This is a genomic window from Floridaenema fluviatile BLCC-F154, from assembly GCF_041929135.1.
GTDB classification, from domain to species: domain Bacteria; phylum Cyanobacteriota; class Cyanobacteriia; order Cyanobacteriales; family Aerosakkonemataceae; genus Floridanema; species Floridanema fluviatile.
Window position 1 is genome coordinate 1 of sequence record NZ_JBHFNS010000043.1, and the last position, 107,620, is coordinate 107,620.

The 107,620-nt window shown below is 39.8% G+C and carries 106 protein-coding genes, 30 tRNA genes, 2 rRNA genes and 1 pseudogene; 42 read left to right on the top strand and 97 right to left on the bottom strand.

The window, feature by feature from the left end:
• Positions 1–445: 445 nt before the first annotated feature.
• From ACE1B6_RS10180 to ACE1B6_RS10405, 46 genes are all read right to left on the bottom strand, one after another.
• On the bottom strand, positions 446–886 hold the full coding sequence (locus tag ACE1B6_RS10180) for a hypothetical protein (RefSeq protein WP_413257139.1): 441 nt from the start codon (positions 884–886) through the stop codon (positions 446–448).
• An 8-nt stretch (positions 887–894) separates the two neighbouring features.
• Positions 895–1,281, bottom strand: a complete 387-nt coding sequence (gene rplL / locus ACE1B6_RS10185; RefSeq protein WP_413257140.1) for a 50S ribosomal protein L7/L12 — start codon at positions 1,279–1,281, stop codon at positions 895–897.
• Positions 1,282–1,351: 70 nt separating this feature from the next.
• A tRNA-Trp gene (locus ACE1B6_RS10190) sits at positions 1,352–1,417 on the bottom strand.
• Between the two features lie 107 nt (positions 1,418–1,524).
• Positions 1,525–1,589: transfer RNA gene (locus ACE1B6_RS10195), tRNA-Lys, on the bottom strand.
• A gap of 294 nt (positions 1,590–1,883) precedes the next feature.
• Entirely contained in the window at positions 1,884–2,084 is a 201-nt protein-coding gene (locus ACE1B6_RS10200) for a hypothetical protein (protein ID WP_413257141.1), read from the bottom strand.
• Between the two features lie 65 nt (positions 2,085–2,149).
• Positions 2,150–2,350 carry a hypothetical protein gene (locus tag ACE1B6_RS10205; RefSeq protein WP_413257142.1) on the bottom strand — a complete coding sequence of 67 codons (201 nt, stop codon included), beginning with the start codon at positions 2,348–2,350 and terminating at the stop codon, positions 2,150–2,152.
• A 202-nt stretch (positions 2,351–2,552) separates the two neighbouring features.
• On the bottom strand, positions 2,553–3,515 hold the full coding sequence (locus ACE1B6_RS10210; RefSeq protein ID WP_413257143.1) for a GNAT family N-acetyltransferase: 963 nt from the start codon (positions 3,513–3,515) through the stop codon (positions 2,553–2,555).
• A 127-nt stretch (positions 3,516–3,642) separates the two neighbouring features.
• Positions 3,643–4,257 carry a hypothetical protein gene (locus ACE1B6_RS10215; RefSeq protein ID WP_413257144.1) on the bottom strand — a complete coding sequence of 205 codons (615 nt, stop codon included), beginning with the start codon at positions 4,255–4,257 and terminating at the stop codon, positions 3,643–3,645.
• A 201-nt stretch (positions 4,258–4,458) separates the two neighbouring features.
• On the bottom strand, positions 4,459–5,091 hold the full coding sequence (locus ACE1B6_RS10220) for a Vat family streptogramin A O-acetyltransferase (protein WP_413257145.1): 633 nt from the start codon (positions 5,089–5,091) through the stop codon (positions 4,459–4,461).
• A 9-nt stretch (positions 5,092–5,100) separates the two neighbouring features.
• Positions 5,101–5,709: a PIN domain-containing protein gene (locus tag ACE1B6_RS10225; RefSeq protein WP_413257146.1), complete on the bottom strand. Its 609-nt coding sequence runs from the start codon at positions 5,707–5,709 to the stop codon at positions 5,101–5,103.
• Positions 5,706–6,185 carry a hypothetical protein gene (locus tag ACE1B6_RS10230; protein ID WP_413257147.1) on the bottom strand — a complete coding sequence of 160 codons (480 nt, stop codon included), beginning with the start codon at positions 6,183–6,185 and terminating at the stop codon, positions 5,706–5,708. Before ACE1B6_RS10230 ends, ACE1B6_RS10225 begins: the two co-directional genes overlap by 4 nt.
• A 135-nt stretch (positions 6,186–6,320) precedes the next feature.
• Positions 6,321–6,403 (bottom strand) — tRNA-OTHER (locus ACE1B6_RS10235).
• Between the two features lie 85 nt (positions 6,404–6,488).
• Positions 6,489–6,561 (bottom strand) — tRNA-Ala (locus ACE1B6_RS10240).
• A gap of 333 nt (positions 6,562–6,894) precedes the next feature.
• Positions 6,895–6,967 (bottom strand) — tRNA-Arg (locus ACE1B6_RS10245).
• Between the two features lie 10 nt (positions 6,968–6,977).
• A tRNA-Val gene (locus ACE1B6_RS10250) sits at positions 6,978–7,052 on the bottom strand.
• A gap of 8 nt (positions 7,053–7,060) precedes the next feature.
• Positions 7,061–7,134, bottom strand: a tRNA-Arg gene (locus ACE1B6_RS10255).
• Between the two features lie 11 nt (positions 7,135–7,145).
• A tRNA-Gly gene (locus ACE1B6_RS10260) sits at positions 7,146–7,217 on the bottom strand.
• Between the two features lie 115 nt (positions 7,218–7,332).
• Positions 7,333–8,178, bottom strand: a complete 846-nt coding sequence (locus tag ACE1B6_RS10265; RefSeq protein ID WP_413257148.1) for a TIGR02452 family protein — start codon at positions 8,176–8,178, stop codon at positions 7,333–7,335.
• A gap of 426 nt (positions 8,179–8,604) precedes the next feature.
• Positions 8,605–9,234, bottom strand: coding sequence for a hypothetical protein (locus ACE1B6_RS10270; RefSeq protein ID WP_413257149.1), 630 nt, complete (start codon positions 9,232–9,234; stop codon positions 8,605–8,607).
• A 44-nt stretch (positions 9,235–9,278) separates the two neighbouring features.
• Positions 9,279–9,350 (bottom strand) — tRNA-Thr (locus ACE1B6_RS10275).
• 5 nt (positions 9,351–9,355) lie between these two features.
• Positions 9,356–9,433, bottom strand: a tRNA-Met gene (locus ACE1B6_RS10280).
• A gap of 11 nt (positions 9,434–9,444) precedes the next feature.
• Positions 9,445–9,519, bottom strand: a tRNA-Leu gene (locus ACE1B6_RS10285).
• Between the two features lie 58 nt (positions 9,520–9,577).
• Complete coding sequence (locus ACE1B6_RS10290) at positions 9,578–9,880, bottom strand: HNH endonuclease (protein WP_459563001.1); 303 nt, start codon at positions 9,878–9,880, stop codon at positions 9,578–9,580.
• Positions 9,881–9,980: 100 nt separating this feature from the next.
• Positions 9,981–10,052, bottom strand: a tRNA-Lys gene (locus tag ACE1B6_RS10295).
• Between the two features lie 5 nt (positions 10,053–10,057).
• Positions 10,058–10,134 (bottom strand) — tRNA-Leu (locus tag ACE1B6_RS10300).
• A gap of 21 nt (positions 10,135–10,155) precedes the next feature.
• Positions 10,156–10,229, bottom strand: a tRNA-Leu gene (locus tag ACE1B6_RS10305).
• 3 nt (positions 10,230–10,232) lie between these two features.
• Positions 10,233–10,306 (bottom strand) — tRNA-Pro (locus ACE1B6_RS10310).
• A 3-nt stretch (positions 10,307–10,309) separates the two neighbouring features.
• Positions 10,310–10,384, bottom strand: a tRNA-Leu gene (locus ACE1B6_RS10315).
• Positions 10,385–10,390: 6 nt separating this feature from the next.
• Positions 10,391–10,464: transfer RNA gene (locus ACE1B6_RS10320), tRNA-Gln, on the bottom strand.
• Positions 10,465–10,469: 5 nt separating this feature from the next.
• A tRNA-Gln gene (locus ACE1B6_RS10325) sits at positions 10,470–10,545 on the bottom strand.
• 9 nt (positions 10,546–10,554) lie between these two features.
• A tRNA-Asn gene (locus ACE1B6_RS10330) sits at positions 10,555–10,629 on the bottom strand.
• 5 nt (positions 10,630–10,634) lie between these two features.
• Positions 10,635–10,708, bottom strand: a tRNA-Phe gene (locus tag ACE1B6_RS10335).
• Positions 10,709–11,063: 355 nt separating this feature from the next.
• Positions 11,064–11,147, bottom strand: a tRNA-Tyr gene (locus ACE1B6_RS10340).
• Between the two features lie 8 nt (positions 11,148–11,155).
• Positions 11,156–11,233: transfer RNA gene (locus tag ACE1B6_RS10345), tRNA-Glu, on the bottom strand.
• A 58-nt stretch (positions 11,234–11,291) separates the two neighbouring features.
• Positions 11,292–11,356 (bottom strand) — tRNA-Ser (locus ACE1B6_RS10350).
• Positions 11,357–11,378: 22 nt separating this feature from the next.
• Positions 11,379–11,450 (bottom strand) — tRNA-Trp (locus tag ACE1B6_RS10355).
• 3 nt (positions 11,451–11,453) lie between these two features.
• Positions 11,454–11,529, bottom strand: a tRNA-Met gene (locus ACE1B6_RS10360).
• Between the two features lie 8 nt (positions 11,530–11,537).
• A tRNA-Cys gene (locus ACE1B6_RS10365) sits at positions 11,538–11,611 on the bottom strand.
• Positions 11,612–11,614: 3 nt separating this feature from the next.
• Positions 11,615–11,692: transfer RNA gene (locus ACE1B6_RS10370), tRNA-Glu, on the bottom strand.
• A gap of 7 nt (positions 11,693–11,699) precedes the next feature.
• A tRNA-Asp gene (locus ACE1B6_RS10375) sits at positions 11,700–11,772 on the bottom strand.
• A gap of 464 nt (positions 11,773–12,236) precedes the next feature.
• Positions 12,237–12,980 carry a hypothetical protein gene (locus ACE1B6_RS10380; RefSeq protein WP_413257151.1) on the bottom strand — a complete coding sequence of 248 codons (744 nt, stop codon included), beginning with the start codon at positions 12,978–12,980 and terminating at the stop codon, positions 12,237–12,239.
• A 409-nt stretch (positions 12,981–13,389) separates the two neighbouring features.
• Positions 13,390–13,935, bottom strand: coding sequence for a reverse transcriptase family protein (locus ACE1B6_RS10385; protein WP_413257152.1), 546 nt, complete (start codon positions 13,933–13,935; stop codon positions 13,390–13,392).
• On the bottom strand, positions 13,916–14,224 hold the full coding sequence (locus ACE1B6_RS10390; protein WP_413257153.1) for a helix-turn-helix transcriptional regulator: 309 nt from the start codon (positions 14,222–14,224) through the stop codon (positions 13,916–13,918). The genes ACE1B6_RS10385 and ACE1B6_RS10390 overlap by 20 nt, the downstream gene beginning before the upstream one ends.
• A 57-nt stretch (positions 14,225–14,281) precedes the next feature.
• Complete coding sequence (locus ACE1B6_RS10395) at positions 14,282–14,446, bottom strand: hypothetical protein (RefSeq protein WP_413257154.1); 165 nt, start codon at positions 14,444–14,446, stop codon at positions 14,282–14,284.
• A gap of 968 nt (positions 14,447–15,414) precedes the next feature.
• A tRNA-Thr gene (locus tag ACE1B6_RS10400) sits at positions 15,415–15,486 on the bottom strand.
• A gap of 61 nt (positions 15,487–15,547) precedes the next feature.
• Positions 15,548–15,997, bottom strand: coding sequence for an HNH endonuclease (locus tag ACE1B6_RS10405; RefSeq protein ID WP_413257155.1), 450 nt, complete (start codon positions 15,995–15,997; stop codon positions 15,548–15,550).
• A gap of 177 nt (positions 15,998–16,174) precedes the next feature.
• On the opposite strand from ACE1B6_RS10405, the gene ACE1B6_RS10410 reads away from it, so the two are divergent.
• A complete protein-coding gene (locus tag ACE1B6_RS10410; protein WP_413257156.1) occupies positions 16,175–17,497 on the top strand; it encodes a 3-isopropylmalate dehydratase large subunit in 1,323 nt (440 codons plus the stop codon).
• 65 nt (positions 17,498–17,562) lie between these two features.
• Positions 17,563–17,790 (top strand): hypothetical protein, encoded by a 228-nt coding sequence (locus ACE1B6_RS10415; protein ID WP_413257157.1) that lies wholly within the window; start codon positions 17,563–17,565, stop codon positions 17,788–17,790.
• 117 nt (positions 17,791–17,907) lie between these two features.
• Here the strand turns inward: ACE1B6_RS10415 and cynS are convergent, their stop codons facing one another.
• Positions 17,908–18,345 carry a cyanase gene (cynS, locus tag ACE1B6_RS10420; protein ID WP_413257158.1) on the bottom strand — a complete coding sequence of 146 codons (438 nt, stop codon included), beginning with the start codon at positions 18,343–18,345 and terminating at the stop codon, positions 17,908–17,910.
• Between the two features lie 109 nt (positions 18,346–18,454).
• Positions 18,455–19,426, bottom strand: coding sequence for a carbohydrate kinase family protein (locus ACE1B6_RS10425; RefSeq protein WP_413257159.1), 972 nt, complete (start codon positions 19,424–19,426; stop codon positions 18,455–18,457).
• A gap of 108 nt (positions 19,427–19,534) precedes the next feature.
• Between ACE1B6_RS10425 and pedR the strand changes: the two genes are divergently transcribed.
• From pedR to mdh, 6 genes are all read left to right on the top strand, one after another.
• Positions 19,535–19,804 (top strand): photosynthetic electron transport-dependent transcriptional regulator PedR, encoded by a 270-nt coding sequence (pedR, locus tag ACE1B6_RS10430; protein ID WP_413257160.1) that lies wholly within the window; start codon positions 19,535–19,537, stop codon positions 19,802–19,804.
• A gap of 283 nt (positions 19,805–20,087) precedes the next feature.
• Complete coding sequence (locus tag ACE1B6_RS10435) at positions 20,088–20,333, top strand: photosystem I reaction center subunit IV (RefSeq protein ID WP_413257161.1); 246 nt, start codon at positions 20,088–20,090, stop codon at positions 20,331–20,333.
• A 344-nt stretch (positions 20,334–20,677) separates the two neighbouring features.
• On the top strand, positions 20,678–21,049 hold the full coding sequence (locus ACE1B6_RS10440) for a photosystem I reaction center subunit IV (RefSeq protein WP_413257162.1): 372 nt from the start codon (positions 20,678–20,680) through the stop codon (positions 21,047–21,049).
• Positions 21,050–21,052: 3 nt separating this feature from the next.
• A complete protein-coding gene (locus ACE1B6_RS10445; RefSeq protein ID WP_413257163.1) occupies positions 21,053–21,889 on the top strand; it encodes a DNA-formamidopyrimidine glycosylase in 837 nt (278 codons plus the stop codon).
• Between the two features lie 75 nt (positions 21,890–21,964).
• The gene (gene ndhO / locus ACE1B6_RS10450) at positions 21,965–22,180 is read left to right on the top strand and encodes an NAD(P)H-quinone oxidoreductase subunit O (RefSeq protein ID WP_413257164.1); all 216 of its coding nucleotides are present in this window, start codon (positions 21,965–21,967) and stop codon (positions 22,178–22,180) included.
• Complete coding sequence (gene mdh / locus ACE1B6_RS10455; protein WP_413257165.1) at positions 22,177–23,163, top strand: malate dehydrogenase; 987 nt, start codon at positions 22,177–22,179, stop codon at positions 23,161–23,163. The genes ndhO and mdh overlap by 4 nt, the downstream gene beginning before the upstream one ends.
• A 72-nt stretch (positions 23,164–23,235) precedes the next feature.
• Here the strand turns inward: mdh and ACE1B6_RS10460 are convergent, their stop codons facing one another.
• The 4 genes from ACE1B6_RS10460 to ACE1B6_RS10475 form a co-directional block, all read right to left on the bottom strand.
• A complete protein-coding gene (locus ACE1B6_RS10460) occupies positions 23,236–23,553 on the bottom strand; it encodes a DUF5615 family PIN-like protein (RefSeq protein WP_413257166.1) in 318 nt (105 codons plus the stop codon).
• On the bottom strand, positions 23,537–23,758 hold the full coding sequence (locus tag ACE1B6_RS10465; RefSeq protein ID WP_413257167.1) for a DUF433 domain-containing protein: 222 nt from the start codon (positions 23,756–23,758) through the stop codon (positions 23,537–23,539). The genes ACE1B6_RS10460 and ACE1B6_RS10465 overlap by 17 nt, the downstream gene beginning before the upstream one ends.
• Before the next feature lie 25 nt (positions 23,759–23,783).
• Positions 23,784–23,972 (bottom strand): hypothetical protein, encoded by a 189-nt coding sequence (locus ACE1B6_RS10470; RefSeq protein ID WP_413257168.1) that lies wholly within the window; start codon positions 23,970–23,972, stop codon positions 23,784–23,786.
• Positions 23,973–24,073: 101 nt separating this feature from the next.
• Positions 24,074–24,631 carry a Uma2 family endonuclease gene (locus ACE1B6_RS10475; protein ID WP_413257169.1) on the bottom strand — a complete coding sequence of 186 codons (558 nt, stop codon included), beginning with the start codon at positions 24,629–24,631 and terminating at the stop codon, positions 24,074–24,076.
• A gap of 166 nt (positions 24,632–24,797) precedes the next feature.
• Here ACE1B6_RS10475 and ACE1B6_RS10480 point away from each other — a divergent pair, with 166 nt between their 5' ends.
• Both ACE1B6_RS10480 and ACE1B6_RS10485 read left to right on the top strand, forming a co-directional pair.
• On the top strand, positions 24,798–25,121 hold the full coding sequence (locus tag ACE1B6_RS10480) for a hypothetical protein (protein WP_413257170.1): 324 nt from the start codon (positions 24,798–24,800) through the stop codon (positions 25,119–25,121).
• 47 nt (positions 25,122–25,168) lie between these two features.
• A complete protein-coding gene (locus tag ACE1B6_RS10485; protein ID WP_413257171.1) occupies positions 25,169–25,810 on the top strand; it encodes a Uma2 family endonuclease in 642 nt (213 codons plus the stop codon).
• 14 nt (positions 25,811–25,824) lie between these two features.
• Here ACE1B6_RS10485 and ACE1B6_RS10490 read toward each other — a convergent pair whose 3' ends face one another.
• Positions 25,825–26,346, bottom strand: a complete 522-nt coding sequence (locus ACE1B6_RS10490; protein WP_413257172.1) for a DUF29 family protein — start codon at positions 26,344–26,346, stop codon at positions 25,825–25,827.
• Here ACE1B6_RS10490 and ACE1B6_RS10495 point away from each other — a divergent pair.
• Entirely contained in the window at positions 26,338–26,466 is a 129-nt protein-coding gene (locus ACE1B6_RS10495; protein ID WP_413257173.1) for a hypothetical protein, read from the top strand. The genes ACE1B6_RS10490 and ACE1B6_RS10495 overlap by 9 nt on opposite strands.
• Positions 26,467–26,485: 19 nt before the next feature.
• Positions 26,486–27,214 carry a GUN4 domain-containing protein gene (locus ACE1B6_RS10500; protein WP_413257174.1) on the top strand — a complete coding sequence of 243 codons (729 nt, stop codon included), beginning with the start codon at positions 26,486–26,488 and terminating at the stop codon, positions 27,212–27,214.
• Positions 27,215–27,553: 339 nt separating this feature from the next.
• On the opposite strand, the gene ACE1B6_RS10505 is transcribed toward ACE1B6_RS10500, so the two are convergent.
• The 4 genes from ACE1B6_RS10505 to ACE1B6_RS10520 are packed head-to-tail and all read right to left on the bottom strand — an operon-like array spanning position 27,554 to position 29,297.
• A complete protein-coding gene (locus ACE1B6_RS10505; RefSeq protein ID WP_413257175.1) occupies positions 27,554–27,916 on the bottom strand; it encodes a hypothetical protein in 363 nt (120 codons plus the stop codon).
• Entirely contained in the window at positions 27,894–28,316 is a 423-nt protein-coding gene (locus ACE1B6_RS10510; protein ID WP_413257176.1) for a DUF433 domain-containing protein, read from the bottom strand. Before ACE1B6_RS10510 ends, ACE1B6_RS10505 begins: the two co-directional genes overlap by 23 nt.
• A gap of 14 nt (positions 28,317–28,330) precedes the next feature.
• Positions 28,331–28,651 carry a type II toxin-antitoxin system prevent-host-death family antitoxin gene (locus tag ACE1B6_RS10515; protein WP_413257177.1) on the bottom strand — a complete coding sequence of 107 codons (321 nt, stop codon included), beginning with the start codon at positions 28,649–28,651 and terminating at the stop codon, positions 28,331–28,333.
• A gap of 37 nt (positions 28,652–28,688) precedes the next feature.
• Positions 28,689–29,297: a Uma2 family endonuclease gene (locus ACE1B6_RS10520; protein WP_459563003.1), complete on the bottom strand. Its 609-nt coding sequence runs from the start codon at positions 29,295–29,297 to the stop codon at positions 28,689–28,691.
• A 154-nt stretch (positions 29,298–29,451) separates the two neighbouring features.
• Here ACE1B6_RS10520 and metH point away from each other — a divergent pair, with 154 nt between their 5' ends.
• The 6 genes from metH to ACE1B6_RS10550 all read left to right on the top strand — a co-directional run bounded on the left by metH (position 29,452) and on the right by ACE1B6_RS10550 (position 35,324).
• Complete coding sequence (metH, locus tag ACE1B6_RS10525; RefSeq protein WP_413257179.1) at positions 29,452–33,009, top strand: methionine synthase; 3,558 nt, start codon at positions 29,452–29,454, stop codon at positions 33,007–33,009.
• Positions 33,010–33,050: 41 nt separating this feature from the next.
• Positions 33,051–33,680, top strand: a complete 630-nt coding sequence (locus tag ACE1B6_RS10530; protein ID WP_413257180.1) for a YbhB/YbcL family Raf kinase inhibitor-like protein — start codon at positions 33,051–33,053, stop codon at positions 33,678–33,680.
• A 186-nt stretch (positions 33,681–33,866) separates the two neighbouring features.
• Positions 33,867–34,163, top strand: coding sequence for a hypothetical protein (locus ACE1B6_RS10535; protein WP_413257181.1), 297 nt, complete (start codon positions 33,867–33,869; stop codon positions 34,161–34,163).
• Entirely contained in the window at positions 34,153–34,536 is a 384-nt protein-coding gene (locus tag ACE1B6_RS10540; protein WP_413257182.1) for a toxin-antitoxin system TumE family protein, read from the top strand. Before ACE1B6_RS10535 ends, ACE1B6_RS10540 begins: the two co-directional genes overlap by 11 nt.
• 124 nt (positions 34,537–34,660) lie before the next feature.
• A complete protein-coding gene (locus ACE1B6_RS10545; protein WP_413257183.1) occupies positions 34,661–34,951 on the top strand; it encodes a hypothetical protein in 291 nt (96 codons plus the stop codon).
• A complete protein-coding gene (locus tag ACE1B6_RS10550) occupies positions 34,941–35,324 on the top strand; it encodes a toxin-antitoxin system TumE family protein (RefSeq protein WP_413257184.1) in 384 nt (127 codons plus the stop codon). The genes ACE1B6_RS10545 and ACE1B6_RS10550 overlap by 11 nt, the downstream gene beginning before the upstream one ends.
• A 41-nt stretch (positions 35,325–35,365) precedes the next feature.
• Here the strand turns inward: ACE1B6_RS10550 and ACE1B6_RS10555 are convergent, their stop codons facing one another.
• Positions 35,366–35,557, bottom strand: a complete 192-nt coding sequence (locus tag ACE1B6_RS10555; RefSeq protein WP_413257185.1) for a hypothetical protein — start codon at positions 35,555–35,557, stop codon at positions 35,366–35,368.
• A gap of 100 nt (positions 35,558–35,657) precedes the next feature.
• Here ACE1B6_RS10555 and ACE1B6_RS10560 point away from each other — a divergent pair, with 100 nt between their 5' ends.
• The gene (locus tag ACE1B6_RS10560) at positions 35,658–36,041 is read left to right on the top strand and encodes a hypothetical protein (RefSeq protein ID WP_413257186.1); all 384 of its coding nucleotides are present in this window, start codon (positions 35,658–35,660) and stop codon (positions 36,039–36,041) included.
• Here ACE1B6_RS10560 and ACE1B6_RS10565 read toward each other — a convergent pair whose 3' ends face one another.
• Entirely contained in the window at positions 36,042–36,782 is a 741-nt protein-coding gene (locus tag ACE1B6_RS10565) for a Uma2 family endonuclease (RefSeq protein WP_413257187.1), read from the bottom strand.
• A 32-nt stretch (positions 36,783–36,814) separates the two neighbouring features.
• On the bottom strand, positions 36,815–38,014 hold the full coding sequence (locus tag ACE1B6_RS10570; RefSeq protein WP_413257188.1) for a CapA family protein: 1,200 nt from the start codon (positions 38,012–38,014) through the stop codon (positions 36,815–36,817).
• Positions 38,015–38,343: 329 nt separating this feature from the next.
• Here ACE1B6_RS10570 and ACE1B6_RS10575 point away from each other — a divergent pair, with 329 nt between their 5' ends.
• On the top strand, positions 38,344–39,384 hold the full coding sequence (locus ACE1B6_RS10575) for an agmatinase family protein (protein ID WP_413257189.1): 1,041 nt from the start codon (positions 38,344–38,346) through the stop codon (positions 39,382–39,384).
• Positions 39,385–39,503: 119 nt separating this feature from the next.
• Here ACE1B6_RS10575 and ACE1B6_RS10580 read toward each other — a convergent pair whose 3' ends face one another.
• A complete protein-coding gene (locus ACE1B6_RS10580; RefSeq protein WP_413257190.1) occupies positions 39,504–43,430 on the bottom strand; it encodes a multicopper oxidase domain-containing protein in 3,927 nt (1,308 codons plus the stop codon).
• Between the two features lie 621 nt (positions 43,431–44,051).
• Here ACE1B6_RS10580 and ACE1B6_RS10585 point away from each other — a divergent pair.
• Positions 44,052–44,549: a hypothetical protein gene (locus tag ACE1B6_RS10585; protein ID WP_413257191.1), complete on the top strand. Its 498-nt coding sequence runs from the start codon at positions 44,052–44,054 to the stop codon at positions 44,547–44,549.
• Positions 44,550–44,721: 172 nt separating this feature from the next.
• Here ACE1B6_RS10585 and ACE1B6_RS10590 read toward each other — a convergent pair whose 3' ends face one another.
• From ACE1B6_RS10590 to ACE1B6_RS10605, 4 genes are all read right to left on the bottom strand, one after another.
• Entirely contained in the window at positions 44,722–45,015 is a 294-nt protein-coding gene (locus ACE1B6_RS10590) for a TMEM165/GDT1 family protein (protein ID WP_413257244.1), read from the bottom strand.
• Between the two features lie 76 nt (positions 45,016–45,091).
• On the bottom strand, positions 45,092–45,526 hold the full coding sequence (locus tag ACE1B6_RS10595) for a TMEM165/GDT1 family protein (RefSeq protein WP_413257192.1): 435 nt from the start codon (positions 45,524–45,526) through the stop codon (positions 45,092–45,094).
• Between the two features lie 77 nt (positions 45,527–45,603).
• A complete protein-coding gene (locus tag ACE1B6_RS10600; RefSeq protein WP_413257193.1) occupies positions 45,604–47,088 on the bottom strand; it encodes a serine hydrolase in 1,485 nt (494 codons plus the stop codon).
• A 70-nt stretch (positions 47,089–47,158) separates the two neighbouring features.
• Positions 47,159–47,509 carry a YkgJ family cysteine cluster protein gene (locus ACE1B6_RS10605; RefSeq protein ID WP_413257194.1) on the bottom strand — a complete coding sequence of 117 codons (351 nt, stop codon included), beginning with the start codon at positions 47,507–47,509 and terminating at the stop codon, positions 47,159–47,161.
• A 216-nt stretch (positions 47,510–47,725) separates the two neighbouring features.
• Between ACE1B6_RS10605 and psb30 the strand changes: the two genes are divergently transcribed.
• Positions 47,726–47,869 (top strand): photosystem II reaction center protein Ycf12/Psb30, encoded by a 144-nt coding sequence (psb30, locus tag ACE1B6_RS10610; protein ID WP_413257195.1) that lies wholly within the window; start codon positions 47,726–47,728, stop codon positions 47,867–47,869.
• A gap of 73 nt (positions 47,870–47,942) precedes the next feature.
• Here psb30 and ACE1B6_RS10615 read toward each other — a convergent pair whose 3' ends face one another.
• The 10 genes from ACE1B6_RS10615 to ACE1B6_RS10660 all read right to left on the bottom strand — a co-directional run bounded on the left by ACE1B6_RS10615 (position 47,943) and on the right by ACE1B6_RS10660 (position 59,776).
• Positions 47,943–48,749, bottom strand: coding sequence for a DUF6817 domain-containing protein (locus tag ACE1B6_RS10615; RefSeq protein WP_413257196.1), 807 nt, complete (start codon positions 48,747–48,749; stop codon positions 47,943–47,945).
• Between the two features lie 69 nt (positions 48,750–48,818).
• Positions 48,819–50,114, bottom strand: a complete 1,296-nt coding sequence (locus tag ACE1B6_RS10620) for an ABC transporter ATP-binding protein (protein ID WP_459563004.1) — start codon at positions 50,112–50,114, stop codon at positions 48,819–48,821.
• Between the two features lie 106 nt (positions 50,115–50,220).
• On the bottom strand, positions 50,221–51,252 hold the full coding sequence (locus ACE1B6_RS10625) for a glycosyltransferase (protein WP_413257198.1): 1,032 nt from the start codon (positions 51,250–51,252) through the stop codon (positions 50,221–50,223).
• A gap of 127 nt (positions 51,253–51,379) precedes the next feature.
• On the bottom strand, positions 51,380–52,225 hold the full coding sequence (locus ACE1B6_RS10630) for an ABC transporter permease (protein WP_413257199.1): 846 nt from the start codon (positions 52,223–52,225) through the stop codon (positions 51,380–51,382).
• 59 nt (positions 52,226–52,284) lie between these two features.
• Positions 52,285–53,328 carry a glycosyltransferase family 2 protein gene (locus ACE1B6_RS10635; RefSeq protein ID WP_413257200.1) on the bottom strand — a complete coding sequence of 348 codons (1,044 nt, stop codon included), beginning with the start codon at positions 53,326–53,328 and terminating at the stop codon, positions 52,285–52,287.
• A gap of 49 nt (positions 53,329–53,377) precedes the next feature.
• Positions 53,378–54,664, bottom strand: a complete 1,287-nt coding sequence (locus ACE1B6_RS10640; RefSeq protein ID WP_413257201.1) for a glycosyltransferase — start codon at positions 54,662–54,664, stop codon at positions 53,378–53,380.
• A 560-nt stretch (positions 54,665–55,224) separates the two neighbouring features.
• Positions 55,225–57,294, bottom strand: coding sequence for a single-stranded-DNA-specific exonuclease RecJ (gene recJ / locus ACE1B6_RS10645; protein ID WP_413257202.1), 2,070 nt, complete (start codon positions 57,292–57,294; stop codon positions 55,225–55,227).
• Entirely contained in the window at positions 57,295–57,723 is a 429-nt protein-coding gene (locus tag ACE1B6_RS10650) for a hypothetical protein (RefSeq protein WP_413257203.1), read from the bottom strand. It lies immediately after the preceding gene.
• 132 nt (positions 57,724–57,855) lie between these two features.
• Positions 57,856–58,278, bottom strand: coding sequence for a hypothetical protein (locus ACE1B6_RS10655; protein WP_413257204.1), 423 nt, complete (start codon positions 58,276–58,278; stop codon positions 57,856–57,858).
• 214 nt (positions 58,279–58,492) lie between these two features.
• The gene (locus ACE1B6_RS10660) at positions 58,493–59,776 is read right to left on the bottom strand and encodes a valine--pyruvate transaminase (protein ID WP_413257205.1); all 1,284 of its coding nucleotides are present in this window, start codon (positions 59,774–59,776) and stop codon (positions 58,493–58,495) included.
• Between the two features lie 432 nt (positions 59,777–60,208).
• On the opposite strand from ACE1B6_RS10660, the gene ACE1B6_RS10665 reads away from it, so the two are divergent.
• Positions 60,209–61,042, top strand: a complete 834-nt coding sequence (locus ACE1B6_RS10665; protein WP_459563002.1) for a Tab2 family RNA-binding protein — start codon at positions 60,209–60,211, stop codon at positions 61,040–61,042.
• A gap of 114 nt (positions 61,043–61,156) precedes the next feature.
• On the opposite strand, the gene hetR is transcribed toward ACE1B6_RS10665, so the two are convergent.
• The gene (gene hetR, locus ACE1B6_RS10670; RefSeq protein WP_413257207.1) at positions 61,157–62,056 is read right to left on the bottom strand and encodes a heterocyst differentiation master regulator HetR; all 900 of its coding nucleotides are present in this window, start codon (positions 62,054–62,056) and stop codon (positions 61,157–61,159) included.
• A gap of 490 nt (positions 62,057–62,546) precedes the next feature.
• Positions 62,547–62,732: a hypothetical protein gene (locus ACE1B6_RS10675; protein ID WP_413257208.1), complete on the bottom strand. Its 186-nt coding sequence runs from the start codon at positions 62,730–62,732 to the stop codon at positions 62,547–62,549.
• A 451-nt stretch (positions 62,733–63,183) separates the two neighbouring features.
• On the opposite strand from ACE1B6_RS10675, the gene ACE1B6_RS10680 reads away from it, so the two are divergent.
• The 6 genes from ACE1B6_RS10680 (at position 63,184) to ACE1B6_RS10705 (ending at position 70,647) form a co-directional block, all read left to right on the top strand.
• Entirely contained in the window at positions 63,184–64,230 is a 1,047-nt protein-coding gene (locus tag ACE1B6_RS10680; RefSeq protein WP_413257209.1) for a zinc-dependent dehydrogenase, read from the top strand.
• Positions 64,231–64,595: 365 nt separating this feature from the next.
• Positions 64,596–65,963, top strand: a complete 1,368-nt coding sequence (locus ACE1B6_RS10685) for an NAD-dependent succinate-semialdehyde dehydrogenase (RefSeq protein WP_413257210.1) — start codon at positions 64,596–64,598, stop codon at positions 65,961–65,963.
• A 165-nt stretch (positions 65,964–66,128) separates the two neighbouring features.
• Positions 66,129–67,766, top strand: coding sequence for an acetolactate synthase large subunit (locus tag ACE1B6_RS10690; RefSeq protein WP_413257211.1), 1,638 nt, complete (start codon positions 66,129–66,131; stop codon positions 67,764–67,766).
• Positions 67,767–68,158: 392 nt separating this feature from the next.
• Complete coding sequence (gene xth, locus ACE1B6_RS10695) at positions 68,159–68,950, top strand: exodeoxyribonuclease III (RefSeq protein WP_413257212.1); 792 nt, start codon at positions 68,159–68,161, stop codon at positions 68,948–68,950.
• A 2-nt stretch (positions 68,951–68,952) separates the two neighbouring features.
• Positions 68,953–69,681, top strand: coding sequence for a class I SAM-dependent methyltransferase (locus ACE1B6_RS10700; RefSeq protein ID WP_413257213.1), 729 nt, complete (start codon positions 68,953–68,955; stop codon positions 69,679–69,681).
• 39 nt (positions 69,682–69,720) lie between these two features.
• Positions 69,721–70,647, top strand: coding sequence for a Cfr10I/Bse634I family restriction endonuclease (locus ACE1B6_RS10705; protein WP_413257214.1), 927 nt, complete (start codon positions 69,721–69,723; stop codon positions 70,645–70,647).
• 16 nt (positions 70,648–70,663) lie between these two features.
• Here ACE1B6_RS10705 and ACE1B6_RS10710 read toward each other — a convergent pair whose 3' ends face one another.
• From ACE1B6_RS10710 to ACE1B6_RS10720, 3 genes are all read right to left on the bottom strand, one after another.
• A complete protein-coding gene (locus tag ACE1B6_RS10710; RefSeq protein WP_413257215.1) occupies positions 70,664–71,854 on the bottom strand; it encodes a DNA cytosine methyltransferase in 1,191 nt (396 codons plus the stop codon).
• Between the two features lie 68 nt (positions 71,855–71,922).
• Positions 71,923–72,012 carry a pentapeptide repeat-containing protein gene (locus tag ACE1B6_RS10715; protein WP_413257216.1) on the bottom strand — a complete coding sequence of 30 codons (90 nt, stop codon included), beginning with the start codon at positions 72,010–72,012 and terminating at the stop codon, positions 71,923–71,925.
• Between the two features lie 2 nt (positions 72,013–72,014).
• The gene (locus ACE1B6_RS10720; protein WP_413257217.1) at positions 72,015–72,170 is read right to left on the bottom strand and encodes a hypothetical protein; all 156 of its coding nucleotides are present in this window, start codon (positions 72,168–72,170) and stop codon (positions 72,015–72,017) included.
• A 1-nt stretch (position 72,171) separates the two neighbouring features.
• Between ACE1B6_RS10720 and ACE1B6_RS10725 the strand changes: the two genes are divergently transcribed.
• A complete protein-coding gene (locus tag ACE1B6_RS10725) occupies positions 72,172–73,047 on the top strand; it encodes an SDR family oxidoreductase (RefSeq protein WP_413257218.1) in 876 nt (291 codons plus the stop codon).
• A 4-nt stretch (positions 73,048–73,051) separates the two neighbouring features.
• Entirely contained in the window at positions 73,052–73,675 is a 624-nt protein-coding gene (locus ACE1B6_RS10730) for a Uma2 family endonuclease (RefSeq protein ID WP_413257219.1), read from the top strand.
• A 110-nt stretch (positions 73,676–73,785) separates the two neighbouring features.
• Here the strand turns inward: ACE1B6_RS10730 and ACE1B6_RS10735 are convergent, their stop codons facing one another.
• Entirely contained in the window at positions 73,786–75,054 is a 1,269-nt protein-coding gene (locus tag ACE1B6_RS10735) for a pre-peptidase C-terminal domain-containing protein (protein ID WP_413257220.1), read from the bottom strand.
• 357 nt (positions 75,055–75,411) lie between these two features.
• Positions 75,412–76,179, bottom strand: a complete 768-nt coding sequence (locus tag ACE1B6_RS10740) for a TIGR00297 family protein (protein ID WP_413257221.1) — start codon at positions 76,177–76,179, stop codon at positions 75,412–75,414.
• Between the two features lie 31 nt (positions 76,180–76,210).
• Here ACE1B6_RS10740 and ACE1B6_RS10745 point away from each other — a divergent pair, with 31 nt between their 5' ends.
• The gene (locus ACE1B6_RS10745; protein ID WP_413257222.1) at positions 76,211–76,642 is read left to right on the top strand and encodes a VOC family protein; all 432 of its coding nucleotides are present in this window, start codon (positions 76,211–76,213) and stop codon (positions 76,640–76,642) included.
• Here ACE1B6_RS10745 and ACE1B6_RS10750 read toward each other — a convergent pair.
• Both ACE1B6_RS10750 and ACE1B6_RS10755 read right to left on the bottom strand, forming a co-directional pair.
• Positions 76,572–77,237, bottom strand: coding sequence for an esterase/lipase family protein (locus ACE1B6_RS10750; protein ID WP_413257223.1), 666 nt, complete (start codon positions 77,235–77,237; stop codon positions 76,572–76,574). The genes ACE1B6_RS10745 and ACE1B6_RS10750 overlap by 71 nt on opposite strands.
• Positions 77,238–77,375: 138 nt before the next feature.
• Complete coding sequence (locus tag ACE1B6_RS10755; RefSeq protein ID WP_413257224.1) at positions 77,376–78,761, bottom strand: proton extrusion protein PcxA; 1,386 nt, start codon at positions 78,759–78,761, stop codon at positions 77,376–77,378.
• A gap of 105 nt (positions 78,762–78,866) precedes the next feature.
• On the opposite strand from ACE1B6_RS10755, the gene ACE1B6_RS10760 reads away from it, so the two are divergent.
• A complete protein-coding gene (locus ACE1B6_RS10760; RefSeq protein ID WP_413257225.1) occupies positions 78,867–81,071 on the top strand; it encodes a recombinase family protein in 2,205 nt (734 codons plus the stop codon).
• Here ACE1B6_RS10760 and ACE1B6_RS10765 read toward each other — a convergent pair.
• The 4 genes from ACE1B6_RS10765 to ACE1B6_RS10780 form a co-directional block, all read right to left on the bottom strand.
• Positions 81,046–82,410 carry a serine/threonine protein kinase gene (locus ACE1B6_RS10765; RefSeq protein ID WP_413257226.1) on the bottom strand — a complete coding sequence of 455 codons (1,365 nt, stop codon included), beginning with the start codon at positions 82,408–82,410 and terminating at the stop codon, positions 81,046–81,048. The two genes, ACE1B6_RS10760 and ACE1B6_RS10765, sit on opposite strands and share 26 nt — an antisense overlap.
• Before the next feature lie 20 nt (positions 82,411–82,430).
• Complete coding sequence (locus tag ACE1B6_RS10770) at positions 82,431–83,417, bottom strand: serine/threonine protein kinase (protein WP_413257227.1); 987 nt, start codon at positions 83,415–83,417, stop codon at positions 82,431–82,433.
• 15 nt (positions 83,418–83,432) lie between these two features.
• Positions 83,433–84,857, bottom strand: a complete 1,425-nt coding sequence (locus ACE1B6_RS10775) for a serine/threonine protein kinase (RefSeq protein WP_413257228.1) — start codon at positions 84,855–84,857, stop codon at positions 83,433–83,435.
• Between the two features lie 147 nt (positions 84,858–85,004).
• Positions 85,005–86,831, bottom strand: coding sequence for a ShlB/FhaC/HecB family hemolysin secretion/activation protein (locus ACE1B6_RS10780; protein WP_413257229.1), 1,827 nt, complete (start codon positions 86,829–86,831; stop codon positions 85,005–85,007).
• A 134-nt stretch (positions 86,832–86,965) separates the two neighbouring features.
• On the opposite strand from ACE1B6_RS10780, the gene ahcY reads away from it, so the two are divergent.
• The 5 genes and pseudogenes from ahcY (at position 86,966) to ACE1B6_RS10805 (ending at position 93,526) form a co-directional block, all read left to right on the top strand.
• On the top strand, positions 86,966–88,237 hold the full coding sequence (gene ahcY, locus ACE1B6_RS10785) for an adenosylhomocysteinase (protein ID WP_413257230.1): 1,272 nt from the start codon (positions 86,966–86,968) through the stop codon (positions 88,235–88,237).
• An 85-nt stretch (positions 88,238–88,322) separates the two neighbouring features.
• Positions 88,323–88,940: a DedA family protein gene (locus ACE1B6_RS10790; protein WP_413257231.1), complete on the top strand. Its 618-nt coding sequence runs from the start codon at positions 88,323–88,325 to the stop codon at positions 88,938–88,940.
• A gap of 23 nt (positions 88,941–88,963) precedes the next feature.
• Positions 88,964–89,584, top strand: a complete 621-nt coding sequence (locus tag ACE1B6_RS10795; RefSeq protein ID WP_413257232.1) for an exopolysaccharide biosynthesis protein — start codon at positions 88,964–88,966, stop codon at positions 89,582–89,584.
• Between the two features lie 125 nt (positions 89,585–89,709).
• Positions 89,710–92,328, top strand: coding sequence for a pentapeptide repeat-containing protein (locus ACE1B6_RS10800; RefSeq protein ID WP_413257233.1), 2,619 nt, complete (start codon positions 89,710–89,712; stop codon positions 92,326–92,328).
• A 28-nt stretch (positions 92,329–92,356) separates the two neighbouring features.
• Positions 92,357–93,526, top strand: a pseudogene (locus tag ACE1B6_RS10805) (DNA cytosine methyltransferase).
• A 44-nt stretch (positions 93,527–93,570) separates the two neighbouring features.
• Here the strand turns inward: ACE1B6_RS10805 and ACE1B6_RS10810 are convergent.
• A complete protein-coding gene (locus ACE1B6_RS10810; protein ID WP_413257234.1) occupies positions 93,571–94,428 on the bottom strand; it encodes an SHOCT domain-containing protein in 858 nt (285 codons plus the stop codon).
• Positions 94,429–94,818: 390 nt separating this feature from the next.
• Between ACE1B6_RS10810 and ACE1B6_RS10815 the strand changes: the two genes are divergently transcribed.
• Both ACE1B6_RS10815 and ACE1B6_RS10820 read left to right on the top strand, forming a co-directional pair.
• A complete protein-coding gene (locus ACE1B6_RS10815; RefSeq protein ID WP_413257235.1) occupies positions 94,819–96,099 on the top strand; it encodes a DNA methyltransferase in 1,281 nt (426 codons plus the stop codon).
• Positions 96,083–97,153, top strand: coding sequence for a hypothetical protein (locus ACE1B6_RS10820; protein ID WP_413257236.1), 1,071 nt, complete (start codon positions 96,083–96,085; stop codon positions 97,151–97,153). Before ACE1B6_RS10815 ends, ACE1B6_RS10820 begins: the two co-directional genes overlap by 17 nt.
• 69 nt (positions 97,154–97,222) lie before the next feature.
• Here the strand turns inward: ACE1B6_RS10820 and ACE1B6_RS10825 are convergent, their stop codons facing one another.
• The 6 genes from ACE1B6_RS10825 to hisF form a co-directional block, all read right to left on the bottom strand.
• Positions 97,223–98,683, bottom strand: coding sequence for a transglutaminase domain-containing protein (locus ACE1B6_RS10825; protein WP_413257237.1), 1,461 nt, complete (start codon positions 98,681–98,683; stop codon positions 97,223–97,225).
• Between the two features lie 220 nt (positions 98,684–98,903).
• On the bottom strand, positions 98,904–99,095 hold the full coding sequence (locus ACE1B6_RS10830) for an RNA-binding S4 domain-containing protein (protein WP_459563005.1): 192 nt from the start codon (positions 99,093–99,095) through the stop codon (positions 98,904–98,906).
• Between the two features lie 136 nt (positions 99,096–99,231).
• The gene (locus ACE1B6_RS10835) at positions 99,232–103,098 is read right to left on the bottom strand and encodes a CAAX protease (protein ID WP_413257239.1); all 3,867 of its coding nucleotides are present in this window, start codon (positions 103,096–103,098) and stop codon (positions 99,232–99,234) included.
• Positions 103,099–103,405: 307 nt separating this feature from the next.
• Positions 103,406–103,478, bottom strand: a tRNA-Ala gene (locus tag ACE1B6_RS10840).
• Between the two features lie 63 nt (positions 103,479–103,541).
• Entirely contained in the window at positions 103,542–103,754 is a 213-nt protein-coding gene (locus tag ACE1B6_RS10845) for a hypothetical protein (RefSeq protein WP_413257240.1), read from the bottom strand.
• A gap of 106 nt (positions 103,755–103,860) precedes the next feature.
• Entirely contained in the window at positions 103,861–104,628 is a 768-nt protein-coding gene (gene hisF / locus ACE1B6_RS10850) for an imidazole glycerol phosphate synthase subunit HisF (RefSeq protein WP_413257241.1), read from the bottom strand.
• A gap of 71 nt (positions 104,629–104,699) precedes the next feature.
• Between hisF and ruvB the strand changes: the two genes are divergently transcribed.
• A complete protein-coding gene (gene ruvB, locus ACE1B6_RS10855) occupies positions 104,700–105,788 on the top strand; it encodes a Holliday junction branch migration DNA helicase RuvB (protein WP_413257242.1) in 1,089 nt (362 codons plus the stop codon).
• Between the two features lie 260 nt (positions 105,789–106,048).
• Positions 106,049–106,927, top strand: a complete 879-nt coding sequence (locus tag ACE1B6_RS10860; protein WP_413257243.1) for a tetratricopeptide repeat protein — start codon at positions 106,049–106,051, stop codon at positions 106,925–106,927.
• Positions 106,928–107,110: 183 nt separating this feature from the next.
• On the opposite strand, the gene rrf is transcribed toward ACE1B6_RS10860, so the two are convergent.
• Positions 107,111–107,228, bottom strand: a 5S ribosomal RNA gene (rrf, locus tag ACE1B6_RS10865).
• Positions 107,229–107,306: 78 nt separating this feature from the next.
• Positions 107,307–107,620: ribosomal RNA gene (locus ACE1B6_RS10870) — 23S ribosomal RNA — on the bottom strand; the annotation flags it as partial.

The following is a 107,620-nucleotide window of genomic DNA, read 5'->3' on the forward strand; positions in this document are numbered from 1 at the left end:
TTTGAATTAAATTAATTCCTTCTCTGGTTCCCCCCTTAATAAGGGGGACTTTGAATTAATTTAATTCCTTCTCTGGTTCCCCCCTTAATAAGGGGGACTTTGAATTAATTTAATTCCTTCTCTGGTTCCCCCCTTATTAAGGGGGGTTAGGGGGGATCTGATTCATTTTTGCAACAAATTTTTCTCATCTAAAATCCCAAATTTTCAGGAGCAGATATCGCACGCACGGCATAATTTTAATAATAAGCCGCGCAAGTCAAGAAAGCTAAATTTACCTGCTATTAAAGGCTCAGGCTTGCATCCTACTATCCATGTAGGAACCTATCTATCTTGGTAGGATAGAGCTACTTATAAAGTAGCTGTGTGTAAGCTCTCTCTGTTCGGGCGCGGCGATAACTGCTATTTTTGTTATTTGTTATTTGTTATTTTTACTAATAACCAATGACTAATAACAAAATGGTTTTAAGTCTGGTTCTACCCAATTTGTTCGGGCTGACCAAGACATGAGTAAATCATGGCTATAATATTCAAATGGTAGGGTTTTGTTTGCATAATTTTCGATGATTACATTGGCTAAATCTAAAAGTTGTCCGTTAGGTTTAGTTGTTAGATATTGGCTGATTATCCGAATCCAAAATAAAGTTATAGTTTCGTGATAGCCGCTATCTTTGGTGGTTTTAATTCCCTTTGCTGAGTTGTATCGTTGGATATGGTTACGGATGCAATTTGTTGCTTCTGTTTCCGAATAACGAGTGAGATACCATAGTGCAACAGTTAAATGTGCTGGATGTGTCCACTCACTTCTGGGTAATGTACAGTCCTCGAAGGTGCGGATTAGATTTTCTATCTCACTGAGAGTTTGGTATGTTGCATTTTCAGCAATCATATTTAGTGTTATTTGAGGGAAACTTTTGCACCAACTGCTTCTAACTGATGTTTGATGTCTTCAGCAATGTCGAGATCGATCGCACTTTTCAGCACTTGCGGTACTGACTCAACCAAATCTTTCGCTTCCTTCAAACCCACACCAGTCAATTCTCGCACAACTTTAAGAATGGCAATCTTTTTATTGGCTGGTACTTCTTCCAAAACCACATCAAAGGTTTTGAATTCAGGTGGCTCTTGGTTGATGGAATCATCGATAATTGGAGTAATCGGGATAATTTTCTTAACTGAAGCATCAACATCAAAAGTTACCTCGATCTGCTTAACTAATTCCGCAGTTTCCAACAAACTTAAAGATTTTAATTGTTCTAGAATTTCTCCGGTTTTGGTAGACATACTTACCTCCTTTAAACAATAAGTAAATGTGGTAAATTAACACTTCGCACAAGTTGAAAAAGCCGTTTGTTCACACACAGGATTTGAACCTGTATATCTTGAATTTGGAGTCAAGCGCCTTTTCCATTTGGCTAGTATGTAAGCTTTTTCGGTTATGGTGCGAAGTGCTAATTTTGTTTAGTCATACAAGCTTAATTTAATGTTGAGTTAAATCACTTCGCGCAAGTCAAGAAAGCTGTTTGTTTATACGTAGGATTTGAACCTACTACCAATCGGTTAAACGCCGAGTGCTCTACCAATGAGCTAGTATGTAAGCTTTCTAGATTAGGGCGCGAAGTGTTTGTCCTCCAACTAGTAAGAAATAGGATGGTTCCGCACAAGTTAAAAAAGCTAGTCACTAGCAGTTCTACTAATTGAACTACGGCTCCAAGAAACAGACAAAAGAAAGGATTTTTCTGCCTTTTGTCTTTGTCTTTCTCCTTTTCACTTCCGAAAGTGGAGCCGATAGGATTTGCACCTATAACTTGCCGCTTATCAGGCGATTTGTGTGTAAGCTTTTTGGGTTAGGGTGCGGAACAATTGACTTTGGATTTGCGATTTTGTTAACCGTAAACGGCTTCTGGACGAATAATTAGATCGCCGCTTGGTCGTTTGTCAATTACGTAGTATTGTAAGCGATCGCGCCCCACATCAAAATGCTGTGCTAAACGCTCTTTAATCGCAGATTCATTCATGTTTGTGGTAATACCCAGTTGGCTCTCTGTTAAGTCGTAGGAGCGTCCTTCAAAGCGAATATGTACCATCTGGGCACCTCCTTTATTAATTTGTTTGAATGTTGCTAAATTAAGGCTGGTGAAAATTAGTGGTTTTACCAAAAATTTCGCCGTTCTAAATGATAATCTTGCTGAATTCGCCGGGTTTCCTCGTTGATTTGAGTTTGTCTGAGATATTCAGAATGTTGACAATTTAATTCTGTCTCAGAAGCGTTGGAAGTCAAATTTTTCTGCTCAATTTTTGAGTCAGATTTGGTAGATGGCTTTCCAAATAATTTGGTATAAAGTATCACCATGATAGACCATCCCTAAATAGAAGATTCTCAATTTCGTCTGAGAATTATTACCTAATTAACTATTCAGTTTTCAAGGTGCTGATTTCGTAAGTAAGAGACAGAAAAATCTTTCCTCAACTCACCACATTTATATACTACACAAATACTACAAAAGGTGTCAAGGGGTAAGAGAAACTTTTTTTGGTGGAGTGGAAAAAGAAGTCTAAACGTCTTTGCTGTACCACACCCAGGTATGGAGTTTACGGAAACCAACTGATTCATAAAGTTGTCTTGCGCCGTTGGGATTGTCGTAATCTACGCCGATTTTGGCGATTTTCATTCCGGCTGCAAGTAATTTTTGCATTCCGCTAAGTAACATTGCTTTCCCAAGTCCTAAACGACGAAAACCGCGCCTAGTTCCGAGAATACCTACCCAACCTTCTTGACGACCGCTGCGTTTGTTATCTTCGGGAAAAATGGGACAGTAACAGTAGGAAGCGAAGGTGCCATCGGGAGCGATCGCAATTAAATCGAACTCCGGTTTATAATCGGGATCGCTGCAATGATGTTTGAATTCTTCTACTGTTAAATCGTGATGATTCCAGTGATCGATAAAGGATTGGTTGTGCATTTCTACCCAAGCTTCCGCGTCTTGTTCAGCTATTACCGATCGAACTGTAAAACCTGGGGGAAATTGCGGTTCTGCAAGTGGTTCTTCAAGACTGCGTTGCATTGTGAGAAAGTAGCGATCGGCTGTGAAACCATTTTGTTGTAGTATGGCGATGCGATCGATTTGATTGTCCCGACTGTTACAACGCAACTTAACAGAATTAACACCCTGTTCTTTTGCAAGTTCTCGGAGACGTTCTTCCCCCCAATTGATAATTTCCCGTTCCAAAGTTCCCCCACGCGCATCAGGATGAACGCGAAATCCAAGATAACCATCGGTTAATTCTCCACCTGGCGAATGCCACAAGGTAGCAAAACCAATTAATTCGCCTGTGTCATCTTCCCAAAGTTGTAAATCCCGTTGTTTGTCGAAAGATGGTGCATTAAAATCCTGTTCTAGTTCTGCAACTGTTGTCCATTGTTCGAGTCGATCTACTGCTTCGCAAGCTTCTAGGAGATTTGCGATCGCTTCTAAGTCTGTTTCACCCCCGTAGGGGCGCTTTGTCAGCGTTAACATATTGGCTTGTCATTCAACGTAATACCGAGTGTAGTATAGAGTAGTATGATATTAACTCACCCGATCGGGTGATGTTCAATGTTTAACGAAAAGTTGATTAACTCGATTGAAAAACCGAAAAAGATTGTTAGTGTTTTTTGGGAACTTTGCTGGGTTTTTGGCGATCGAGATACCTAGCATTTAGAAATAGACAGGCTGTATCTAAAGTCAGAGGGAAAGAAGAACTTTTTATATCTCTTACAATCCTTTTAAGCGCACTTTTCCCTTGTACAGGCTGATGTTGTAAAAGATGTTTCACAGCATGAACTATGTGCATTCGCACTCGCTCAGGTTCTGGTTCAAAAAGTACCTCTTCGGTGACATAAGCAGGATGAGCACAAAGATTTCTGTCATACTTTAGCCGCTCAAGATCAAGATGTTCTTGGTATGTCAGAAACTCAAAATCGGTTGATGCTTTCTCTAATAGCTTCTCCTCAATATCCTGGAGTGGCCCGATTTTTTTATCTGCTATAGCTTGGTCTAATTTATCGATCATTGCTTGTGCCATTTGATCGCCTTGATTGCTTAACTCGCGTATTTTGGAAATAATGTCAAAATTAACTGCAATCCAAGTTGATATGATAGAAGAACGATATGCACCACCTCGGTAGGCATCTATTGCTTCTAAAATGTAAGATCGTGCTGTTCTATCTCTTACTGTGAGAGCAAGTTCATCAAGATCTGTAAGTCGAACTTCTTTCATAAGTAACAATTCCCATAGCTAATGTTTTTAGCAATAAAATATTCGAGTAAGAATATACAATACTGTATCTAATACCAATTCTCCATAAAGATGCGCTTAATATTTCGTAATTATTTTTCCTGAAATCCTTGATAGACATAGTAAGTCGTGCAAGAAGTATTAAGCGCATTGTTACAGAGAAATGGTATAACTTTTGAGAAATTACACACAATTTTTTAATGCTTCAATATCAGCACCAACAATTTTTTCCAAATTCCTCGTAATCTTTTCAATATCCCAATCCCACCAGGCAATTTCCAACAAAACATTGATTATTTCATCAGAAAAACGTTGGCGAATTATCTGCGCTGGATTTCCGCCGACAATGGTGTAAGGTTTCACATCTTTAGTAACTACAGATTTAGCAGCAATAATTGCACCATCGCCAATTTTTACTCCTGGCATAATCACTGCTTCATATCCAATCCAGACATCGTTGCCAATTACCGTATCACCTTTAAAAGTTGATTCATTCGACTCAGGTGTAACTCGTTCCCAACCATTACCAAAAATATAAAATGGATAGGTAGAAAAGCCGCACATTTCATGATTTGCACCATTCATGATGAATTTGACATTTCTGGCGATCGCGCAGAATTTGCCGATGATTAACTTGTCACCGATAAAGGGGTAGTGATAGAGGACATTGCGATCGAAGTTTTCCGAGTCTTCTGGATCGTCGTAATAAGTATAGTCGCCAATGATAATATTAGGATTTGAAACTACATTTTTAATAAAACAAATTTGGGTAAACCCCGACATTGGATGTAAAACTTTCGGATCTGGATATTGCATTAACACACCTCATGATTGAGCTAATGAGCTAATAAAACCATAACCATCATCAAATCTCGGTATCATCCGACAATTGTAACTATTTAATTCGTCAACAATATTAGGATTATCAAAATCTCTGGAATTCCGATTAAGGAAACAAGCTACTGAGGGATGATATTGACGAAGATGAGTAATAACTGACGCATATACAATAGCATCCTGTGACTTCAAATTGTAAGGATTTTCATACGTTGCTGCTTCAGTAAGGATATCAACAGTAAGGGCAATTACTTCTGCATTATGGAGTAGGCGATCGCGATATTGCACGAAACGTTGGCGTTCCTCATTATTACTTTGAACTAGCAAACTTGCGATATCTTGGATACTACGAATCCGAGCCGTATAAGATGCCGTGCGTACTAATTGACTGAGTTCTGTATTAAGTAATTGCTGAAGCTCTCTACGATTCTTTGCTTGACGGCTTAATTTTTCGTGAGGTTCAGCCAAACTATATGCTGGTATGACTAGTTTTGCACTTCCAGCTTCACAAAGTTGCAAAATCTGTTCGCAGCTTTGCCATTGCTCTTGCTGAAAAACTAACTCCAAGACAGAATTAGTTTCAACGTAAATATTCACTCTCCAGCCTCAAATTGTAAACTACCTCCAGCAATAGCAGGATAAAGACCAGAATCAATTAGCCATCGCTGAAATTCATTTACCGGATTTGGTACTTCTGGTGAATAAATAATACTTGTTAACCAAGATGAGAAAATTATTTCAAGACTTTCATCGCTTATTTGTTGCTCATTTTTGATACCAGCTTTTTCAAAATAAGGCTGAAAAATAGGACTTGCATCAATAACATAAGTTGGTTCACTTTCATCAAGTCTTGCTTCTTTATCAGTCCACAAATAAAACTTATCGGGAAACACCATCAGGAAATAAGGTACTTTTGGAAAATCGCCATGAGCAAGAATATTTCGCCGAAATTTTGCTGCCCACTCTGGCGAAGTATGAAGCTTACTCTTGAATTCAACTATAAGTATAAGTTGACCTTCACGGTCATAAACTACCAAATCCCAGACAGTAACTCGTTGACGTTGAGTGGGCATAGTTCAAAATTCGACTCAATACCACTATTTTGACGCAGAATTGTATGCAGTAAATCAATCCACCGGGAAGGTACTGCCCCTTCTAAGACACAGTTATCGGCTGTGCGCGTCACTATTTCCGCCTCCGGTGGGTAAAGGAAGATGGAGGACTCGAACCCCCAGGTGTTACCCTGCCCTGCTTTTCAAGAGCAGTTGCCGTCCATTCAGCGGCATCTTCCATAATTTGGGGTGTCTGGGGGAACTCGAATCCCCTATTACTGATGCCACAAATCAGCGCCGCGACCACTTTGGCTTCAGACACAGTGGATCTGGTGGGGGTCGAACCCACAACCTCTTCTGTGCAAGAGAAGCGTTCTCCCATTGGAACTACAGACCCATTTTGGAATGTGCAAATCGCATCAGATAAAAAACGTGCAAGTTACCAGAGCATTTTGCGCTTTCTCAGATACTAGGGGGACTCCGCTGGTGAGTTGTTACACATTCTTTAAAGGATGGCTACCTTTAAGCCAACCTCCCAGGTTCTTTGCACTCCCCGTTCCCACGCGCCTGCTGTTTTTGCCAGCAGTACTTTTCCTCTCGTACTAAAGTATGTAGGCTCTTGGATGTTAGGGCACGCGGTTGGATGCGATGCGAAATTCGCACACAAAAATATCAAAAAACATCAGCCAGTGAATTTAACACGCCTCCTTTAAGTTATCAAAAAATTCAGCGGGAATGGTAGGACTCGAACCTACACAAATCGATTTAGAGGATCGATGCCCAATCCATTAGGCGACATTCCCTTGATAAATTTGGTAGTCCTGGTAGGAATCGAACCTACGACCACTTGTTTGTAAGACAAGTTCTCTGCCATTGAGTTACAGGACTGAGAACAGCGAGAGTAGTAGGACTTGAACCTACAACCGTCAGGGTCGAAACCTGAAACTCTGTCCAATTGAGCTATACTCTCAGGAGTTCTCAAGCGAGTGATGGGACTCGAACCCATGCGCTGAGTGTGGCGCACTCAGATGCTAGCCGCTACATCACACCCGCGAGTGGGGACTGGGGACTGGGGACTGGGGATTGGGGACTGGGGACTAGGGACTAGGGATTAGGGACTGGGATTTTTTATAAATCAAACATTTTTCACAAAATAGTTAGCTTTGATTTATCTGTTTGACCTAAAACGATGAGAGAATTGGGCAAAAATCTTTCTCTCTCCTCTAGTGTCCAGAACTGAAAAAAGTACGCTTTTGAATCTTCCTGAAAATTGCCCGTTTGCTAATAATAAATCGGCAAACATTTGGGCGACTATTGCCGGATCGTTTCGGAATACTCCACAACCCCAAGCACCTAAAACTAAAGCATCACATTCATGGTAAGCTGCTAAACTTAATAACTTTGCACCGCGAACATAAAGAACTTCAGTAATTTTGTCTTTGTCTTCGGGTTGTTGTTTTTCAATTTCGCCAGCGTTGGGAGCAGGGCTAGTAATGAAATCTACTATGTATGATGTTGATAGTAAGGTTCCATCATCTTTTTTGCAGACTGGACAACCTGGGGAATAAATCATCCGATCGGAATACAAAAGCGATCGATTACCCCGATGATAATCATAATACTCAGAACATTTTAACAGACTTTTGTAAAGTCCAGAACTCCGAGCTAAACTCTCTTCTTGCGCTTGAGCACCTCTGAGAAATCCACCACCAGGGTTTCTAGCCGAAGCAAAATTCAAAACACCAATCCTTTCAAATTGTTGGGTTTGCGCCATGAATTCTGCACCCACCAATGTTGTCTCATTCCTAACTGCAAATTCAGTATTTGAAAATTGAGCATCACTAGCGAGAACTTCTTTTTGGATTTGCTCAAGTTGCTCTGGATTATAGCATTTTGTTTGAGCAATACATGATGCTAATTCTCGCCCAATATCTACCCGTTTGCCATCAGGAGATTGGTAATAACCGGAGTCTAGGATTTCGAGAGTGTTTTGCGCGATCGCTTTTCGATCCATAATTTTTGCTTCTTCCTAACTTTTAAAAAAGAAGTGAGAATGCTGACCACTCAGCCAGGTGGAAACCTCAAGGTTTTATGGAACCTACAACCAAAACCCTGGATTTTATCGAACTTTAACCTTTAGGGTTTGAGTTTTGATTGACTAAGATTTAAGGTTTAAACTTTAATCTTTAAGCTTTAAACTTTAAGCTTTGACTAAAGTAGGAGATGGTTTTCTACCTGCCAATGTAGATCCATCTCAAAACCATAAATTTAGAGATTTTCAAGTAACCAGCAATTATATTAACTTAAGTTACTAGTTTTTGATCCCCCTAAATCCCCCTTAACAAGGGGGACTTTAAATCCGGTTTCCCCCTAATAAGAAGGACAAGTTTAAATCCGGTTCCCCCCTTATTAAGGGGGGTTAGGGGGGATCGAATTGCTATTAATCTGGAATTTCGATCGTTGTCCGAGCGTTGCTAATTGAAAGTACACGATCGCAAGTTGATTTAAAGTCCTCAATAAACGATTGTCGTCTCTCAATTTCTGCGGCTAAATTTGTCGGATCTAACAGTTCAACGCCTTCTCTTGCTAGGAAGCTATCAGCCAAAGATTGATACTTCTCAGAAGCAGCATTCTTACCCAAAACTTCCATTGCTAGTTTATCAAGACGTTCTTTAACTTTAGCTTGTGCTTGATCGTAATCTTTGCGAGCACGAATGAAAGCCGCTTGCATTACACTCATAACTGACTCGTAGTAAGCGATGAAACTTTTCATTTCGATCGCCTCTGCAACAGTCATTTCTTGACCAGCAATGGTGACGGTTGTCGCCGCATTAGAAAGTACGATCGCTCTTTTAATAGTACGTCGTCGAGAAATCAGATCGTCAACTCTTTGTAAACCTGCTCTAGCTTTTACTTGATACTCATCTCTGGAGCGAAAACCTGTTGGCACTTTGCCAACTTCCACAACTGTAATCAAAGAATTATTATCTAAATCCATTGTTACAGAATCAATGCGTTTTTCCAACAAAGTTAACTCTGCCAAAGCATCCGTAACCGTCATCATTAACATAATTTTCTACTCCTTAAATATAAAAATCGACCTTTTTATTAACAAGCAGGAGGCGAGATTTGAACTCGCATAAGCAGTTTACAAGACTGCTGTGTTGCCATTGACACCACACCTGCAAATTTGGTGGCAGGGGTAGGAATTGAACCTATCTGATATTCAGGTTATGAGCCTGATGAGCCGCCGTTGCTCCATCCCTGCGATGTCACCAAATGCCCCTGACTGGAGTCGAACCAGCAACCTCTTCGTTCTAAGCGAAGCGCCTCTTTCCGGTTGGGCTACAAGGGCATAAATTGATGAAAAAACTCTTGTGGGGCAGGCATCTTGCCTGCCATATTTTGTAAGTTTAGCGATCGACCTTTACCCGTTTACCAGGTTCTTGTTTCCGCACCCAAGCCAGGAATTTCTGCATTTGTGGATCGCTTTTCAGCTTTTCTTTGCTGTTTAATTCTTGAGCCAAATACTTGTTATCAAACAATACATGAATCTGGCGATGACAAGCCGAACAAATATCAATTGTTGGGCCGGGATCTAACTTCTTGCGTTTAGTGCTTTGTCGCGGAATTAAGTGATGGACGGTTAACTTATCCATCGCTCGTTCGCAGAGTTCACAGGTTAATGTTTCTTTGGGCAAAACTTTGAAATTCATCCTTTAGTGGGATTGGGAAGTGCGATCGCGCCAGCGTGCCGTAGGCATATCGATTTTCAGACATCTTTGCTTTTTCCTTCTTAATTATGACAAAATTTCATGGGTGCTACAGGAGTTGAACCTGTGTCAACCTGATTAAAAGTCAGGTGCATAACCGTTCTGCCAAACACCCATATTTGGTACTCCCGACAGGACTTGAACCTGTAAAATCTGGCTTCTCGAACCAGCACGTATCCCTATTCCGTCACGGGAGCATAAATTGGCTATTAGCCAAGTACCCCTGACTGGAGTCGAACCAGCAAAACGCAAGGTTTGAGCTTGCGACGGTTTCCAATTACGTCACAGGGGCATATCGGGGTGGCAGGATTTGAACCTACGACATTCTGCTCCCAAAGCAGACGCGCTACCAAGCTGCGCTACACCCCGTAATACTCCTGACTGGATTTGAACCAGCAACGCGCAAGGTTTAAGCTTGCTGCCTCTTCCGAGTTGGGCTACAGGAGCATAAAACTGGGAAGGAAGGAATCGAACCCTCAAACACTTGATCCAAAATCAAGTCGCTTTACCTGTTTGCGTACTTCCCAATAAGTGGATGCCGGAGCAGGTCTCGAACCTGCAATCTCATCGTTCAGAGCGATGCGACTTTGCCTTTCGTCCACCCGGCAATAAATAAATGGCTGTCCTGGTAGGGATTGAACCTACGACCATTCGCTTAACAGGCGATCGCTCTGCCTCTGAGCTACAGGACAACGAATCCCCCAGGTCAGTATTGAACTGACGACCCCTTGATTTTCAGTCAAGTGCTCTGACCAACTGAGCTACCGGGGGTTGAAACTCTCCAGATCTCTTTTTCAAAAGTAGTATAATTAACGAGGAATCCGAGATTAGCCGTGAACTGCGAACTCGCTGATAAAAAATGCTAAGTTCACCAGTCCTTGACCAGGATTGCCCCAAATACCTTACTGCCCTCTAACAAAGCTATGGCACAGGTGGGAGAAAACAGAAATTGAATAAACTACCGTAGGGCATACGGAACGTTAAGCCTGTGGAGAGAGAGTAAGACTCGCTAGCTACTTGTGTTAGAAAGCATCACTCGATGAATCAGGAATCTCCCGTTAATCCTAACGGATGTAACGGTGAGAGTGTCAAGAGACTCGTGAGTGACCACTACTCTATCCCGCAATGGGCTGGGCAAGAATTGAACTTGCAAAGCTTTAAGCCACGATTTTACAGACCGCTACCCTACTGCCAATAGGTGAGCCAACCCAGGTTTTTTGGTAGTGCTGACGGGATTTGAACCCGCAAATCACCTGATTGAAAGTCAAGCCGCTTCAGCCATTTGCGTACAGCACTAGGGAAATTTCTACTCCGTAAAAGTTTGAGAAGCTTTATTTTTTAACAGCCTCCAAGTTGGCGGAGGCTGTAGGAGTCGAACCTACTTCGATTTTGCGATCGATTAACCGTTTGTAAGCTTCCCGAATCAGGTCACGCAGTAGAACGCAGAGACTAGGACTTGAACCTAGAACAACAGTTTTGGAGACTGTGATGTTGCCAATTACACCATCCCTGCTTTTGGTAACAGCGACGGGATTTGCACCCGTATCAACCAAGTTATGAGCTTGGGGCTTTGCTGGTTAAGCTACGCTGCGATGTCCAAAGACTGAGGTGAGATTTGAACTCACGCTTAGGAGTTTTGCAGACTCCCCCCTTCGACCGCTTGGGTACTCAGTCATTTGGTAGTCCCGACGAGGTTTGAACTCGCAATCTTCACCTTGAGGGGGTGACGGCTTATACCAATTCGCCTACGGGACTATTTGAGCGAGGCTGACGGGTCTCGATCCCGCGACCTTCGGTTTGACAAACCGACGCTCTCCCAACTGAGCTACAGCCTCAAAAAAATGGGCTTTCTTATTTAGTTTTCAAGGTTCGATCGCGCTTGGGGTTTGGCTTTTGTCGCTTTCCCTTTCGCGCTACATTTATATACTACAAAATATACTACAAGAGTGTCAAGGGTTTTGGGAAAAATTTTTTTCTTTTTTTTGGTTGAGGGCTGAAGAGCAGTAGCAACAGGGGTTTTAAGCTAAAGAAGATTGTCGTACTACAAAAAATACAAAATTGAATTGCCCTGAATTGGGTAATACAACTCAGGGCGATATGCCTACGGCAGGCTACGCCAACGCATTTCGCTAGTTTTTGATTTAATACTGCATAAGTGACTATGACTCAGACATATATAAAGGTAATAAGGTCATGCAATCGTTCCTCCGCTTCCCGCTCTGCAACTGGGCGGGTATTTTTTTGCAGTGGCAGGCTAACCCAACAATTACTCAAGCTACTGCAAAGTCATACTAAATTACTAAGCAGCCGACCTACTTATCTCATCAACATAAGACAATCGCTCAAGCCAAAGCTCCTTATAAAATTCCATCTGTTGTGGAGTGAAAAGGAATTCATTACAAGAACCATCACTAATTAAATAAATTAATGCTGCTTGTTCAACAGGATATAGAGTTTCAATTGGAATATAATAAGCTGCCAATTGAATCATTTTATCCTGAACCCAATTTATAGAAAGCTTAGGCTTCAAAGATGTTTTCAGGTCACTAAGAGTTAAGCGTTCCCGATAGAAACCAAATTGATCAATTTTGCCAAAGTACTGATACTTAAAGCTCACAACAAATTGCTCTGACAGAAGAGTGTCTCCGAAGTTTGGCAATAATGTATTAAGAGCTTGCAGGTAAGGTTTATAGGATTTACCAACAAATTTGGTTTTTCCTCCAGTTAAGTACGAATGAAGATATGCGTGAATAGCATTTCCTGCACTGATCGCTTCATCTCTAATGCGTTTGGCTTCACGATAGCCAATTCTAGCTTCCCATCTACGAAGAGCTTCTTTAGAGCTATCCTCTTGCGTCAATCTGAGAATATTGCTGACACTGCGGAAAGCATTTTGCTTGCTTAATTCTATACCTTCGGGTATGTAAAAAGATTCGCCATCAAGTGTTGCTCTGGAAAGAACTGGTAAAATTTCCTCGCTAGAACTTAAGGGATGAAGTGTTCCATCAAAATGGCGGTGATATAGTGCTGCTTCTATTGTCATTGCTTTTTCGGATACTGAGTTGGACTTAATATTTATTCAAGTTTTATCTATCTGAACATCATTAGCGTTCTTGATTTGCTGTGCCTGTGATCTCAATCCCTGCAACTGGATCATCAGTTTTTTGCGCTTATTAGGATCAGTCTCGGCACAAATTTTTTGATGAGTTTCATACATTTTCTTATGTTGTCGATTGGGAAGCTTTAAAGTGCTTTTTTCAATAATGACTCCAGTTACTTCACATGATTTTTTACCTATGTAGTACTTCTCTTTTTTCTTGTTACTACGCAATCCATAAGAATGAAACTTATTTTTGATTTGCCAAATTAATTCACCTGTAACATGACTTCCAGAAATTGTGACATCATCTACATAAACAGTAAGAGTACAACCTGCTAAGTCAACAATCTCATTAATCTGGTTCTTTCCACATATTCAAATGGGCAAAGTAAGATAATATAGGGCTTACTGGACTTCCGGTTGGCAAATGCTCTTTGTAAGTTGAAAGCTTTGTTAGAATTCCAGCAACATCTGGAGAACATTTCATGTGGTTGTAAAAAAACCAATAGATGTCTTTTGACCTGGTAGATGGAAAATACTTTTCTATATCAAGACTTCTTACTACAAAACAGTTTATGTGAGTCTTTGCATTACTAACATAAGAACGTCCCTTCGCTGGCCCATGAATGTAGTTCGGGAGTTCAATTCGCTTCAAAAGCTCTTCAATGCGTTTCTGAATCCGTTTTAGTTCAGGTTTTGGTTTTTCCACAAGACGAGATTTATTTCTCTTTGGATCAAAAATTTCTTCTTCTGTATATAGATCCTTAGATACAGTAAGTTCCTTGAGCTTGGTGGGACTTGAGCGCAGGAGCCTTGCAAGCTTTGTCTTGGATTGCAAACAATAGAAAGGGGATTGATCTAATTTGTACCCCATTTTTCTACTCTTCGGCGTAAGCATGACCAGACCTTTCAGCAATAAAATTGAGGATTGCAATAATCTTAGAAGATACAAACGTCCTCAACTTTTCTGTTTTCACATCTTTGTTTAAGCTTTCGGAAAAGAACATAATGGATGAAACAGGTATATCAAAAAACTCTGAATAACGATTGAGTAAATCAAGGGTTGGAGTTTTTTTCCCTGATTCAATTTCTGAAATATATGATTTGGATATTCCTAGTTTCTCCGCTAGCTCCTTTTGCGATAAGTCATGGAATACCCTCATCAACCTCAAAGCTTCATTCAACATAATCAGTCTTCCTTAGTTAGAGGGTTTACTCAAAAGTAGTATAGAAGAGTTAGCAGTCTAGTCCTGCCACCAATCGATTAGCCACTTCAGTAGTTTGAAAATGACTGGACCGATTTGAAATAACAGACGAAGCGTTTCAGGTTTACGGAGCCATTTCAGCCACCGCTTGTTTTTACGCTTTTTCGACTGCTTCTGCCGTTTATCGGGAACTTGGTTGTTCATTCTGAACCTCCTCAACGATGGGTTTGATTACACTCATTCACTGAAAACGAATGAGCTTTGCCTTAAACAAACCCAGAGAACGGCAGTTTTCAACCTCCTTATACCAGGCGCAGCCGGATTGCCTTGGCTGCGCTTGTGCGTTACTTCTTCAGTCCCTTCCTTCGTTACTTGTCTCATTGAAATTCGTTGCACTTGCGGTGCTTACTACTGAGTAGTTAACGAAGTCTGTTTCATTATGAATCAGTAAAACACGGTAGAAGATGGTGCGATTCGTTGTGACCGAATCAGTGGCTAAAACCACGAAATAACGTCACTCACAGCCAAATATCTTCCTCAGATTGCAATCAGAGCAATCCAGTGAATGGCAAACATCTCCTTTAACCCGACTGAATTCAGTTTAACACAATTTTGCGATTTTGATTCGCTGTTGGCGAACTTTATTTAGAGGTTGCTGTTTTAGAGGCGGCATAGTTCATAAAACCATAGACAAATATCTCAGGTCTTATTTTGTAGGAGTGATCCTAACTGGGCAAACTACAATGCCCTCTATCCCATTACTCTTAAGTGTTTGGGACTACTTTTCTTTTGCCTTTTCTTTAATTACCTCTTGTTAAACATTTCTACTTGTCCTAGACAGAGGCGCTCTCCTTTTAATAACCGGGTAGGCAAGGACGCTTGTGTGACCCGAATTTCACGGCAAGTTTAACCGTCTTTGGCTTTTAAGGCTGATATGATTAATTATAAATCAAACAAATGCAATTCTTTTAGTTGTTTTCTCTATCAACAAAAGACTACTAGTGATAATGTTTGACTATACTTTAAGTGAAGTTTTACCATACCAAAAAAATGAGGTTGTGCTTAAATTTACCCATAAATTTGCCGCTCTCCATTGGAACTATAAGCTTGCAATTGAGGCAAAGTTATAAGTAAAGTCACAACAGCCTTGATGTTCAAAATAATAGAAAATAAGCTGGTGACGGGATTTGAACCTGCGACCGGCTGATTACAAATCAGCTGCTCTACCACTGAGCTACACCAGCAATTATTCACACAATATGTAATATTAACACATTTTCTCTATAGAAGCAAGGATAATTTGCATCAAATTGAATTTTCCCTCGGAAGTGGCGACATAGCAGAAGATTCACGCCGCCAATCTCTACCTTTACCTTTATTGCGTGCTTTGTATGTAGGTGTGAGAGAGTGGCAATTGGGACATAAAAGGCGGAGGTTGTCTGGTGAGTTATTCTGCCAATTTCCATCAATGTGATCCACTTCTACGGGAATTTTACCTGTATGGAGATTCACCTGACACCAACCACACAAAGAACACTTTTCACCGTATTTTTCGACTAAAAACCGTCTGACTCGTTTAGATATATTGCCGTATTTGATGCTTACGCCGCTTTGTTGTCCCGCAAGCCAGGATTCTATATAAAGCTTATACTCGAATTCATGTTGGCATTTGTTACTACAATATTTTTCAACTGCTCTTTTTGTTTGCTTCCCACAGTTTAAGCACTCAGTTCTCGGTTTTTTCGGCATTGGCATCAGTTTGCACCCCAAGGTTAATCAGCTAATTGAGATCGATCGCCCCACCCTGATACCATGACATATTGCGTCAAATCCTAAATCTGCCTGAAATTAAAGCCAATACAGCAGAAGCAGTAGATAGCATAGTTAATAAGAGAAAAGCGCAAGTAGCAGCAATTTGCAGGAGAACATACTATGGGGATGACCCTAACTGAGAAAATTTTGGCACGCGCCGCCCATCGATCGCTAGTAGAACCAGGAGAAAACATCTGGGTTGACGTAGATGTATTGATGACTCATGATGTTTGTGGGCCCGGAACGATCGGCGTTTTTCACCGAGAATTTGGTGCAGATGCTAAAGTTTGGGACAAAGAAAAAATTGTTTTGATTCCCGACCATTATATTTTTACCGCTGATGAACGCGCTAACCGCAACGTGGACATTTTGCGGGACTTTGCCAAAGAACAGGGAATTAAATACTTTTACGATATTACCGATCGCTCTGACTTCAAAGCTAACCCCGATTATAAAGGAGTTTGCCACGTCGCCCTCGCCCAAGAAGGGCACACCCGTCCCGGCGAAGTCCTCTTTGGAACAGACTCCCACACCTGTAACGCTGGCGCTTTTGGTCAATTTGCCACAGGTATTGGTAACACCGATGCGGCTTTCATTATGGGAACTGGTAAACTTTTGATTAAAGTGCCAGCGACGATGAGATTTGTTTTAGATGGAGAATTGCCACCTTATTTATTGGCGAAAGACCTAATTTTACAAATTATTGGTGATATTTCCGTTGCTGGTGCCAATTATCGCACAATGGAATTTGCTGGCAGTACCATTGCCGCAATGTCAATGGAAGAAAGAATGACAATGTGCAATATGGCGATCGAAGCTGGCGGAAAAAATGGTACAGTTGCCGCAGATGAAACTACTTTTGCGTATTTGCGCGATCGCACCAACAAACCCTTTGAAGCAGTTTACACCGATGCCGACGCAAAATTCTACAGCCAACGTCACTATGATGTCAGCAAATTAGAACCCGTCGTCGCCAAACCTCACTCTCCCGACAACCGCGCCTTAGCAAGAGAATGCAGCGATGTCAAGATTAACCGAGTTTACATCGGTTCTTGCACAGGTGGAAAAACTTCTGATTTTCTCAATGCTGCCAAAATTATTAAAGGTAACAAAGTCAAAGTTCCCACCTATTTAGTACCAGCAACTCAGAAAGTTTACGAAGATTTGTTCAGCCAAAAATATGACGGACAAACACTTTCGGAAATCTTCCTAGAAGCGGGTTGTATTGAACCAGCTGCACCTTCTTGTGCTGCTTGTTTAGGTGGGCCAAAAGACACCTTTGGGCGGTTAAATGAACCGGAAATTTGCGTTTCCACAACTAATCGTAACTTCCCCGGAAGAATGGGTAATAAAGAAGCACAAATTTACTTAGCTTCTCCTTTCACCGCAGCAGCTTCCGCCCTCACAGGATATGTTACCGATCCTCGTGAATTTTTGAGTTAGTTAATAATCAATATTGTAGGGTGGGTAATGCCCACCTTACCCTACAAATAATCAGCGAGAAAACAATGTTGCAATCAGTAGAAGGAATTTACCGTAACGGCAAAATTGAGTTATTGGAAACGCCTAGCAATTTAGAAGAAGCGCGAGTAATAGTGACTTTTTTAACGGATAATTCCATAGATTTACAATCTCGTGGTATAGACGAACAACAAGCAGCAGACCTCCGCGCCAGACTACAGACATTTGCAGAAGATTGGGAACGACCTGATATGGCAGGTTACGATGAGCTATAGTCGTGGAGATGTAGTGCTGGTTTTGTTTCCCAAATCCCATCTGTGTTCATCTGTGTTTATCTGTGGACATCTGTGGTTAAAACATCCAAGATTCTGACTTTTGCAAGAAATCTATTTCTACCACTTTTTATAAGGTAAAAACTTACCATTCATAATAACTTTTACCCGATCGCCTTTTGGATCTTCTTCCTTTTCCACATCTAAGGTAAAGTCGATCGCACTCATAATTCCATCGCCAAACTTCTCATGAATCACTTCTTTAATTGGCATTCCATAAACTTGCATTATTTCATAAAACCGATATATTAAAGGATCGGTGGGAACTACTGGGCCTAAACCTTTAACAGAAGGTTCGGTTAATTCTTGGACATAAATACCGCCAAGTCCTAAAGCTTCAATTAGTTTTTTTGCTTCTTCTTCCGAAGCACTTGCTTGACGGTAAATTACCGCAGCTATCCAAACTTCATCTCTGCCTAAAATCTTTTCTAAATCAGCAAAACTGATGCCTTTGGCTTTTTTGGCAGCTAATAGTTTCTGGGTAATTTCTGGAATCATTGACAACACTCCTGAAGATTTAAGATTTTTTTGAACCACGTTCGCGTAGCGTGTGCGTAGCACGTAAGACACGAAGGACACGAAGGAAAGAAGAAGGAAAGAGAAGAAACTAATGTAGACGGAGAAATTCTTCTACTTCTTTTGGTGTGGGTTGTGCCGCGATCGCACCAGCTTTCATGGTCGTTATTGCTCCAACTGCACTAGCGTAGATTACCATATTTTTCGCGGTTTCGGCATCAGTTAAAGCTTCAATTCCTTGTTGGCATAATTGATGAATAAATCCGGCAACGAAGCTATCTCCTGCGCCTGTTGTATCGACGACTTTGACGGAAAAAGCGGGGAATTTGCCGGAATTTTTGGCTAGATAATAACTACAACCAGCTTCGCCAGCAGTGATTAAAACTCCTTGTAAATGTGGTAGTCTTTGGGCGATCGCACTAGCATCAGTAGTATTAAACAACCATTCCGCTTCTTCGTCGGAAAGTTTGAGAAAGTCAGCTTGTTGTAAAAACTTTAAAATTACTCCAGGGGCGAGATCTGGATTGGGCCAAAAAACAGGTCGCCAGTTTACATCTACGAATACTTTAACATTATTTTGCTTGGCGAGTTCAACGGCTTTTTCGATCGCCTCCCGACTTTGGGGATAAGCTAATTCCAAAGTTCCTGTAACTAAAAAACTTACACCGGGAAATAGACTTTCCGGTAACTGAGAAACTCTTAACTTAGTATCGGCGAAATCTCCCGTATCTAAATCACCGAAACCTGCAAATTGGCGATCGCCAGAGTGCGATCGTAACACATAAACTTGCCTCGTTGGTGCCTTGCGATGTCGCTGTATTCCTGTTACATCCACACCATTTTCTTGCAACAACTCAACTAAAACATCTCCAGGTGCATCTTCACCAACAGCACCAATAAAACCCGCAGATGTCCCCAATTTTACTAAAGCACAAGCCACATTTGCGGGCGCACCTCCAGGGTAAGCAGTCCAAGATTCTACCTCGAAGAGAGATTTTCCCGGTTCATCTGCCAAACAATCAAACAACACTTCACCAATACATAAAACTTCAGTTTCACTCATAGCACCACTTTCCCTAAATTTTGACGATCAATAATCAAAGCGAAAAAAGGTAAACGTAGAGTATTCTAAAATTGTCATAGGTAGATTTACAGGGTATAGGAATAGATTATGACTAGTCCAGTATCTGGAACTGATGCTTCTCTCTCCGATAGAGAATTGCAAATCATTGAATTAGTCGCTGATGGCTTAACTAACGACAAAATAGCCGAAAAGCTGCAAATCAGCAAACGCACCGTGGACAATCACATTAGCAACATACTCGAAAAGACCAAAACTAAAAACCGGGTAGCACTGGTACGTTGGGCTTTACAGTGGGGTAAGGTTTGCATCGATGAAGTCAACTGTTGCGTTTTGCCCTCATCTGATGAAGAAATTTGAGTGTTAGTTGAGGCAGCAGGGGGCAAGGGAGAGAAGTTACAGGTTTTTCCTTGACTTCCCCTCAATGCCCACCAGCTTCCCCTGGTTATTCCATTTGTATTTTAAATGACTGATTTGCTGCGATCGCTCAGATTGCCTAAATTCTGCTGATTTCGATCGCTTACCCTGGACAAACAATTAACAAAACTTAAAGTTAAGTGGCTTACGGGAAGTACCTCTGGAGTAGTACTCTGAAAAGCAATTAGGCAATCATTTGCATTATCTCGAAAGGGAAAACACAAATATGGCGATTCAACGTGGATCTAAGGTACGAGTTCTCCGTAAAGAGTCCTACTGGTATCAAGACATTGGGACTGTTGCTTCCATTGACCAAAGTGGGATCAAATTTCCAGTAATCGTTCGCTTTGAAAGAGTTAACTACAGTGGCTACAGCGGCAACGCTAGTGGCGTTAACACCAATAACTTTGCTCTCAGCGAACTAGAGGAAGTTGAATCACCAGCGCCCAAAGCTAAAGCAGCTGCTAAGTAATTCAAACTCGGTGAGCTTGGTTTAGACTAAAAATCAATTGATCCAGTCTGCCCAATTGACTGGAGGAACTAGGTAGAAGAGGGTAAAACGTATTGCTAATTAATACAGTTTTACCCTCTTTCTGTACTAGCCCTAATTAAGCAATCAAAAGCACTTCCTATTTAGCAACGAGGACTAAAGGAGGAGATTTGTAGCAGCCTTATAAAGTAACTTAATCCTAAGTTTTAATTCTAATTAGAAGATCTATCTTCAGTATGAAAGTTAGCTCTACCTTTAGGTACTATTGTTAGGAATTACTCAGCCAGTAAGTTTGGAGTATACACTGTGTTAAAGGAAAAAGTTTCATGGCTATTAAACGTGGCTCTAGAGTAAGAGTAATGAGAAAAGAATCTTACTGGTTCCAAGATGTTGGTACGGTTGCTACTGTGGATCAAAGTGGGATAAAATATCCTGTGATTGTTCGCTTTGAAAAAATGAACTATGCAGGTGTGAACACTAACAACTTTGCCGAAAAGGAATTGGTGGAAGTACCAGCCTCAGAAACGGAATCCAGAAAAGATCTGAAATCAGCGGCTTACTCAACTGCCGTTGAAGCCGGAAAACGTAAGACTAATGTTACTGCTCCTACTAGTGGTAAGCGGACTGCTGAACAAGAATCAGGAAGTGGCGATCCTTTGGTAGAAGGCGGTGGAAATCAAGGAACGGAAAAACGTTAAATTGTGCCTGAACTGCCTGAAGTTGAAACAGTAAAAAGGGGTCTAAATCAGTTGACCCAAAATCAGCAAATCGAGGGGGGAGATGTGTTATTGGCGAGGACGATCGCTCATCCCTCCTCAATTAATGATTTCTTAGCTGGACTGAAAGGCAGTAAAATAATTCAATGGCACAGAAAAGGCAAATATTTATTAGCTGAACTAAGTCCCGGTTTTGGTTGGTTAGGTGTTCATCTGCGAATGACTGGACAATTATTGTGGTTACAGCAAGATGAACCTTTGCAGAAACACACTAGAGTCAGACTCTTTTTTGCCGAAAATCAAGAATTACGTTTTGTAGATCAGCGAACTTTCGGGAAAATGTGGTGGATACCAGCCAACGAAACTCCAGAAAGTATAATTTCCGGCGTGAAAAAACTTGGCCCCGATCCCTTTGAGCCAGAATTTACTGTAGAGTATTTAGCAGAAAAGCTGAAGAATAGACGGCGATCGATTAAAACTGCTTTGTTAGATCAAGAGTTAATTGCTGGGATTGGTAACATTTACGCTGATGAAGCTTTGTTTCTCAGTAAAATTAACCCAACTACCTTGTGTACCGCTTTAAGTAAAGAGCAAATTTCCCGGTTACGCGAGGCGATAATTCAAGTTTTACAAACGAGTATCGAAGCTGGGGGAACAACTTTTAGTAATTTCCTCAACGTTCAGGGGATCAACGGAAACTATGGTGGGGTAGCTTGGGTTTATAACCGAAATGGTAAACCATGTAAAATTTGTGGCACTGTTTTGGGAAGAATAAAATTAGCGGGACGATCGTCTCATTTTTGCCCTCAATGTCAAAGTTGATTGATCCTCAGTTTTAAAACAGGGGGTTTTCGGCGTTATCTTTATAAGAGATTCAGAGACAATGAGAACAAAATTATGGCAATCAAAAAAGGTGATTTAGTCCACGCAGTCCGAGAAAAACTAGAGAATAGCCTAGAAGCGAAAGCTAGTGATACTCGCTTTCCCAACTATATGTTTAACACTAAAGGGGAAGTTGTAGATTTACGGGGTGATTATGCTCTAGTTAAATTCGGGCACGTACCCACCCCTAATATCTGGCTGCGTTTAGATCAGCTAGAATCTGCAAAATGATTAAATTTTCTTCCTCCCTGCCTCTTTGCGCTTCTACTCGTGTCACCATTATTGGTGCGGGTAAAGTTGGTAGTACTCTGGCGCAACGCATTGCTGAGAAAAATTTGGCTGATGTGGTGTTGCTCGATATAGTGGCGGGGATGCCTCAAGGTATTGCGTTAGATTTAACCCAAGCGAGGGGAATTGAACAGCACGACTGTCAAATCATTGGCACGAATGATTACGCAGATACGGCTAATTCGGATGTTATGGTGATTACTGCGGGAATTCCACGTAAGCCGGGGATGACTCGCGATGATTTGATGCGAACTAATGCTCAAATTGTGGTGGAGGCGGTGCAAAGATCGATCGCACATTCCCCCAACGCCATTTTGATAATTGTCACCAATCCCCTAGATGTGATGACTTATTTGGCATGGCAAGCTAGTGGAATTCCGAGTAATAGAGTTATGGGAATGGCAGGAGTTTTAGATTCAGCCAGATTCCAATCTTTTATCGCAATGGAATTAGGAGTTGCCATTACTGATATTACCACAACGGTATTAGGAGGACATGGGGATTTAATGGTTCCTTTACCTCGCTATTCTACCGTTAGTGGCGTGCCAATTACCGAAATTATGGAGCCAGAAACGATCGATCGGTTAATTAAAAGAACTCGCAACGGTGGCGCAGAAATTGTGGAATTAATGCGAACTGGAAGTGCATATTTTGCTCCGGCTTCTGCCACTTGTTTGATGGTAGAGTCAATTTTGTATAACCAGTCGCGTGTAGTTCCCACTTGCGCTTATCTGCAAGGTGAATATGGTTTAAATGACATTTATGTTGGCGTTCCTAGCCGTTTGGGATGTGCGGGAGTGGAAAGTATTGTGGAGTTGAATCTCACAGAAGCAGAACTTTCCGCTTTGCATATTTCAGCGGAATCTGTGCGCCAAAATGTTCACCAAGCAAAAGAGATGTTAGCTGCTGTAGCTAAGGTTAATTAATCGGTTTTTGTTGATGATTTTTTGGGAAAAGAGCGATCGGAATGTCGCTCTTTTTTCTTTTTGACAAAGTTGTTAGCAAACGTAAATTACTTGACCAGATTGAATGGTTTCCAAGATAACTAGAAGTTGCGGTATTAGTGGTTTAAGGGCTTCTATTCTGTTACTTGAGGCTACTACTACTACGATCGCAATATTACGGGTACTCAAGTTTTGTTGGGCTGTTAAATTGCGATCGATGGTGAGGAAAACATCAAATTCGCTTTCTGCAAGTTGAAGTAATTCACCATTCTTTTTACCAGCCCAACCTTGTTGTGGTACTGTAATCACAGTATGACCAACTAACTCTCGTTGTAACTTTTTTGGTAGACATTCATCAAGCAGCACTCTCATAATTTTGTAGTAAAGATGTAAGGGCTAAATTGAGAAAAGCAACTGCTTGTTCGTGAGTAACTGTAGGAAAATCATCGAGAAATTCATTAAGAGAATCACCTGCTTCTAGGTAATCAATTAGGGTTTTGATTGGTACACGAGTGCCGAAAAATACGGGAGTACCAGAGAGAATTTCTGGTGAACTTTGAATCAATTGATTGTTCATAATGCTTGCTCCTAAATGATGTGGATTATTGCCATTTGGTAATTCGCTTTTTAGCTTCGGCATGGGAAATAATATCACCTGTTTCGACTTGCTTTAAACCTTGTTCAACTTTGTACAAAAAGTAAAGGCGTTCCATCACTTCTTCAAAAGTAACGTCTGGTGACATTTCCTCTACCGCTTTTAGAACTTTATCTTTTACAGTAGTATCTGACATAAGTTAAGTGCCCGAATCAAAGGTTTATAAAATATATGCTAATCAATTTTGATTAAATTTGATAGGAAGTGCGATCGCTCACAACTACAACCAATAAAATATTACAACAACCGTTTCAATTGCAAAGTAAACCCAGGCACAACATTTTCTCCATCCAAAATAGCTGTAGCTGGAAACTGAGTAACTGATTTATCAGCACGATAAACCCAAGCTTGTTGATTTTTTCTATCAATCAACCAACCTAATTTTACGCCATTTTCCATATACTCTTGCATTTTTTCTTGCAGAGTTTCTAAGCTATCAGTTTTAGAACGAATTTCTATCACAAAATCGGGCGCTAAATTAATAAACCCATCTTCGCCTTCATCCCAATTTTCTGGCAATCTTCCTTTAGCAACAAAAGCTACATCTGGGGATCTAACTGCACCATTAGGTAATTTAAAACCTGTACTAGAACTAAATACTTCGCCTAAATCCTGACTTTCTACATAACTCAATAAATAAGCACCTGCTTTTGCTTCTCTATTCCCAGAAATTCCGCCAGTTGGTGCCATAATTACTAAAGTTCCATCAGCATTTCGTTCAAAGCGCAAATCGGGATTTTTTGCACTAATTTGCATCAGTTCTTCATCTGTAACAATATAGCAAGATGCTACCATTGTTGTTTCCTCAAATCAGCTGGGTAAGCTCTGGTTTTAATTTAACATTAAATTATTCAATTAATGTAAGTTCTTGGAAGTGTATTGCTCTTTTTTCGATCGTAATATAGGAAGTATTGCCCTACAATATTATTAAAGAGGTAAGCAGCAGAAGGAAACAAAGATTATGACATCCAAAATTTATTCTGTAAATGCCAACGAAACCGCTTCTTTGCGGGGGATACCAGTACCAGATTCATTCTATAAAGATCATCCGCAATGGGATAATGCCAGCGTGAAAATTGAGGTGTTATCTGACAACACTCTACTGGTAAGGTTAGTGTCTGAAGATGAGGATGATGAAGAAGAGGAAGATCCCAAAATGCTGCGATTATTCCTAGATGCGCTGATGGCAGATGCGATCAAAGATCCCTCTATTCTTGTACCCTATACAGAAGAGATGAAAGCAGAAGCAGATGCTCTTTTAGAAGGAGTCATAGTAGAAGAATGACTTATCTGATCTTCGACGGGTGGAATATATTATTCAAGAGGTAAGCGATGATTACAACTAAATTACTAACTGACACTTGGGTAGTAGCAAGTTGGGATGAATTCATCCAAACTTCTAAAAATCCTGCTTATCAAAAAGCCAAATGCTACTACCACAACGGACAAATGAGGATTGAAACAATGGGAGTTGGGCCAAATCACGCCAAAGATCATGGAATTATTTTTTTGGCAGTTAGTCTATTCTGCATTGCCAAAGCGATCGCTGTCAACGGACTCGATAACTGTAGCTACCAAAAAACAGGTGTAAGAGAAGCACAACCAGATATATCTTATTATGTGGGAGAGCGATCGCACTTAGCGCCAACCGGAAGCGCAATAGTTAATCTCGATAATGTTCCACCGCCAGATTTAGCAATTGAAATTGCCGATACAAGTTTAGCTGATGATTTAGGTCAAAAACGTTTACTTTACGAAGAATTAGAAGTAGCTGAATACTGGGTAGTAGACGTACAAAATGCCCAAATTATTGCTTTTGCAATTATCGCTAATAATGGTAGTAGACGGATTACGCGATCGGAAATTTTACCAGGATTACCAATTTCTTTGTTAGAGGAAGCTTTACAGCGCAGTCGCAACGAAAATCAAGCACAGGTTGGTGCTTGGTTATTAGCACAATTTCAGCAATTATAAATTTAATAACTTACCTATCTTTGCCTACCAAACTGCCAATCTTCACCTCCAGGTAATCGAGTCAAATAATCATCAACCACTGCGGGAAATTCCTTAACAGAGTAATTATAGGTCAAATCTAACAAGCTTTTAGCAATGAGAATTATCTCGTTTTTATCTACCATTTCTAATAGTTGAAACGAGTTGTATGCGCCATTAAATACTTCCACACTTGCATCACGAACAGCCTGTTCTAAGATATCTTCGAGCATGGTTTCCCATTCATCTTGTTTGACATAATAGGAAGTTTTATTGTCTTGCAGATTCAGGTCTTTAATTTCAACGATCGAGCCGCGAATCGAAGCAGCCCAAGAATTTGTTAATCGCTGTTCGAGTTGGTTTTTAATTAAATGAATCAGCATCCTCAGCAGAAATGATTTAATACTCCGCAGTGTGGCTTTTTTACTCATCCAATCCAACTCATCGACAATTGCCAAAGCATCTTCATAGCGTCCTTCTAAAATACTGGCTCTTAAATCAATTAGTTCTTGAGTCATAATTTATCGCCACTGTTAATGGTAATTAAGTTTATTTTACAAGTTTGCGATCGCACTCGTAAGTTTAAGGTTTTGGAGAGTGCGATCGCGAACAGTTGCAGCTATTATAATAATAACTAACTAATCTACAGAAAATTCTATGACTCGATATAAAGAGCGTTATTTAGTAGATGAAAGTGGGAATCGCATCGGCGTTTTTCTGGATATTGCAGATTACCAAAAAATTCTGGAAGAATTGGAAGAGTTAGAATCTATTCGGGCTTTTGACAATGCAAAAGCTGCTGATGATGAAGTGATTGGTTTTGAGGATGATTTAAGTTCAGAAAAAGGGGTAGATTACCAGAAATTACGGGATTTACTCAAGGCGGTAAATTGGCGAGAGGCGGATTTAGAAACTGCTAGAGTAATGCTTAAAGTAGCAGGAAGGCAAAAGGAAGGTTGGTTAGATGAGGAACACATCGAAAATTTTCCCTGTACCGACCTTCGCACCATTGACCGACTTTGGGTAAAATACAGCAATGGGAAATTTGGCTTTTCTGTACAAAAGCGCATTTGGGAAAGTGTCGGGGGTAAAACAGTTGAGTGGGATTACGAAATTGCTAAGAAGTTCGGCGATCGCGTAGGCTGGTATATGAATGAGAAAGACGACTGGAAATGGTATACTGGCCTTACTTTCTCTCTAAACGCTTCTAGTGGGCATCTCCCGTTCGCGTGGATAGGGGTGCATGGAATTTGGAGTGGTTTTTCGGTCATAGATATTGGTCTTAATGGGTTGGATTTGTGTTTGGTGAGCGATCAGGGAGACGAGGGTTTAGTTTGGAGAGGTTGGATATATCTCTTCTCTCGCATCAAGACTTGTAAATTGTAAACTATAAGGCTTTCCGAAAATTTTTAAGAATTGCAACAGAGGGAAATTCCTCGAAGCTATGAGGATTCTGGCTTTCCGATACCTGGCACTGAGGTCGGATAATAGTAATTCTATTTTCTACTAATATCTTACACTTGTGTTGTCAGCCCGCCTGCGAATCAATTCGCAGGCTAATAGCGAAAGTCCGTTAAAACGGACTGAAGATTTTAGGGAAAGATCATTTAAAAAGAATATTGATCGCATCCACAAGTGAAGCTATTTTTAGCAGTTAGACAAGGATATTTAGAACAATTTTTAATAATTGATAGATAATAAGGTGGGCATTTTTCACCTTATTTACTACTGAGTAATCGGCAAAAACCTAATAGTATCCTGATACTCATCATCATCCGAAGTACCCGCAATCAGAATTAATTCTTCAATTGTTTCACCTATACTCATATTCGGATTTAGAATAAAAATTCCTGGTACATGACGACCTTGATTTATGTGTTCAGTCAAATGTACAGGCATAGATGTGCGATTATTAGTCACAAGAATAAATCCATAATCCTCACACCAAATAAGAATCTCTGGATCGAGCGTACCTTTTGAAGGCGTACCTTCATCTCCCACCGCCCACACTACCAAATCGGGATCTCGCATTTGGAGTTGAATTTGATAAAGCGGATTCACATTTTCATCCATCAGATAGCAAATCATGAGGCTTAATTTCAGCTAATTCTGTTATGTTTTCTGGTGCAAGCATTTGGCGTTGACGGCGAAGTGCTTTATGTACTTCTGGATCTCTTCCATATTTTGCTATCCTTTCTCGCAATTTAATAATCCCAGGATGAGGATTCATTTCCTGTTTTTTCCTTTGCTGATGTCCCCATTCCAACCAATCAGCAAAGTATTTTCCAACAGCTTCTTTGTTGTGCAAATAAAACAAAATCGTCGCATAAACTTGCTCCAAAGTTACAGTCCGAAACTTCGGAATAATTTCTTCAGGAGGCAACTTTCGATGGATATATTCATATAAAATACTTTCAATGCCTACTCGTGTTCCCTTAATCCGAATGTCATTTGGTGCGAGAAAGTCAAAGTAATCTTCTAATTGCATTTTTTAGATCTCCTTCAGATCATTTTCTGCGATAAACCAAGCTCTTTCTTCAGATCGGCTAAAGAGATATTTTCCTCTGTTTCTGTTTTAGCAGCACGGATAGCTTCTAAATCAATTTCATCTTCCAATTGAGCGATCGCACGCTCTAGAAACCAAAATTCCTCTAAAGAAATTACTGCTGCAACATCCTTACCATCTTTAGTTAAAATCACCCGTTCTTCAGATTCAGCAATACGGTTAACCATTTCATCAAAATTATCTTGAAATTCTGCTGCTGTCATTCTCAAGATGGAACTATTCTCAGCAGTATATTGTTCAGTAGTTACTCGTTCCATTTCATTTCTCCATCAGTGATTTCATAGCAAATATAACTCAATTCTCAGAATTATTTGCCAAAATATCACGAATTCGCTGCCGAAATAACCGCACTGCTGATCTTTGTCCAACAGTTCTACTTTGTTCAATGAAACCGGGAATTTCTGTTAGCGGCAAAAATGGAAAAGCTAAACTTTGATTAGTTAACTCATATTTTCCCTCAACAAGTTGATAAACTTGCAAAGTTTCATTTCGATATCTCCATAATTCAGGAACTCCTAAAGAAGCATAAATGGTAAACTTATTCAAAGAAGAACTGGTATAATCTGATTCAACTACTACATCTGGTGGTGGATCGTTGGGAAGTTCAATGCTTTTTTTACCTCGGACTATAAATTCATTTTGAATGTAAAAACAAGTATCTGGTTCAACAGCACGAGTTAAATCTTCCCGTTCCAAAAGTAAAGCACCAAGCTGTCTGATTTCAATTTCAAGCTCATCTGCTAGAGCTTCAACAAAACTCCCAATTAGGATTTTAGGTTCTTCATGTTCTGTAAGTGGCATTCTGATTTCTAACACTCCTTTATCGTAAGCTATTCTCCAAGCTCTTCCGTCTCCCACATCTGCCATTAATGCTTTAAAAGTTTCCCATCTCACACCATTCATGACAATAGTCGGAGGCGAGGCGACTTGCTGTTGGGGAAAATTAGCATCTACAATTGTCTGCACATTCATTTTTCCAATTGCTCCAGTACTCAGTAATTCTGCAAAAATAGATTAAGCGTTATATCTTAATCTGGCAAACCTCTTAGTTTATATTATGAGTAGTTCTTTCCTCCAACGTCTTCACAGTCCCGATCGCCCTGTCATCGTCTTCGATGGCGCAATGGGCACCAACTTACAAACGCAAAACCTCACCGCCGCCGACTTTGGAGGGTCAGAATATGAGGGATGTAATGAGTATTTAGTCCACACTAAACCGGAAGCAGTCGCTAAAGTACACGGCGACTTTCTCGCTGCTGGTGCTGATGTGATTGAAACTGATACTTTTGGCGGAACTTCTGTCGTATTGGCGGAATATGATTTAGCGGATAAAGCGTACTATCTCAACAAAACCGCTGCTGAACTTGCCAAAAGTGTCGCTAATAAATTCTCTACTCCAGAAAAACCTCGTTTTGTTGCTGGTTCAATGGGTCCCGGAACTAAGTTACCCACTTTGGGACATATTGATTTTGACACATTGAAAAACGCTTTTACCGAACAGGCGGAAGGGCTTTTTGATGGTGGCGTTGACTTGTTCATTGTGGAAACTTGTCAAGATGTGCTGCAAATTAAGGCGGCGTTGAATGGTATTGAAGAGGTGTTTCGCAAAAAAGGCGATCGCCGTCCGCTGATGGTTTCGGTGACAATGGAAACAACCGGAACTATGCTGGTAGGTTCTGACATCAGCGCAGTTTTGACAATTTTACAACCTTACCCAATTGATATTTTAGGTCTGAATTGTGCAACTGGGCCCGATCGCATGGCAGAACATATCAAATATCTCTGTCAAAGTTCGCCCTTCGTGGTTTCTTGCATTCCCAACGCCGGGTTGCCGGAAAATATCGGCGGTCATGCACATTATAAACTTACGCCGATCGAACTACGCATGGCGTTGATGAAATTTATCGAAGATTGGGGTGTGCAAGTAATTGGCGGTTGTTGCGGTACTCGCCCTGAACACATTGCACAGTTGGCAGAAATTGGTAAATCTCTGCAACCAAAGGAACGTCATTTTAATTACGAGCATTGTGCAGCATCAATTTATACTGCACAACCTTACGAGCAAGACAACTCATTTTTGATTGTCGGAGAACGGTTGAATGCTAGCGGTTCTAAGAAATGTCGTGACTTGCTAAACGCTGAAGATTGGGATGGATTGGTCGCTTTGGCGAAAGCTCAAGTCAAGGAAGGGGCGCACGTCCTCGATGTCAACGTGGATTACGTGGGTCGGGACGGTGTGCGGGATATGCGGGAATTAGCATCAAGGCTAGTAACAAATGTAACTTTGCCTTTGATGTTGGACTCGACCGAATGGGAAAAAATGGAGGCGGGGCTGAAAGTTGCCGGGGGTAAATGTATACTTAATTCGACTAACTATGAAGATGGTGAAGAACGTTTCTTTAAGGTTTTAGAGTTAGCGAAAAAGTATGGTGCGGGAGTAGTAATTGGGACAATTGATGAAGAAGGAATGGCGAGAACTGCTGATAAGAAATTCCAAATTGCTCAACGTGCTTACCGTCAAGCTGTAGAATATGGTATTCCACCGGAAGAGATCTTTTTTGACACTTTAGCATTGCCCATTTCTACCGGGATTGAAGAAGATCGAGAAAACGGTAAAGCGACAATTGAATCTATTCGTCGGATTCGGGAAGAATTGCCCGGTTGTCATATTTTATTAGGGGTTTCTAATGTGTCTTTCGGGTTAAATCCGGCGGCGAGAATTGTCCTCAATTCCATGTTTTTGCATGAAGCAATGGCGGTGGGAATGGATGCGGCAATTGTTAGCGCCAGCAAGATTTTACCCTTGGCAAAAATTGAACCGGAACATCAAGAAGTTTGCCGGAAATTGATTTATGATGAACGGGAATTTGATGGTGAAATTTGTGTTTACGATCCTTTGGCGGAGTTAACTAAGCTGTTTGAAGGGAAGACTACTAAGCGCGATCGATCGGAGGATGTAAATCTCCCCATTGAAGAACGTTTGAAACGTCACATTATCGACGGCGAAAGGATTGGTTTAGAAGATGCTTTAGCTAAAGCATTAGAACAATATAAACCTTTGGAAATCATCAACACTTTCTTATTAGATGGCATGAAAGTTGTCGGTGAGTTATTTGGTTCTGGACAAATGCAATTACCTTTTGTATTGCAATCTGCGGAAACGATGAAAGCAGCAGTTGCTTACTTAGAACCGATGATGGAAAAGCAAGAATCTGGCAATAATTCTAAGGGAACTGTGGTAATTGCTACTGTGAAAGGTGATGTTCACGATATTGGGAAAAACCTGGTTGATATCATCCTTTCTAATAATGGTTACAAAGTGGTTAATTTGGGAATTAAGCAACCTGTTGATAACATCATTGATGCTTACCAAGAACATAAAGCAGATTGCATTGCTATGAGTGGTTTGTTGGTGAAATCCACTGCTTTTATGAAGGAGAATTTGGAGGTTTTCAACGAAAAAGGAATCACGGTTCCAGTAATTTTAGGTGGTGCGGCTTTAACTCCGAAGTTTGTCCATGAGGATTGTCAGAATACTTACAAAGGTAAGGTGATTTATGGCAAGGATGCGTTTGCGGATTTGCATTTTATGGATAAGTTAATGCCTGCAAAAACTGCCGGAAATTGGGATGATTTACAGGGATTTTTGGATGAATTAGAAACCGCAGATGAACGCAGATTAACGCAGATGGAAGAGAAGTCTGCTAAGTCTAATGGTAAGGTTGGATCTGAGGAAGTAAAAGAGGTTGATACTAGGCGTTCTGAGGCGGTTGCTGTTGATATTGAACGTCCGACTCCGCCTTTTTGGGGTACGCAACTTTTGCTGTCTGAAGAGATTCCAATCGAGGAGGTTTTTGGGTATTTGGATTTGCAAGCTTTGATTGCTGGACAATGGCAATTCCGCAAACCAAAGGAACAGTCACGGGAAGAATATGACCAGTTTTTGAAGGAGAAGGTTTACCCGATTTTGGAATATTGGAAGGGGCGAGTTGTTGAGGAAAATTTGTTGCATCCGCAGCTGATTTATGGTTATTTTCCTTGCCAAAGTGAGGGGAATTCTTTGTTAGTTTATGATTGGGAATTTTTGAACCGCGAAGACGCGAAGGACGCGAAAAAAGAGATAGCGAAGTTTGATTTTCCTCGGCAGAAATCTGGGCGGCGTTTGTGTATTGCTGATTTCTTTGCGCCTGTGGAAGGTGGGAAGGTTGATGTGTTTCCGATGCAGGCGGTGACGGTGGGGAATATTGCGACGGAGTTTGCCCAAAAGTTGTTTGCAGATAATCAATATACTGATTATTTGTATTTTCATGGTTTGGCGGTGCAAACTGCGGAAGCTTTGGCGGAATGGGTACACGCTAGAATTCGCCGGGAGTTGGGTTTTGCTGGGGAAGAACCGGATAATATTCGTGATATTTTGGCGCAAAGATATCGCGGTTCTCGTTACAGTTTTGGTTATCCTGCTTGTCCGAATATGCAGGATCAATATAAGCAGTTGGAATTGTTAGGAACTGAACGAATTAATCTGTTTATGGATGAAAGCGAACAGCTTTATCCTGAACAGTCTACTACGGCGATTATTACTTATCATCCGGTGGCGAAATACTTCACTGCTTAATTTAGTAGGGTGGGCTTTTGCCCATCCTTTTAAATTTATTTATGGCACTTTACCCCTATAATGAAAAAATATTCATGTCTAGTACGATCGCACGCCGAAACTTCCTACAACAAAGTATTAATTTACTTGGATTAGTAGGACTTTCCCTAGTAAGTTGCAGCGCCATCAATAATCCTTCAACTAATAGTCAATTACCACCAAAGGTGAAAACTATGAAACTTGAAAGTGAGGCTTTTTCCGCTAACAGTATGATTCCATCCAAATATACTTGCGATGGTCGAGATTTTTCACCCCCATTAAAATGGGATGCACCACCGACAGGAACGCAAAGTTTGGCTTTAATTGTTGACGATCCAGATGCACCAATGGGAACTTTTGTTCATTGGGTGCTTTACGATTTACCCCCAGAAATTACTAGTTTACCAGAAGCAATTCCCGGTGATGCAACGCTGACAGGTGGAGGTACTCACGGGACAACTGATTTCGATAAATTGGGTTATGGTGGCCCTTGTCCGCCTAGTGGTACGCACCGTTATTTTTTCAAATTGTACGCTCTCGATCGCACTTTGGAATTAGCATCAGGTGCGACTAAAGAACAGTTAGAAGCAGCGATGAACGGTCATATTTTGGCAGCAGCAGAATTAATCGGACTTTATGCACGTCAAAGGTAATTTTTTCTGCGGTTGTTGAAGAGAATACTATAGGACTTGACTTACCCAACTGGCACAATTAGTAGGGTGCGTCAGAAGCTCAAACCTGATACTATCGATCAAATCTAGAGTCTGACGCACCCTACAACTACAACTTAATTAACAGTTATGTATAATAGGAAAACAGAGCAATAATGAGAAAGTAAGATGGCAGAACTAAAGATTATTTGCGAGTATCCAGACTCGTTAAAGCAATTCATAGAGGAAGCACTGTCAAAAAGAATTGCCTCACTTAAAGATGGAATTCGACGTACTGAAGAACGCATTAACGAATTTGAAAGCAAATATCAAATGTCTACTGAAGAGTTTCTGCGGCGCTTTGAAAATGATGAAATTCAACATCGATTAGATATGGAGTTTGATGAGTGGGTTGGAGAATGTCGAATGCTGAAAATGCTAAGTGAAAAGTTAGATAGATTGAAGGTGATTGAATTTGTTAATTGAGGAATATTTTCAGCAGCTTCGTGAGGTAATTGAAGCTTGTACATTAGTCCAGTCTTTCAACCTGATACCAGACAAAAGAGGCGATTCAGAAGGTTTTATTCGCGGAGTAATCAAGTTAACAGATAGTTCAATTCTTTACTTACGAGAGTTTGTGAATGTTGAAACGACTATCAACCGCGAAATGTATTCGTATCAATATATGGATGCCTCAAATAATATAATTTTTCGCTATGACAATGTAGAACATCACAAAAAACTGAATTTACCAAATTATCCCCATCATAAACATGATGGCAGTGAAGATAATGTAATCTCTTCAAATGCGCCTATGTTGGCAGATGTGTTGGATGAGATTGCGACATTATTGGGATAGCCTGGAGTTTGTCACAGCACTTTACCCCTATGCAGAATTAAGAGTTATCTGCAAGCAGATTGTTTGTGATGCTTGATTAACCGTTATGTATAATAGGAAAACAGAGCAATAATGAGAAAGTAATATGGCAGAATTAAAGATTATTTGCGAGTATCCAGACTCGTTAAAGCAATTCATAGAGGAAGCACTTTTACAAAGAATTGCGTCGCTTAAAGATGGAATTCAGCGTACAGAGGAACGCATTAATGAATTTGAAAGCAAATATCAAATGTCTACAGCAGAATTTCTGCGTCGGTATGAGAATGATGAAATTCAGGAGACTCTTGAAATAGATGAATGGATTGGGGAATCTTTGATGTTGAAAGGACTACAGAAAGATTTAGATACATTGAGAGGAATTAAATTTGTTAATTGAGGAATATTTTCAGGAAGTTCGCAACATTATTGCAAGCTGTTTGTTAGTACAATTAAGCAATGTCAACTACGAAAATAGAAGTATTTATAGAGGCTTCATTCGAGGAGAATTAAAATTTTCGGATGATTCGGTTCTTTACCTACGTGAGTTTGTCGATGTTCAAATAACGCTCGATCGGGAAATGTACTCATATCATTACGAAAATTCCTCGAAAGATCTGATTTTTCGCTATGACAATACCAGGCATCACAAAAAATTGAATTTACCAAATTATCCCCATCATAAACATGATGGTAGTGAAGATAATGTAATCTCTTCAAATGCACCGATGTTGGCAGATGTGTTGGATGAGATTGCGGGATTGTTGGAATAATTACACTCCCTACAATAACCACTACTCACCCTTTCTAAATTTTATGCCTGTGCCGATTCTTCTGCCATTTCATTGTTTGATTCTTTTATCTCAGTAGGCGAGATTTCAGAACTTTCATTATCCCCCTCAAATAATTCTGGCGAAGATCGCTTCAAATTTTCAAGGAACTGTTCAGTGGTAACTTCTGCAAAATGTTTATAAAGGATTTCCGCACATCTTTTTGGATCTAGCATTACTTAATTCATCCTTATGGTTCTATTAAACAAGATTCCTCGATCGAAGAAGTATCCCTGATTGCTATCTGAATGTGAGCGCGATCGAAAATAGCTGAATTTGGAAACACGCGAGCTTAACGAAAATACTAAAGCTGCTAAAGAATATATCGATCGCATATCCAAACAACTGCTAACTGATTATCAGCACACCAAAGAAGAGAGGCACAAAATAGCATTATGGGAAGATTCACAAGAGTTTAGTATTTTAGGTGTCATCGAAATTTTTACCGATGATATTCGCGGATACGCCGCGCAAGCGATCGCCAATGATACTTTAGAAAACCCTCAACAAATAGCAGAGAATTTACAAGGATTAAAAATCTTTGATGTTCCCTATTTTACCAATTGGTATTTTTCCCATGAATCTGATTATCCCCAAATCAAACGCTATGTAGAAACCCTCAATTATCTGCGTTTATTAATTATCGAATATATTAACTAATCACAACTCCTCTAAATTAATCCCCCTCTCTCGCAACAACTCCTGCAAAGCTTGATATTTCAATCTTTCCTCTTCCAACTGTCTTTCTGCTTGATCAGCACGCTGTTTTTCCTGTTCTGCACGTTGCTTTTCTTGTTCCTTCAATTGTCCCAATTCTACAAAAGTTAAAAACCTCTCTCCTGAAGGCGTAAAAATTTCCAAACTATCACCTTTCATCTCAAATCTCACTCCTAAACGAGGACTAATCCAACCATTCATTTCGTCAATTAATTCTAATTGATTTTGCGATTCGCGTAGCGATCCCTGCGGGAATCGCACCCACCCAATTAACTCCACATCATCAGGTTCAAAAACATAGTATTCCTCTACTCCATATCGTTCGTAAAACTTCAATTTATGAGCCATTGCTTTGAGACGATTCCCCGGAGATAAAATTTCAAAAACCACCTGTGGCGCAATATTATCTTCTTCCCATTGTTTGTAAGAACCTCTGTCACCTTTTGGTCTACCAAACACAACCATTGTATCAGGAGCTTGGCGAGTTTTGTTATCTCCTTCAACCGGATACCAAAGCAAATCTCCGGCAACAAAGACGTTAGCATCTTCGGCAAATAACAGTTCTAAATTTTCCTTAATTGTGACAATCCAGCGAAATTGTTTGGTATTATCTGCCATTGGTTGTCCATCACTTTCGGGGTAGATAATGGCGGGTGTGGTGTCGGATGGTAGTTGTTTTACCATAATTGCTGATTGGCGAATTTGGCGTGTTGGTTCTATTTTACTGTAATTGTTTTGTACTCTCCCATTGATTTTACATGACTCTTCATTTCAAACAATTGATCTTTTAAAACCAAGCGTTCTTGAGGTGATAAAAACGGCACTTCTTTGCGAGACAAGGTGGCGCTGAGGGGTAAAACGCGAAAGTTGAGTTTGTTGTTTAGGGTGTATTTGTCGATCGCAGTTGGCAAAGCTTCCACTTCAGCAATTTCTACAGTTTTCTGCGGAAAAGTCTTGCGAACTTTTACAGAAAATATCACCCCCAAATTTCGGTATTTTCCATTTTGATTCGCAATAAAATTACCCAATGAATAAATCGCAGTTCTAGTTCTTATTTTCCCATCTTTACCCTTAACTCGAAAAACTTGGTAAGGTTGAACAACGTGGGGATGATTACCGAGAACTATATCTGCACCTGCTTTAATTAACCTTTCTACTAATTGCTTTTGTTTAGCATCAGGTTGGCGTTGATATTCATTGCCAAAATGTAAGGCAACTGTCACTATTTCTGCTCCCTGTTTTCTGGCTTTAGCAATATCTCTCATGATTTTGCCTTCGTTAATTAACGAAACCAAATAATCTTTACCTTTCGGAATAGGGATGCCATTTGTCCCATAAGTGTAAGCTAAAATCGCCATGTTAATATCATTTTTCTTCACCATTAAAATTTGTGCTGCTTCTTTCGCTGTTCTGGCTGTTCCTGTTGACGCAACTCCACGCGATCGGATATTATTAACTGTGTTAATTAATCCTTTTTCGCCTTTGTCTAATGAGTGATTATTCGCAGTTGTTAAAACATTGAATCCGGCTTTTTTTGCCGCATCTACTAATTGCGGTGGAGCATTAAATAACGGGTATCCTGAGTAACCCATTTCTGCGCCTGCTAATGTGGTTTCTACATTTGCGATCGCCCAATCCGCGCTAGAAATAAGCGGCTTAACTTCAGTAAAAAACCCATCAAAATTATAGGTTTTCTGTTGGGGAATGTAACCCGATCGAGTTAAACTCATGTGCATTAAGAGATCGCCAACCGCAACTAATTTCGCTTCTTTGGTATAACTTTTAACTGGCTTTGGTTTAGGTGCAGATTGCGGTTGAGTTGGTTTGATAACTTCTGCCGTTGTCTTCTGATTTTGATTACAACCAGAAATTAATAGCAGCAGGAAAAATATCAACAAGGAAGGAGTAAATTTCATAGTTTTTCTCGCTATCATATAATGCGGCGTACTTGTTTGCTAAATAACTCAAGTTGTTAGTTACAAAATCTAGGTTAGATCCCCCCTAACCCCCCTTACCAAGGGGGGAACTGGATCTCGGTTCCCCCCTTGGTAAGGAGCAGGGGGGAACTGGATCTGAATTCAAAGTCCCCCTGAGTTCAAGGGGGAACTGGATCTGAATTCAAAGTCCCCCTTAGTAAGGGGGATTTAGGGGGATCGAAAACGCTTATAACCAAACAAGTGTTGCCACATTAACATTAATTGAGACGCTTTTTGCTAACCTACCGAAAGATTTTAGGAATTACCCAATGGCTACAAAAGAAGAAATTCTGCAAAACTTCGATCCTAACGGAATTGGTGTTGATAACGGCAATTTATTAGGGCTTCCTTTTGATTACGAATCTGCTAATATTATTGTGTTTGGTGTTCCTTGGGAAGTTACGGTTTCTTATGGTTTTGGAACAGCCGCAGGGCCAAAAAGACTTTTAGAAGCTTCTCGTCAATTGGATCTATTTGATTTTGATAATCCTGATGGGTGGGAACAAGGGATTTTTATGGCAGAAATTTCTGCCGATATTCAGCAGAAAAGCGATGATTTAAGACAGAAAGCTACTAAAATTATTGAGCATTTAGAACAAGGTAAATTTGTGGAAGATGACCCAGAAATGGTGCAAATTCTAGCAGAGATTAACCACGAGTCACAAGCACTTAATCAATGGTTATTTGAGCAAGCAAAAACTGCAATGAATCAAGGTAAAAAAGTCGCGGTGATAGGCGGCGATCATAGTGTACCTTTAGGATATATGCAAGCATTGGCAGAGTGTTATCCAAACTTTGGAATTTTGCATATTGATGCTCATGCTGATTTGCGGGAAGCTTACGAAGGATTTGAGTTTTCCCATGCTTCAATTATGTTTAATGCTTTGCAAATTCCGCAAATTTCTAAGTTAGTTCAAGTGGGAATTCGGGATATTTCTGAAGGTGAAGTTAATTTAATTAAGCAGTCGGAAGGACGAGTTTCGGCGTACTACGATCCGATGTTGAAACAAAAGCTTTATGCTGGGGTGACTTGGTTGGATTTGTGTAAACAAATTGTGGCAGAATTACCGCAACAAGTCTACATTAGTTTTGATGTTGATGGCTTAGATCCTAAACTTTGTCCTCATACGGGAACTCCGGTTCCGGGAGGTTTGGAATTAGAACAAGCTTTTTGTTTATTTCGGGAAGTTGTGCATAGTGGAAGGGAAATTATTGGGTTTGACGTTGTGGAAGTTGGTGATGATGAATGGGATGCAAATGTTGGTGCAAGAACAGTTTATAAGTTGTGTAATTTGATGAGTTTAACTTAGGTTTGTTGTTGCGTTCTCTGTCACAATATTGCATAATCAGGGCGGGTTTTGTTGTGAAGTTGTTTGTGAGAATCAAGCATTATCTTCTAAACCCGCCCCTACAATTATGCAAACTAGGTTTATGAAGTAATAAAATCTTCAGTTCCTATTTGACTGGTTGGTATACCGTTAAGAGTTGCTAACAGTTCATTGGTGTTGGTAATGGTGATTAAAGTTGAACCACTGCTTTCACTTATTGTTAGTTGAGCGAAGGTTAAACCACCAGTTAAGACGATCGCATCACTACCATTTTGGAAATCAACAATGGTATCGCTTCCTTTGTTTGCAGCTAGGACAAAGCGATCGCTTCCTTCCCCACCTTGCAATACATCATTACCCAAGTCACCACTTAACCAATCATCCCCAGTTCCTCCATTCAAAGTATCATTTTCTTGACCACCATAAATAGTGTCGTTACCTAGATCGCCAAACAGGGAATCTTGACCTTTATTTCCATAAACTAAGTCATTATCTTGACCACCAAAAACTGTATCATTTCCTAAGTCTCCAGTCAGCACATCTTCACCTTTATTGCCGAAAATTACATCGTTACCTTTGCCTCCATGAATTGTGTCATTACCTAAATTTCCAAATAGTAAATCTTGACCTTGATTGCCAGAAACTACATCATCGCCTTTGCCACCGTATAATGTATCGTTATCATCACCTCCAGCAATTTTGTCATTACCTTCATTACCATTGATTCGATCGCTACCACTCAAACCATAAATTACATCATTACCAGAACTGCCAAATAAGTTGTTGCTTCCGCTATCTCCGTAATAGAAATCATCGCCTAAAGTGTACAAAGTTCCGCCAGCAGCAACGGACATTTCCCGATTTCCTTCTTGCAAGCGAATTAATTCTGCTTTGCCAGAAGCATCAACAGCAAATATCACTGGTTCACCTCTTGATAAACCATCAATATCGGCAAAACCTCCTAACATTCCGGTTAAATTGTTTTCGGGAGTAAATTCCTTATCTAAACGAATTTCTGGTTCGTTCATTTCCGCTGTGGCAGCGGAATTGTGAGAATGATCTTCTGCGGCATGATCGTGATGTGCGCCTCCCAAATAGGTATGAACTTTAACTGTTTCATGACCTTGGGGTACGTTACCAACTGCCATTGTGGTTAAGTTGGCATGGTAACTTTGGACGAATTGACCGTTGGGTACATCTGGTCTTTGCAAAACATAACCAGAAGTTACTTTAACTTCGCCATTGAATTCACCATAAGGTTGGAAAGTTTGGCTTAACAATGATGTGTCATGTGCTGTATCTTTTCCATTCAAAGTGCCTTTTAATTCAATGGAACGTCCACTGTAAACTTCTACTAATCCTCTTCCTCCACTACCTTGAGAAACAATCACATCATCAAAGTTGTCTCCGTCAATATCACCAGAAGCTAGGTTAATTGTACCTGTGAATCCGGTTTCGTGATGGAATGGACTAATTCTGGTAATTAAGTGATAGTCCAAACCGCTATAAACCTCAATTAAAGGATGATCGACTCCACCTAAACCAACAATAATGTCAGAAAAACCATCGCCGTTAATATCGCCAGCTGCTACTGATGTTTTGGCATTAGGTGTCAAGGTTTGGTTGGCGAAAGGTGAAAATTGAGTTAGTAGTAATTCTTGGTTGAGTCCGTCAAATTGGGTAACGCCTTGTTGTTGCCGATCGATCAATGTCTGACCATCAAATACTTTGATGGTGAATTTATTTTCTGTGCTACTCAAATTAGATTGAATAGTAATAATATCGGTGACGTTATCTGTAACATTTTTGTTCAGGTCTTCTTTTTGCTTGTAATTAACATCACCAATTGCTAGATCGATCGCACCTGTAAATCCTGCACCAAAAGGCAATAAACTAATCTTTTGGTTTAAATTACTTGCCCGATATAACTCTACACTGCCATTATTTTGTTGACCATCTACACCCAACCAAGTACTTTCCGTATTCAAAACTACACGCACAGGTGCCATCATCCCTGCGTCTTCGTGGAACAAAATATGACAGTGGTTGACGTAACTACCGGGAAAATCTTCAAATTTCATCACCACTTTTACTTCTGAGGTTTCCCCGTCATACATCGGTTCGCCGTAAGGGTTCTCAGGGGTAGGTGTGTTAGGTTTGTAGGTTGGTGGTAGACCGATCGTATCGCTCAAAACACGCTCTAAATAAGCATTTCGTACCTCACTAACCGGAATACCGTTAATTTCTAAAACTACAAAGTCATTTTGGTGAATGTGGAAAGGATGCCATTCTAACAAGGGAATATTTAGTTCGGGAGGAAGGTTAGGATCGCTCTGACCGGAAGTATTTTTCATACTCCAAACTTCAGTTGTGTCTAACATTGGCATCGCCAAAGGAACTTGACTTTTACTGAATTCAGTGGAGAAAAATTCTCCGTTGATGCGATATGTTCCCTCAAAACTAACAACATCTAAGTCATCGGGAATGTTACCTATTGCCAGTGCATTCCCCAGGTTAGCTGACCAAGTGAATGTGCGTTGGCGATCGAAATTTCCATTTTCCGTCTCTGTAACTAATTCATCAATTTTTGCAGCTTGTTCCAGAAAGAAATCATAAGGTTCTGGACGAGGGCCTTTTGGTATTTCATCTCCCGTCACTTCCACAGTTGCTAATACTTGCGGCCCCCAAATCAAGTGACCATCCGCAAATCCATCTTTTCCTTTAATTAAAGCCGAAGTATTATCGCCGATAATTTCTTCAGTTCCATTAGACAAGAAATAATATTTCCCTGGTGTTTCAAACCATTCTTCAACAGTTAATCTTTGTCCGGGAGTAAGAACTGGCAATTCGGTAATCTCTCTAATCCTAGAATCGATAGATCCTACAGCATCTCCATCAATAGCTACCAATGTTACTTCTTGAGGAATTAAATTTTCCCCTTCTTCTTTGAACAGTTGAATAATATGAAAAGCATTACTGTTCGTGTTAGTGAAAGCAAAAAGATTAACCTCACCTGTTTTCACTTCAATTGTAGGATTATACTGACCATTAACTGTGTGAATTACGTTTTCTGTAGGTTCGGCTAATGGCCCTCCACCATAAGAGAAAATTCCCGGTGCTCCGCCTGTGGGTCTTGTCGGATCGTAAGGTATGGGTTTAGCGTTGTAACCCATGAAAACTGCATCGGACAATTCATAAACTGGTTGCCCATTTTCGGTTCCCAAAACTTGCAATGGCGTACCAGCAGGAAGGGCTATTGCTGGATTTTGATTTAACGGATCTGTTAAGCTTCCTGGTCTGTTTACCTGTTGCACGCCAAAGGTATTAAGTACCATAAAATGTAATGGTCTTTCTTTGGGATTGAATTTATCTAGATCCGGTAGGTCATGAGGGGTTGTTAATAATAATTGACCTGCTAATCCTGAAGAAACTTGCTCATTTGTTAATCCATGTAAATGCGGATGATACCAATCAGGGCCAATAAAATGATTGTCGGGAATGGGAATAATTTGATTCCAACTTTCTCCCGCCTCAACTAAATGAAGTACGTTATCTCCACGTCCCATTGGTGAAACATGAAGTCCGTGAGTGTGGAGGTTGGTTACTTGGTTTATGTTATTTTCCAACCATAAGTTTAATGTGTCTCCTGGTTCGGTAATTAAAAATGGCCCCGGTATTGTGCCGTTATAACCTCTTAATTGTTCGTAAGGAGTATTTCTCGGTTGATTGCTAGTATCAGTAAGCCAAGGAATTTGTCCATCTCCTGATTTGAGAATACCAAATCCATCAATTTGAATTTGATTCATATTCTCCATTCTTAGGGTGGCGTTTAGTTCTTCTTGCGGCCCCCAACTGGAAATGTAATTGCCTGGTCGATCTAATTGCCAATCTCGAAATGGGTCTTTGAAGGGAACTTTTACATCGGGGTGAGGTAATACCCGTAAATAGTTACTTGGGTCAAATCCTTGACTCCAATTATTAAAGTTTTCTTGACCAATAATATAGGCGTTTCTGAGTTGTGTTGTCATAATTTTACTATCCCTTAACAAGTTTTAAGTTGCATTTTTTTGTAATTTACTTAGGGCTTTTCCCATCGATCGCATTTGTCAATCTTGGCATGAATAGATGGCGATCGTAAACTGGCAACTATACTTAGGATAAGCTGAAAACCTATTTCTTTTTAGTTAATTCAAGCTCATTAATTTTATATAAGTTTAATCAAATTTAATGACGATTTTGCAGGTTTTTTAAATTGATTTATTACTATTTAAGCGAATAATAATTTTATACTTATTTTAGGTTTCAATATCAAGTAGTGTCAGGTATAAATTGTCCGATCGCACTTAATTTTTCCGCTAAATTGCCTGATTCTAGCTTGATATTAATAATTAGCAAGCGGATGACCAGGATAATAGTAAATTAAAAGAATGGTCTGCGATCGCTTCATGTTGCTGAGAGAATCTGAGAAGTACCCATCGGTTTTTATTAAGATTTTCAAAGAAATTTTACTATCTCGTAATCAAAAACTTTTCCTGCGATTACTAACTAATTTTAATCAAAATAACTGTAATAAACTGCAAAAATATTTCATGTTTCTCACAAGAGAAATTCGCTAAACTAAAAGTAATGCAAAAGCAGGTGCAATTATTATGCCTTTAATCTCTAGTGTTCCATTAAAACGACCAGGATGGCAAACAGTAATCATTTTTACCTTGACCTTTTGGCTTAGTACTAGCCTGGTGTTGGACTTGGTAATTATGCCTGGTTTGTATGCTTCTGGAATGATGTCGCAAAGTGGATTTGCCACAGCTGGTTATCTAATTTTCTGGGTTTTTAACCGCGTCGAATTATTGTGTGCAGCTTTAGTATTGACGGGTGTGTTAGTTTTTAAACGCACACACAATGCTTTAGTGAATCAGAGCCGCAATGCAATTGCTTTAGCAATGGTACTTTTAACTATTGCTCTGATGTTCACTTACGTCTTAACACCACAAATGAGTGCTTTAGGACTAAATTTAGAGGTTTTCGATCCAGTTACTTCTGTTCCAGGTAAAATGACTTTGTTACATGAAACTTACTGGATTTTGGAAGTAATTAAGTTAATCGCTGGTGGTGCAATGCTAAGTTTGTTTTACCGAGAGAAGTAATTGTTGACATCCTCCCCGGCGTAAACGCACGGGGATTCCAAGAATCACTTCTGATTTGGCATAAGTATATCATGATTAACGAAAGCCGTCCTACAAGGACGGGGCTTTAAACCCATTTTTTCTGGTAAACCAGAAACCCGGTTTCTTCAAGAAACCGGGTTTCTATTTATTCTTATTCTGATTCTTCGGGTAAAGCAGCACTTGTGAAAAGTAAGCGGATAGCCATAATTGCAAAACCGATCGCAGCGATCGCCTTCACCAAATGTACAGGTAACAATTGCGCTGCACCTTCGCCAGCAATCACGCCTAAAAAACTCGTCAGCAATAAGGCTCCAGCCGTGCCCAAAAACACAGCACGAGGAAATTTTGTACTTCCACTGAGAGCGATCGCTGCTAGCTGGCTTTTGTCTCCTAATTCTGACAAAAACACTGTAATAAAACTTAGTCCTAAAAGATGCCAATCAATCATAGTGATTTTCGATTTTCGATTTTGAATTTTTAAATTGTAGGACAGGCATCCTGCCTGTCATTCCCAGTCCCATTTAAGAATGAAAAATTTCCCAAACTAACTGCATAGTAATTACTAACATACTAATTCCGGCAGCTTTATTTAAAATTTGTGGAGATACCTTAGTTGCTAACCACCTACCGAGTAAAACTCCCAGCAAACTTGTGGCGATTAATGCGGAAGATGCGCCAGCAAAAACTAACCAAGGAGACTGAGATTCTGCACTCATCAGCAAAGTAGCTACTTGAGTTTTATCTCCCATTTCTGATAAGAAAATAGTTAGAAAAGTAGAGCCAAAAACTGCTAATGCTCCTTTACTAAAATTCTGGCTTGGCTCTTGTGTCGGTTTCTCCAGTTTCCCGGAATCAGAGATATGCAACTTTGACTCAATTATAGTTGGTTTTGCATCCTTAGTCTGATTCAGCGACTCAGGAGCAGACAAGGTTGGCGGTGCAGAAGAAAGTTTCACAGGCAATTTTACAACGCTAGATTATTTTCATATTTCTTTCATTTTATCGGCAAGAGTGCATTTTGGCGTAATTTTTATTACTGTTGTTCGGGATTTTTTCCACTCATGCGATCGAACACCACCTGCGACAGCATCGGAAATAGCTGCCAATCCTTAGAATAACCTTCATCTGCACCCAAGATCGCCAAAACATAAATTGGGCCATTTTCCTCCCTACTTCTGACAAAAGCTACCTCATGACGACCTGTTTCCGTCCAACCTGCTTTGGAAGCAAAATCCACCTCAGAAGGCAATCCTTGCCCCAAAAAGCCCCGAACTGGGTTAAATCCAGCAAATCTGGCGGTATTTTCCCGCCAAGCTGACAATCGTAAATCTCGCGCCAAGAAATGCACCATTTTGGCACTTGCTTCTGAGGAAACTGCTTTTCCGGTGACAATTTCATACATTAATCTAGCAGCGTGTTCGCTAGAAATTTGATTTCTCAGTTCTTGAGGATCGTTCCACATTTGCATATCTCTACCCTCTGGCGTTTCATGGCGCAAATAATTAATCGGGTAGGTTTTTTGATGAATAGCAATACCTTCGTAGCCAGCTTTGCCGAAAAATTCACTAATTTTGCGGCGCTTACTTGCCCAGTTAACATACTTTTCGCCTCGCAAATTGTAACCAGAGTCAGTACTAGTTAAAGCATCAACTAATCGACTAGCCGCATCATTAGAAGATTGTTGAATCATCCGATTTAAATCAGCACCATAAACAGGCTCATTGGGTAAAATTCCTCGCTGCATTTGGTCAAGAACATTGACCATCCAAAACATTTTCACCACACTAGCGGGATAAAAGAGTGATTTTTGTTGATATCCCGCTATTTCTCCAGTTTTCACATTAATTAATGCGATCGACAGGGGTTCGGTGGATAATCTTCGGGATTGAATTAACTGCACCATTTCATCAACAACTGCTTGTAATTGTTGACTTGGTTTTAAGTTAGGAGGAGTAGTGACGTTATAAACTAATTCAGTTTCTTGTAAACTGGAATTTGTTGGTGTTGGCAGTGCGATCGCTCTAGTTCCCGGAGGAATATCTGGTGGTAATAACGGCGTAGTCGGTAGCTGCTTTAACAGTTCTGTATTTTGTCCAGCAAATGTAATTTCACTCCGATTAAAAAACTGCACCACGGAAGAAATCGCAGAGACAATAATCCACAAAATCGTTAGTGCTGCTAAGATCAACCCTGCTAATCGTAGCTGATAAAGTTTTTTCCAGCCGGGGCGACTTCTCCGCTTTCTGAGATAATTGCTACTTTCTAAGTCTCGATATCTAGAGGAACGTCTTCTTCTTCTCGGCGTGGCTTTTTCTAACCGCAAAAGTGAAAAATCACCAGTTTTTATGCGAGACTGAGATTGATTTCCTGGAGATTGATTTCCTGGATCGAACCAGTCAGCTTTTCGTTGAAGTTTGCTGTTTTCCTGCTTCAGCCGTTGAATGTATTCATTCGCACGATTGAGTCTCTCTTCCAGATCAGCTAGCTGTTGATAAGGGCTTGGCGATCTTTGTTGCACGAACCACTCCTATAAAACACCTAAGTTTATCTCACCGAAAGAATACATCAAGTAAGTATAAAATGATCAGCTAAAATTTCACTTTTTGATTGAAATGTTGCATTTCTGGGCTATCAGCACCGTAAATGTCTGTAATATGCTCTTGGCAACATTCAATGGCAAAATCGTTAAGTTCTTCTGGTGCAATGTCGTACATATCCTGAAATGTTTCTGGTTCGACGCGGCAAAATCGCGGACGATTTGGGTAAATGCGACATTCGCGGCTAGTGCGATCGAAATTTACACACCATCCCTCTTCCCCCACCATGCTGAGATACTCCTCTAGCTCCTCTGGGGTTAGATACTCTTCTAGGTCGGGACGCTCGGATGCTTCTAGATAACAGCAAGCACCACACCCTTTGACGCAACTCCAAGTTGCCATAATTTTCACCGATTCCTTTCGATTAATGCTTTTCGAGTCTAGCAACTCTGCCAGTTAACGGGAGATTTCCTTGTTAATTCCCAGCTTCATGATTATTTATATTTTTTTATACTTTTGTTAAGTTGCTTAAAAAAAATGGGCTGTGGACAGGTAAGATAAAAGACGGATTTTTTAACGTAAGTATTCAAACCAATCTGGGATAGCGCGGGAGGAGAAATGGGATCAATTATTAATTCTGTTACCAGTGTTGTTACCAGTATTCACTGGGAAGTGATTGCTCAGCTGACTCTGGTAGCTTTAATTATGATTGCTGGGCCAGCTGTAATTGTGGTACTAGCTTCTCGCAACGGCAATTTATAAAAGCTTCTGCGAGTTCAGTTCTTAACAAAACTAAAGGGGGAGTTAATCCCCCTTTAGTTTTTGGCTGGTAAATTTAATAATTAGTTTGGCTGCTGAGATTAGTTTTCCCGATCGCACGAATCGCTCGTCGCGGAATCGATCGCCAACGCCGCAGCTGACTAAGAAACCAAGGATACCACACTAGAGAAAGTTTTTTTCGGTACGAATTAGGCGCGATCGTAAAAGAAACATTTTCACCGCTTTGATTCCGCAGTTCGTTGGGAATTTCCGCTAAAGTTGTTTGTTGAAATACGGTTGCTAGTTGCTTTGCTAAACTGGGAAAACCTAACTTTTCTGCCATTTCTACCATCAGATCGCAACTGTGATTAATATATCGCTGATATTTCAGTTCTCCACAATAAAGAATACCTAAATCTAGATACTCTTCTAACTCATTTGTTAAGCGAATCAATAACACATCGCGTTCAATTGCACTTAGGCTATCGAAGCGATCGCCAACAGCAGAAATAGTTTTTTCATTCCACTTCAAAGCTGTATATCTAGCAATATATTCTTCGACTTCTTCACCGAGAACCAGCCTAATTTTTTCCCGTTTAGCATTATCAATACCTTTCTTTCCATCTCCAAAATCACCATTAGTATAAGCAGCGTGTAAAAGTCCCGCGGCTACTACTTTTCCCGATGCGCCAAGACTAGCGAGAATACTAGCAGTACCTACCAAATGAGCGATAAACGTTTTCCCAGAGGAGCGAAAGCCACCTGTAAACAATTCCATCACTAACTGATAAGTATTGTACAGCAAAGTCAGTTCACTTTTTGAGTAGCCGCTATCAGATAGCTGGTTAAAAAGTTGTAGGTTTGTTTGGGCGTATGAGTGCATATTTCGCATTTGAAAAAATGGTTTAGCTATGATGTAAATTTAAGCGATCGCACTCATATCTACCTACTTCTAAAGGATGGTTTTGCTAACAACTTTCCAATTTCGCGGCTGATAAAACAGACATTGATTAGTTACTTTGCTAGATTTGACACTAAAGCGAAAAGATTCAACTATATCGAAAGAAATAAATCCTTCCTTGATGAAAATCTTGGCGCTGTAGATACCAGGTAATAAGCCGCAGAAAGGCATTTGCATTTGCAATTCCACTCTACCGGGAGATATTTCTAAGGATTCGCGATCGTTCGCTGAAGTCATGTATAAAACGCGATCGTTCTGTCCGGCTAACGCTGTAATTGCTACACCTAAATTAGCACTTTCAATGTGTTTATAAGCTTGGCATTCTACACATAAATAAGCAGATTCGCCAGTATTCAGCGTTTCCAATAAATTTCCTTGCTCATCTTTAAAATAGAGAGAAAGAATATCCAACCCTAAGCTTTCACTCTGAGGTTTTGCTGGCAAAATCATCTTCCCTTTCAATGTTTCTGAGACATTTAAAGACTGATCCTCTTCATATTTACGCATCACTGGATCGGTTTCGCCAGATGCGATCAATCGACCTTTTGCCAAATAAACTGATTTATGACAAACCTTTAACAAGTCATTTGGATTATGGGAAACTAAAATGAAAGCTGTGCCTTTTTCTCGCAATTTTGCTAGCTGACGGTAACACTTCATTCTAAATTTTACATCCCCAACCGCGAGGACTTCATCAATTAGTAAAACATCTGGTTCTATGTGAACTGCACAAGCAAAACCTAACCTAGCTGCCATTCCCGAACTGTAGCTTTGCACTGGTGAATCAAGCGCATCACCAATTTCAGCAAAATCTACTACATCCTGAAATCTTTCATTAATTTCTTTAGTGGGTAAACCCAAAATTGACATATTAGCATAAATGTTTTCTCGCCCTGTCAAAATAGGATTAAAACCTGCTCCTAATGCAATTAAAGGAGCTACTCTACCTTTAACTTTCACACAACCTGTATCGGGGTTAATTAATCCACTAATAATTCGCAATAAAGTACTTTTTCCGGCTCCATTTGAACCAATTAAACCTAGTGCTTCTCCCCGTCGCAATTGGAAAGTAATATCTTTAAGTGCCCAAAATTCTTTTGTACGGAGAGCCTCACTTTTTCGTTGTCCTCCGATTAGTTCAGTGGCGATATCTTGCACGCCGTAGAAGAGCGATCGCTTCAAGTCTCGACAAAACTTTTTAGACACACCTTCCACAGATACAACTACTTCGCTATCTTCCTGTCGCGGAGCAATTTCTTGATTAAAATCTTCGATTAACTCAGTCATCATCACGATCGTATCCTCTCAAATAAAGCCTAACTAGACACAATTTAAATTATTTTAGCAGAGCCAACAAAAGATTTTTTTGCGATCGTTGGCTCTGCTTTAGTTTTTACCTATTCCAAGCGTAATCAGGTGAATTTTTCTCTTTAACTACTACGCTAAAGGAACGCAAGGACAATTTGAATCTAGTCAGATAATAAGTCATTATTTCTGCCATGCGACAGCCAAATAACTTTTGGATTAAATAATGAACTTTACTGCGACTACTTGATTCAAATTCAGGAAACAGCACCAAAGCTTTTTCCATAGATTGCAGAAATCGTAAATATTTATCGTGGTTAATATTGGGAAACTGATCGTACAGGTAATCTCTCCCAAACTTAAAGTAAGCTTTGGCTAAAGCTTGGCGATAATTTTGAGAAAGTTTACCTAATTGAAATAGTTTCTTTTCGGCTCTTTCCATTACCTGAGAATGACTATTTAGCCAACGCAATCTACAGGAAGTAGAAACAGTTATATCATCATGTCTTCTGTAGATCGAATCACAACCTGGTTGATAAACAAACTTGCCGCCATTGATAGCTATAGTCATTAAAAAATCTCTATCTTGAGCAGCTTTTAAGCTTTCATCCCAACAACCTTTGTTAATTATTGCCTCTCTGGTAAATAGTAAACCAACTAAAGGAACCCATTGATCGTTTGAGAGTAATGACTCTAAAAAATCATTTTTTGGCCCACAAATTTCTACTGAATCAAGATAACTACTGCCATCAGATAAATGCTTCTTGTACCTCCAATCACTGTAAATAACATCACCTTCCATTTTCTCGAAAGCTTGCACTTGATTGGCAATTTTTTCTGGTAAAATATAGTCATCAGCATCTAGGTATTGAATATATTCACCTTTCGACAAAGCAAAGCCTTTATTCCGAGCATAATTGCCTCCTTTGTTTATCCCAGTATCCCAGATGATTCGATCTTTATAGCTTTTGATGATCTCCAAACTGTTATCGGTAGAACCATCATCAATCACAATAATTTCGATATTAGGATAGGTTTGCTGAAGACAGCTATCAATTGCTTCGGACAACCATCGCTGTGCATTAAAACAAGGGATGATTATTGACACAAGTTTTTCCATTGTTTTTACCAAATTTAGACAAAGAGTGGTCTGAGGAAAGAGAATTTTCCCCTAACTTTTTAAGGCTGGCTACTGCTATTTAATTGGCAAAAATATTGAAGAATTGAACGGTAATTGATGAGTAATATTATGAACTCACCCGTTCAATTACGAAAGGCATTGCTAAACGAAAGACAATCCAAGTTAACAGAATGCCAATGAAAGTAAGAATACTGACAATCCAAAATCCCGATGGATTGGAAATAATTCCTGTAGTTGCTAATTCCCTGGTTGTAACTAACAAAGGTGTCACAGGATTTAGTCTTACCAGCGTTCCAAAAGTGCCTTGAGTGGGAACTGGAAAAACTACTGGAGTGAGGAAAAGCCAAAAACCCGTAATCATAGTTAGACCTTTAGAAACATCTTGATACAACATTCCTAAAGGTGCTAACAACAAGCCGATAAATGTGCCCAACATAATTAAATGAATTAAGGCTACAGGAGCAAGAATTACAGTTGAACTAACTGGAACTTTAAACCAAATAAACAAACCAACAATTAAAATTAGTTTGATTGCGAAGTTAAAAAAAACTTCGCCGATTTTGGCTAAGATAATCGCTTCTCTGGGAAAGTTTACTCTAGCCAGCATTGGTTTTGCCAAAGTTACTGCTTGCACTGGGCCATTTAATGCTTCGACAAAAGTTTGCCAAAGTGCGGTACTAAACATCACGTAAGCTGGATAGGGTATATCAGTTTGACCAACATTAATAACATTGGAATCACTAGCTAAGGTAAATCCTAATGCCATTACTATTGGCGGTAAAAAAGCCCAAGTAAATCCTAAAAATGACTGGCGATATTGAGCACTGATATCGCGTATCATCAGCCGCCAAGCTAGTTCGCGAGATGCTAATAAGTCTCGCCACATTTGTTTGAATAATTGGAGAGGATTTCTGAGTTTGCTTTTGGGTGTGTAGACAGCTTTAAAAGTCATGTTTTTGTCACCTAATTCCCCTGAGAAAAGTTTTCGTTTTCGGTAAATTTGACCCCGATTTAGTTACTTGATAATGCTGTTTTTGGAGATTTAGGTAGCTGTAAGGGAGTTTGTTGTTGAGTTAGTTGGCGCTGTTTTTCGGTGTAGCGATCGGTTAAGTAGCGGTTAATTGCTTTGTCTACCGGAGTTAACCATTTTTCTAGTAAATGGCTCTTAATGCCAAAGGTGAGCCGACGACTGAGAGGACGAATAATCGTGTCTCTTCTGCGCCAGCCTAAACCTTTATATTTAGTTTTAAAATAGCCATCTTCGTCTAAATTCCATTTTTCCCGCAGACGATTTAAGCTAGTCATTGTCCAAGCATCACTCCAACGCAGCATATAGTAATGCAAGTCTGATAATTCCAGTGGTGGGCCAGGAACATAAGTGACAACACAAGTAGGTTCAAAATAGATTGTTCCCCCAGCTTCAGCTACAGTCATGCAGAAATCAAGGTGTTCTTTAGTATTCATTAATTGCTCGTCAAGAAAACCGATTTTCTCAAATATTTCGGTGCGTACTAATACACAATGAAACTCGGCTAATTCCGTTTGTTTGCGTTGCAATCGATCGCGTAATTCAGGAACTCGATGACCTTGTTTGTACATCTTTTCTCGGATTCTTCTTCTGCCTATTTTATCGATTAAAACATGGGATTCTCCTCCGGCAAAATGGATAATTTCATGCAAGGGTTTTTCCTGGCACATTAAAGGACCAACTACTGTAGCTTCAGTTTCTTCGGCACAGTGAACTAATGCTTTTAACCAACCAGGAGAAACTATTACATCATTGTCAATAAATACCAGGTATTTGGTATTAACATGAGCTAAACCAATATTTCGCGCATGATTAGGCGAAAGGTAGTAATTTTTTCTAATTAGTTCAAATCCTTTTGCTGCGGCTTGTTCTTGCAAATAGCTCTGAACTTTACTAGGTGAATTTCCATCTACATAAACTAATTTGAAAGGTGTATCTGTGAATTCGTAAATGCTTTCTAAGGATTCACTGGCGCAACTAAAACGCTCGCGTGGTGAGACAACAATAGTAACTAGCGGTTCTTCCATTGCTAAAAACTCCTAATTTAATTTCTTGGTTTGCCGATGTTTTTGGGAATTAAGTCTGCATGAAACTGACTTGTGGTTTTAAAGTAGGTTCCGGGAATTTTCCTCTATTCACTAATTGCTGATAAACTTCAACTAATTCATCGTTAAGTTTGTTAGTTTCGTAGTGTTTTTCTACGTAAGCACGACCTGCTTTTCCCATCTGGGGCCATTGTTCTGGATGTTCAATTAGATGGATTAGTTTTTGGGCGATCGCATCAGCATCACGTTCAGGAACTAAAAAACCAGAAATACCATCTTCTATTAGTTCTGGAATCCCACCATGTTGAGTTCCGATTACAGGTAAACCCATCGCCATTGCTTCTTTTAAAGTGTTAACTGGGGCATCTTGGTTGCCATCAGCTGCGGTAACACTGGGAGCGATAAAGATATGTGTTTTGTCAAGAGTTTCGATGATTTCTTGTTGATTTCTCCAGCCTAGCAACTTAACTTTTTCCTGCATTTTTAAGTCGGTAATTAGTTGCTGAAAAAATTCTTTTAAATACCCATCACCAATGATATTGTATTCAATATTGGGATAGTTTTCTGCTACTTTGGCTATGGCACGAATGGCGTACTCTATGCCTTTTTTCTCGATTAAACGACCAGTGGTAGCAATGCGAAATACTCCATCAGATGAAGGATGACGAGTATTAAAGGCAAATCTATTGCAGTTAATACCCGATCGATGGACAAGGACTTTATTCGGATCGCAACCTAGTTTGAGGATGCGGCGTTTAAAAAAGTCGCAGTTGGTGAGAAAAAAGTCTGCGGTTTTGAATAGTCGATCGTAAATGCGATCGCCTTTTTCTTGCACATACCAACTAATATCATATCCCCGAAATGAAGAGATTAATTTCCCTTTTAATCCGCCAACATCACGGACAAACATTACTTCTAAGGCGTAGATACCAAACTGAGAATGAATGATCTCGTATTGCTGGCTTCCTAAAAAAGGAATTGCTGTATAAAGTATCCTGAGTGAAGCGGCTTTTTTGCCGTATTTGAAGACGTTGATTGCTTGTAAACAAGCTAAAGGATTTTTCCAGAAGTTAGTTGTTAGTAACCAGAGGGCTTTGAGGGTTCGCCAAACATAATTTTCGGGGATTTTTGGCGCATAGTAGGTATGCTCAAGCAGGTGATATTTCTCCACATCTGGATGCACTTTTTCTTCTAGTTCATATCCTTCTAGGGCGTAAATGTCTACTTGGTGTCCGCGATCGATTAAACCTGTAATCTGATTTAAAATGAATGCCTCAGACAAAACCGGAAATCGCCCAACTATGAAAGCTATTTTCATGAGTTCTCCTCAACATAGTTAACTATTACTTCAGTTAGATTAAATACCTGAAAACTAATTTTCATAAGTTGGTAATCGTCAGTTTGCATCAGGTTGATATACATCGGTTCATTACTTTGAACTTTGTATCTATCGAAATGTTAAGTAAAACCTAAGTGGAATTACCACTATTGCAATTATATCTTTACAAAAAATTTATATTCTTCTCAAAATATGTAAACTTTTTGTGAACTACACGAAAATTTGCGGAAAAATTAGCCTATTAACTATTATGAAATCTACCCCTTTAGGTAGATTTCATGTTTTCCTATCCCCCTAAATGGAGAGATTTTTAATAGTGTTATTTATTACATTAAGTCCTTACTATATATAGGGTTTGAGGAACTATTTTTTGGTTTTAGAAGCAAATATATTTATCTTTAACTAACAAAAACCCTGATTTTTAATCGTTAATCAATTTGTATTACAGGCTACTGTACTGCTCGGTTAAGGTATAGCCCAAAAGCTCGTTTCTTCAAGAAATCGAGCTTATTTGGGTTGATGAAGTAACTAAAATCACACTAAAGTCGGTCTTTGACTCTTTCTAAAGCTACTTGTGCTACTTCCACTAAAGAGGAGAAGGGGGGTTGTAAAATATTTACGTCTACTGCGTCTTCGCGAGTTTTACCTAACAAGCCTGTGGTTTTTCCTAAAGGAACTGCTAAAACTTTGCCTTCAGCATTTCTAATTCTTAATTCTGTTAATGAATTATTGGGATATAAACCGCAAGTGTAATACTTTTGATTGTGATAAAATTCTGCTTTTAAGGGAATAGTTTCGGCTGTTAAGCTTTGCCAAGACAATGGTTTTCCTGGTCTGACACCTAATATTTCTAATTCTACAGTTTTACTTCCATTAAAATTGTTTTCTCTGAGCCGATAGGCTAGATCGACTCTAGTGGGTAAGGGAAAGTAGTCGCGCCAGCGCCATGCGATCGCCTTAATTTTGTCCGGCGATCTAAACTGAGAAATAGTTAACTTAATATGACCTTTCCCAACTATTTGCTGTTCCAAAATCCGCACATCAGACATCCAAAAAACGGGTGCTGAATTCTCAATTCCACAAGGTTGTAAAGCCTGGATTTGCTGATATAACTCTAAATTAATATCGGAAATTTCGGCTTGAATATCTATTTTTAACAAAGGTTTGAGATGTTCTGGCTGCAATAATTTATGAGCAAATTCACTCAGTTTTTGGCGAAATTGTTCTAAGTTTTTGCCAGGTAAGGAAAAGCCACCTGCTGCTTTATGTCCGCCGAATTTCCCTAGCAAATCTTCACAAAATAACAAAGCTTCAAACACATCAAATTCAGGAATTCCCCTAGCTGAACCGCGAATATGTCCTCGATCTTCTTCTTCATAAGTACCAATAAAAACTGGAACTCCGTAGCGTTCCACCAAGCGAGAAGCGACAATTCCAATTACGCCATGATGCCAGTTTGGTTGGACAATAACTAAAACTCGTTCTTGCTGTAAATCAATTTGGCTTTGTTGGCACCATGCTATAGCTTCCTGTTCAATTTCTTCACATAATTTTTGTCGCTTCAGGTTAATTTGTTCGCATTGCATAGCTCTTTCTAAAGCTATACCCATATCATCAGTAGTTAATAAATCAATCACGATTTGTGGGTCAGAAATTCTACCAATGGCGTTGATTCTTGGCCCAAGTCTAAAACCAATATCTTCAGGATTTAGGGAATTTTGAGTTCTGAGTTTTGAGTTTCCAGTTAATTGTTGGTACTTAAGAGATGAATTGGAACTGCTTTCTACTCCCGAAACTTGAATTAATGCTTGTACTCCGGCTAATTGAGAGTAAGGTAAAAGTTGTAAACCGCGTTTTACCCAACGTCGATTTACTCCAGTTAAGGGTGCTAAATCGGCAATTGTTCCCAATGTAAATAACTCTAACATTGGTTTAACTAAACCCTTAGCTTTGCCGAGTTTTTGAGCTAAACAAACTGCTAAAATATAAGCTACTCCTACGCCAGCAACTCCCCGATAAGGTGACGTTTCTCGAATTAGTTTGGGATTAAGAATCGCATTTGCTGGAGGTAATTTTGGCGGGATATCGTGGTGATCGGTAACGATGACTTGTAAACCTAATTCTCTGGCTCTTTCAATTGGTTCAAGTGCGGCAATACCGTTATCTACTGTTAAAATTAGTTGGACGTTTTCTGTGTGAAATTCTTCGATAATTCGGCAATTTATTCCATATCCTTCAGTCATGCGACTGGGAATGGCATAATCTACTTTAGCGCCTAAGCTACGGAGCGATCGCAACAACAAAGCAGTACTAGTCATGCCATCAGCATCATAATCGCCACAAATAGCAATTTTGCCTTGGGAAGCGATCGCTTTTTCCAACAATTCCAAGCTAATTCCCAAGTCAGGAAATTCATCCAAAGGATCGGGTAAAAATTGAGTTTCCGGTTCTAAAAACTCTTTAGCTTGAGTTGCTGTTTCAATTCCTCGATTAATTAATACTTGCGCTAATAAAGGAGAAAGATGAAATTTTTCGGCTAATTCTTTAGCTAGTTGAGGCTTTTTTGGGTAAAACTCCCAACGTTGTAAAGGTAATCGATCGTTGGGCATTTAAAAAACCATTACTTGACCAGGAATTTCTGTATCGTAAATTGCGCGATCGTCTTGTTGACCAAAACTACCAGGTTGTAAATCCAAAAGCACTGTTTGGGAATTTGGTTTTTTTACCCTTCCTGATAATGCTTGCTCTCCAGTGGGACTCCAATATAACACGGAAAGACCATGATCTTTGTTCCGCAATTTAAAGCGGAGTTTCTTTCTTTCTCTCGGCTTCATGGTAATTTGGTCAGTATAAGAAGGAATTTCGACACTAATCGGATTTCCCGTATGATTTCTTACTTGTAAAGTAATAAAATCATCTTGTTTGAGCGTTTTTCCAGTCTTAACAAACTTTGGTCCTGCGATAGTTTCGGTAGTGATAATAATCCCGGCTACAATTAAGAAAGTTGCACCTAAGATTCTCAGTAAGTTCTTATACATAATTTCACCTGCTAACGCTTCGAGAACAAAGGTTTTAACAAAAGCAAAAATCCTCTTCCCTGCTGCCTTTCTTTAGTGATTCTTCAAGCGCCAATATTATCTCATTATCACTGGGAAAAATGCAAACTTTTGCTAAAAAATGATGACTCGACCATCATCACGAATGTAAAGGGCTCGATCGCCTGGAAGTCCCCCTGGTATTATCTCCACTCGTAGCGTATTAGCACTTGGTTTAGAAAGTCTTGCTCTTAATAAATAAGGTGCAGCATCCCAATATAATGAAGAAAGATTTGGTTCGGTTGCTGCTTGTCTGGGAAACCTAACTTCTTGCCCCGGACGCAAAAAAAGTACCGGAGTTCTTGGTACATTTTGTAACTCAACAGTTACACCTGTACGATTAACTACTTCAAAATTAATCCATTGTCCCGGTGTAAAACCAAGGGGCGGAGGCGGACAACTTCGACCTGCACAAGTTCCCGCTAATGCGATCGTCACAGGCAGAAAACAAAAGCTAAAAAAAGCAATACTTTGAGCAATTAATAATTTCCTCATCATCTTAGTTCCGATCAATTCGCTAATTGAATCTCTACTATTTCTTAATAGACATCTCCAATAACTCTTGTAGGGTAGGCATCCTGCCTACCTTTTATATTCTTATCCTGCCTTTGAGATTCTTTATTGGAGATGTCTAATTAACATACAGTGCGTCAGAATCAGAAAATTATTATAACCTACCAAAATTATGATATCTGACGCACCCTACAAACGACTAAATTGCCACAGCAGACTTTTGATAAATTTCTGCGACAACTTTAGCCAACCGTCGCATTCCCTCAGCAATTTCTGCATCAGTTGCCGTCAAACTAATGCGAATACATTGGTTTTTGTGTGCCCATTCTTCTCTTAATCCGGGGAAGAAAGAACTACCGGGAACCACAATTACCCCAACTTTTTTTAACACTTGGTATAATTCCCAGTCAGTAATCGGCAAGTTTTCTAACCATAACCAAGCGAAGATTGCGCCTTCACCTCGATGTAAAAACCAAGGTAAATCTTGAGGCATTGATTCATCGAGAATGCTTTCTACTATGACAAACTTTTGTTGATAGTAAGGGCGAATAACCTTAGTGGAAAGTTCGGCTAAAGCGCCAGAAGCGATCGCCTTAGTTGCGATCGCTTGTCCATAGCGAGACGAATGAATACACATATTAGTTTGGAACGATTCCAAAACTTGAATTATCTTTTCATCTCCGATCGCAACCCCAATTCTTTCCCCCGGTAATCCCGCCTTCGACAAACTCATACAATGCACAATATTTTGCCCAAACACCGGAGACATTTCCGTAAAATTCAAAGCCGGAAACGGCGGGCCATAAGCCGAATCAATTAATACCGGAACATCATAAGGTGCAGCCAAATTTGCAATTTTCAACACCTCATCTTCCGTCATTACATTACCCGTCGGATTGCAAGGACGAGAAAACAACACACAACCAGTAGTTTCATTAATTTCTAACTGGCTAAAATCCGGGCGATATTTAAAACGATGCGCTGATGCGTCAATATCCAATTGTGGTTTATAAGAAATTAAAGCTTCCGGGATTAAAGTTACACCACCATAACCCGTATAATCAGGACTTAAAGGCAAAACAATTTGCTTTAACTGACCATTTTTAGCATAACCACCAAAAGCATTAGCAGCATAAAAGTAAATACTTTGACTCCCCGGAGTAATCAAGATATTTTGATGAGTTAAACTCAACCCATACCGACGATTAAAATCATCAGCCACCGCATCAATTAATGATTCATAACCTTGAGAATCACCATAACGGCAAACCACACTACCATAATCAGAGCCACTCAGCAACTCTTCTGTGTATTTGCGCCACAGCTGTTCAACCTCCGGTAAAATCACTGGATTTCCGGGACTGAGATTAATAAATTGCTGTCCTTTATTAGCTTGTAGGGTTTGTTTAATATCTTTCATGATTGCCCGCACGCCTGTAAGCTGGGACATTCGATTACCAAATTGAGTCAGGGCAGGATTCATAGGATTGAACTAAACTAAATTACAAGAGTTTACTAAGGTGTTAAGAAATTGGGAAGAGGTTAACGGGCATAAACAACGAAAATTTAACTTCTTGTGTATGCGTGAACCTGTAGGGAGTTCCGCGATTTAACCAGTCTCCGAGAGCAAAACCACTGTGTTTTCTGTGAAAACTGAGCATTGAGGGGTGTTTCCCAATCACTTAATAACCGATGCTAATCGATTACTTCACTTAAAGTACACTTCTATCTGTAGCAGATAGTCCTGCTAAATCTAAAAAAATGTGCTATTTTCTTCAAAATCACAAATTTAGAGCAATTATAAATTTGGGTACAATCCCGCAACTTAAACAAGACGGCTGTCGGGGAACTGCGGACTGGGGACTGGAATTATGTAAATTAAGTTCCGGGCAAGCTAAAATGAAAAATGCAAGATATGAGTAAACTTATGCCTTGGCAAGTTGATTTTTATCGTCGTCCCCTCAAAGATTCCACCGGACAAACCTTGTGGGAATTATTAATTTGTGATACCAAAAATAACTGGAGATATGAAGCATTTTGTCCCCAATCAGAAGTTAATTCTAATTGGTTAGTCGGCGAATTTCAAAAAGTAATCACTTCCCCAGAAAATCGACCCAAAAAAATCCAAGTATTTCGCCCCCAAGCACTCAATTTAATTGAAACTGCTGCCCAAAAATTAGGAATTTCCGTCGAAGCAACCCGCCGCACCGAGAGTTTAAAAACCTGGTTAAAAGCACGGAAGTATTCCCAAAGTGGCGAACCTTTCGATCCCATAGCTTTAGAAAAACCCCCACCAGTTCCTTTACCTGAAAAGCTTTGGGGAGAAAAATGGCGCTTTGCCACTCTCGTGGCTAGTGATATTGTCGATAGTTTTGCCGGACAACCAATTCCCATTTTAGAAATGCCGGATTTTCTCTTACCTATTAACTTAGGAATAGCTTCTACTTTGCCAGTTCCGGGAGTAGTGATTGACGGAGGAAAACAATCTTTGAAGTTAGCACGTTGGATACAGGAAACTCGACCTGTATCCCTAAATTATATTCCTGGTGAACCCGATGGCTTAATTTTAGAAGCTGGGTTATTGGATAGATGGGTGGTGGCGACTTTTGCAGATGAAGAAGTTACTGTAGCAGCACAAATATTTAACCAACGTAAACAAAAAACTAAGGGACTTCATTTTTTATTAGTACAACCTGATGATTCGGGAATAACTTATAGTGGCTTTTGGTTATTACAAAATATAGAATAGCTGGGATTTATTTTAAATAAAATTAACATTTTCTTTCTCCTTCGTTGTATGTTTCTGTCTGATTTTCTCAAGGATAGCAGTGTAGATTGCACCCAATACTTTAGTAGTAAAACCCTAATCATCTTTAGGGCCAAATACCATTTGTAAAACCATTTGTTGACCGCCTTCTTGATGATGCCGATCGGCCCATTCCCGGATCACTTCATCTAATTCTTCCATTGCTCTGTCAATGCGATCGGGTGGAATATCCAATTCTTCCAAAACACGCATCACTTTCGGCTGTCGTTCTTGCCATCCCTTCATTAACCGGAAATATCGTGCCGTGTCTTCCACCATAATGTAAGTGCGTTCCTCATCATTCGAGGGCGAGTAAGAAGAACGGGTGAGGGCGTAAAAAGGTAAACCCCAAGGACAATCAATTCTGGTGACTGTGCCAGCATAAATTAAACGGCGTTTAATGTGTTCTGCCAAAGCTTCGCTCAAAGAAACTCTTTTATCTTTTGGCAAATCCTCCTGCGAACGGTTGTGGAGAAATTCAATTAACTCCATAAATTGAAACGAGTTAATCAGCTGAGCATCTGGCAGAAGAGGAGGTAATTTTTCCTCGATCTGCCTTTTCTCTTCTGAGGTGAGACTAGTACCGGAAATGCGCGATCGTCCTGGCATCCAAGGATATTGTTCCAGCCAGACATAAGGAAACTGAATCAAATAACGGGGTTCCTGAGAACCTAACATTTTTAACAGTTTGCCCTCAGTCAGAGCAAGTCTTACTTCTTCTACGATCGCCTTCACCCGTTTTGGCTCAATATGGTGCAAATGACCAGTCATGCGGAGGTTCTGTCCTTGCTCCAAATACGTCATGTAAATGGCGCATTTCGCAGCTGTCGCAGCTGCATCCAGAAACGCTCCGTGGCGGTGTCCGCTGGTTCTCATGGCACTAAATGCCAGATAAAGCATGATCTGATCCATTGCACTGGGACTGAGGCGTTTGATCAGATCTAAGTCGTTACTCATAAGTAGGAAAGATGGTATCGCATAAATTCAAAACTTCCAGTTTTCCGAGCCTCAAACCACTGCTGAGGATGAATAGCTGTTCAGCCTGATGCCAGAAGCAATTAGCTGACGCTACGATCCATCATCAACGGAATGATTACTCTTTTGCACCCATTATTTCTGCTGTAGGCAGTATTAAGTTACGTTTAAGAGCCACCCTGCTTTCCAAAATTTAGCCGATCGGCAGTCATAAATACTACTCAATACTGGCTAAAAAGCAAAAAAAAGTCAAAAACCCACGCTAAGATAATCTTGGCATGGGTTAGGGAAAAAATCACGGCTTTACCTAGCAGAATTCTCACTAACTGTTGTATGATAAAATGCAGCAGTAAAATAACTAAATTTCTTCCCTTTACCGACATAAGAGGAAAACTAGCAAAATAAATCGGCAGTCAACGCTTAGATTAGTGCAAGGCTTCCATTATTAAAGATTATTTTTACTTCGGTAATTTTACCTTCCGCTACCTCGGTGATCGTCGTTAGCTACTGCGACTGGGTATGAAATAATAGAGTTTACATTAGCAGAATTTTCGGCTTTTTCTGTGGTAATAGTTTGTGCTTGAATGTGCAAACTTTGGCTAGAGAAACTTAAGACTGCCAAAAGTAAAGTAGTAGCAGTAATATTGAGATGTCCCATAGAAATTTTTTAATCTCCTGTGTTTCTAATCCTTCTTTCAGGAACTTGCAGGGGTCATCAGGAGGATTTTTAAGTTGTAATAAAGGAAAAATAATTAGTGATTCTTTGCGCTTGCAGAAAGGCTAGTAGCGTTGATCTGGGGATAGCAAGTCTCAAGATATTTGAACTAAGGGAACATTTTTAATTAGCCAAAAACGACGCGCAAATTTGTCGATCGCTCGTAACTACAATTGAGCCTGACAATTACTGCAATTTATCAAAAATTCTCAGGCAATCATGATTAATGTAGTAAATTCCGGGTTGACAAAATTTGATAACTATTTTTCACAAGTAAATTCACTGAGCTAGTTTTCCGTCCCCTCATACCTAATCTCTAGCCAGCCGAGATTGACAAATCGCCGACAACAAAGCACAAATAACAATGGAACTCACTAGCGACAAATAACTCAGGATGAAAGCACAGGTCTTTAGAGGGGTAAATCAATTAAGTTACGAAGAAGTACCAGTACCGACATTAGCAGCGGATGAGGTATTGGTACAGGTGCGGGTAGTGGGGTTGTGTCAGTCGGATATTAAAAAGATTCTTTATCCGCTTTATCAACCACCACGCATTTTCGGACATGAGACTGCGGGGGTAATTTCCGCAGTGGGAGAAGCGGTAACAGACTGGCAAGTAGGACAACGGGTGGTGGTGATGCACCATATTCCTTGTATGCGTTGCGAGTACTGCTTAAATGAAAACTTCTCCATGTGTGAGGTTTACAAGAATATCACCACAACGGCGGGTTTTGCGCCTAGTGGGGGTGGTTTTGCGGAATATGTGAAGGTTCCGGGACATATTGTTCGCAGTGGCGGGTTAATTCCGATTCCCGATGATGTAACTTTTGAGCAAGCGAGTTTTGTGGAACCAACTAACTGCTGTTTAAAGGCGGTGAAAAAGGCGGAGGTTAAACCAGGTGAGACGGTGCTGATTACTGGTGCAGGTCCGATCGGGTTAATGTTTATTATGTTGGTCAAATATTTTGGGGGCAGAGCGATCGCCACCGACTTGTTACCCTCCCGCATTGAAAAAGCCTTAGCTGTAGGCGCAGAAGCCGCTTTTGATGCTCGCGATCCAGACTTACCCCAGAAAATTCAAGCTTTAACTAATGGTTTGGGAGTTAATACTACTTTATTAGCCGTTCCCAGCGATAAGGCTTTCTTTCAAGCGTTAGACTGCACTCGCAAAGGGGGAAAAATTCTATTTTTTGCTGAGTTTCCCGATGAAGTGGAAATTCCCATTAACCCAAATATCCTGTATCGTCGGGAAATTGATTTGATGGGTAGCTACAGTTCCTCTTTCCGGTTGCAATCTCTGGCTACAGACATTGTATTTAATCGGCGCATTGATGTGGATGCTTTGGTGAGCGATCGCTATCCTCTCCAAGAATTATCCCAAGCTGTAGCCAAAGCCGTTTCCCCAACTCCAGAAACTTACAAGATTCTCATTTATCCCTAAAGGGAGATGGGGAGATGGGGAGGTGGGGAGATGGGGAGATGGGGAGAAATCAAATCTAAAATCTAAAATTTCCCAGTCCCCAGTCCCTAGTCCCCAGTCCCTAATCTTAAAAATATCCTGAGACTTATGAAGATTTACTAAGTTTAAAAACGATATATTTATAATCGTAAAAATTTAGTAAATTCCGCTAGTAAGGATTGTGAAACAATATATAAAGATAATGCAAATCTGCAAGTTTATAACTTTTAGTTGGTGATTTTTATTGAAAAATAAATCTAAGATTAAAGGAAGGCTGGGGTAGCAAATTAATTATGTAAAAAACTAAAGTGTTACCCCAAGGAATTATTGCAGAACTGGAGATTAAAATGGGTATCGCCACTATTAACCCAGCAACCGGGGAATTAGTCAAGTCTTTTGCGGCGCTAACGGATGCGGAGATTGAATCGAAGCTAGCACGGGCGCAACAGGCATTTGAGAGTTACCGTCAAACGTCGATGAGTCAAAGGGCGCAATGGCTAAATCAGGCGGGGGAAATTTTAGAGGGCGATCGCGAACGGTTTGGGAAAATTCTTACCTTAGAAATGGGAAAACCGTTAAAAGCAGCGATCGCAGAAGTCGAAAAATGCGCTTTGGTATGTCGTTATTATGCGGAAAATGCGGCTCAGTTTTTGGCAGATGTGCCAGTGAATACTGATGCTAGTCAAAGCTTTGTTCGCTATCAACCATTAGGAGTTATTCTGGCAGTAATGCCTTGGAACTTTCCTTTTTGGCAAGTATTTCGCTTTGCTGCACCTGCATTAATGGCAGGAAATGTCGGCATATTAAAACACGCTTCTAATGTACCGCAGTGTGCTTTAGCAATTGAGGAAATAATTCAAGCCGCTGGTTTTCCCGATGCTGTGTTTCAAACTTTACTAATAGGTGCAGATAAAGTTGCTGCAATTGTTGCAGATGAAAGAGTGAAAGCGGCAACTTTAACCGGAAGTGAAGGGGCAGGAATTAGTTTAGCAATTGCTGCTGCGAAAGACATCAAAAAAACGGTTTTGGAATTAGGAGGAAGCGATCCATTTATTGTTTTGGAAAGTGCTGATATTGAAGCAGCAGCGACTACCGCAGTTACAGCGAGAATGATTAATAATGGTCAATCTTGTATTGCGGCGAAACGGTTTATTGTTGCGGAAGCAGTCGCCGATCGATTTGAAAAGCTAATGGTAGAGAAATTCCAAGCTTTAAAAATTGGCGATCCGATGTTACCAGATACAGACGTTGGCCCTTTGGCAACTCCGGGAATTGTGCAAGAATTGGATGATTTAGTGGAAAAATGTGTCCAATTTGGCGGAAAAATTTTAACAGGTGGGCATTCTTTTAGCGATCGACCCGGTAATTATTTTCCTCCCACGATTTTGAGCAACTTGACTCCGGGATCGCCAGCAGACAAAGAGGAATTTTTTGGCCCTGTGGCGTTATTATTCCGAGTCAAAGATATTGACGAAGCGATTAAAAAAGCAAATGACATTCCCTTTGGACTTGGGGCTAGTGCTTGGACTACAGTAGAAGCAGAACGCGATCGCCTGATTTCAGAAATTGAAGCAGGTGCTGTATTCATCAATGGTCTAGTGAAATCCGATCCGCGTCTACCTTTTGGTGGCATCAAGCGTTCCGGCTACGGTAGAGAACTAGGCATCCAGGGCATTCATGAATTTGTCAACGTTAAAACTGTTTGGATCAAATAAAAACATCGTAATTGTAGGGGCGGGTTTTGTCCAGAGATTGTCTGTGAGTTACAAAGGTTATTTGCTAAACCCGCCCGTACTTAGGGCTGTTTTGTCTACTAACTACTCACTGCTAACTATCAATCTAATCACGAATTACTATCAACCCAGGAGTGATAACCAAGAATGAATACCGCCGATTTGTTGGTTCAATGTTTGGAAAATGAAGGTGTTAAATATATCTTTGGTTTACCAGGAGAAGAAAACCTCCATGTTTTAGAAGCAATCAGAAATTCCAGTATCCAATTTATCACAGTTCGCCATGAACAAGGTGCCGCTTTTATGGCTGATGTTTATGGACGTTTGACAGGACACGCTGGAGTTTGTCTTTCAACTTTAGGCCCTGGTGCAACTAATTTAATGACAGGTGTGGCTGATGCGAATTTAGATCGAGCTCCATTAGTAGCAATTACTGGGCAAGTGGGGACCGATCGGATGCACAAAGAATCGCACCAATATTTAGATTTGGTAGCAATGTTTTCTTCAGTAACTAAATGGAATGCCCAAATTGTTCGGCCTAGCATTGCTCCAGAAGTAGTGCGGAAAGCTTTTAAATTAGCCCAATCAGAAAAACCTGGGGCAGTGCATATTGATGTCCCAGAAAATATTGCCGCAATGGAAGTGACAGGGGAACCTTTAAGTAAGGGAGATTTAGAAAAAACCTTTGCTTCTTTCCGCAGTATTAAACACGCCTCCGAAGTAATTTCTGAAGCAAAAAATCCTTTGATTTTGGTGGGAAATGGGGCAATTCGGGCTAATGCTAGTACTTCTGTAACTGAATTTGCTACTCGATTAAATATCCCAGTTGCTAATACTTTTATGGGTAAAGGTTTAATTCCTTATACTCATCCTTTAGCACTATGGTCGGTAGGTTTGCAACAACGAGATTACATTAGTTGTGGTTTCGATCATGCTGATTTGGTAATAGCTATTGGTTACGATTTAATTGAATATTCCCCGAAAAAGTGGAACCCTGATGGGAAAATTCCCATTGTCCATATTAATGCTACTCATGCGGAAATTGACAGTAGCTATATTCCCGAAGTTGAAGTAGTTGGAGATATTTCTGATTCGCTGGAAGAGATTTTAGAACGCGCCGATCGCACGGGAAAACCAGATACTTATGCTTTGCAATTAAGAGATGACATTCGTGCTGATTACGAACGTTATGCTAATGATAATGATTTTCCGATTAAACCGCAAAAACTAATTTACGATTTGCGGCAAGTAATGGGGGCAGAAGATATCGTGATTTCTGATGTCGGCGCACATAAAATGTGGATGGCGAGACATTATCATTGCGATCGCCCAAATACTTGTATCATTTCTAATGGTTTTGCGGCAATGGGGATTGCAATTCCGGGTGCGATCGCGGCAAAATTAGTCCATCCTGACAAGAAAATTGTTGCCGTCACAGGCGATGGCGGTTTCATGATGAATTGTCAAGAATTAGAAACTGCTTTGCGCGTCGGTACTGCTTTTGTCACAATCATTTTTAATGATGGTGGTTACGGCTTAATTGAGTGGAAACAACAAAATCAATTAGGGCGATCGTCATTCATTAAATTCAGCAATCCTGATTTCGTCAAATTCGCTGAAAGCATGGGATTAAAAGGGTACAGAATTGAATCAACTGCTGATTTTATTCCAACTTTAAAAACTGCTTTAGAACAGGATGTCCCAGTCGTAATTGATTGTCCAGTTGACTATCGGGAAAATCTCCGCTTTACCCAAAAAGCAGGTGCTTTGAACTGCGAGATTTAATTATCAGTTTAGGGTGCGTGACCTGACTTTTAACTACTATTGGAATCATATAGTAAATTCTGGTCACGCACCTAAATAACTGATGATTTACCAAGACTAAGATTTTTTTTAAACCACGTTCGCGTAGCGGTGCGTAGCACTTAGACACGAAGGAAACGAAGGAAGAAGAAAGAAGCAGAAGAAGATAAAGTAAAAATCAACTTGTAGGGTGCGTCAGATTTTCGTTATAAATTGATTATTGAGACTTTAGGCTTCTGACGCACCCTACCATAATCTGTTCTTCTTCCTCTTCTCTTCGTGTCCTTCGTGTCTTCGCGGTTCAAAAAAATCTTTTTTATAAGTCATAATTTATAATTTACAAATGACCAATAACCAATGACCAATGACTAATAATGAAAATTGCTACTTGGAATGTTAACTCAATTCGTACTCGCTTGGAACAAGTAACCAATTGGTTGCAGGAAAATCCAGTTGATGTTTTATGTTTGCAGGAAACTAAAGTTGTAGATGAGTTATTTCCGATCGCACCTTTTGAAACTTTAGGTTATCAAGCTTATATTTCTGGTCAAAAATCATACAACGGTGTAGCGTTAATTAGTCGTCAACCTTTAACGGAAGTTAGTCAAGGTTTTGCCCCAATTTTAGGCGAAAATATTGCGGGTAATTTTGACGAACAAAAGCGAGTAATTACTGGTGTAATTGGTGATATTCGTGTTGTTAACCTTTACGTTCCCAATGGTTCGGCAGTGGCTAGTGAAAAGTACGAATATAAGCTAAAATGGTTGATTGTATTGCGAGAATACTTACAAAATTTGTTAGGCAAAACACCCAGTAATCTTTGCATTTGTGGTGATTTTAATGTTGCTTTGGAAGATATAGATATTCATAATCCTAAAGGTAGAGAAACTAAGATAATGGCGACAGATTTAGAGCGTCAAGCGTTACAAACTGTATTAGAATTAGGATTAATTGATGTGTTTCGGAAATTTACTTCCGAAGGTGGACATTATAGTTGGTGGGATTATCGAACTGGTGGTTTTAAGGGGAATAGAGGTTGGCGAATTGACCATATTTATCTTACTCCTGGTTTGAGCGATCGCGCCACCAATTCCACCATAGATACTGCACCCAGAAAGTTAACCCAACCTAGCGACCACGCCCCAGTAATTGTTACTCTTGAATAACTATGACTAGAACAGATACCGCTTGGCAAAATGCCGAATTAGCCCAAACTTTCCTCGAAGGAGTACGCGGAGGTATTCCTTTTGCATCTGAGCAAATTCAGGTAATGTTAAAAATTATCAGCTTAGCTTTGCCAAAAGTCGAAACTTTTTTAGATTTAGGTTGTGGCGATGGCGTTTTAGGCAGAGCAATTTTAGCCAAGTACCCAGAAGCTAAGGCTGTATTTTTGGACTTTTCCGAAACTATGTTAGCAGCAGCTAAAAGCAAACTGGAAAATAGTCAAAATGCTGAATTTATTTCCCAAGATTTTGGCGTTAAAGACTGGGTAAATGCGGTCAAAAGTCAAGGTGAATTTGATTTAATCGTTTCTGGTTTTGCGATTCATCACCAAACTGATGAACGGAAAAAGGAGATTTATCAGGAGATTTTTAGTTTACTAAAACCTGGTGGTTTATTCTTGAATTTAGAACATATTTCCTCGCCTAGTCAATGGTTAGAAACAGCTTTTTCTGAGGTGTTTATTGATTCGCTGTATGAGTTCCATCAACGTAATGAATCAGGGAAAACTAGGGAAGAAATTGCTCAAGAATTTTACCACAGACCTGATAAAGTAGCGAATATTTTAGCGCCTTTAGATATTCAGTGTGAATGGTTGAGAGAAATCGGATTTATGAATGTTGATTGTTATTTTAAAGTTTTGGAAATAGCTTTGTTTGGGGGAATGAAGGGTTGATTAATGTAGGAAGTTTTAGGCGATCGTACTTTCTTTTTTATGACTTACGCAAAGCTTTTATTTATAGAGTGTGTATTGAGGGAGATAAATAAAGTGGTTGGCGATAGCGAATGGTTTACAAATAAGTCAAACAGTAAAGTTCAAATAAATAGCATAATAATTTATAGAACTTTATCATCTGAAATAGTAGAAAAACTTGAGCATAGTCAATCAGTTTATGAAATTATTAACTGGCTTAAAAACAGAACAATAGTAGCTTTTAAAGATAAGTACGGCAAAAATCCTGAAGTTGGTGCTCTTAATAATGCAGCGGGAAGATGGAATGAATTTATAGCAACTAGCTTATTATCCGAAATCTTTTTTGATCTGAATCAGCAAAATAATAGCTGTATTGCTATATTTTCATTGCCAAACTCTCAATTACAAAGTGAAGGAAAAGACGAAGTATCTTCCAAATTTCTTAGCTTATTTAATAGTCAGCAGTTCATGGACGGAAATGAACTGGCTAAAATTGCACCTTTTAAAAATAAAATTTTTCTTCCGAGTCCAGATTACATTATTGTTGAGATGACTAATGGGAATACTTTTTTATCTGTTCAATCGCTTCTAAAAGAACAAGCAAAAAATCCAGATAATTTGGCATTTTACAATCAGTTTAAGGGTACATTACAAGCAAAAGAAGTAAAAGCAGCAGTTTCTTTAAAAACATCAAATCGTCCCGATCGTAGATATCAACCATTATTTGAAGCAGCAACGATCAAAGCAATGGCATATATATTAACCCAAAGTTGGCGATATTACATGGTTGCTAGTGAATTAACCTCTGCTGATAGAACTATATTTAGCACAGCAGTCGCCCCTCACGGTATCGTAATGGAACAAAATTTTAAACTAGTAGATGGTACATATCTGTATAATAGAAAACAAGATTTAATGCCGTTAGTTGAAGATGCTCTGAGGAAATAGTATAAGCAGCTAAATATTATCTAAATATTAATGGTAACTCCAATTGCTGATTAACTAGTACTTCATCATCCCATTTTCTTGTTTCTAAAAAATCAAGCAGAGTTTTAGCAATAGCTTGTGCAGCTAAGTAAGGAACACCATTACCAATGGTCTTAAACATATTTGTTAATGACATATTATCAGGAAGAATAAAGTTTTTAGGTAAAGATTGGATAGCTAGTGCTTCGGCAGCTGACAATCTACGAATTTTATAAGGATGTAAGTGTACTTCATTATTTCCGTAACAAGCTGTTGGAGAATATCGCCATCTGTGAAGGCGCTTAAATGATTTTTTGGAAACATCTCCTTCATCAACTGAAGCGAATTTATTGATTCCAGCTTTTGGTTGAAAATGGTGTTCAGTATTTGGATGATGAAGCACATCATTTTCTTTAAACCAATATTCTACTGTTAAGGGTAGCGGTATGCTATCAGGGTGAGGCAATAGGGAATTTTCTTTAAAAGAGTTGGCAATAGGCCAAGGTAAAGAAAAAACTTTATTGATAGGATGTATTATATATTTATCCCAAGCAAAATATGCTTCTGGTAATATGCCGATATTGTTATTAATTTTAATCCCTAAATCATTAATTAAACTAGTTCTAAAACCAACTAAAATAATTCGCTCTCTGTCTTGAGGAACGCCATACTCTATAGCATTAATTAGACGTTCTACCAATACATATCCTGATTGAATTAGCTGATGTTTCAGTTGTTCAAAAAAAATCCGATGTTTTTTCGTACTCCACAATCCTTTGACATTTTCAAATAAGAAAAAATCAGGCTTTTGTTGACAAATTAATTCAACATAACAGGCTGAAAGCTTTCCTTTATCTCCTTCCTTACCTCTATTTTTCCCTCCAATCGAAAAATCAGGACAAGGAGGGCCACCTATAAAACCAATAATACTTGCATCTTTACGAGCATCTTGGATCAAGTAACAAAGATTTAAGGCTTCTTCTCCTTCAATTAAGTTCGTGACATCTTTTTCATGATAACCATATTTGGGCGCTGGGATTTTCATATATTCTCTAGAATAACGATATGCTTGTATAAATGGAGCATAAATTTCGTTAACATACCCAATGTCAAATCCATTTAATTCAAAACCTAAATCAAGAAAACCTGAACCTGCAAAAAAAGAAAAAATTCTTGGTTTACTGCTCATTGATTTACTGGAAAGTTCAAAGAATAAATAGTAATAAAAATTATACTCTATAAATATACCTTTCTATTTCATAACTGAATCTCTGCAATATTCGCTCCCGTCAAATCCGCGTTGGTCAAATTAGCAAAACTTAAATTTGCGCCCAAGAAATGTGCCACAGTTAACTTTGGTGCATTTCTGCATAAATCTGATACTTACTCATACCACTCAATTTTACCCAAGCTTTGTAATTTACATTGATCTTATGTAAAACTCTAAATATAAGTTGATTCAAAAATAGCCGATCGCCCAATTTATCGCCAAAAGGAAGTACCATTATGTTTCTAGTAACTGGAGCAACTGGAGATTTAGGTCGCCGGATCGTGCGGTTGTTATGCGATCGCCAAAAACCAGTACGTTCGTTTGTCCGCCTCACCTCACGTTACGGGGAATTAGAATATCGAGGTAGCGAAATCTTTATCGGTGATTTACAGCAAGATAAAGATATTCACAAAGCTTGTCAGGGAGTTAAATATATTATCAGTGCTCATGGGGGAAATGGCAATCCCGCAGCAGTTGATTATCGATCGAATATCGAATTAATCGATCGAGCAAAAGAATTTGGAGTCGAACATTTTGTCTTTATTTCTGTGCTTGGTGCTGACAGAGGATACGAAGATGCGCCAACTTTTAAAGCTAAACGAGAAGTAGAAAAATACTTGCAAGCTAGTGGTTTAAATTACACTATTTTGCGTCCTTCGGGTTTTGCTTCTAATGTTTTAACTTTAGCAGAAAGATTCCGGGAAACGGGCATTTATTTGTTAGTTGGAGATCCAAAAAACCGGGCTTCAATTGTTAGCACTGATGATTTAGCTCGAATTGCTGTGGAATCTGTTGATCTGCCAGGAGCAAAAAATCAAATCTTTCCGGTTGGTGGGCCAGAAATTTTAGAACGGAGGGAAATTCCGCAGATTTTTGGCAAAATTTTTGACCAAGAACCATTTGTGGTTAATATACCTTTGTTTATGTTTGATGGGGTACGAAGTGCGATCGGTTTAGTTAATCCTTTTGCCAAAGATTCTTTAGGAACTCTGCGCGTATTACTGGGAAATGAATTCTTTTGTACCAGTGATGAAATTGCTAACTTGGAATCAATTTTTAATTTCAAGTTAGAAACTTTGGAAATGTTTTTGCGCCGCTATTTGGGAGTTTAACCCCATGTATCTAACCATTACAAAGCCATTAACTTTTGAGGAATTTCTCGCCTGGGATGACGGTTCAGGCAGAGACTTTGAGTTACTTAATGGAGTTCCTGTGCCATTATCTGAACCAAATGCAAATCATGAGGATTTGATCGAGCGACTTTGTGCTTACCTGGAAACTCACTGCTTGGAGGCAAATCTTCCATATATTTCTCGACAGTCTAAACAAGTTCGGCTCAAAATTGAACCGGGCGAGAAAGAAAAAAGCCGTAAAGCAGATATCGTAATTTTTGCTAAGGAAGAATGGCAGCGCATGAAAGGTAATTCTAGCTCTGCTGCTGCTTATGTTCCACCACCAGGAATCATCGAAGTAGTTAGTACGAATTGGAAAGATGACTATCTTACTAAAGTGGCTGAATATGAAGAATTGGGAGTTTTAGAATACATAATTGTGGACTACGCTGCATTAGGTGGAATTCGTTTTATTGGTTCGCCAAAACAGCCGACAATTATGATTTATCAATTGGAGAATGGTGAATATTTGCCAGGTAAAATTTTTCGTGGAGGCGATCGAGTAGAGTCCCGCTTGTTTCCTAACTTAACTCTCACAGCCGAACAGATTTTTGCCATGAGTAGATGAGCAGATGCAAAAGTTAATCATAAATGTTGTTAATTGGGAAAGGAATCAGGGATTTTCATCTCTGTTCCTTCCCCAGTTTTTTTCAGACAATTATGATTTGGGAAAATGGATTATACAGCTAAGGTCATGTTATAGCTGGTGTTAGCTGTGGTAGTGTTGGTAAATACTTCGACATAGTAAGTACCTGCACCTAAGTTTTGTGTCAAACTACCCAGGCTATTGTTAGAAGAATTCACAATTCCTAAGATTTCGGTAGTATCTAACACACCGTTGGTATTAGTATCTTGGTACAGGAGAGCGTAAGCTGGATCGGTTGTACCGTTGAGTGAAAGATTGAGATTTTTGTTGCCATTTAAGACAAAGCTGTAGAAGTCGATGCGATCGTTACTACCGACAAAATCTGTCACTATGCGGCTACCAGTTAGAGTACCGAGACTGAAAGCACTAGCTTGGTTATCTCCGGGGTCTGTGGTGTTGGTAGATTCAATTACAGAAGGAGACATTGCCAAGGTGTACAAGGTGTTAGTGGCAGGGTTTTCTGTAGTGACGTTGATATGATAATAACCAGCACCCAAGGTCTTGTTAATGACTGCGGGATTGGAAGCGTTACCAGTAACATTGGTGATTTCTTCACCTGGATCGACTCGACCGTTATCGTTAATATCGGCAAAGAGTTTCAGTGTGGCACTATCACTCAATCCAGAAAGATTCAAGTTTAAATTAGTCGGATCGACTACACGGAAGCCGTAGTAGTCATCGCGATCGCTAGTTCCCACGAAATCAACAAAGGTTCCTTTAGCAATCAAATTGCCTAAATCGTAAGCAGTACTAGATACGTTACTCGGATCTGTGGCCGGAGAAACAGGGCCAGAACCTACCCGTCCTTCTCTCACACCATAATTTACGAAGTGTACTAGTGCGGCTTGATAATCATCACCAAAAGCAGCTGCTAAATCGCTATGAGTTGCTAAATAGAAAAATGGGTTGAAAAATTCCGAGGAAGCACGTCCTTCGCTCGCCCCAATTACATTGAAGTGTTGATATAATTGCTCGTTAGTTAAGCCAGCAGCTGTTAAGTCGGTATTAACTGCTCTGTAAAAATAAGGGCTGAACGCAACTGAAGAACGTCGTCCTTCATTCGCACCAAAGCTTTCCAAATGGTTGAATAACTGTGCGTTTGTTGTTAACCCTGCTCGTCCTAAATCAGCATAGCTTCTGCCATAGTATTTAGGATTAACAAATATTGAAGGCAATCTTCCTTCGTTAACTCCGATATTACGGAAGTGGCTTTCTAGTTGTTGGGGGGTGGTTAAACCTGCTGCTCCTAAGTCAGGATACAGGGAAGCGTAAGTTTGAGCATTAAAAAGATTGACAGCCATGATTTTCTCCTCCTAAAATGAAGAGTAAGCACTATATTTGTGAGAAAAAACACAAAGAGTTTGGCACTAACTATGTAATAGAAGCGTGCCATTTTTCATTTTGGTGATAAGTGGAAGATGCCACAGCTTAGACTATACTTTGTACACTAAGTATCCCTACCTAAATATATATCAATAGAAGAGACTTTGGCATTAAGTTACAAGGAATACAGAATTTTTTAACAAAGTTAGCTAATCATCGTTTCTCCATAAATTCACCTAATAAAGTGTGTGTTTGCTTTCGCTTTAACACACCTATATCTACGAATAGTGGTAGTACTATTCCAGAAAGTTACGGAAAAATTCTGGGAAATTTTTTTAGCGTGTCAGTGTTAAAGCTAACAAAATTGCTGCGATCGCGCCCACAAGGGTATTAATGGCGTTGACTACTTCGTTGGTTAACCAGCTAACCTTAGCTTGGAGAGTTGCGCCAATGACGCTTTCTAAGTTAGTGGCGACAAAAGCGGCGATGATACACAAACCAATACCTACTAAATTAATCAAACCGACACTCCAAGCGACAAGGGCGATCGCTACTGAACCGATAATTCCGGCTAAAGTTCCCTCTAAACTGACTGCTCCTTCAGTCCCCCTAGTTACTGGTTGTAAAGTAGTAATCAGAAAAGTGCGTTTGCCGTAAGCTTTGCCGACTTCGCTGGCGCAGGTGTCGGAAAGTTTGGTGCTAAAACTGGCGACATAACCGAGTAACAGTAAAGGTTGTAGACTGCTGGGGAGAGAACCCCAACTAATAGCGGCTACGCCTAAAGCACAAAGGGCTCCGGCTGCTGCGGAACCCCAAACATTTTCTGGGCCTCTGGCACCGGAACGCTTTTCGGCGATGCCTTCGGCTTCTTTTTGTTCCATGCCGATGCGGGTGACTGCCGAGCCGACGAGGAAGTAAAACATGACTACTATGTAACCTGAAGAGCCGAGCGTTCCCCAAATTAGTACGCCTAGTAACCAAGCGTGAAATAAACCAGCTGGGGTGAGTAGTTTTTTCGGGATTACCCAGGCGATCGATAATAAAACTGTGTTTAATCCCACTGCAATTAACCAGGGATTGAGCGAATAAATAGAATTAAACATTGAATAACAGCCTCTTGTGACACAGTAAATTATGAATCAAGTTTTATTTCATCTTGCCTTTCCTGTTGGTAACATCGCCCAAACTAAAGAGTTTTATGTTGCTGGTTTGGGGTGCTCCGTTGGTCGAGAAACGGCAAATTCTTTAATTCTCAATCTTTACGGGCATCAGATTGTTGCTCATGTTACCAAAGAATTGCTGACAGCGCAAAAAGGGATTTATCCGAGACATTTTGGTTTAATTTTTACTGAAGAAGCAGACTGGGAAAGTTTGTTGGCGAGGGCGCAACAAAAGCAGCTGGCTTTTTACCAAGAACCGAAACGGAGATTTGGGGGTTTGCCTACTGAACATCGTACTTTCTTTTTAGAAGATCCGTTCTCCAATTTTTTGGAGTTTAAATATTACTGTCAATTTTCGGCGATTTTTGGAGAGGCGGAGTTTGCCCAAGTGGGTGATGCTGTCTGAGTGGTTCGGAAAGGGCTACTATGACAGATGCGATCGCTTTTGGATCGGTAATCATCCAGGCATGAAGGGCAACTGGTACTTGGATATCTCGCCCTACTTGCATTTGCGAACTAGTGGGCGGGACAATCATTAAGTCAAAAGGTGTCCAGATGGATGTAAAGTTAATCCGTTCTAACATAGTTAAGTCACGATTTAAGTCAGCTAAAAATGGGCTATCTGGTCGCATTTGAATGCTACCGGGACGCTCTAGAAGATATGCTAAAACTGTGCCGTGATGGGGTGAAGATATGGTGATAAATCGCTGGACGCGATCGATTCCGCCTAATCTTTGGATATAGTAACGGCTGACGATTCCTCCCATACTAAACCCAACAATATCCAAGGGTTGTTCGGGAGGAAAAGTTTTTTCTACGTAATTGGCAATTTGTTGGGCTAAATAGTCTAAAGGTCGATCGCAATTGTTCGGAGTTAAGTCTATGTCATGTACTCGCCAACCTTTTCTCAATAATTGGGGAGCCATTTTTGCAAAAACTGCGGCTGTGTCATTAATGCCGTGAACTAAGAGTACTGGGTTAGGATTGGTGGTGCTGTTCATGAGCTTTTCTCAGCGTTTCTTAGTTTTAGTTTAGGCGTTTTGCGATCGCTTTTTGCTTAGGTAACTGACAGCCCTTCAAGCTGTCACATCTTTGTTCAGATCCCCGACTTCTTCAAGAAGTCGGGGATCTAGATTCAACTATTCATTCATATTTCTGTAAGTTGCTACTGCGGAAGGAGATATGCGATTTAAGTATCTGAAGATCCAATACTTAAATACAGTATCTAGAATTACTGGGAAAGTCGCAATAAACAAAAAGATAAAATCCCGACTTTCTGGTAAACCTAAATGACGGGCGGCATTTTCTAAAAGTACTTCCCAACCATGTGGTGAATGGTAGCCAACGAAGATGTCAGTTAAGAGAATAATAATAAAAGCTTTGGCACTATCGCTGAGTCCATAGACAATTTCATCCATGAAGGATTTCAAAATGACTATTTCCCGCCGACTAAACATAATGACTACGACAAACATTGCTAATGCTGCTAAGTCGGAAAAGACATTTTTCACTGCATTAGCACTAGTACGTCGGGATTCTTCGGCGATTTCATTTGCCCTTTCTTGTAGCCTTTCTTCCATTGTTTCGGGAGCAAGTTTTGGTGTTCCCGAAATTAAATAATCAAACTTAAGACGCTCCTCATATTTTCTTAATTCTATTAGGGCATCTCGTTCCAAATCTTCATTAATGAATATACTAATTTTGTTGTTCTCAATTAAGTTGTCAACTATCGGACCTACGATCGCTAATTTAAACAGTTGGAAGGTTAACAAAGGTACAATAATTAAAGTTAAAATAAACCTAAGAGAAATAGCTGTTTTGGCTTTGGAACTGCGGTATTTTTTAATAACTTCTTGTTCTGATTGCGGGTCTAATTCTCTTTGAATTTTATTTAGGGTGGTGAAAATCGATCTGGGTAATACTCCAGTTTTATCAATGACTGTTTCAAATTTATTAGTTTCATCTTGAGGCGCACCAAAAAGCTGTTTTTCATTGTTTAACCCATCAGCAGCTATAATTTCTCTAGATTCCAGTTTGTGACTATTTTGGGGAACAACCATTAGTGAAGTAGAGGAATTTGTCTCATCCAATCTGGTTTGTGGTCTGTATTTGGCTATTACTTGGTCGATAAATTTCAGTTTTTCTAATGTTACTGTTACCTGCTGGGAGTTCGATATTCTTTGGTAAGCTTGACCATTATTATCTGAGGAATTTATCAGAGTTTTAGCCACTTTTTGACTAGTAATTAAATTCAGAAAAGAACTACTAGCTTTGAATTCGCGCAAGCGACTGGCAGCAATCTTTAAATTTTGTCTTAATTCTGACTGAAAATATGCTTTAACACTATCGCTATAATCAGTTTGGTTGACAGAAATTTTGTTGCCTTCAAAGTATTCATCTTCAATGGCTTTAATTTGTAAAGCGGCATTGTAAGCTTGTTCTAAGGCTCTTTCTGGAGTGTCAAAGTACCAATCTTTAACTGAGCGTATTAGTCCTTGAATTGAGGTAGAAATGCTGTAAATCATGACAGAGAGTGTTGTGAATTTTGTTTTAGTTCGACCAGAAGTATTTTTATAGCTTTAGTTTGACAATGTATGTGGTATCATAACAGATTCGACGGAGGAGAAACCGTGTTTTCTGAATCTATTTGGATTTCTGGTTCTAGTCGCAGTGGAAAAACAGCACGTTTAATCGAGCAGTTTTGTCATTGGTCAGAGTTAGGTTTTGATTTAGCAAACACTGCTTTAACAGATACCTTGGGAGGTCAAAGAGTTTCTTTTCGGAAACGTCGTTTAATTGCCAAGCAAGGTGTCCCAGCAGTTTTAATGTTTGCGGCTAATGGAGATAATCGGATTGAATTGACCGATCGCATCAACATCGCCAAACCTAATTTAGCAGTCCAAACAACCACACCTTTAGCTTTTTTTGAAAATGAAGTCACTTTATTTTGGCCGTTATTAATTCAACAGTTGAACTTGCCTGCACAATTTCCGCTGCGTTTGCGTCCAGAAGCAGAACAAGAGTTTGCAACTCAGCTATGGCGATCGGAATTAGACCAGGGAATTGCGGTAAAAATGGGGGTGAATGAATATCGTTTGGTGCGACGTGCTTTGGACTTGTTGCTATTAGCAGGTCTTAGCGGTACACCAATCGAAGATCTGCCACAAATTTTAGAACAAGGTTTTCCTAATGAGCAAGAAAATGATGATTTGCTGATAACTAATACTCAGTCATCGGTGACAATTCCTTTGGAAATGTTGCTGCGTTGGCGAGATTGGTGTTGGCAAAAAGGTTTGTTAACTTATGGGATTATTTCTGAATTATATTGGCGATATTTATTACCTAATCAAACTTATCAGCAGCATTTAATGCGACGCTATCGATTAGTTTTGGCGGATGATGTTGATGATTATCCGGCGATCGTTAAAGGTGTTTTCGAGTTTTTATTGACTCATGGTGCAATTGGCGCTTTTACTTTTAATCCTGAAGGAAAAGTTAGGTTAGGTTTAGGTGCTGACCCTGATTATTTAGCACAATTAGCTTCTCGTTGTCGAGTGGAAAGGTTAATTAATCAACCTGAAGCATCTTTAGGAAATACTTGGGGAATGACTTTAGTAGAAGCGGTTAGCGATCCGATGTTAATGTTTAATTTGCCTGATGAAATTAAGTCTATTCAAACAACTTCGCGATCGCAATTGTTACGCCAAACAGCAGAAGTAATTATTGATGCAGTTAATTCAGGAAAAGTTAAACCGCAAGAAGTAGCAGTAATTGCACCAGGTTTAGATGCGATCGCACGTTATACTTTAATCGAAATTCTTTCTAGTAAAGGTGTTGATGTTGAGTCTTTAAACGATCAACGTGCTTTGGCTAGTTCGCCAATTATCCGGGGTTTACTAACTTTATTAGCTTTAGTTTATCCGGGTTTAGGAAGGTTGGTGGATAAAAATGCGATCGCAGAAATGCTAATCGTTTTAAGTGCGAGACAAGTATATAGCGGAGAACCGAATTCTCAATCTAAAATTGAACATTGGATCGATCCAGTTCGTGCAGGTTTATTAGCAGATTATTGCTATCAACCAGATATTGAATTGCCGAAATTATTACCTGTAAAAACCTTTGTCCGTTGGGATAGATTGGGATATCGTGCGACTCAAGCTTATGAGGAAATTTTGCAGTGGGTAACAGAACAGCGATCGCAAGAAGAACAGCATCTTATTCCTAACCCAGTTTACGTTTTAGACAGAGCAATTCAACGCTTTCTTTGGCATGGTAGCTATCTTCCTTATGACCAATTATCTGCCTTACGAGAGTTAATTGAAACTGCTCAACAATATTGGGAAGTTGATGCCAGAATGCGAAAAATTGCCAGCAATAATACCTTACCTAATACTACCATTGGTCGCTTTATTCAGTTGCTCAGAAGTGGGACAATTACTGCTAATCCTTACCCAGTCAGACTATTTGGAATTACCAAGCAAGCGGTAACTTTAGCTAATATTTTCCAATACCGTTCTAGTCGGAGATTTCATAAGTGGCAATTTTGGTTAGATGCAGGTTCGCCACTGTGGTTAAGTGGAGGTGCAGCTAATTTATATGGCGCACAATTATTCCTGCAAAATCGCTTTGCTCAACCTTGGACTACGGAAGATGAAAATAGAGAAGGCGAGGAAAGATTGCAAAGGATTTTAAAAGATTTGCTCAATCGTACCGGAGAGCAACTTTACTTGTGTCATAGCGATTTAGCTGTAAATGGACAAGAACAAAATGGCCCTTTATTAACATTAATAAATGCAGCGGTTCCTGTGCTTAACGCGAACTTAGCCAATCTTTAATTTCCTGTGCTAACCAAAAACATTCTGCTGCACTCAACCCCAACCCGAAAGAATACCTTTTATCTATAGTTTGAATTGTTACCATTTCCTCTTCTTTACCAGTTGCTTGAAAAGACGAATTATGTGTAACTTGTACGCTTTGAAAAACATCTTGAATGTCAGAAATACAAGCTTTTTTCTGATTGGCACAATAATTAAATAACCACTTCTCTATTAAAAAGTTATGAGCTTTAAAAGTGATTGTTTGATAGCCAAATTCTTGGAGTAAAAGGTGATAAGTGAATTTTCCCCACAGCAACAAGAATACACTGTAGAGAGTAAAGCCAAACGCTGAACCATAAACCATTGCTTGAATAAGTCCAAAAATACCAAATAATCCTCCTTGCGCTAACAGGATTAGAGCGATCGCACAAAATACTGCTTCGATCAAAGATAGTTTACGTTTTGGTAGTTTAATAAACAAAGTTTGGCGAGTGCGATTAAGTCTAACTTTGGTTTCTTGAGGATTAGTAAAGCTTTTAACTGGGAGATTATAGAAACGGTTTGTTTTTAGTGATTTTAAAGCTTCTGTGGCTGTAGTAAACCGTTTTTCTAAAGATGGTTCGGTGAGTTTTTCAATCCATTGAACTAATCTTAAGTTAGCATTAGTGCGATCGCTAAAATGAATCCGTAAATCTTTTTGCGGTAAATCTGCGGGAGAAGTTCCGGTTAATAAATGAATTAAACTTGCTCCCAGTGCATACAAATCTGAGGCGGGAACTGTTCTTCCGCCAAACTGTTCTAACGGTGCATAACCGTAAGTTCCCACCACCGTGAAAGTTGCTCCTTCCACCGCTGCTTTATCTTGAACTGCACCAAAATCTACTAAATATATTTTTTTATTTTTTGCTAATATAATGTTACTCGGTTTAATATCTCGGTGCAATACTGGGGGATTTAATTCATGTAAATAAGTTAAAATATTTAACAGCGATTCGGCAATTTGACGCACTTCTTTTTCCGTGAATCTTCTCCCCGTTTTCAGTAAGTCTTTCAAGGATTCACCAGGGATGTATTCTTGCACTAAACCAAACCAAAGTATTCGCTCATCTACTGAAAAATAGTCTCGATATTGGGGAATTTGGGGATGTTTTAAGTGTTTCAATATTTGCGCTTCTCGTTCAAATAATCTTAAATCATCCCATTGAATATCACCGCCAAAAGCTAATAATTTTACAATCACTTGTTCGGAAGGTTTGCTTTTTAAATCTTCGGCTAACCAGGTTTGTCTACCCGCATTTTGTCCCAATTTTTCTTTGAGTTGGTAACGTCCTTGTAAAACTTGTTCTACTTGTAGCATTTTCCCGACTCCTTTGCCAATTAATCAATTCTATCTTGTCGTGGTACTGGTCTATCTATACTATTGACGAAAGTATAAACAACACCGAAAACCACTAAAACGCTTAAAAAAATACCACTCAAAGATAAGCAAATTAAACGTCCATAATTCACTGTTTTATTAAGATTAATATCTTCTGTTTTTCCAAATTTACTGCTAAATAAAACAGTTTCTTGTAAACTTTGTAATGCTTCTCTAGCTGAATTAAATCGCATTTCTGCTGCTGGTGCAGTGAGTTTTTCTAACCAATGGGTGAAACTGGGATTTAACTGCACTTTATCAGAGAATTGAATTTGCATTTGTTCTGATAAATCAGCAGGAGAAACACCAGTTAATAAATGAATTAAAGTTGCTCCTAATGCGTATAAATCAGATGCGGGAACTGCTTTTCCCCATAATTGTTCCGGTGGAACGTAGCCACTAGTACCAACAACTGTAAAGGTGACTCCTTCGGCTTTAGCTTTGTCTTGCACTGCGCCAAAATCTACTAAGTAAATTTTGCGATCGCGGTCTAAAATTAAGTTACTGGGTTTAATATCTCGGTGCAATACGGGGGGACTTAGTTCATGCAAATAAATCAGAATATGTAATATTTGAATTGCTAAAGAACAAACTTCATTTTCGGTAAATTCCTTCCCTTCCTTGAGCAGTTCTTGGAGTGATTTTCCGGGGATATTATTTTGGACTAAGGCAAACCAAGGTAAAGCTAAATCTGCTTGTTTCTCAATGGTAAAATAATCAAGGTATCGGGGAATTCTCCGATGATTGAGATTAGCTAAAACTTGCGCTTCTCTTTCAAAGAGTTTTAATTCTTGCCATTGAGTTTGGGGACTAACAGCTAATAATTTGACAATGACTAACTGTTTTGAGATAATGTCTTCAGCTAACCAAGTTTGTCTTCCGGCGTTTTTACCTAGTTGTTTTTTTAATTGGTAGCGATCGCCTAAAATTTCCTCAGCCTTTAACATCAACCTTTCCTCAATTTAAACTTCCTCAAGCCAGTTTTGCATTTGTTGACTTAACCATTGACATTCAGCTTTACTTAATTCTTGACCGAAAGAGTAATTTGATAACTTAGTTTCCAGAATTATTTCTGGCACTTTGGTAGACTTAACTTGCATGATTTGACTTGTTTCCAAATGATTTCGCCAATAACTCCAACCGCATATCTTCTGTTCTAATACAAAATTCTGGCGATCGCCAATAATGCAATAATCTGTTAATCTTACCTTGGTTAACCGAAAATGAGATAGCAATTTAAATAATTCTTTGCTTAAAGAGGAGCTAAAGCGTTCCATACTCATAAAAGTAAGAATTAACACAACAATCAGGAATAAAGCCAGGGAAAAGTTCAAATAATTAACAATAATTACACTCAAAAGTACAGCCAGCGTCCCACCTAATAACAGAAATATAACTAAAAGACTGAAGAAAGAAGAACCTGCTAAAATAAATTTTAACAGCAAAGCGATCGCATCAGCAAAAACCCAAAGACCTCTACCCGGAATTTCCACCTTTAACTGAGTTGGAGATTGGTAAAATTTAATTTTACTCTCAGAAGGTGGCGAGATTTTCTGTAGCGGTGCGTTCAAATAACGATCGCATTTTAAATCAATTAAAGCTTGTTGTGCAGTAGCATAACGTTGACTTAAATTTGGTGCAGTTAAAGCTTCAATCCAGTAAGCTAAATTAGAATTAAGAGAAATCCGATCGCGAAATTGAATTCTTAAATTTCTTTGCGGCAAATCCACAGGCGCAACCCCAGTTAAAATATGAATTAAAGTTGCACCCAAAGAGTAAAGATCCGAAGCCGGAACCGCCTTTCCCCAAAATTGTTCCAAAGGCGCATAACCCGCCGTACCCACCACGGTAAAAGTCACACCTTCCACAGCAGCTTGTTCTTGAACCGCACCAAAATCCACTAAATAAATATATCGATCTTCCCCTAAAATTAGATTACTCGGTTTAAGATCGCGATGCAACACAGGCGGCGAAAGTTCGTGAAGAAAACAGAGAATTTCTAACATTTGTGCAGCTAGCGATCGCACCTGTTTTTCGCTAAAATGTTTCCCCGAATCTAACAAATTTTGCAGCGACTTTCCCGGAATATAATCTTGCACCAAAGCGAACCAGTATAAACCCGAACCCACCTGTTTATCCACCGAAAAATAATCGCGATATTTAGGAATGCGGGGATGAGAAAGACTTTTCAAAACTTGCGCTTCCCGTTCAAAAAGTTTAAAATCTTCCCATTGCATTTCCGGGCTAAAAGCCAAAAATTTGACAATAACTTTTTCTCCTGGCGACACCCCTCGATCTACCGCAATCCAAGTTTGTCTTCCCGCATTCTGTCCCAAACTTTCTTGCAGTTGGTATCTTCCCTGTAACAACTCTCCTGCTTGCAGCATCACCACTCCTTGCAGACCCGTTTTTTACTAATTTAGCCGCAAATCAAAAAATCGGGTTCGTTGTGAACACTTCAGTGCTAAGAGAAGGACTAAAGTCCCGACAACGAACTTGGACTAAAGTCCTTACTACGAACTTTTTAAAAGTTCCTAATCTCTAGCAAAGGGATTGTATTGAAAAGAGAAATAAAAACCTTGTTCTTGCAAAGTTCTTTCTCGTAAACCAGTATTAACTAAAGGTAAACCATAGTCAAAACGGAAACGTAATCTTTCGCCCATTTGCCATTGTAAACCCACACCGATCGAAGCTATAGTACTAGGGTCAGGATTTTCCCGATCGCCATTATTCCAAACACTTCCCACATCAATAAAAGGAATAACTTGAAACACACCCGGACGATCGCGCAACCGATAGACTGGTATTCTAACTTCCACAGAACCTAAAATACCATTATCCGTAAGAAATAAATCCTGACGGTATCCTCGCACACTATCAAAACCACCCAAAGCAAACTGTTCTAAAGGTACTAAAGGGCGATCGGCTAACTGCATATCTGCTCTAATTAATAGAATAGGAGAACCAGAAGGATCGGCAGCATTTCCTCCTAAAAGACGTAACCATTGTGCTTGTCCGCGCCAAGAGAAAAAATGACCATCGGGCCCACTTTCTCGATTAGAAGCATCAAAAAGACCAACACCTAAGCTAAACTGAGAACGAGCCGCAAAAACCGATCGACTTTCCCGTTGCGTCCACTCTTGGAAAAACCTAATTACAGAAAGACGAGTTTCTCCCTGCTCATTTGCACCCGGAGAAAGTTGAAAAGGTTCGCCCAAAAGAGTAGTATTACTTTCGCGACGATTAAAAGTTAAACCAAGGGCTAATTCTTGATTCGGCGTAAGAATTATTGGTTGACGAAAAGACAATTCATAATCGTAAGAAACCGCCCCAATATCAACTTGATCGAACGGTTCTTCAATAATACTGCTTTTAATCCAATCAAAACCCAAACGAATCGTACCATTGCGAGCATTCACAGGCAAAATGTAATTAGCCTCAACTTGATTACTACCATTAGTATTCGAGTAATTAACCGCAAAAGTATCGCCATTTCCCGTTAAATTAGCTTGGTTAATACTTAACTGACGGCGAAAAACTCCCACACTGGGAGGACTACTATTATCTAAACTAATTGTGGCGTTAAAAGTTCTTTCCGGTCTGACAGTTACTTCTAAAACACTTAAACCCGGACGAGTACCCGCCGAAAGTTCCGCCGAGATATTTCTAATTAAAGGATTCAATTGTAATAGTTGCAAAGATTGCAATAAACGGTTAACATTTAAAGGAGTTTTTGCACCTAAACGGAGACGCGATCGGACATAATTAGGATTTAATCTCCCAGTACCAGTAACCTTAATCTCCTCAATTGAACCTTCCACTACCTGAATTTTTACGATTCCACCCGTGAGAGTTTGGGGCGGAATAAATGCACCAGAAGTAATGTAACCATTATCCACATAAAGTTGAGTAATAGCCGATCGCGCCTGCAACAATTGAGCAAAAGAAATATTCCCCACAAAAGGTTGCAAAACCTTATCAAAATCCTCCTTACTAAAAACCGTACTCCCCTCAACCTCGTACCCTTCCACCTTAATTTCCCCAGGAATATCACTAGGTAAAGGTAAAGCTTCGGGAGTACTTGGCGTACCTGAAGGCGGAGTCAACAACTCCGACGGAGGAGGTAAAGGTTCCGGTGTAGGTAAAGGAGGCGGAGGCGTTACTGGTGGTAAAGGAAGACGAGGAACAGGTTGACTAGGATTAATCTGTTGAGCAAATAATGCAGTATCACTGCTGGCAAAACCTACCAAATTCAGCAATGCCGCAGAAACCGGAATCACGACTAACTTAGGCAGCTTCATACAATTTAGAGATAAGCAGCGGACAGTTGAGCGATCGATCGGAAGCTTAGTTTTGTCCATAAAGTTTATCATCCACAGAGAGATTTCCTGAGTTTCGTCATAAATCTTACTCACATTACTCCCAAAAATTACAGGGTTCGGGACAACCAAAAGATACTATGCTAGAAAGTTCTAGGTAAGAAGAAATCAAATTTATGGTTGCAACACAAATCAAGCACGAAGTCAAAGACCTTTCCCTCGCCCCCCTTGGCAAACAACGCATAGAATGGGCGGGACGGGAAATGCCAGTATTAAAGCAAATCAGAGAAAGATTTGGCAAAGAAACACCACTAGCAGGGATTCGCTTAGTCGCTTGCTGCCACGTTACCACCGAGACTGCAAATCTCGCCATTGCACTCAAAGCCGCTGGCGCAGACTCCTTGCTAATTGCCAGCAACCCCCTCTCCACCCAAGATGACGTAGCAGCTTGTTTAGTTGCAGAATACGGCATCCCCGTCTTTGCCATCAAAGGAGAAGACGCAGAAACCTACACCCGTCACGTCAACATTGCCTTAGACCACCGTCCAAATATTATCATCGATGACGGTTGCGACGTAGTAGCCACCCTAGTTAAAGAACGGGAAAATCAACTTCCCGACATTATCGGCACCACCGAAGAAACAACCACCGGAATTGTTCGTTTGCGTGCCATGTTCCGCGACGGCGTGTTAAGCTTCCCCGCCATTAACGTCAACGACGCAGACACCAAACATTTCTTTGATAACCGCTACGGTACCGGACAATCTACCCTCGACGGCATCATTCGCGCCACCAACATTTTATTAGCCGGAAAAACCATCGTTATCGCCGGATACGGTTGGTGTGGCAAAGGTGCCGCCCTTCGCGCCAGAGGCATGGGTGGTAATGTAATTGTGACAGAAATCGATCCGACAAAAGCGATCGAAGCCGTAATGGATGGTTTCCGCGTTCTGCCAATGGCAGAAGCCGCACCTTTAGGCGACATTTTCATCACCGTTACAGGCAACAAGCACGTCATTCGTAGCGAACATTTTGATGTCATGAAAGACGGCGCAATTGTTTGTAATTCCGGTCACTTTGACATTGAAATTGACCTGAAAGCATTAGCCGCAAAAGCTAGCGAAGTTCGCACAGTAAGAAACTTTACTGAAGAATATCGTTTACAAAGTGGTAAATCAGTAATCGTAATTGGTGAAGGTCGTTTGGTGAATTTAGCCGCCGCCGAAGGACACCCCAGCGCCGTAATGGATATGAGTTTTGCTAACCAAGCATTAGCTTGCGAATTCTTAGCGAAAAACAAAGGTAAATTAGAAGCTGGCATTCACTCCGTCCCTGTAGAATTAGACAAAGAAATTGCCCGTCTAAAATTACAAGCAATGGGAATTAGCATTGACAGCTTAACATCCGACCAAATCGAATACATGAATTCCTGGACATCAGGAACATAATAGGTAAGTTGTTGCGCTTCAGTGCTAATTTAGAGCGAAAGCGCAACAACCTACTCCAATCACTAATTACCCAAAACCCAAAAATATGAACGAATGGATAGTGCAAATCATGACTTCCCTTAATTATGTGGGAATTGGTTTGCTGATGTTTTTAGAAAATCTCTTTCCTCCGATTCCATCGGAATTAATTATGCCCTTAGCAGGGTTCACCATTGCCCAAGGAAAGATGGAATTTTTTCCCGCCCTTTTCGCCGGAGTTTTGGGAACAATGTTAGGCGCTTTGCCTTGGTATTATGTCGGTAAACTTGTCGGAGAAGAGAACATTAAACGATTAGCTGATAAATACGGCAAGTGGATTTCCATTAGTAGGAAAGATATTGAAAAAGCAGACCAATGGTTTCACAGACACGGCGAAAAAGCCGTGTTTTTTGGTCGCTTAGTCCCCGGAGTTCGCACGTTGATATCTTTGCCAGCAGGTATCAGCAATATGAAATTAGTGCCGTTTTTAATTTATTCAACTATTGGCACAACAATTTGGGTTTGGTTACTCACTTTTGCTGGCTATAAATTAGGGGAAAACTACGAATTAGTAGATGAATATCTAGCGCCAGTTTCCAAGATTGTTTTTATTGTTCTGGTTGTCGCCTTGGTGTTTTGGTTAGTCCAAAAAAGAAGGCAAAAACAGAGGCAAAGAAAGGTATAGTAAAAAAAATTTCGTAATCAGCAATGGCTAAATTATCAACCGAGTTGCAACGCTTCTTCTTTGAAGAAGAAAGACCCCCACAAGTAACATTGTCCGATATTCTGACTATAGCCGGAGAGAGAATTTTCGGTTTTCTGTTTGTGATTCTCTCGTTACCTTCCGCTTTACCTGTACCTGCGCCTGGTTATTCTGTACCCTTTGGTGTGTTGCTATTTCTGTTAGCAATACAGCTAATTTCCGGTAGAAAACGTCCTTGGTTGCCGAATAAAATGCTGAATCATCCAATAAAATTGGAGACGGTACAGGGATTTTTAAAAGCTGGTCTTCCTTGGTTAAAAAGGATTGAAGCGATTACACGCCCCCGCTTAACTTATATATGTACTACTTTACCAGGTCGGGTGTTTATTGGTTGTTCGATCGCACTAATGGCAACTTCAATGATGATACCAATTCCCGGTACAAACACTCTCCCAGCAATGGGAATTTTTGTCACAGGGTTTGGTTTAATTGAAGACGATGGTGCAATCAGTTTAGGTGGTTTAGTCCTTTGCGTAATGGGGTTAATTCTCACCAGTTCGATTTTATTTGCACTCTGGTTTGGTGGCACAAGTTTGTTAGATATAATTAAAGATTCCTTGCGCTAAGGAAAAGGCAGAAAGCAGAAGGTTTTTTGAAAGTATCTTCCTTCCTTTTCTTTCTTCTTCCTTCGCGCTCTTCGCGTCTTTGCGGTTCAAAAAAAAGCATAATTAAAGCAGACATAACCAAGTGAATGACGCAAAATTCCAACTTAGATTACAAATTTGTCGCCACAGAACCACTGGGAAAAAGTGGACAGAAGGGAGAACGACAAGTTTGGGAAACAGTCAAAAAGGTTTTTGCGGAAAGGGAATGTTTAGCTTATTGGCGTTATCCAATTTTTTGTGAGTTCCGCAAAGTTCGCAAAGAACCAGATATTTTAATCGCTGATATCGAACTTGGTCTAATTGTAATTGAGGTAAAATCAATAACAATTGACCAAATTCTCGCTATTAACGGTCATCGTTGGGAGTTCCGCAACTTTTATACTAATAGTAGTAACCCTTACGAACAAGCGGAAAATCAACTGTTTGGGTTGTTGGGGTATTGCGATCGCGAACCCAACCTCCGCAGCCAAGTCAGTGGTAGAGTGATAGTAGCCTTACCCTTCATTTCCCAGCAACAATGGCAAAACAAAGGTTTCGCCAAACTCCCCAGTTCGCCGCCTCTCCTCTTCCAAGAAAATCTGTTTTTAGAAACCAAAAACCCCACATTTTTAGAAAAGATTCGTCAAACTTCCCCCATAATTAAAGGCAGAAAACTAAACCCAGAACAATGGAAACTACTCTTATCAGTATTAGGAGGAAACCCAGTTTTTCGCCAACGCAAAACTAACCTCTCCCGCAACCAAGCAAAACCCGAAAAGAAAAGCCTCCGCGCCAGCATTTTAGAACAAGTCAGACAAAACCTATCAGAATTCGACTTAAAGCAAGAAACTATTGGGAAACAAATTCCCCCCGGAATGCAAAGAATTCGCGGTATAGCAGGTTCAGGAAAAACCGTTTTACTATGTCAAAAAGCCGCAAATATGCACTTAAAATATCCCGAATGGGACATTGCTTTAGTGTTTTTTAGCCGCAGTTTATACGAACAAATCATTACCCAAATAGATAAATGGATACGTCGCTTTAGTCATAACGAAGTCCAGTATCACCCAGAAAATGAAAAGTTGCGCGTTCTTCACGCTTGGGGTGCAAAAGATCAACCTGGACTTTACAGCATGATTTGTGAAGCAGCAAACGCCCCCAAATTAACTGTTTTTGATACGGAAAATAAACAACCAAATGAATCTTTAGCAGAAGTTTGTAGTTTTCTTTTAGAAAAAAGCCAAATCCCCCAAATATTTGACGCTATTCTAATCGATGAAGGTCAAGATTTGATGGTTGATGATGAGTTGAAATTTCAAGATAAACAACCTTTTTATTGGATGGCGTACCAAGCATTACGACCTTTTGATGAACACCATCCCGAACAACGCCGCTTAATTTGGGCGTATGACGAAGCGCAAAGTTTAGATTGTTTAAATATTCCCACAGCAGGGGAATTGTTTGGTGATGAATTGGCGCATTTAGTAACAGGTCAATATCCCGATGGTATCAAAAAAACGGAAATCATTCACCGCTGTTATCGTACTCCTGACCCTATTGTAACTGCTGCTCATGCGATGAGTATGGGTTTGCTACGTCGGGGAGGAATGGTATCAGGAATTACGCGAACGGAAGATTGGCAAGCGTTAGGTTATGAAGTGCAAGGTCGGTTTACTCGCGGTCAACAAGTTACGCTGAAAAGATTAAGTGATGATTCTCCTAATATTATCACAAAACTTTGGGAAAAGCCAGTTTTAGAGTTTGAAACTTATAATTCTCGACAGGCAGAGTTAAGGGCTTTAGCTGATAGTATTATAGAGGTTGTGAAGGGCGATCGCCTCCAACCCAGCAAAGAAATTTTGGTCATAGTTTTAGGTTCATTTTTCGAGGCGATGCAATTAGAAAACCATGTCGCTGAGTTCTTAATGTCCGAAGGGATTAATATATTTATTCCAGGGACAACCAATTGTAACATTTTAAAAGCTGATTCTGAAAATAGCGATCGCAATAAATTCTGGTGTGAAGGCGGCGTTACCGTCTCCCGCATTCACCGCGCCAAAGGTAACGAAGCAGACATGGTTTATGTAGTTGGTTTAGATAATATAGCCAAAGACGAAAGTAATATTAGATTAAGAAATCAACTATTTATTGCTTTAACCAGAACTCGCGCCTGGGTAAAATTAAGCGGCGTTGGTAACTATCAAATGTATGAAGAAATGCGCCGAGTAATTGCCAGCAGCGACACATTTACCTTCACCTTCAATCATCGCCCAAAACGCGAAATCAGCGTCACCGATGCCGGAGAATTGTTAAAAAGATACGCAGCAGGAGGGAGAAACTTTCAAAATGCAGATTTACGAGGAATTCAGTTAGCTGGTGCTAACTTAAGAGGTGCAAATTTAATAAGTGCGAAATTGAACAACGCTAATTTAAGCAATGCCAAATTAGACGGTGCAAAATTAGTAATTGCCGATTTGAGTAACGCCAATTTAAGTAACGCCAGTTTGCGAAAAGCTAAATTAATGGGCGCAATTTTAAAAGATGCAAATTTAAGCGGCGCTGATTTAAGTCGTGCAGATTTGAGTGATGCAGATTTGCGAAATGCAAACTTAGTTGGGGCGAATTTGTTGGGCGCAAATTTGAATGCTGCTGATTTGACTAACGCAGATTTCACAGAGGCAAATATGGAAAAAATTGAGATGGTAGATAGTAAGGTATATTTATAGAGTATTATTTAAACTTTAAGCTAAATTAATGAGCAATAAACCAAAAATTTTTTCTTTTTTCGCAGGTTCAGGGTTTCTCGATTTAGGTTTTGAATTAAACGGATTTGACATTGTATATGTCAACGAAATTTATTCGCCATTTATGCAAGCATATCGTTATTCGAGAGAATGTCTTAAAATAGCTGCGCCGAAATATGGATATCATTAAAAAGATGTAACTAACTTAATTGAAGGAGAAGAAGCCTTAAATCTTTGTTACTTAATACAAAATGCTCGTAAAGATGCGAATATCATTGGTTTTATAGGTGGGCCTCCCTGTCCTGATTTTTCAATTGGGGGAAAAAACCGAGGGAAAGAAGGTGATAATGGTAAACTTTCAGCTTGTTATGCTGAATTAATTTGCCAACAGAAACCTGATTTTTTCTTATTTGAAAATGTCAAGGGATTGTGGAGAACGAAAAAACACCGAACTTTTTTTGAGGCACTGAAAACTCAGCTAATTCAATCAGGTTATGTATTAGTAGAACGTCTAATTAATGCTATAGAGTACGGTGTTCCCCAAGACAGAGAAAGAATTATTTTAATCGGTTTTAGAACTAGTTTGCTTAAAGATTTTGGAATTAAAATTAATAGCAATATCAGAATATTACCAGAAGCATATTTTGCTTGGGATAAATATATAATACATCCCATCAATAAAGTTGTTTCTTTACCTTGGCCTACTACTAACTCTTTTCAAGAAAATTCTCTATTGCCTTACCCTGATAGCATACCACTACCTTTAACAGTAGAATATTGGTTCAGAGAAAATGATGTGCTTAATCATCCAAATGCTCAACACCATTTTCAACCAAAAGCAGGAATTAAGAAATTCGCTTCAGTTGATGAAGGAGATGTTTCTAAAAAATCATTTAAGCGGCTTCATAGATGGCGATATTCTCCAACTGCTTGCTACGGAAATAACGAAGTACACTTACATCCTTATAAAATTCGTAGATTGTCAGTTGCCGAAGCACTCGCTATACAATCTTTACCTAAAAATTTTAGTCTTCCTGCTAATATGTCGCTAACTAATATGTTTAAGACCGTTGGTAATGGTGTTCCTTACTTAGCTGCAAAAGCCATTGCTAAAACTATGCTTAATTTTTTAGAAACAAGGGAATGGGATAATGAACAGCCTGTTAACTTGCGATTGTAATTATCAATTATCAACCGCAAGCATAATGTTACCGGACTCTCAAATTAAAGTTCAGTAACCTTCACTTTAAATTCATCTTCTGTTAAAATCCCATTATCTAAAGCTTCTTTTAATTTGGCAACTTTTTCTGCTTTTTTCTGTTCATTACGATGGTTAATAATTTGGTGTCTTACTTCTTCTTCAACCGTTTTCACTTTAGCTTCATATTCTTCTGCATCCAAAATTCCTTCAGTAAATGCTTGCTGAAATTTCGCAATCCTTTCCTCTATTAGAAATTCTATTTCGTACTCTTCAATTCTAGCCTGTAAACTTAGGTTCTTCGCTTTATATTCTGCTTCTGTTAAAATCCCATTTTCTAAGGCGGATTCTAACTTTTGTGACTCTTTTTCCACTTTATTGATAGCCTTTTGTCTAGCAGAAGAATTAGCTAAAGAATCAGAGCTTGAAGAAGATTGGTTGGTAGATGAAGTTTCCTTGATAGGTTCATCAGCCTTCTTAACTTTTTGAAATTGCAAATTCTTTTCAATATAAGTAATTATTTCACTTTCAACGATTAATGCCCAACCTGCTCCCGCTATACCAGTTAGTACTGTAAACCCCCCCGTAAACATCGCTGTAATACCCGCACCTGTAAGATTAGTTATCCATTTCCCTGTGCTGGTTTCAACGATAAATTCCTGAGCAACTGTTGGCTCCTTAGACCAAAATATTTTGACTTGAAAAGCTAGATTGGTTCCGAGTAAGGTTCGTATAGTACCAGTTTTTTTAGCTTGAATAAAATAAGTTCCTTCTGCTTCCGTACCATCTACCTCATATTGTTTTTCTTTAAACCAGAGTATTAGTTCTCGGTAAGTCTTTGAAAGTGATTGTTCATTTTTAGCTATAAAATAGTTTTTCGCCATCTTAACAACCCTTTGAATTTACAAATGAATGAATTTACAAATGAAACTGCGTAATTAGACAGTATCTTCCCCTATCTGAAAAATACCAGAAAACGTCAAACTGGGTTTATTTTTGAAGGATAATTAAGAGTTCAGTAGCTAGTAAGTAAATCAACCTGTTTTTTTGCAAGCAAAAATTTTTGCATTGGCTCTTAATATTTGATCTGGAATTAAACTACAGATAGGCTATGTGTTCAGTCAATATAATATGTTATATTATCACCTACCCAATTTAACACTGTCTTAGTATATTTTAAGATAAATAAAGGAATGATTATAATTCTATATGTATCTTTACAGAATTCACATATTATAAAATAATACAAACTACTCAATTCTATAACTTAATCCATGAAACAACTCAGTCTATTTGAAGATATTCTCCCAAAGGAAAAGCTTCCTACTAACCTAACAACTAATCGTCATCCTATTCATAAATGGTATAATTTCATTGCTGGGTTTTCTCCTGAATTCGTCAGTAGTTGTATTAAAAATGCTAACTTAAAACCCAATGAGGTTATAGTTGATCCTTTTGCAGGTTTATCAACCACTCTTACGCAAGCAAATTTGCAAGGTTTTAGCTCGGTCGGATTTGAAGCTCATCCTTTTTTTTACGAGATTTCATTAGCTAAACTATTTCCACCAACAGAACAAAAACAGGTAAAATTTATTGAGTCTTTTTGTGTGTCTTTAGAACCTTACCAACAAGAATTGACAAATATTTGGACAACAACTGCTGTAACTTTCTTAGAAAAACTGATTCCAGAGTTAGAACTTCGACTTTTAGCATCGGCGGTTATTGCTGAAAATCAAATTTCCCAAGAGCAACAACCATTATATCGTTTGATCTTGTCTCGCGTGCTTGAGTTAACATCTAAGTCTCAAACAGATGGAATTTATAAAGCTCCCACTACACAGAAAATATCTATATCTTATCAAGATGCTCTAAGCAAAGTTTGTGATGAAATTCAAAATGATATAGATGTTTTAGGAAATAGCTTTATACCAAGAGCAAAGTTACATTTCATGAGTTCGGAAAAAATGTTACCCCTTGAAGATAAGAGTTGCTCTCTCTGCGTTACTTCTCCGCCATATCTAAATAATTTTGACTTTGCAGAAATGACGCGAATGCAACTTTATTTTTGGCGTTATGCTGGTTCTTGGCGAGAGATTACTGAGCGCGTGCGGCGATGGCTGATTGTTAATACGACTACTGCGCCAACGGACTTAAAACGTAATCAAATTTTGTTTTCAAAATCCCTTTCGGAAAGCTTCCAATCTGAGATAAAACCACTGTTTGAAGCTTTAAAGCAACAAAAGCAGATTAGAGCCGGAAAAAAAGATTATTACTTGCTATTATATCCTTACTTTGCACAAATGCAGTCAGTTTTTCGTGAATTAAAAAGGGTTCTCCGACCTGAAAGTGCTGTAAATATAGTGGTAGCAGATGCGGCGCTTTACGGAGTGCATATTCCAACAGAAAAACTTTTAGCACAACTTTTGGAGGAAAATGGATTTCAGGTTTTAAACATTGAAACTTTGCGGACTAGAGGTAGCCGTTGGTGTCTGCAAAAACGACAAGGTACAGAAAAAGGTCTTGGGGAGTTTCACATCTATGCAAGAAGATATTGATTTAAGTATGGAGTCAGAAGAAAACAAATCAGAAGAAGTAAATACTGGGACACTTTATGCAGTTGCAAAAGAAGCAATGAAAGATTATGTTCAAGTTTACTTAGATCTAACTCGAAAGACTAACGCTTTAGCAAACATTCTGCCAGAACATCTTCATGAATTTGCAGAAAAACTGGTTGTTCTTAGTGGTATTGACAGTTTACTCGATCCAGCTTCTACTAGCGCAGAACAAGTTATACAGGAATGGCGACGTAGGCAAGCTGTACCTTTTGATGTAGAGTCTGCTATTACGAAAGGTGTATATATTCAGCTAAGAAACCGAGTTGAAAATCTTTTAAATGAACTTGAACAGGCAACAAATGGATTTATAGAATTTGATTCTAATTATATTCAATCTCATCCTTATATGCTACCTATTCTTCAGCGTCTAGCAAATATTTCGAGTAAGGCGGAATTGAAAAAAAGAATTGGTAATGTTTCGGACAATACAATTTCAGCGTCAGCAGCAAGAAAAATGTCTGAAATTTTGAATCAAAGAAAACCAGGCGAAAATATGAATCGTGGTCAAATTTTGCAGAGTATTGAACCAACTTTAGAAGGTATTGTCCGTGACTTAGTTGGTAGAATTCTTCTGGAAAGTATTGTTGCTAATGCTCTTGATGATGCTAACGTTACCTATAAGTTAGAATCTGAATATAGCTATCTAGAAGGTGTAATTTATAACTTTCGAGCCGATTTTGTGATTCCAGATGAGATATCTCCAAAAGCTTTTATAGAAGTAAGAAAATCCTCTTCGAGACACGCATCTCTTTATGCTAAAGACAAAATGTTTTCTGCTATTAATTGGAAAGGTAAACATCAGGATATGCTTGCTGTTATCGTGGTAGATGGCCCCTGGACAGCAGAAACTTTAAAGGTAATGGCTAAAGTATTTGATTATGTTGTACCTCTTAACAGAGCATCGGATGTAGCAGAAGCTATTTCTGCATATATAGAAGGAGATAGATCTCAGTTGAAGTGGATTATTAATTTTTCTATTGATGCAGCTAATTGAATAGTTTGAAATCTTTAAATTGCGATCGCCAAAACCTCACCTCTAATCAATCAACTACACCAAATTTGCTCAACCTCTCCCTTGAATAGCCTGAAACTTAAGTTGAGCAATAGGACTAATTTCCCGGCGCAGATAATTATTACTTTGTGCCAGAGTGAATATCACAGCTTGATAGTTCCCAGCTTCAGGAAACTGACAGGAAATCAGCAGTTTTCCTCCTAGATTTTGCTGACTCTGACATATTTTAATATCTGGCTTTTCTTCCTGACTCAATCGGTTATTTAGTGGTAAGCTCCAAAAAGGTACTTCTGAGTCTTTGCTGCGGAAAAATATACCCACAACTCTCTTAAAATAGTTGGGAGGAGTTTGAATTTCAATTGCAGCGGCTTTTTGCACAGTTTGGGGATATTCAGTTGGTGAAATTATCTTTAAATCTTCGGCAAAAAACTCAGCTGTTAAAATTGGCTGTTTCTCAAAATCACTATAACTTTTAGGCTGAGATAAAAGCTGCCAAGGTTCCTGCTCCGGTAAATGACTGATAATCATTACTTCGGGAGGAAGCATCAAATAATTCGTTCGATAGGAAGGCTCAAAAGAGGCATAATCCTCAGTACTAGTATCATCCCATGTTGTATCAACTAGTTGCCAACTCTCGCCAATTTTGACTGCATTCCAAGCATGATTTGTCCAATCATAATTAGAGTGTACTACTCTTAAGGTCGGAGAAATTAAGTCCAGAGGGGCCAAATCTTGACGAATTTTTCCTCTAATATAAACTACGTCTATTCCTATTGCTTTTCCTAATGCTTGAAAGAGTTTAGCATAACCTTCGCAGACCGCTTTGCGATTGAAAAAGACATCTTGGGCATCTTGAGAAGGTCGTCTTCCTGTTTTCAAAACATCTATATCATAAGTGAGTCTCTTGAGTACATAATCATGTAAAGCTTTGATTCGCAAGTAGGGATCTGGTTCCTGTTGAGCAATATAATTGGCAACAGAGTTAATACTTTTTTCTACTTCTAATGGCATACTGGCAACTACTGGATGAATTGTTTGAGCATTTTTCCAGGGCCAAGGAGAATTTAATACAGGCGGTTTGGGATTATGTATTAACTGAGTGATGAAACTATTGAATGAATTATGGACTAGAGAGATGTTTGCTTGATAAATTATAGCGATTATTACTAAAAAAAAGCCGACTATGTATTTGCGATTCATTCGCTGAAATTTATTCCAATTTAGCATTTTTCTCCCAGATTTATAACCTATATTGAATCTTTTGTGATTAATAACATAAATCAGTAAACTCAGAATTAAAATTAATCCGAAAACGCCTAAAAATGAAATTAAATTATTGTCCCAATTACTGAGGTTAATGTTAAAATTAAGTTGAAGTAATAAAAATAAAATTACTGAAACTAAGCTGGCTATCAAAAGAAAAACGCCTATTTTTTGCGCGATCGACTTTCTTTTCTTGTGTTTTTGCTGCTGAACTAACTGCAAAAATTCTTTTTCCATGTTTTGAGACATAAGAAATCCTTATAAACAATAAGATCGGATGCAGCTTAGTCCTAATAACGAGGACTTGAACCTACTGCCAGGATTCTGTTTATTTGAAATTACAACAAATTTAAAAATATGTCAATTAAGCGGTTGTTAATCTAATTTAGATGGGAAAGCTAATAACCTAGTCATATAACTTTCCCGATAAAAAGCTAATTAACGTTTTGCCGATCGCTCTTTTTTCCACTCACTCCACAGTAAATGTTTGACCCGCTACCGTAACTTGATCTCCTGCCACTAATTGTCGTCCCCGGCGCGTTTCTGGGCTACCATTTACTTTAACTTCACCTGATTGAATCATCAGCTTTGCTTGTCCACCAGTAGGCGCGATTCCCTTTAACTTTAAAAATTGGTCAAGCTTAATTGTTTGATTTATCATCATTGTCTTTCCCAAAATTACAAAATATCATCATCCTCAAATTACGTTGTGGCGCTTTACGCGAAAATTGGCGCTTCAGCGCCACAACCTACCTGAAAATTGGTTCTGTGACCCTCACTTTTCCGTCCTAATACTCCTAGATTAAGGGAAAACTGGTAGGTGGAATTGGTTCTACATCATAATCATAACCACCGATTTGGTTGGTGCGTAAAACCCACATTGTTGCGCCGTATTTCAGGAAGGTTTTGGCGATCGCATCACTAGCAACACGAGGTAAAAGTGTGCGCCAACTACCTAAACCAGTTAAGAGGTTTTGTATGGGATTATCTTCCAAAGTACTGCCCAAATTATACTCATTTTTTTCCCAATCAGATCGCGGCCCACCTAAAGGTTGCAGTTCTCGTCTCAAATCATTTTTTAACTTGAGAAGTTGCTGGAAACGTTGCTCTTGTTCGGGACTAACTTCGATTAATTTGGTGACAATTTCTGGGTGAGCTTGCAAATATTGTGTTGCTTGAGTCAGACTAGCGAATAATGCTTGATTGGAGTCTTGAGCGCAATTATTTGCAGGGCCAACATAAGTTCCTCCGGTGCCATCTCCGATGCGATAACGATCGGTCATTACTTGCAATTGACGCAACATTTCTGTTAAGGGAGAAACCTGCACTCTCTCAATGTTATAAAAATCGGTAAAGGCATCAAGTTTAATCAAAATATCACAGACTGGACGTACACCAGCCCAACCAAATTGTCGATCGCCCATGTAGCATGACCAATGCAAACTTCCGGCAATAATACCATCTGTATTATGACTATAAACCTGCTGATAGCAAATATCAAATCTTAATTCATCACTCAGCGGTTCCTGGACAACTTTTGCCACCCCAAAGGCAAAATGTCCAAAAAAGATTGGTGTTGCCGCAGCTGGTTCTTTCTTCTTCCCACCGATACCCCCGTAAGTGTGAATTACTAAAGCTAAGTCGTTTTCTTGCCAATCTGCTATTGCTTCTGCAATTCCCTCTCGACGGGGACTGAGCAACACAGAACTAATTTTACCTTTCTTTGCCGCTGCATCTGCCCAAGCACCTTGGCGAATATATTTTTCCCCTCGCTTGCGCCCAAAAATCACTTCTTGCGGTTGCAGTTGCCACAAAGCACGGGGAGCAATAGACTGCACTACAAAAGTTCCCGATCGATCTTTTGCACCATAAATATACCAACCTTGTTCGTTAAGTGAAACCTGTTCAATCCGACGACTTGTGGAAGGAAAACAACCATTCACATCTGCCTTTACCTCTGGCATTCTGACAACTTCGGCAACACCATCAAACTTTCGGGTTGCTTTGTTGAAATGCCAAACCAGGAATTTATCTGTTGCGCCAATCGGTTTGATAAATTTTACCAGTGCATAGTAACGCCCTGTAATTTGTACTGGTGTGGTAGAGATGTAGAGAGAAGTAGGGGCGGGTTTAGCAGATAAATTTGTACTCACAGCAGAAGAGTTAACCACAAAACCCGCCCCTACAAAGTTTTGCGTTTTGAAGTTTTCTTGCTCCCCTGCTTCCCTGCTCCCCTGCTCCTCTACTGTTATTGGCTCATTGAGCATGACAATTACATCATCCTTGGGATGAGCACCAGCTAAGGATTCTAGGGGATCTACTTGTTTCCAGTGGTTTAGGCGATCGGGATGAATCAACCCACCATATTTGCTGGTATACTCGGCATCGACGCTAAAGTGAACGTCCTTAGTTACAGCTTTCACCATTTTCTGAACAAAAGGGCGATCGCTCCAACGCAAATTTATCACCTGTCCGATTAAGTGGCGATACTCATCTGGTGCGTGATAGACTTCCAGCAACACGCCTTTTACTTGCTGCCTTTCTTCCAGTTTCGGTAAAATCAAACGACCCATCCAATTACCGATCGGGCGATATAAATTAGGATCTACCGTTTGATTAACTGGATAATCATCAGGATGGGTAAATTCTGCCTCTTGATAAAGTGCATAATTGCTAGGTTTTCTCTTAATTAAATCATCTGCCCTTAATGCTTTTCCTTCGAGAACTTGCAAAATTACTTCGATCGTTTGCTCTAAATAACTGCGTCCATCAGGTAAAAATGCTTTCGGGTCCATCATTCCCCCCGGAACTTGGTGTCCCACTGGGCCTAATGAAATAATACTAATTTTCCCTTTGCGTTTGGCACGATTCCAGTAAGATAAGAAGAACGCTTTCCAACGACCGGGAAACATAATTGGCCCAATGCGTTCTACATTATCCTTTTCTCCGACTAAATGGTAGAGATGTTCTAATTTCAGGAAGTTGTTGTTGGCACTCATTACGCCGCCTAAAGAGATGACATCGATCGATGCACCCGTTGCCCGTTTTAAATAGGGCCCAGCAGCTACAGACATTTCCCCGCCACCACTATAACCAATCAGCGTAATCGGTAGACCGCTACCAGGTTGATAACCTTCTTTAATTAACCCGTTGTAAAGTACCTGTGCAATACCTTGATTGTAGATTGGGCCGTAACGTCGATCTGCGGAAACTGCCACAATCAAGACATTTCGCAGGTTGAGCATTAATCCCAATAATGCAGCCGGGTTACTCCACCGCATTTTATCTGCCAGTCGCCAAATAAATGCTAAAGGTCGATCTTCATCCAAGGGTTTATTGAGTACCGAGTACATCATTAATCCCTCGATCAGTTTCATCTCTTGGGGTAACACCGCTTTGAAAGCAGTGAGAAAGTCTTCCACATCAGGGGTGTACTCTTCGCCAGATTGCCCAATGCCATCGAGGTAAACAATGTAACGGGAAACTTTTTGGGGATTGAGGGATGGGGATGGGGGATTGGGGGATGGAGATTGGGGGATGGGGGATGACAGGCAAGATGCCTGTCCTACTTCTACGTCTACATCGTCGCCATACCAGCCAGCCCACCAGCCAAGGGTTTCTAAGGGGGCGAGTAAGCCAGCGAAGACGATCGCCACAACCCCAATCCAAATTAAGTTAAAAATTAAGCGAAATAATTTCGGTAGATCTTCGTACCAGCCAAAGAAAAAGTCACGAACTGGGCGCATCAGATCGAATACAAGAATAAAAACGATCGCCATTACTAGCAAGCTGGCAATCCACTTGATAACTTCGGCAAAACTGCGGCTACCATGTTCTAGCTGAACAATGGGATCGTTGGTGTCAATGCTTTGAGTAATTTTAATTTCTGTGGATGTTCTCGGTTGAGTGGCTACTTTTTGGGCTACTGCTTCGGCGGCTTCCGTTGCCGATCGCCCGGATGCTTGGATCAACTCTCTAACTTCTGGTACTCTGGTTTGAGTTGGGGTAATTATGGGCGAAAAGTTTTGTCTAATGCGGGATCTGACTATTTCCCGGAGTTCTTCAGGGTTGGTAGCTAACTCAACTCCGGCAACTTTATCGGCAATTTTTTTCCCTAATTTAGCGATCGGTTGTCCAATGGTACTTTCTAATAGTTGCAGAACTACCCAGCCAAATGCTACATAAGTTAGAGCGATCGGTTCACTCACACTAGCCACAACACTAAAACCAATCACCATTACCAGCAAGCGCCATACCGATAGTAAATTCAAAATCGGCAATCCTAAGTAAGGTAACGCCCCTAAAAAGCTGAATAGCAGCGGTGCATAACTTAGCCCCAATACGTCGATCAGTTTGAAAAACGGAACATTCACTGACCAAGGTAACAAACAAATTAGCCAAGTACTAAATACTAGAAATAGAAAACCAAAGGTATAAAGAATTGCATTTAGGAACAAACTAAAAACAAAACGGGCTGGCTTAATCCGGTTAATGAATAAGATAATGCTTTGTCCTACACTTAAAGATAGACCAGCTAAAACTACTACCAGTAATGCCAGGAGCGTTCCATCAGGTAGATTACTAATAGTTTGAAATGCTTCCGAATTAAAACTAAGTACGCCCCCAATTAATTCCCAGAACTTTGATGAAGCCGTTGTATTCATAGTAGTGTTTCCCTAATAGAACAAGTTGAGAGATTAGAATTAATGCTCAATGGTCAACCCAGCTTGAGTTGTACAGCACATCAGTTTAGCTTAAGGAAAATAAAACTAATATAATCAAAATTTAAGAAAAATCAATAAAATTTCGCGGCTGGGGAAATGAGGCAGAGAGTTTTTCCTGGCATAACAACTCTCTGCCTCCCATAAATGCTTCTGAGAACCAAATTTCTCTAACTCCGGTTGCAGAAAACATTTGAGCGACATTAATTTGTTAATGACGACAAATAAAGTCTTATTCGACAAAAGTTTATGGAGCTAAGCGGACTCGAACCGCTGACATCTTCAATGCCATTGAAGCACTCTACCAACTGAGCTATAGCCCCGTTTGACGCTTTACTATAATGCCTTAATTTTAGTCTCCTTGTCAAGGGTTTAGCGACACATTTTTAGTACAGTAGACAAGGACGTTGAGCCATTTCTGATAAATAGCCCATGTAACTGTTCATCAGGAAGTATACCACCAACATTGCTGCTGCTGACAGGGCGACTAAAGTACCTGCCAACATTAAGGAAAACTCTTGCTGATCGAACGCTTCCTGCATCAGATGCAGTGACCAAGCGACCAGAGCCACATCAAAAATTAAAATAGCAACCAACATATTTTTACGAATCGTAACACTTCATCTATTTTAATATACCCAGCAGAGGTTACGGATTCCCAATTAAAAACCGGAATCTTCCTTAAGATCTACATTTCAGAGATTTTTACCCTCGAACTGGCACTTGATGATTTGTTAAGTAATTCTTAATTTCTGCAACGCTGAGTTGACCGTAATGTAACAAAGATGCTAAGAGTGCGGCTTCTGCTCTTCCTTTGGTTAAAGCTTCATGGATGTGTCCGCAGTTACCAGCACCCCCGGAGGCAATAACGGGGATTTCCACTGAGTCGGCAATTTTCCTCGTTAGCTCTAAATCATATCCTGCTTGGGTTCCGTCGGCATCCATGCTAGTAACTAGTAATTCTCCTGCGCCGCGTTTTTCCACTTCTTTTGCCCACCAGAGCGCATCTATACCAGTATTTTCTCTGCCGCCACGGACATAAACATCCCAACCTGGGTTAGTGCGATCGGTCCTGCGTCTGGCATCAATTGCGACTACGATACACTGATTACCGAAGCGATCGCTCGCCCGATCGATAAAATCAGGATCTCTTACCGCAGCTGAATTAATGCTAACTTTGTCCGCACCTGCTCTTAACAATTGTTTAATTGTTTCTAAGGATTGAATACCACCGCCGACAGTCAAAGGGATGAACACCTGTTCGGCGGTGCGATATACCACATCGATAATAATGCCGCGGTCTTCGTGAGTGGCGGTAATATCCAGAAACACCAATTCATCTGCGCCAGCATCATTATAAACTTGCGCCAGTTCTACCGGATCGCCAGCATCCTTAAGATCGACAAAATTGACACCTTTAACGACTCGCCCAGCTTTCACATCTAAGCAAGGTAAGATCCGTTTAGCTAACATGGCAATGTCTCACGTCCTCGAAGTGGTAAATAATAAGAGACTAGCGGAAAATCTACCCATAATTTTGCACTATGGCGATCGTTTCTTCCCAGCAACAACCTACCGAACCAGAGCGTAAACCCAAACAACGGCAAGAGTCAACCCGCAAGCGCCAGACTCGCAAAGCGCCAGAGGAAAACTTATTGCAACCTACCGCCGCTGTTGACGAACAGGAAAAGCAGGAAGAAAGTCTCAGACCTCCGCGACTTGCTGATTATATCGGACAAAAGGAGTTGAAGGAAGTCCTGCTAATTGCAATTCAAGCCGCAAAAAACAGAAATGAACCTTTAGATCATCTCTTACTTTATGGCCCTCCGGGTTTGGGAAAAACCACCATGTCCTTAATTTTAGCGGCAGAAATGGAGGTAAATTGCAAAATCACGACTGCACCCGCTTTAGAACGACCCCGTGATATTGTGGGGTTACTAATGAGTATGAAACAGGGAGATATCCTGTTTATTGACGAAATTCATCGGTTATCGCGGATGGCGGAAGAGTTACTTTATCCGGCGATGGAAGATTTTCGGGTGGATATTACGATCGGAAAAGGTCAAGCTGCCAAAACTCGGAGTTTACCTTTGCTACCCTTTACATTAGTAGGAGCGACAACTAGAATTGGTTCTTTGACTTCACCATTGCGCGATCGCTTTGGTATCATTCATAGATTACGCTTTTACGAACCCGAAGAACTCAGTCAAATTGTACTGCGAACCGCCGAAATCTTAAAAACTCCCATCACTTCGGAAGGTGCAACAGAAATAGCGCGACGTGCTCGCGGTACACCCAGAATTGCCAATCGTTTGTTAAAAAGAGTTAGAGATTATAGTCAAGTAAAAGCTTCTGGGGAAATCAGCCAAAAAATTGCCAGTGACGCACTAACATTATTTAATGTAGACCCACTAGGATTAGATTGGACAGACCGCCTCATATTAAAGGCTATGATTGAACATTTTAACGGAGGGCCAGTCGGATTAGAAACGATCGCATCTGCAACAGGAGAAGACTCCCAAACTATAGAAGAAGTCTACGAACCTTACTTAATGCAAATAGGATTAATGCAAAGAACACATCGAGGAAGAACAGTAACACCTGCCGCTTGGAAACATTTAGGTTATGATTAGTTATTTGGGACTGGGGACTAGGGACTGGGGACTGGGAAATTTTAGATTTTAGATTTGTATTTTACTCATGAACCTCTCCTCTCTTTCTTCCCTCTGCGTCCTCTGCGTCTCTGTGGTTTAAAAATCTTCTTCTCTTCTTTCTTCGTGTCCTTCGTGTCTAAGTGCTACGCACCGCTACGCGAACGTGGTTCAAAAAAATCTCTTTCTCGAATCATAGAAGACTGCGATATTAGCCAACTACCAACTACCAAAATATAGAGATGATTCGCCTAATTCTAACTCTCCTAACTGTAGTAATTTTGTTTCTTGCTGGGTTTAATGTTTCGCCAGTAATGGCGCAAACAGAGACAGCAACTCCTAGCATTAATGAAACCGAATTATCGAAAGTTGAAACGCCGGAAACTGCACCTTCTCCTAGTATCGATCAAGAGAAATTTAAAAAGGCTAATGAAATTGCCCAAAAAGCTATTGAAGCCATCCAAAAAGGAGACTATGAAGCAGCAGAAACTTATTGGAACGAGTTAGTTGAAATGTTCCCAGATAATCCTGCTTTGTGGTCTAATTTGGGAAATAGTAAGGCAGGTCAAAATAAGCTAGAAGAAGCGATCGCAGACTACAATAAAGCCATGAAACTTGCCCCAGATGCACCCGATCCTTATCTTAACCGAGGTTTAGCGTTAGAAGGATTGGGGAAATTTGAAGAAGCGATCGCAGATTACAATCATTTACTAGAAATCGCTCCCAATGATGCACTGGGTTATAATAACCGAGGCAATGCGGAAGCAGGATTAGGGGAATGGGATAGTGCGATCGCAGATTACCGAAAAGCCTTTGAATTAGAACCAAACTTTGCTTTTGCTCGCGCCAATTATGCTTTAGCATTGTATGAAACCGGGCAAAAAGAAGTGGCAATTCGTACCATGAAAAATCTGATTCGGAAATATCCCCAATTTCCCGATATGCGTGCTGCTTTAACAGCTGCGCTATGGGAAAAAGGGCAACATGGAGAAGCAGAAAGTAACTGGGTTGCGGTGGTGGGATTGGACGATCGTTACAAAGATATAGAATGGGTGAAAACCATTCGTCGTTGGCCCTCTTCTCTAGTAGCAGCATTAGAGAAGTTTCTGAAAATAGAATAGTTTTCGTCTGTAGGACAGGCATCTTGCCTGTCACTAGGTTTGTTCCGCATATTTATCAGTCCAAGTTGTGTGCTTCCAGAAAGCAGATTCCGGTAAATCTGGTGTAGTTTGATTTTATAGTAGCTAAACCAAAAGCCCCCTTTCAACCAAAACTGAAAGGAGGCTTTTTGGTTTTGATAACTATCCTGGCACCGAGCTATTGTCCCAGGCAGCAACCCGCCAAGTATCTTCGCCGCAGCAACGTTTCACCACCGAGTTCGGGATGGATTCGGTGTGGTTCCATCGCGCCAAAAGCACCAGGAAATAATTGATAAGGTTAACCTTAACCATAAAAGAACCTTGAAGATTGCACAGCAACTTGTCTAAATCACCAATGTATGAGGTCAAGCCCTCGGTCTATTAGTATTCCTCGACTGCATCCATTACTGGACTTCCATCTAGAACCTATCAACGGGTGTTCTCCCCGTGACCTTACTGGATTAACTCCATGAGAGTACTCATCTTCAGGTGGGCTTCCCACTTAGATGCTTTCAGCGGTTATCCACTCCGCACATGGCTACCCTGCGTTTACCGTTGGCACGATAACAGGTACACCAGCGGTGCGTCCTTCCCGGTCCTCTCGTACTAAGGAAGGCTCCTGTCAATACTCTTACGCCTGCACCGGATATGGACCGAACTGTCTCACGACGTTCT

Excerpts from the sequence above, each read along its gene's own strand:
- ACE1B6_RS10215 (WP_413257144.1), bottom strand. The coding sequence starts at position 4,257 with ATGAAAGAAGTTCGACTTACAGATCTTGATGAACTTGCTCTCACAGTA.
- cynS (WP_413257158.1), bottom strand. The coding sequence starts at position 18,345 with ATGATTCCAGAAATTACCCAGAAACTATTAGCTGCCAAAAAAGCCAAA.
- ACE1B6_RS10685 (WP_413257210.1), top strand. The coding sequence starts at position 64,596 with ATGGGTATCGCCACTATTAACCCAGCAACCGGGGAATTAGTCAAGTCT.
- ACE1B6_RS10770 (WP_413257227.1), bottom strand. The coding sequence starts at position 83,417 with ATGTTAAAGGCTGAGGAAATTTTAGGCGATCGCTACCAATTAAAAAAA.
- ACE1B6_RS10435 (WP_413257161.1), top strand. The coding sequence starts at position 20,088 with ATGGCGATTCAACGTGGATCTAAGGTACGAGTTCTCCGTAAAGAGTCC.
- pedR (WP_413257160.1), top strand. The coding sequence starts at position 19,535 with ATGACTAGTCCAGTATCTGGAACTGATGCTTCTCTCTCCGATAGAGAA.
- ACE1B6_RS10505 (WP_413257175.1), bottom strand. The coding sequence starts at position 27,916 with ATGATTTGCTATCTGATGGATGAAAATGTGAATCCGCTTTATCAAATT.
- ACE1B6_RS10460 (WP_413257166.1), bottom strand. The coding sequence starts at position 23,553 with ATGAGAGTGCTGCTTGATGAATGTCTACCAAAAAAGTTACAACGAGAG.
- ACE1B6_RS10795 (WP_413257232.1), top strand. The coding sequence starts at position 88,964 with ATGGCTAAATTATCAACCGAGTTGCAACGCTTCTTCTTTGAAGAAGAA.
- ACE1B6_RS10290 (WP_459563001.1), bottom strand. The coding sequence starts at position 9,880 with ATGAATTTCAAAGTTTTGCCCAAAGAAACATTAACCTGTGAACTCTGC.
- hisF (WP_413257241.1), bottom strand. The coding sequence starts at position 104,628 with ATGTTAGCTAAACGGATCTTACCTTGCTTAGATGTGAAAGCTGGGCGA.
- ACE1B6_RS10615 (WP_413257196.1), bottom strand. The coding sequence starts at position 48,749 with ATGCACTCATACGCCCAAACAAACCTACAACTTTTTAACCAGCTATCT.
- ACE1B6_RS10780 (WP_413257229.1), bottom strand. The coding sequence starts at position 86,831 with ATGGACAAAACTAAGCTTCCGATCGATCGCTCAACTGTCCGCTGCTTA.
- ACE1B6_RS10825 (WP_413257237.1), bottom strand. The coding sequence starts at position 98,683 with ATGTCTCAAAACATGGAAAAAGAATTTTTGCAGTTAGTTCAGCAGCAA.
- ACE1B6_RS10490 (WP_413257172.1), bottom strand. The coding sequence starts at position 26,346 with ATGACTCAAGAACTAATTGATTTAAGAGCCAGTATTTTAGAAGGACGC.
- ACE1B6_RS10380 (WP_413257151.1), bottom strand. The coding sequence starts at position 12,980 with ATGACAATAGAAGCAGCACTATATCACCGCCATTTTGATGGAACACTT.
- ACE1B6_RS10665 (WP_459563002.1), top strand. The coding sequence starts at position 60,209 with ATGAGTAAACTTATGCCTTGGCAAGTTGATTTTTATCGTCGTCCCCTC.
- ACE1B6_RS10605 (WP_413257194.1), bottom strand. The coding sequence starts at position 47,509 with ATGGCAACTTGGAGTTGCGTCAAAGGGTGTGGTGCTTGCTGTTATCTA.
- ACE1B6_RS10730 (WP_413257219.1), top strand. The coding sequence starts at position 73,052 with ATGTATCTAACCATTACAAAGCCATTAACTTTTGAGGAATTTCTCGCC.
- ACE1B6_RS10740 (WP_413257221.1), bottom strand. The coding sequence starts at position 76,179 with ATGTTTAATTCTATTTATTCGCTCAATCCCTGGTTAATTGCAGTGGGA.
- ACE1B6_RS10205 (WP_413257142.1), bottom strand. The coding sequence starts at position 2,350 with ATGGTGATACTTTATACCAAATTATTTGGAAAGCCATCTACCAAATCT.
- ACE1B6_RS10465 (WP_413257167.1), bottom strand. The coding sequence starts at position 23,758 with ATGAACAATCAATTGATTCAAAGTTCACCAGAAATTCTCTCTGGTACT.
- ACE1B6_RS10210 (WP_413257143.1), bottom strand. The coding sequence starts at position 3,515 with ATGTTAACGCTGACAAAGCGCCCCTACGGGGGTGAAACAGACTTAGAA.
- ACE1B6_RS10815 (WP_413257235.1), top strand. The coding sequence starts at position 94,819 with ATGAAACAACTCAGTCTATTTGAAGATATTCTCCCAAAGGAAAAGCTT.
- ACE1B6_RS10705 (WP_413257214.1), top strand. The coding sequence starts at position 69,721 with ATGACTTACGCAAAGCTTTTATTTATAGAGTGTGTATTGAGGGAGATA.
- xth (WP_413257212.1), top strand. The coding sequence starts at position 68,159 with ATGAAAATTGCTACTTGGAATGTTAACTCAATTCGTACTCGCTTGGAA.
- ACE1B6_RS10440 (WP_413257162.1), top strand. The coding sequence starts at position 20,678 with ATGGCTATTAAACGTGGCTCTAGAGTAAGAGTAATGAGAAAAGAATCT.
- ACE1B6_RS10230 (WP_413257147.1), bottom strand. The coding sequence starts at position 6,185 with ATGCCCACTCAACGTCAACGAGTTACTGTCTGGGATTTGGTAGTTTAT.
- ACE1B6_RS10470 (WP_413257168.1), bottom strand. The coding sequence starts at position 23,972 with ATGTCAGATACTACTGTAAAAGATAAAGTTCTAAAAGCGGTAGAGGAA.
- ACE1B6_RS10585 (WP_413257191.1), top strand. The coding sequence starts at position 44,052 with ATGCCTTTAATCTCTAGTGTTCCATTAAAACGACCAGGATGGCAAACA.
- ACE1B6_RS10395 (WP_413257154.1), bottom strand. The coding sequence starts at position 14,446 with ATGAACAACCAAGTTCCCGATAAACGGCAGAAGCAGTCGAAAAAGCGT.
- ACE1B6_RS10500 (WP_413257174.1), top strand. The coding sequence starts at position 26,486 with ATGACTCGATATAAAGAGCGTTATTTAGTAGATGAAAGTGGGAATCGC.
- ACE1B6_RS10545 (WP_413257183.1), top strand. The coding sequence starts at position 34,661 with ATGGCAGAATTAAAGATTATTTGCGAGTATCCAGACTCGTTAAAGCAA.
- ACE1B6_RS10530 (WP_413257180.1), top strand. The coding sequence starts at position 33,051 with ATGGCACTTTACCCCTATAATGAAAAAATATTCATGTCTAGTACGATC.
- ACE1B6_RS10410 (WP_413257156.1), top strand. The coding sequence starts at position 16,175 with ATGGGGATGACCCTAACTGAGAAAATTTTGGCACGCGCCGCCCATCGA.
- ACE1B6_RS10680 (WP_413257209.1), top strand. The coding sequence starts at position 63,184 with ATGAAAGCACAGGTCTTTAGAGGGGTAAATCAATTAAGTTACGAAGAA.
- metH (WP_413257179.1), top strand. The coding sequence starts at position 29,452 with ATGAGTAGTTCTTTCCTCCAACGTCTTCACAGTCCCGATCGCCCTGTC.
- ACE1B6_RS10515 (WP_413257177.1), bottom strand. The coding sequence starts at position 28,651 with ATGGAACGAGTAACTACTGAACAATATACTGCTGAGAATAGTTCCATC.
- ACE1B6_RS10265 (WP_413257148.1), bottom strand. The coding sequence starts at position 8,178 with ATGGATCGAAAAGCGATCGCGCAAAACACTCTCGAAATCCTAGACTCC.
- ACE1B6_RS10520 (WP_459563003.1), bottom strand. The coding sequence starts at position 29,297 with ATGAATGGTGTGAGATGGGAAACTTTTAAAGCATTAATGGCAGATGTG.
- mdh (WP_413257165.1), top strand. The coding sequence starts at position 22,177 with ATGATTAAATTTTCTTCCTCCCTGCCTCTTTGCGCTTCTACTCGTGTC.
- ACE1B6_RS10775 (WP_413257228.1), bottom strand. The coding sequence starts at position 84,857 with ATGCTGCAAGCAGGAGAGTTGTTACAGGGAAGATACCAACTGCAAGAA.
- ACE1B6_RS10650 (WP_413257203.1), bottom strand. The coding sequence starts at position 57,723 with ATGTATAAGAACTTACTGAGAATCTTAGGTGCAACTTTCTTAATTGTA.
- ACE1B6_RS10555 (WP_413257185.1), bottom strand. The coding sequence starts at position 35,557 with ATGCTAGATCCAAAAAGATGTGCGGAAATCCTTTATAAACATTTTGCA.
- ACE1B6_RS10570 (WP_413257188.1), bottom strand. The coding sequence starts at position 38,014 with ATGAAATTTACTCCTTCCTTGTTGATATTTTTCCTGCTGCTATTAATT.
- ACE1B6_RS10835 (WP_413257239.1), bottom strand. The coding sequence starts at position 103,098 with ATGAATACAACGGCTTCATCAAAGTTCTGGGAATTAATTGGGGGCGTA.
- ACE1B6_RS10535 (WP_413257181.1), top strand. The coding sequence starts at position 33,867 with ATGGCAGAACTAAAGATTATTTGCGAGTATCCAGACTCGTTAAAGCAA.
- ruvB (WP_413257242.1), top strand. The coding sequence starts at position 104,700 with ATGGCGATCGTTTCTTCCCAGCAACAACCTACCGAACCAGAGCGTAAA.
- ACE1B6_RS10845 (WP_413257240.1), bottom strand. The coding sequence starts at position 103,754 with ATGTTGGTTGCTATTTTAATTTTTGATGTGGCTCTGGTCGCTTGGTCA.
- ACE1B6_RS10425 (WP_413257159.1), bottom strand. The coding sequence starts at position 19,426 with ATGAGTGAAACTGAAGTTTTATGTATTGGTGAAGTGTTGTTTGATTGT.
- ndhO (WP_413257164.1), top strand. The coding sequence starts at position 21,965 with ATGGCAATCAAAAAAGGTGATTTAGTCCACGCAGTCCGAGAAAAACTA.
- ACE1B6_RS10390 (WP_413257153.1), bottom strand. The coding sequence starts at position 14,224 with ATGTTGAATGAAGCTTTGAGGTTGATGAGGGTATTCCATGACTTATCG.
- ACE1B6_RS10690 (WP_413257211.1), top strand. The coding sequence starts at position 66,129 with ATGAATACCGCCGATTTGTTGGTTCAATGTTTGGAAAATGAAGGTGTT.
- ACE1B6_RS10405 (WP_413257155.1), bottom strand. The coding sequence starts at position 15,997 with ATGCCAATGCCGAAAAAACCGAGAACTGAGTGCTTAAACTGTGGGAAG.
- ACE1B6_RS10800 (WP_413257233.1), top strand. The coding sequence starts at position 89,710 with ATGACGCAAAATTCCAACTTAGATTACAAATTTGTCGCCACAGAACCA.
- ACE1B6_RS10565 (WP_413257187.1), bottom strand. The coding sequence starts at position 36,782 with ATGGTAAAACAACTACCATCCGACACCACACCCGCCATTATCTACCCC.
- ACE1B6_RS10485 (WP_413257171.1), top strand. The coding sequence starts at position 25,169 with ATGATTACAACTAAATTACTAACTGACACTTGGGTAGTAGCAAGTTGG.
- ACE1B6_RS10660 (WP_413257205.1), bottom strand. The coding sequence starts at position 59,776 with ATGAATCCTGCCCTGACTCAATTTGGTAATCGAATGTCCCAGCTTACA.
- ACE1B6_RS10735 (WP_413257220.1), bottom strand. The coding sequence starts at position 75,054 with ATGGCTGTCAATCTTTTTAATGCTCAAACTTACGCTTCCCTGTATCCT.
- recJ (WP_413257202.1), bottom strand. The coding sequence starts at position 57,294 with ATGCCCAACGATCGATTACCTTTACAACGTTGGGAGTTTTACCCAAAA.
- ACE1B6_RS10810 (WP_413257234.1), bottom strand. The coding sequence starts at position 94,428 with ATGGCGAAAAACTATTTTATAGCTAAAAATGAACAATCACTTTCAAAG.
- rplL (WP_413257140.1), bottom strand. The coding sequence starts at position 1,281 with ATGTCTACCAAAACCGGAGAAATTCTAGAACAATTAAAATCTTTAAGT.
- ACE1B6_RS10635 (WP_413257200.1), bottom strand. The coding sequence starts at position 53,328 with ATGGAAGAACCGCTAGTTACTATTGTTGTCTCACCACGCGAGCGTTTT.
- ACE1B6_RS10755 (WP_413257224.1), bottom strand. The coding sequence starts at position 78,761 with ATGATTTACAGCATTTCTACCTCAATTCAAGGACTAATACGCTCAGTT.
- ACE1B6_RS10575 (WP_413257189.1), top strand. The coding sequence starts at position 38,344 with ATGGCTACAAAAGAAGAAATTCTGCAAAACTTCGATCCTAACGGAATT.
- ACE1B6_RS10630 (WP_413257199.1), bottom strand. The coding sequence starts at position 52,225 with ATGACTTTTAAAGCTGTCTACACACCCAAAAGCAAACTCAGAAATCCT.
- ACE1B6_RS10625 (WP_413257198.1), bottom strand. The coding sequence starts at position 51,252 with ATGGAAAAACTTGTGTCAATAATCATCCCTTGTTTTAATGCACAGCGA.
- ACE1B6_RS10220 (WP_413257145.1), bottom strand. The coding sequence starts at position 5,091 with ATGCAATATCCAGATCCGAAAGTTTTACATCCAATGTCGGGGTTTACC.
- ACE1B6_RS10700 (WP_413257213.1), top strand. The coding sequence starts at position 68,953 with ATGACTAGAACAGATACCGCTTGGCAAAATGCCGAATTAGCCCAAACT.
- ACE1B6_RS10385 (WP_413257152.1), bottom strand. The coding sequence starts at position 13,935 with ATGCTTACGCCGAAGAGTAGAAAAATGGGGTACAAATTAGATCAATCC.
- ACE1B6_RS10270 (WP_413257149.1), bottom strand. The coding sequence starts at position 9,234 with ATGTTAATGATGACGGTTACGGATGCTTTGGCAGAGTTAACTTTGTTG.
- ACE1B6_RS10200 (WP_413257141.1), bottom strand. The coding sequence starts at position 2,084 with ATGGTACATATTCGCTTTGAAGGACGCTCCTACGACTTAACAGAGAGC.
- ACE1B6_RS10480 (WP_413257170.1), top strand. The coding sequence starts at position 24,798 with ATGACATCCAAAATTTATTCTGTAAATGCCAACGAAACCGCTTCTTTG.
- ACE1B6_RS10830 (WP_459563005.1), bottom strand. The coding sequence starts at position 99,095 with ATGATAAATCAAACAATTAAGCTTGACCAATTTTTAAAGTTAAAGGGA.
- psb30 (WP_413257195.1), top strand. The coding sequence starts at position 47,726 with ATGGGATCAATTATTAATTCTGTTACCAGTGTTGTTACCAGTATTCAC.
- ACE1B6_RS10725 (WP_413257218.1), top strand. The coding sequence starts at position 72,172 with ATGTTTCTAGTAACTGGAGCAACTGGAGATTTAGGTCGCCGGATCGTG.
- ahcY (WP_413257230.1), top strand. The coding sequence starts at position 86,966 with ATGGTTGCAACACAAATCAAGCACGAAGTCAAAGACCTTTCCCTCGCC.
- ACE1B6_RS10620 (WP_459563004.1), bottom strand. The coding sequence starts at position 50,114 with ATGACTGAGTTAATCGAAGATTTTAATCAAGAAATTGCTCCGCGACAG.
- ACE1B6_RS10640 (WP_413257201.1), bottom strand. The coding sequence starts at position 54,664 with ATGAAAATAGCTTTCATAGTTGGGCGATTTCCGGTTTTGTCTGAGGCA.
- ACE1B6_RS10720 (WP_413257217.1), bottom strand. The coding sequence starts at position 72,170 with ATGGTACTTCCTTTTGGCGATAAATTGGGCGATCGGCTATTTTTGAAT.
- ACE1B6_RS10510 (WP_413257176.1), bottom strand. The coding sequence starts at position 28,316 with ATGCAATTAGAAGATTACTTTGACTTTCTCGCACCAAATGACATTCGG.
- ACE1B6_RS10765 (WP_413257226.1), bottom strand. The coding sequence starts at position 82,410 with ATGCTACAAGTAGAACAAGTTTTACAAGGACGTTACCAACTCAAAGAA.
- ACE1B6_RS10475 (WP_413257169.1), bottom strand. The coding sequence starts at position 24,631 with ATGGTAGCATCTTGCTATATTGTTACAGATGAAGAACTGATGCAAATT.
- ACE1B6_RS10860 (WP_413257243.1), top strand. The coding sequence starts at position 106,049 with ATGATTCGCCTAATTCTAACTCTCCTAACTGTAGTAATTTTGTTTCTT.
- ACE1B6_RS10180 (WP_413257139.1), bottom strand. The coding sequence starts at position 886 with ATGATTGCTGAAAATGCAACATACCAAACTCTCAGTGAGATAGAAAAT.
- ACE1B6_RS10415 (WP_413257157.1), top strand. The coding sequence starts at position 17,563 with ATGTTGCAATCAGTAGAAGGAATTTACCGTAACGGCAAAATTGAGTTA.
- ACE1B6_RS10710 (WP_413257215.1), bottom strand. The coding sequence starts at position 71,854 with ATGAGCAGTAAACCAAGAATTTTTTCTTTTTTTGCAGGTTCAGGTTTT.
- hetR (WP_413257207.1), bottom strand. The coding sequence starts at position 62,056 with ATGAGTAACGACTTAGATCTGATCAAACGCCTCAGTCCCAGTGCAATG.
- ACE1B6_RS10790 (WP_413257231.1), top strand. The coding sequence starts at position 88,323 with ATGAACGAATGGATAGTGCAAATCATGACTTCCCTTAATTATGTGGGA.
- ACE1B6_RS10745 (WP_413257222.1), top strand. The coding sequence starts at position 76,211 with ATGAATCAAGTTTTATTTCATCTTGCCTTTCCTGTTGGTAACATCGCC.
- ACE1B6_RS10820 (WP_413257236.1), top strand. The coding sequence starts at position 96,083 with ATGCAAGAAGATATTGATTTAAGTATGGAGTCAGAAGAAAACAAATCA.
- ACE1B6_RS10580 (WP_413257190.1), bottom strand. The coding sequence starts at position 43,430 with ATGACAACACAACTCAGAAACGCCTATATTATTGGTCAAGAAAACTTT.
- ACE1B6_RS10750 (WP_413257223.1), bottom strand. The coding sequence starts at position 77,237 with ATGAACAGCACCACCAATCCTAACCCAGTACTCTTAGTTCACGGCATT.
- ACE1B6_RS10675 (WP_413257208.1), bottom strand. The coding sequence starts at position 62,732 with ATGGGACATCTCAATATTACTGCTACTACTTTACTTTTGGCAGTCTTA.
- ACE1B6_RS10655 (WP_413257204.1), bottom strand. The coding sequence starts at position 58,278 with ATGATGAGGAAATTATTAATTGCTCAAAGTATTGCTTTTTTTAGCTTT.